A 115,343-nucleotide genomic window follows, 5' to 3' on the forward strand; every position below is an offset into this window, starting at 1 on the left:
CCAGCCACCCGGTGGGCAGCGGCAGCGCGTCGTTGTTGAGCGGTTTATAGGTCCCACTCAGAGAACCGTCAACTGCCCTTGTTCCCGCTCGGCCAAAATAATCAGCCGGCTGTGGATAACACTTCCATGACAAAGCTTGGAATCGTTGTGGTGTAAGGCTTTTTGGATTTGGCTGACTTTTCTCTCCGCAGGCGGAAGCCGGGCTGAAGCCGGGTCGCTGCGGATTTTTCCGCGCCTTTTTCTCTTCGGCGCCCGCGAAGCTTCATTGCACAGAACGCGGCACGCAACGCGATAAGTGATGGGAATGCTCGGTTTCGGCGCTCCCCTAATACGTGCGTGCGTGCGCGCGAGCCCGAGTGGACCTGGACGCGGTGATGCCGAGGGGATGATCCGGCGCAGAAATGACATCCTGTCGGCATCCCACCGATGCCCATCCGCGCAAGGGATGGGAGCGATGCCGTTGCAGCGGCACGCCTATTGGGCCTTGCCATCCTTTCGCCTTGTCCGCACCTTCACATCCGCGCCGATCGCTTCGCTTGGCGCGGAGCGGTCGGGCGTGGGCCGGGCATGGCGCCGGCGGATTGTTGGGGATTTCGCCCCGCGCGTTTCTCGCGGGCTTCAGCGAAGGGTGTAGGGTTTGCAGCACAGACGATCGGCCGGAGCCTGGCGCGACGCGACAAGCGCGGCCGGGCTCGGCGACGAGCCCCCGCTCGGCGTCGATGGCGGTGAGGAGGAGATCGACCGCCGCCGTATTTCGGTGCGCTGGCTGTTGGCTACCCTTCTGACCGGCCTATGCGGCAGTTTTCTGATGGGCGGCGCGGTCTATGCGGCGCTCGACGGCGACCATCGCTTCGCTTCCATGCCGGAAACCGTGCGCAATGTGCTGCGCGGCGCGCTTGCGGTGGGAGAGAAGCCGTCCAATTCCGCCCGCAAGGGCGATCGCATGTCGCTTCTTGCGGAAGCCTCGACCGCGCGTCAGACCTTCCGCCTCTCCACCACCACCAAGGTGGGGGACCGCGAGATCATCAAGGTGCGGCCCTATACGCGTGTCGCCGCCAATCTCGCCATGTCCACCACCAGCGTTTCGGTAAATATCCCGCGCTTCAACCCGGCGCAGATCGTCGCCCAATCGGCTGACGCAGAGCAGGCTGTGCCGCAGGCCGAACCGACCGGGGAAGTCACTGTCGTCACACGCGATCTCGCGGCGCTGCCCGCTGGCACGAAATTCGGCTCCACCGTCCCCATGGAGGATGTGCTGGTTAAAGTGCGGGAGGTGGCGGAGCTTGCCCGCAGCCAGCCCGCGCCGGCCGCCCTGCCCGCCGCGATCACCGGCATCGGGCTGAAGCCCGGCACGCCCCCCTCCCCCTATATGGCCTATGCAACGGAGGGCAATTACCCCTCCGCGCTGCCGGCGCCAAAGCTCGACTTGCCGGAAAACCTCTCGTTCCTCGGCAAGACGTCGAATGAAACGTCGGGCGGCAACGATTGGTCGGACCAGACCGTGGTGGTGAAGAAGAGCGACACCATCTACTCCATCCTGGTCGACAACGGCATTCCCCAGGATGAAGCCCGCGCCGCGGCCCAGGCGTTCCAGCGTGGCAAAGATGGGACAGTGAAGGACGGGTGGCGCGTCCGCCTTCTGCTCCAGAACACCAACCGCGTGAACCATGCCATGCGCGTGTCGCTGTTCAGCGACGCCGGCCATGAAGGCACGGTGGCGATGTCTGACACCACCAACAAGTTCGTCTCGGTCGCGGAAACCACGGAAACCGATGTCGGCGGCGTCTCCGAAGACACCGGGGATGACGATGACGGACCCGGCATCCGGCTTTATGAAAGCCTCTACGAGACTGCGCTGCGAAACGAAATGCCCCGCAGCACCGTCGCCGATTTGGTGCGGATCTATTCGTTCGACGTGGACTTCCAGCGTCGCGTGAAGCCGGGCGACAATTTCGAGGTGCTCTACACCGAAGACAACGGCGACCCGGAAGTGCTCTACGCAACCCTCACCACCAATGGCGAGACCCGGCGCTATTACCGTTTCCAGACCACCGACGACGGACTGGTCGATTATTACGACGAGGACGGCAAGAGCGCGAAGAAGTTCCTGGTGCGCAAGCCCATGGCGGGGGGCATCATGCGTTCGCCCTTCGGCTACCGCCGTCACCCCATTCTCGGCTATTCCAAGCTTCATACCGGGGTCGACTGGTCGGACTCTGTGGGAACGCCGATCTATGCCGCAGGCAACGGCACGGTGATCTATGCCGACTGGAAGTCGGGGTATGGGCGCCATTCCGAGATCCAGCACGCCAACGGCTATGTCACCACTTATTCGCACCAATCCGGCTTCGCAAAGGGGCTTCGGGTCGGCCAGCAGGTGCGGCAGGGCCAGGTGATCGGCTATCTCGGCTCGTCCGGCCTCTCCACCGGTCCCCATCTGCATTACGAAGTGAAGATCAACGGCTCCTTCGTCGATCCCATGCGCGTGAAACTGCCCCGCGGGCGCGCTTTGGATGGGCGCTTCCTCGCCGACTTTAGGAAAGAGCGCGAGCGGATCGAGGCGCTTCTCACCCACGCGCCCGTGGCACCGAAGGTGGCTTCGGCGGCGTCCGGGACCACCCGGTAGCTCCGCGAATGCGGACGCCATTTAAAAAAAAGGCCGCGGGGCACACGCCCGCGGCCTTTCTTTACTTGCCGACGCCCGCCCGCTGTAGGCGGGAGCCTGACCTCAGGCGGCCTGGCCCAGAACCACCTCGGGCGCGAAGGTGAGGCGCCCGCCCTCCACGCCGATGCGCACCAGGGCACCATCCATGACGTCACCGGCAAGGATTTTCTCCGCCAGCGGGTCCTGCACAAGCTTCTGGATGGTCCGCTTCAGCGGACGCGCTCCATAGGCCGGGTCATAGCCCTTGTCGGCGAGGAAGGTCCGCGCCTCGGGTGTCAGGTCGAGCACGATTTTGCGGTCTTCCAGAAGCTTGGCGATCCGCCCCATCTGGATATCCACGATTGCGCCCATCTGCTCCCGCTTCAGGCGGTGGAACATGACGATCTCGTCGATCCGGTTGATGAACTCCGGACGGAAATGACGCCGCACGGCCCCCATCACCAGTTCATAGGCCTCTTCGTCCGAGACAACCTTTTCCTGCTCGTAGCCGGGCAGGCCGAAACCCACCGGCTGGCGCGGATCGGCGAGGAATTCCGCACCGAGGTTCGAGGTCATCACCAGAAGGGTGTTGCGGAAGTCTACCGTCCGGCCCTGCCCGTCCGTCAGACGCCCATCGTCGAGCACCTGGAGAAGGACGTTGAACACGTCGGGATGGGCTTTCTCCACCTCGTCGAACAGCACCACCTGATATGGCCGGCGCCGCACGGCTTCGGTGAGCGTGCCGCCCTCCTCGTAGCCGACATAGCCGGGAGGGGCGCCGATCAGGCGGCTCACAGAGTGCTTCTCCATGAATTCCGACATGTCGATGCGCACCATGGCGGTGTCGTCGTCGAACAGATAGTTCGCGAGCGCCTTGGTCAGCTCTGTCTTGCCCACCCCGGTCGGGCCGAGGAACAGGAACGAGCCGATCGGCCGGTTCGGGTCCTGCAAGCCCGCGCGGGAGCGCCGCACAGCGGTCGAGACCGCAGCCACCGCCTCGCTCTGGCCGATCACCCGTTTGGCCAGCTCAAGCTCCATCTTGAGCAGCTTCTCGCGCTCGCCCTCGAGCATCTTGGTCACTGGCACACCGGTCCAGCGTGAGACCACGCCGGCGATGTGGTCGGGCGTCACCGCCTCTTCCATGGTGCCGCCTTTGCCGGCGGCCTCCACATCGGCGAGGCGCTTTTCCAGGTCGGGAATGACCGAATAGGTCAGTTCGCCCGCCTTCTGGTATTCGCCCTGCCGCTGGGCCGATGCGAGATCGGCCCGCGCCTGGTCGAGCTTGGCCTTCAGCGTGGTCGCCTCGCCGAGCTTCTCCTTCTCCGCCTTCCAATTGGAAGTGAGGACGGAGGCGCGCTCCTCAAGATCGGCCAGTTCCTTCTCAAGCCGCTTCAGCCGGTCCTTGGAGGCCGTATCGGTCTCCTTCTTCAGGGCCTCCTGCTCGATCTTGAGGCGAACGATGTCGCGGTCGAGACTGTCCAGCGCCTCGGGCTTGGAATCCACCTGCATGCGCAGGCGCGAAGATGCCTCGTCCATCAGGTCGATGGCCTTGTCCGGCAGGAACCGGTCGGTGATGTAGCGGTTCGACAGGGTCGCCGCCGCCACCAGGGCGCTGTCGGTGATGCGCACGCCGTGATGCAGCTCGTACTTCTCCTTCAGCCCGCGCAGGATGGACACCGTGTCCTCCACCGTCGGCTCGGAGACGAACACGGGCTGGAAGCGACGGGCCAAAGCCGCGTCCTTCTCCACATGCTTGCGGTATTCATCCAGCGTGGTGGCGCCGACGCAGTGAAGCTCGCCGCGCGCGAGCGCGGGCTTCAGCAGGTTGGACGCATCCATCGCGCCGTCGGTCTTGCCGGCACCCACCAGGGTGTGCATCTCGTCGATGAACAGAATGATGCCGCCTTCAGCCGACTGGACTTCGTTGAGCACGCTCTTCAGCCGCTCCTCGAACTCCCCGCGATATTTCGCCCCCGCGATCAGCGAGCCCATGTCGAGCGCGAGCAGGCTCTTGTTCTTCAGGCTTTCCGGAACGTCGCCATCGACGATGCGGCGGGCGAGGCCCTCCACGATCGCGGTCTTGCCGACGCCAGGCTCGCCGATGAGAACCGGATTGTTCTTAGTGCGGCGCGCCAGCACCTGGATGGTGCGGCGGATTTCCTCGTCGCGGCCGATCACCGGGTCGAGCTTGCCGTCCCGTGCCGCCTGGGTCAGGTCGCGGGCATATTTCTTGAGCGCGTCATAGGCGTTCTCGGCCGTCGCGGTGTCGGCGGTCCGGCCCTTGCGAAGGGCCTCGATAGCGGTGTTCAGCGCCTGGGGCGAAAGCCCGGCACGCGCCAGGATCTTCCCGGCCTCATTGTCCTTCTCGATGGACAGGGCAAGCAGAAGCCGTTCGACGGTGACATAGCCGTCACCGGCCTTCTTGGCCGCCTGCTCGGCGGCGTCGAATACCCGCGCGATCTGCTGGCTGAGATAGATCTGCCCGCTGCCGCCCTCGACCTTGGGCAGCTTTTTCAGGGCGGCCTCGACATCAGCGCGCACCATGACGGGATCGCCGCCGGCACGCTGGATCAGGCCGGAGCACAGGCCCTCGGGATCGTCCATCAGCACCTTCAGCAGGTGCTCGGGGACGAACTGCTGATTGCCTTCGCGCATCGCCAGGGACTGCGCGGACTGCACGAAACCGCGTGCACGTTCGGTATAGATTTCAAAATTCATGCGTCTCTCCTCCTTGCCATTCCCAACGCCTCGATCGAGCACGCGGGAATGTCCGGGTGCGGCGCCGATATCCCGGCCGCCGCGACGGGCGCGCAACTTGCGACCCGCTAAGGCTCATGTGGGTGTCGCCAAGCGAGAGCGGAAGGGGGGCCGAACATCCCGCTGATGATTTTTGCAGCAGATCCCGCGACCGCCACGATGGGCGTCACTTTGGATGGTTCGCGGGTTTATGGTTCGCGGGATATGGCGCGTCGGAGCCTTGACCCTCGCCCACCAGGAATGCGAGCCATAAGTGCCCGCACCCAGGATGTCATTATGCCAGGAGCCGCCATGCCCCCTGCCCTCCTCGTCGCCATCAACCGATATCCTGTGAAGGGCTTTTCCGCCGAACCCATGAGTTCGGTTGCGCTCGAAGCCGGCCACTTCTTCCCGGGCGACCGGCTTTATGCGGTTGAGAACGGACCGAGCGGGTTCGATCCGGCGGCACCCGCCTATATCCAGAAAACCCAGTTCCTCGTCCTGATGCGCAATGCCCGCATTGCCGCGCTCAAGACGCGGTTTGACCATGAGAGCCAGACCTTCACCCTTGCGCGCGACGGTGCCGTGGTCGCTGAAGGCGACATCTCCACGCCGGAAGGGCGCGCGGCGATTGAGGATTACCTCACCATCTACATGGAGAAGGAAGCGCGCGGACCTTTGAAGGTGCTGGAAGCCCCCGAGGGGCACCGATTTACCGATTCCCTGCGCGCCGGCTTCGTGTCCCTCCTCAACCTCGCCAGCGTGCGAGACCTTGAGGCGAAGATGGGGGACGCCGTGGATCCCATCCGCTTTCGCATGAACCTGCACCTGGACGGGCTGGACCCAGGCTCCGAACTGGAGCTGTCCGGGCGCATCCTGGAGATCGGCCCGGAGGTCCGCCTCAAGGTCCTGAAGCGAACCGAGCGGTGCGCGGCGACCAGCGTCAATCCCGTGACGGCGGAGCGTGATCTCAACGTGGTGAAGGGCCTTCACAAAGGCTACGGCCACACTGACTGCGGCATCTACGCGAAGGTGGTCACGGGCGGGCGCATCGCGCCTGGGGATATGGTGCGCGTGGTTTAATGGCTGCGTTCGATGCACCGCAACATGCGGATGCTCAGCCTCCAGCGGCGAGCTGAGGCCTGCCCAAGAAAATGTGTTGATACCTAAGGGCCGCCGTTCCACCCTCCGCTTCGAAAGTTGCGGAGAAGCTGGATGCCGACGGTTCGTTCGAGGGGGGCCTGGCTGGCAGATTTGTCGGTCCAGTGGAAGTTCGCTCTCGTCCTGACCTTGATGATCGCCATCATGCTGGTGCTTCTCGGCACCTCCAAAGTCACATTGAACGCCGCCGACACCGCCCAGACCGAAGCGGAGGAACTGGCAGCGCTCATCAATCAAACCAACTTCACGGTGCGCACCCTTAGCCGCCGGCAGATTTCCCTCATCCGAACGCTGTTCGCCCGGACCGACACGAACGTCCGCAATTACGAGGTCGCGGTTCGCGACGCGGAAGGCAGTTTCGACAAGCTACAGGAGATGACCCAGCAGGACCCCGTGCTGCGCGCCTCGGCAGACCGCGCGGCTGCCCTGAATGATCGATGGACCCAGATCATCGCGGCGCCTGTGGTCGCTTTGTCCGAGCAGGTCGCGGCGGGTCGCGCGTCCTCTGCCGAGCGTGACATCGGGCTTGAGGTCTTCCTCGTCGCGGAAACGGCTGAAGGCGGAAGCCGAAGCATCGCCGCTTTGCTGGATCAATTGAACTCTTCGGCGAATGCCCAGCTTGCCGCTGCCCGTGAGAACCTCGACCGCCACGAGGATCTGCTGAACACGGTGAACATGATCGCCCTGGCCGCGACCTTGCTCGCCGGCATCGGCTCGTTTTTTCTGACTGCGCGCTTCATCGCTCAGCCGCTGCGAAACCTTGCCGGCCTGATGGAGCGGCTCGCGGACCACGACCATTCCATCGACATTCCGCATCTGGACCGGCGCGACGAGGTCGGGGTGATCGGGCGCGCGCTGAACGTGTTCAAGGCGATGGAGATCGCCACCTTCGACAGCAACTGGGTCAAAAGCTCCATCGCCGTCCTGACGGTCAAGCTTCAGAAGTCGAACGACATCCCCACCTTCGTCGACGCGTTGCTGTCCGACCTTGCGCCGCAGGTCAACGCCGGCGTCGCGGTGTTTTACCTGTTCGACCCGGACGCCAAGACGCTCGATCTTACCGGAAGTTATGGCTTCGACAGGAACGACGGGCTCTCCACCCGTTTCCGCCTCGGGGAGGGTCTGCTCGGCCAATGCGGCGCGGAGCGCAAGCCGATCCGTATTTCCCCGGTTCCCAGCGATTATCTGCGCATTCAGTCCGCCACGGGGGGGGCTGCCCCGCATTCGGTTCTGCTGCTGCCGCTGCTCAGCACGGATCGCCTTCTCGGTGTGATGGAACTGGCGAGCTTCGAGCCGCTGGAGGGCCGCAAGCTGCGCCTGCTGGAGGATGCCGCCCCCACCATTGCGCTATCCCTCGACAATCTACTGCGCGCACTCAAGACCAGCCAGCTTCTCGACCAGAGCCGCCGCCAGTCTCACGAACTGCGCACAGCGGAGGAGGAATTGCGGGCCCAGCAGGAGGAGTTACGCACCACCAACGACCAGTTGCAGCAGCAGTCCCAGCGGCTCATCGCTTCCGAGGAAGAACTTCGGGTCCAAGCGCACGAACTCCAGGTCTCGAACGAGGAGCTTCAGCACAACAGCGATCGACTCAACGAACAGAAGGACCAGCTTGAGGTCCTGCAACAGGAAACCTTGGCGAAGGCAAACGACCTGGAACGGGCGAACCAGTACAAATCCCAGTTCCTCGCCAACATGTCCCACGAATTGCGCACGCCGCTCAACAGCCTGCTCATCCTGTCCCATGATCTCGCAGAGAACCATGACGGCAACCTGAACGAAGATCAGATCGAGTCCGCCACCATCATCCACGGCAGCGGCGCGAACCTGCTGCGCCTCATCAACGAAATTCTCGACCTCTCAAAGGTCGAGGCGGGCAAGATGGATGTGTCCGTTGAACCCGTGAGCATCCGTGCCTTCGCGCAGAGGATGGAGCGCAATTTCCGCCACGTCGCGCAGGAGAAGGATCTCCGCCTCACAGTGACGATCGCCGAGGACACGCCGGCGTCGATCGCCAGCGACGAAGGCAAGCTGGAGCAGATCACCAACAACCTGCTGGGCAACGCCTTCAAGTTCACGTCCGAGGGGGCCGTGGATGTGACCTTCTCTTCCGCCGGCCAGGGGTATCTCGCCATCGATGTGGCCGATAGCGGCATCGGCATTCCCGCCGACAAGCTGGAGAGCATCTTCGAGGCATTCGAGCAGGTGGATGCGAGCACCCGTCGCCAGTTCGGCGGCACCGGCCTCGGCCTCGCCATTTCCCGCAGCCTCGCGACCCTGCTGGGCGGGTCCGTGACGGTGCAAAGCGAAGTCGGGGTGGGAACCGTGTTCCGCTTCCTGGTCCCGGTCGGCGGCGTTGCCCAGGAGGAGGCGATCGGCGAGGCCGTGGTGCATTCCACGACCTCCCCCATCCTGGTGCCCCGGCCGCGCCCGGTGGCGGTGCCTGATGATCGCGACCGGCTGCTGGACGGGACGCCGCGCATCCTCATCATCGAGGATGATGCCACATTCGCCCGCACCCTCATGGGACTCGTGCGGCGCAAGGGCTACCAGGCCCTGGCGGCCGGCGATGGCGAAGGCGGCCTGCTTCTCGCCCACATGCACAAGCCCACCGGCATCCTCCTCGATATCGGGCTTCCGGGCATGGATGGCTGGGAGGTGATCGAGCGCCTCAAGGCCGATACCTCCACCCGCCATATCCCCGTGCATATCGTGTCAGCCCTGGACGAGTCCCGTCGTGGCCGGGAACTGGGCGCCGTCGGCTTCCTTACCAAGCCGGTGAGCGCGGATGATCTTTCCGGCGCGCTCTCGGTTCTAACGCATTTTTCCGCCGACCGGCCCCGGCTGGTGCTGGTGGTCGACGACGACGCGACCGCCCGTTTCGCCGCCCACAAGCTGATCGCCCGCGAGGGCATCGACGTGAAGGAGGCGGGCAGCGGCGAGGAAGCCATCAGCCTCATGTCGGACATCGCCTTCGATTGCGTGGTGCTCGACCTCGGCCTTCCCGGCATGTCGGGCTTCGATGTGCTGGAACATATGGCGAAGCGCGATATCCAAGCGCCGGTCGTGGTCTATTCCGGACGGGACCTGACCAGCGAGGAAAGCCTGCGCCTGCGCAGCTTCACCGACAGCATCGTCGTGAAGGGCGCGCTGTCCCCAGAACGGCTGCTCGACGAGGTGAGCCTGTTCCTCCACAGCGTCCAGCATGCCCCGCGCGCGGTCCCGGTCGAGCCGGGCGGCGAACTCAGCGGCCGCATCGCGCTGCTGGTGGACGACGACATGCGCAACATCTACGCCCTCGCCAAGGTGTTGCGCGGCAAGGGCATGGAAGTCGTCCTGGCGCAGGACGGCGCAAAAGCTCTCACCCAGCTGTCGGAACGGACAGACATCGAAATCGTTCTCATGGACATCATGATGCCCGTGATGGACGGCTACGAGGCCATGACCGAAATCCGCAAGCGGCCAAGCATGATCCGCCTCCCCATCATCGCGCTGACGGCGAAAGCCATGAAGGATGATCGCGAGAAATGCCTGGCCGCAGGAGCCAGCGACTATCTCTCAAAGCCCATCGACGTGCCACGCCTCCTCTCGATGATCCGCTCGTGGTTGCCGGTGAAATGATCTCTGACACCGACACCACCGCGCTGGAGGATCTCGAAGTCGATCTGTTCGTCGACGCCCTCTATCGACGCTACGGCTATGATTTCCGCGATTACGGCCGGGCATCGCTGACCCGCCGCATCCGCAATCTCGCGCGCCAGTTCAACGCCGCCACCATCTCCGACCTCACGGCGCAGGTGCTCCACCTGCCCGAGCGCATCGGCGACGTGATCTCGGGGCTCTCGGTGCCGGTTTCGGAATTCTTTCGCGACCCGGAAATGTTCCGGGTGCTGAGGGAGACGGTCCTGCCGACGCTCGCGTCCTATTCCCGGATCAACGTCTGGCAGGCTGGATGCGCGCGGGGAGAAGAAGTGTACTCTCTGGCGATCCTGCTCACGGAGGCCGGGCTCTACGGGCGCACCCATATCTTCGCCACCGACATTGCGGATTCTTCGCTCGCCAGCGCCCGCGAGGGCATCTTCCCTGCGTCCGACCTGCCGGACGCTTCGCGCCGCTACATCGCCAGCGGGGGGACCCGGAGCTTGGCGGATTATTACCACACCCGCTATGAACTCGCGAAGATGGACGAGCGGTTGGTGTCCAACGTCACATTCGCGAAGCACAATCTTGCGACAGATGGCGTGTTTTGCGAAGCCCATCTCATTTTATGCCGCAACGTGCTGATCTATTTCACCGACCGATTGCAGGATCGGGTCCTCACGCTGTTCAGCCAGTCGCTGGTGCGCGGCGGCTTTCTTTGCGTGGGATCGCGTGAAAACCTGCAATTTTCTGCCGCAAAGCAGCATTTTGATGTTGTGGACGCGGAAGCGCAGATATATCGGCTAAAGCGGAGCTTTTGAGAGATCGATGGCGGTTGTTGCGATCGGAGCGTCCGCGGGTGGGCCAGCCGCCCTGCAGATCCTTGTCGCCCAATTGCCCGCCGACCTTCCTATTGCAATCGTCGTCGTTAATCACCTGGGTCCCGAGGGGCCGGATTTGCTCGCACATATTCTCGCGCACGATGCAAAAGTACCCGTGATAACGGCATGTGAGCGCACCCCTGTGCTGCCGGGGGTTGTATATGTTGCCCCACGGGGGTACCATTTGATGATTGAGCGTGATCGGCGCTTTGCTCTTTCCGTGGACCAGAAAGTGCGCTTTTCGCGTCCCTCCATCGACGTCTTGTTCATGAGCGCCGCCGAGACCTATGGAGCGGAATTGGTCGGTGTCGTCCTGACGGGGGCGAGCGCGGACGGCGCCGAGGGATTGCGCGCCATCCGCCGGAACGGAGGCCGCGCTTTCGTGCAGGCCCCGGAAGAAGCCGAAACGCCGACCATGCCGGCCGCCGCCCTGGCCTTGGCGGGTGCTGATTTTTGCGGACCTCTTTTAGCCATTGCTCAACGCATCAACCAAATTGGCCGAGCATGAGCGTGCCTCACCAGGAAATCATGGACTTTTCTCCCTTGCCCAAGATCCTCGTGGTGGACGATGTCTCCGCGAATCTGGCTGCAATGCGGCGCTTGCTGGTTTCGGTGAAGGCCGACATCCATGTGGCGCATTCGGGTAATGAAGCCCTCGCGCTCTGCCTCGACCATGATTTTGCGCTCGTCCTGCTGGACGTGCAGATGCCGGACATGGATGGGTTTGAGGTCGCCGCCTACCTCAGCGAGAATCCTGCGACGTGCGGCATTCCGGTGATCTTCGTCACCGCCGCCTATCTCGACGACATCAATCGCCTGAAGGGCTACACCTTTGGCGCGGTCGACTACATCTCCAAGCCGATCAACGATGCGGTGCTGCTGTCCAAGGTCACGGTCTTCCTGGATCTGCACATCAGCAAGCTCCGGTTGAAGGCCACCATGGAGGAACTGGAGCGCCGGAACCGTCAGCTTGAGCAGGAAATCGAGGAGCGCCGCCGGATCGAGAAGCAGATCCGCCATATGGCGACTCACGATTCCCTGACCGGCCTCGGCAACCGCATCCTGTTTCTGGACCATCTCGTCCGCGCTGCCGCATTTTCGGAGCGGCATGGCGAGCCGTTCGCCCTGCTCTATATCGACATCGACGGCTTCAAGCAGGTCAACGACACCCACGGTCACGACGCGGGCGACAATCTGCTCTGCGCCATCGCGCAGCGTCTGCGCAACAGCCTGCGGCAGGAGGACATCACCGCGCGCCTCAGCGGCGATGAGTTCGCCGTCATCGTCGCGCCGGTTGCGGATCGCGCGGAGGCCCTCAGGCAGGCCGAGCGCATTTGTACGATGCTATGCGAGCCCTATGCGATCATCTCCGCCGGGAGTGGCCTGAAGGTGGTGGTGGGCGCGAGCATCGGTGTCGCCATGTATCCGACCCACTCGAAGGACTACAGCGAGTTGATGCGCATGGCCGATGCCGCCATGTACCGCGTGAAGCAGAACGGCAAGAACGGCGTTCTTGCCGCCGACTAGCCACGTCGCTTCGCTCGCTCTGTCTGACATCCCCTCGCTGGGCGCTTCGACGAGACCCGCGCGGACAGCTTGAAACCTCCGCCATGCTTCAGCCAAAGCTTGCCCGCTTATCGCGGACGATGACCCATCGCGCTCTCATGAAAGACTGAGCTGGATATGGAACACCCTCTGAAATCGTCCGCTCGCGCAGCCACAGCCGCCGCCATGGGCGCAGTTTTCCTGCTCGCGCCGACGCTGACGGCGAACGCCCACGATGAATGTATGTCACACCGTCCAGCGCACGCCTCTCCGACACGGACCGGATGAAGAAGGCGAGCTTCCCGTATTTCATCCGGTACAAAAACAAGGTCGATCCGTTCAACAGCAACGTCGATGAGACCTTCAAGCTCCACTATCCGGGCGATGCTTCCAACAAGCTGACGACGATCTACGATCTCGGCATCGTGGGTCAGACCCGCACCGGGGCGCTGGAGCGGGGCTCCGCGATCAGCGCATGGAAGAAAGAGATCGGCGTGAAGTGAGCGCCGCAGAGGCAGATTTCGAGCGAGGTTGGGCGTCGCCGCCCCCCGCCGAGCTTCAAACCGCGACCGGCGCGCCGGCGCGCAATGCCCAACGCCGTCCGTCGTGACGCAGATCGGTGAAGCTGAGCGGCTCCACGTCGATGAGCCAGAAGGCGCGCGCGGGCGCGCCGAGAACATGCAGGATCGCGGCGCGGACCACCGCCGCGTGGGTCACCACGATGGTATGGCCCCGGTCGCCGGCATGTGCCTCCATCCATGCGGCAACCCGCAGCAGCATGGCGGACACGGCTTCTCCTCCATGGGGCGCAGCATCGACGTCGGTGAGCCAGAGCAGCAAGCCGTCCGGGTTTTCCGCCTGAATGTCGGATAAAGCGCGGCCGGCCCAACGGCCGTGATCGAGATCGCGCAATGCGGCGTCCTCTTCCACCTCCAACTGGAGCGCCGCCGCTGTCTGCCGGGTGCGGCGTGCGAGGCTGGAGAAGACCCGGTCCGGTCGGCGCACGGCATGTCGCAAGGCCGCCGCTTGGGCCAAAGCCGCCGCTTCCAAGGGCTCATCCAACGGAAAAGAAGCGCGCCGTGTCGCCGCAGTCGCACCGTGGCAAATGAAGGTGAAACGGTGGCTCATGATCCAAGTGCGGCTGGACGGCCCCTCCACCAAGCAAAAAAGGCACGACGTTCATTGACACAGGTTGGCATGCCCGCCTAGCCTTGCCCGCTGCTCGTGTACTGGAAGCCGGTGTAAATCCGGCACGGTCGCGCCACTGTAATCGGTTTGGCATTCAAGCCGTAAGTCAGACCTGTCCGTGAGCCGCCATCTTCATCCGTTGGGACGCGTTATCCCGGGAGTGTATTTATGTCCGATATTGCCCTGAAACCCGTTGCTGCCCCGGCCGCCATTCCTGTCGGAGAGATCCTTCCCTGGGCCGTGTTCGCCGGGCTGATCCTGCTGCTCGTCGTTTATTTCGTCGGTGCGGAAGAGGGAGCCACCTCCCTGATCCCAGGCATGTATGTCCACGAATTCCTCCACGACGGCCGCCATCTCCTCGGCTTCCCCTGCCACTGAGGAGACGACCATGGTTGGAAAACTTCTGCTGCGCGGCATGATTGTCGGCTTCGTGGCCGGCCTCCTCGCGTTTGGCTTCGCGAAAGTGTTCGGCGAACCTGCGGTCGACCGCGCCATCGCCTTCGAGGAACAGATGAGCCAGGCCAAGGGCGAGGCCCCTGAGCCTGAAATCGTGAGCCGCGAAGTCCAGGGCGGCTTCGGCCTGTTCACCGGGATCGTCACATATAGCGCTGCGCTCGGCGGCCTGTTTTCGCTCGCCTTCGCCTTCACCTACGGCCGTGTCGGCAAGCTCGGCCCACGCGCCACGGCGGCGCTCCTGGCGCTCGGTGGTTTCGTCGCCCTCGTCCTCGTGCCCGGATTGAAGTATCCCGCCAACCCGCCTTCGGTGGGAGACCCGGAGACCATCCGCTACCGGACCGAACTGTTCTTCGCCATGCTGGTGATCTCGGTGGGTGCCCTGTCATTCACCGTGTTTCTGGCCCGTCGCCTCCTGGCGAAGCACGGGGTCTGGAATGCGAGCGTGATCGCCGGGGCTGCCTTTCTCGCCATCATCATCGTTGCAAACACCGCCTTGCCCGAAATCAACGAGGTGCCGGAACAATTTTCAGCGAACCTGCTGTGGCAGTTCCGGGTGGCGACCCTGGGGATTCAGACAATCCTCTGGGCCACCCTGGGCCTTCTTTTTGGCTATGTGGCGGAACGCAGCCTGACGCCGCAGCCATTCACCGGCCGATTTGTCGCCGCGACCGGGCGCTGAGGCACTCCAAACGGCATGAATACGCCGCGCGGTCACAGATGGAACGGCCCCGGCCTTTGCGCCGGGTTCGTTCTTTCTTTTTTACTGGCGCTGTCAGCGGCGCACGCACACACGGGCAGCGCCAGTGCGGGCCGATCAACCGACGGCCTGCCGATCCCCAATCTGACACATGGCCAGATGGCGGTGATTTCCGACAACGCCGCTGAAATCCTCGCGATCGCGAAGCAGCAGGGGCTGACCGACCCCACCTTTCGGCGCCTGCTGAACTTCTCCGCGCTCCAACGCACCTATTGCCTGTGGAGCGTCGTTCCGGGCAGCCTCGCCGATGAGGAAAGCCCGTTCAACGAATGCACACATGCCTATCTCGCGGCGCTGCGCGCGCTGCTGGTGCATATGCAGGATATGCCGGGTGCAGGCGCCTCCGTGCGTCCGCTGATCGATAAGATCGAGCGCGAAATGATCGCGCGGGATGCCTCCCTCATGATGTGCCGCTACAGCGGCGAGGCGTTCAACACTGCTGAAGTGGTCATGCCCCACTGGGCGGACATCCTCTCCCACACGCCGAGCCTGCTCGCTTTCGGCGGCGTTGCGGCGCTGTGCGCCGCCGCCGTCTCCGCCCTCGTGCCCGGCAGGCGATCCCCACCCGAAGCGGCCAATCCCGGCAATGAGGAGACGCGATCCTAGGATTGCAGCGCCGCAGACGGCGCGCTTGCGCTGGAAACCGCGCGCGATTCCGGGCAGATGTCTTCTGGATCGCGCTCGCTTGAGCCGAACGCGCGTCACGCGGCGGATGCCGCGTCCCTCCAATTCAGCCGACGGGTGTCGCCGGCCTTCAACAGGAACGCACACATGAGCATTGTCCGCCTCGACAAGGGCCAGCGCATGAGCGAAGCCGTGATCCACGGCAACACGATCTATCTCGCCGGCCAGGTGGCAAAGGGCGCGGACGTGGCGACGCAGACGCGCGGCGTCCTCGCATCCATCGATGCGCTGCTGGCCCGTGCCGGCAGCAGCAAGGCGAACATCCTTTCCGCCACGATCTGGCTCTCAGACATCGCGAATTTCGCTGAAATGAACAGCGTTTGGGACAGCTGGGTCGACAAGGACAACCCGCCGGCCCGCGCCACCAGCGAAGGCAAGCTCGCCACGCCGGACTACAAGGTCGAGATCATCGTCGTGGCCGCGAAGGCCTGACGCGCAGGTTTACCGCATCCGCCGGTCTGGAATCGCTGAGCGATTTCGGCCCGGCGGGGTGGTTGAGGCATGCGCTCGCAGCTGAGCGCATGACGGATCACGCCGCCGCTGCCAGAGCATCCCGCAGCGCCTGGACCTTCGCGTTCAGGCTGATGAGTTCGGACACCTGCATTCCCGAGCGGGCGAGCAATGCTTCGCCCAGGCATACGCACCGCTCCCGGATCGCCCGCCCCCGGTCCGTCAGGCGAACCTGCACCTGTCGCTCGTCTTTTGGATTGCGGGCGCGCGACACCAGCCCCGCGGCCTCCAGCCGTTTCACCAGGGGCGTCACCGTGCTTGATTCCAGCGCCAGCCGCTCCGCGATGGCGCCGACCGTCCGGTCGTCGCTTTCCCAGAGCGCGTGCAGCACCAGATATTGCGGATAGGTGATGCCAAGCTCATCGAGCATCGGCTTGTAGGTGCGGTTGATCGCCATGCTCGCGGAATAGAGCGAGAAGCACAGCTGATCGTCGAGCGGCAGGGGAACAGCCATGATGGCCTCCTCAGGTGAAGCGCCTTTATCGGTCGATATATATCGCGATAAACAAATTGCTGGACAAGCCCCAAACGGCCGGCTAAAAGCAATTTATATATCGCCATAATAAATATCGCGATTATCAATGGAGATTTTTCGATGCCGGTCAATGTCCTCTACAGCACCCGCGCTTCGGCTACCGGCGGTCGCGATGGCCAAGCCCGCTCGGAAGACGGCACGTTCGAAGTGAAGCTTTCGACGCCCAAGGAACTCGGCGGCGCCGGTGGCGACGGCGTCAACCCTGAGAAGCTGTTCGCCGCCGGCTATTCCGCCTGCTTCCTAGGCGCCATGAAAGTGGCCGGCCAGCAGTTGAAGCTGAAGGTTCCGGCCGACGCGACCGTCACCGCCACGGTGGGCATCGGCCCGCGCTCCGAAGGCGGGTTCGGCATCACAGCCGATCTCTCGATCAACCTACCTGGCGTCGAGCGGTCCGACGCGCAGAAGCTGGTCGACCTGGCCCACCAGATTTGCCCCTACTCCAACGCCACGCGCGGCAATCTCGATGTCGGTCTGACGATCGTCTGACCGACAAGCTCGCGTCCCGTGAACACCACTGCCGGCTTGCATCGGGCGCCGGCGGTGGTGCCTTTTGGGCGCCTGACGTACAGACCGGGCCAGCGGCTGGGCGATCCAGCGTATTCGCCGGCGCCTTGCCCCGCAGTCCCTTTGCCAGCAGTCGCCTTGCCCGTGATTGCTCGCCGGAGGGCTCGCCGAGCGCCGCTTGGGTGCCGGCGCCCCGTTGGTTCTGGTGCACGGCGGAGTGCCCCTGGATCTATCGGGTCACTGAATACACAGGCGTTCGCGCAGCTCGCGCTGTGCAATGATGGGGCGACAGGCGCCGAGCTTCTGCGGCGGACGTCATTCTCCGAGGCGCAGAGGATGAGGCGCCGGGCCGGCCTTGACGGTATTCTCGATCCGTCCGAGTTGATCCACCTTCACCTCGACCGAGTTGCCCGGCTGAAGCCAGGGATAGCGGTCTTTTCCGTGGGTCAGCGAAAGTTCCAGAATGCAGCCGGTGGCGCAGGTTCCCGACCCCAGGACATCGCCCGGAAGGAGCGTCGCGCCGCGCGAGGCGAAAGCCGCCATCTCCTCGAATGACCAGTAGATGTCGGCAAGGTTTCCGCGCGTGTATTCGACACCATCGACGCTGCACGTCATGGTCAGGTCGAACGCCGCGCCCTTCCGAAACGTCTCGATCTCATCCACAGTGACGAGGCACGGACCGAGCGTCGTGGCGAAGTCCTTCGCCTTGGCCGGGCCGAGGCCGACCTTCATCTCCGTGCGCTGAAGATCCCTGGCGCTCCAGTCGTTCATGATGGTGTAGCCGATAATGTGCCGGCCCGCGTCTTCGGGACGGATATTGCGCCCCTCCCGACCGATGATGGCAGCCACCTCCACCTCGAAATCCAGCCGCTGCGTGCCCGGTGCGCTTTCAATCTGCGCGCCATGGCCGATCAGAGCGGTGGGATTGGTGAAGTAGAAGACCGGGATCTCGTACCACTCTTGCGGCAGTTCCTGCCCCCGGCTGCGGCGCCCCATCTGGGCGTGCTGCTCGAAGGCGTAGAAATCGCGCACCGAGGGCGGTCGCGTGATCGGCGGCAGAAGCGATAGTCCCTCGAACGACAGGACATCGCTGGGATCGGCGAGAGCCCGCTCGCCGGCCCGATGTAGCCGCTCTCCATCATCTCCCAAAAGGTCGATCAATCGCACGCCTGCGGCCAAGGCGCGGACTTGACCATCCTTCAGCAGACCGACCCGCTCCCGCCCGCCGTCATCGGTGAAAGACACCCACCGCATGCGATTTTCCTCCGCATCGTCTCATGAATGGAGCAGACTTTTAGAGCCGTGTTTGATTTCATCAAAGGCACCGGCCGTTCCGCAGCCGACTGCGCCGCAACCCCGCGTACCGGCGGTGAACTGAGCAGATCCGAACCGGCCTTCGGGTGGCTCAGTCGAGGACGCGGACTGGGTTTCCGGCGCGCCAGGCGGCGATGCATTCCACCGTGCCGCCGTAGAAGATTTCGTAATTGCTTTTCGTCACGAAGCCGAGGTGCGGCGTGAGCACGACATTTTCCAGCAGCGCCAGTGGGTGGCCGGCGGGCAGCGGCTCCTCTTCGAACACGTCGAGGCCTGCCATGATGCGCTTTTCAAGCAGCGCCGCGATCATGGCCGGCTCGTCGATGATGCCGCCGCGCGACGTGTTGACCAGGATGGCGCCCGGTTTCATGCGCGCGAATTCCGCTGCACCGATAAGGCCCTTGTTGCGCGGGCCGAGCACGAGATGAATGGAGATCACGTCGGATGTCTCCATCAGCTGCTCTTTCGTCACCGCTGTTGCGCCCGCTTCCGCCGCGCGCTCGGGCGTGAGGTTGGTGCTCCAGGCGATTGTCTTCATGCCGAAGGCCTGTGCGATGCCAGCCATTCTCGCGCCCAGCTTTCCAAGGCCGAGGAGGCCCAGGGTCTTGCCGTGAAGCGTCGTGCCAAGCGTCGACTGCCATTGGCCGGCCACGACCCGCTGGTGCTCGGAGGGAATATGGCGGGCGCACGCGAGGATAAGACCCCAGGCCAATTCCGGGGTGGCATTGGAGGATTCGCCGCCTTCGGTGTGGCACACGGTGATCCCGAGGCCCCGTGCCGCTTCCCTGTCCAGCGTGCGCAAATGCGTGCCGGTGTAGACGATGAGGCGCAGCTTGGGCAAAGCGCGCATCAGGTCCCCGGTCATGGTCATCCGCTCGCGCATCAGGCACAGCACGTCGAACTCCGCCAAAGCCTGCTTCGCGTCGTCGTCGGGCAGAGGACGGTCGAAGACGGTGATGGAAACGTCGTCGCCGAGCGAATGCCAGTCCGCCATGCGGAGCGCGACATTCTGATAATCGTCCAGTATCGCGATCCGCAGCATTTAAGGCACCAATCGTTTCAGGCCAAAGCAGGAGCCCGCTCGATTTAGCCGACGCGCCGCGTGCAGGGAAGCCGAACAGGGCGCCGGATTGTCCGTCAGGATGCGGTTGCGCGTGCTCTTGTCGGGAAACCCGTCGATCAGCACGTCAGCGGTGCGGTTGCGTCATCGATGGCGATGGAGCCGTGGCGTCAGTCCTGTGAACCCGCGCCGCGAAGCGCATGCACTTCGGCTTCTAGTTCAGCGAGCCTCTGGCGGAGCGGCATGACGGCGTCCGCGACCTGCTGTTCCGTAAACCGTGGGGTGATGTGTTGGGGGCAATTCCAGTCGAACGCATCAAGCCTCAGGCGAAAGATCCGTTCGATCTTTGCCTTGTAGGAGGTCGTAGCGACCAAAGCAGCCAATGACGGGTCCGCATCGGGCGCCAAGGTCTCCACATGAGCGTAAATCTTCAGGCGCGCGCGGCGGGGATAGTCCATAAGGAACAGGCAAACCCGTCCATCCGCCGCCAGATTGCCGGTGCTGATATATTGGCGGTTGCCGCGATAATCCGCGAACGCCAGCGTGCGGTCGTCCACCAGCTTGAGAAAGCCCGGCGGACCGCCGCGGTGCTGGACATAAGGCCACCCGGTTTCCGAAACCGTCGCCATGTAGAAGCTGTCACGCTCCGCAATGAATGCCGCTTCGTTCGCTGTGAAGCGGTCGAACGCACGGTCGGCCGACAAATCCTCCCAGAGATGATCCGCGCCCATTTCGGCTTGCACCGTGCGGACACTGGGCGTCACCGCGATGTCGAGAAACCCATACGACATGGCGCACCTCTTCCTGGCGGCGAGTGGGAGCGCAACACCGACCCCGCACCTTCGCTCGCCGTGGCAGAAGGATGGACATTTTCAGTGGCTATAAAAATCGGGTAATTCTGAGAGCCTCTCTTCCGAAAATTGGTGGGATGCCGTGGATCGCCTCGAAGCCATGTCGATGCTGGTGACGGTGACGCAAACCGGTAGCCTTTCCGCCGCGGGGCGCGCTCTCAAGGTGCCGCTTGCCACACTGAGCCGAAAGATTTCGGATCTCGAGGCGCTGCTTGGCACGCAATTGCTGATCCGCACGACGCGCAAACTCACCCTTACCGATGCCGGCACCGTTTATGTCGCCGCCGCGCGCCGGATCCTCGAACAGGTGGAGGAGGCGGAGCGCGAAGCTGTCGGCGAATTCGACGCGCCCCGGGGTGAACTGGTTCTCACGGCACCCATTCAATTCGGCCGCCTGCATGTCCTGCCGGTGGTGGCGGATTTCCTCGGCCTTTTCCCTGACATCAGGGTCCGATTGACGCTGTCCGATCGCAGCCTCGACCTCATCGATGCGCATGTCGACATGGCAGTGCGCATCGGCCGGCTGCCGGACAGCTCGATGGTGGCGACGCAGGTTGGGCTTATGCGGACCATCGTGTGCGCCAGCCCCGCGCTTTTGGACCGCTTCGGCACACCCGAGGTCCCGGCCGACCTGCTAAAGTTGCCGTGCGTGGCGATCGATACGCCGGTGCCATCCCTCGGCTGGCTGTTCCGGGCACCGGTGTCCGGCACGGTGATCGACGTTCCCATCGTGCCGCGCCTTTCGGTGACCACCACAGAGGCGGCGGCGGACGCCGCCATCCGCCATGTCGGGGTCGCGCGGCTGCTGCACTATCAGGTGGCTGACGCTGTGACGGCCGGCGATCTTCGTATCATTCTTGATGCGTTCGAGTTGCCCCCCGTACCGGTGAGCCTGTTGCATGTCTCGCGTGCGCAGATGCCGCTGAAGATGCGCCGCTTTATCGACTTCGCCGCCCCTCGCTTGCGGCAGGCGTTCATGAAGTCGCTGGCCAATTTCGAGACAGCCGTTCCATGACGCGTTGATCTGCGTCAGGCATCGTTTGAGGCTGCACCGGTCGTGCGGGAGAGGGATAACCCTGCGCCCGCAGAAAGCAGTGAGGGTTCGTGTTCCCGGCCAAATTCAACCTTGGTCGCTCTCGTCCTCACCCGGCGCACCCTGCGCTCTTCTTTCTAAAAATATAAAATATTGCGATAATTGATTTTATCGTAGATAGTAGTATTTCAAATAAATATTGAAGATAGAATCTTTTGTACGATTTTTGACATCGTATTTTTGTTCTAAATTTTCACTCATCTGCGCTCGTCGTGAGTTTTATTTTCTTATCGCTGCCGTAGTCGCCGCCCACTTAAGCGAGGCCGTATGGCCCGGTGGAGCGCTGGGCGTGAGGAAACGCAGTTTTACACCCATTTCGATGCTGGGTTGGGCCTATCGACAGGAGCTTCCCATGACGCTGAGGACGCAAGAGACCACGGTTACGTTCGCACATCCGTTCCGCCTCAATGCATTGCAGGATCTTTTGCCGGCAGGCACTTATCGGCTGGTCACGGACGAAGAACAAATCCCCAACGTGTCGTTTCTCGCCTATCGACGCACGGCGACCATGATGCACACACCTGCCATTTCCGAGCATCACGGGGTGAGCGCCTGCCTGACCGTCAATCAGGCGGACCTGGACGCAGCCCTTCTGCGAGACCGGAAAAAGTCGAGTTGATCCGGGCAACACCAGCCACCATTCCCGAAGGGAATAAGCTCATGGCGCTCCAGTTTCCCAATTCCAGCCGGATCTTCAACGAGGCCCGAGGGTGCGTCACGTTCTGGGGACACGATTCCACGTTCGAGATCGCCTTCCATGTGGATCAGGACGTCCTCCAGCGTTTTGCCCCCCACGAGGCCAGTGATGAAGCCGCTTCGCTGCGTGCCTTCGATGGCAACCGCAGAAAAATCGAACATGCCGCGAACGGCGTCTATTCCAAGAAGCGGCGCAGCTTCAACCGGCTTTCAACCTCCGACTTCTGACGGCCCATTCCCTCTAGCGGACCAACGCGTTCGCGCAGCTTGGAAGGCCGCGGCGCTTCCCCCGGATCGGCACTCGGCTTGGGGACGGGAGAGGCTGTGAGGACGAAACAGGCGCTGGGGGCCGGACAGGCCGGGGCTTCTTGCACGCTCCACGGAACGGATTGCGGCCGTCCAATGTTCTTTCTGCTTCGGTCAAGATCGACCCGCACACGATCGATGTCCGCGCACTTGCCGTGAGGGCGGAAGAAAGGCTCTATTGTACGCGTTCTTCCTCCAGGCCATCGGCCTTGCCTCGCCCGGTTCCCCGTGGAACGACCGTACTCCCATCCGCGAGGATCTTTTCAGCGTCGAACGGCTTGAGGAGCATGCCCGCAGCCTCGCCGCAGCGCAGCCGGTGGAACCTGGACCATCGCGGGGGCATTCGCTCTCGGCGCGCCTGGCGGACAACGGTGCCGTACTTCTGGACGCTTACCGAAACATCCTGCGCGCCATCGATGAAGGCGGAGCGATCACCCCATCCGCAGAATGGCTAATCGACAATTATCATCTGGTTGAACGCCAGATGCGGGAGATCCGCTCCGACCTGCCGCCCAGTTATTATCGCCAGCTTCCCAAGCTCGCCACCGGCCCCTTGGCCGGCTACCCGCGCATTTTCGGAGTGGCGTGGGCGTTCGTCGCCCATACCGACAGCCGGTTCGATTCCGAGATGCTGGTGCGATATCTGCGCGCCTATCAAGAGGTTCAGCCGCTCACCATCGGCGAGCTGTGGGCGGTGTCGATCACCCTGCGCATCGTCCTGATCGAGAACCTGCGGCGGCTGTCCCAGTGGATCGTGGACGATCGCATCGCGCGCCGCGAGGCGGACACCCTGGCGGACCGCCTGCTGGGCGCGGGCGGACGGCCGGCCGAATCCGCACAGGTGGTGCTCGAAAAACTCGAACACGCACCCCTGCCTGAGGCGCTTGCCGTCCAGCTTGTCCATCGACTGCGGGATCAGGACCCGCGCGTCACGCCGGCGCTGCTCTGGCTGGATCGGCGATTGGCGGCGCAAGGCATGACGGCGGACCAGGTGGTGCGCGATGTGCACCGCAGCCAGGGCGGTGCCAACGTCTCCGTCCGCAACATCATCACCAGCCTGCGGCTGATCTCCGATGTCGACTGGCAGGACCTGTTCGAGCGCACCAGCCTGGTTGACAATGTGCTGGCGGCGGGTGGCGCCTTCGAGGCGATGGATTTCGCCACGCGCAATCTCTACCGCAGCGCCATCGAGGAATTGGCACGCGGCTCCGAGCATACCGAGATCGACGTGGCGCACCGCGCGGTGGAGGCGGCGGAGCGTGATCGGCTGACCGCCAGCACGAACAAGGATCTCAGGGGCGGCGACCCCGGCTACCACCTGATCGCGGGCGGGCGGCGCGCCTTTGAGGCGACTTTGGGCTTCCGGCTTCCCTTGAACCGCATGTCGGTCCGGCTGAACCGGGCATTCGGCATCGGCGGCTATGCCGGAGCCATCATCCTTGAAACCCTGGTGCTCCTGGCCTTGCCGCTGCTGGTGGCGGGGGCATTGGGGTTGGACTGGGCGAGCCTTCTGCTGCTGGGTGTCCTGGGCGCCGTCCCGGCGATCGATGCGGCAGTGGCTCTGGTCAATCGCGCCATGAGCCTTGGCTTCGGCGCCACCCTGCTTCCCGCGCTCGAATTGCGCGAAGGCGTGCCCTCCCACCTGCGAACGCTGGTGGCGGTGCCGACGCTGCTCACCAGTCTGCAATCGGTCGAGGAACACATCGAGCGGCTGGAGATCCATCATCTCGCCAGTCCGGAAGGCGATCTGCACTATGCGCTCCTGTCCGACTGGACAGATGCCGAGAGCGAGGATGCGGAAGGCGATGACGCCTTGGTGGCCGCAGCGGCCGAAGGCATCGCGCGGTTGAACGCGCGCTATGGGCCCGCGCCCGGCGGCGCGCGCTTCCTGCTGCTGCATCGCCGGCGGGTTTGGAACGACAGCGAAAGCCGTTGGATCGGCTGGGAACGCAAGCGGGGCAAGCTCCACGAATTGAACCGCTTCCTGCGCGGCGAGACCGACACCACCTTCATCGCGGTGCAGGGTGTCACCCCCACGGCCCCGGAGAACGTCCGCTACGTCGTCACGCTCGACGCGGACACCCGGCTGCCGCGCGACACGGTGCGCCGGCTGATCGGAAAGATGGCACACCCGCTCAACCGCCCGCGCTTCGACATGGCGTCGAGCCGGGTGGTGGAAGGCTATGCCGTGCTGCAGCCCCGCGTCACCCCGTCGCTTCCCATGGGCCAGGAAGGATCGCTGTTCCAGCGGACCTTTTCCAGCGTGAGCGGCATCGACGCCTACGGCTCGGCGGTTTCCGACGTCTACCAGGACCTCTCCGGCGACGGCTCCTATGCCGGAAAAGGCATTTACGACCTGGACGCCTTCGAGGCATCGCTGGCCGGCCGGGTCCCGGATTCGACCCTGCTCAGTCATGATCTGTTTGAAGGCATCTTCGCGCGTGCGGGCCTTGCCTCCGACGTCGAGGTGGTCGAGGAATTCCCGGCCCGCTACGACGTCAGCGCGATGCGCCGCCACCGCTGGGCGCGCGGCGACTGGCAATTGCTGCCGTGGATCCTCAGCCACGGCCCCCTGCCGACCAACGCTTCGCCCGCCTTCGCTGCGATACCCGTGTTCGGCCGGCTGAAGATGCTGGACAATCTACGCCGCTCGCTCTCCGGCCCGCTTGCCATTGCCGCGCTGCTTGTCGGCTGGACCATGCCGTGGGGCGCCGCACTGGTGTGGACTGCATTCATCCTGATTACCCTGGCCCTGCCGGGGTTTATCCCCGTCGTCGCCGCGATTCCGCCCCGTCACCCCGGCGTGACCCTGACCAGTCACCTGCGCGCGCTATGGAGCGACCTTCGGCTTGCCCTCGTCCAGTGCGGGCTCGTGGTGGTGTTCCTGGCGGACGAAGCCTGGCTGATGCTCGACGCCATCCTTCGCACGCTCTGGCGCCTGTGGGTGAGCCGCAGTCACCTCCTGCAATGGGTGCCCGCCGCTCAGGCAAACCAGGCACGACGCCTGGACCTCATGGGCTCCTACAGCCGCATGTGGGGCGCGCTGGTCATCGGCGCGCTGGCGCTGCTCGTCGCCCTCGCCTTCGGGCACGGCGCCTGGCCGCTGGCGGCGGGCTTCGCCGCGCTCTGGTTCGTGTCACCGGCGGTGGCGCGCTGGGTGAGCCTTGCGCCCAAGATCGCCGGAAAGATGCAGGTCGAGGAGAGCGATGCACACGCTTTGCGGCTGATCGCGCGTCGCACCTGGCGGTTCTTCGAGACATTCGTGACGCCGGCAGACAACATGCTGCCGCCGGACAATTTCCAGGAAGACCCCGCGCCAGCCCTGGCGCATCGGACCTCGCCGACCAATCTCGGCCTCTACCTTCTTTCGGTGGCGAGTGCGCGCGACTTCGGCTGGGTGGGAACGCGCGAAGCCATCGACCGTCTGGAACAGACACTCGGCACAATGGGCCGGCTCGCTCGTTTCCGCGGCCATTTCTACAATTGGTATGACACGGCCGACCTGAGGCCGCTGGACCCCAAATATGTTTCCGCTGTCGATAGCGGCAACCTCGCCGGACACCTCATCGCGCTCGCCAATGCGTTGCAGGAATGGCGGGCGATCCCTCAATCCACCGCTGCGCGCCTCGCCGGTATTGCCGATGCCATCGACCTCACGCGCGCCGAGGCCGCCCGCCTGCAGGACGGCCGGCGCACACAGACCGTGACGCCGCGCCAGTTGGATGACGCGCTGGCCGCGCTACTGATCGATGTGAAGCTCCCCGCCGCGCAGGACGAGGATCTGCGCCGGCGGCTCGCGACACTCGCGGCCCAATCGGACACGATGATCGACATCGCCCGCACGCTGGCCACCGAGCGCGGCGACGAGGCCGGCGCCGACATGCTGTTCTGGGCCAAGGCGAGCCTTGATGCCATCGACAGCCATCGCCGCGACCTCACCCTCGGCACCGATACCCAAGCCGCGCTGGCGGCACGGCTGGAGACCCTTGAGGACACCGCCCGCGCCATGGCGATGGCGATGGAATTCGGCTTCCTGCTGGACAAGGAACGCAACCTGCTGTCGATCGGATATCTTGTTCCAGAAGGAATCCTCGACACCAATTGCTACGACCTGCTCGCCTCCGAGGCGCGGCTCGCGAGTTTCTTCGCCATCGCCAAGGGCGATCTCCCGGCACGGCACTGGTTCCGCCTCGGCCGCTCGGTGACCCCGATCGCGCACGGCGCCGCCCTGATCTCCTGGTCAGGGTCCATGTTTGAATATCTGATGCCCTCGCTGGTCATGCGCGCGCCGGCCGACAGCCTGCTGGACCGGGCCAACCGCCTCGTCGTGCGGCGCCAGATCGAATACGGGGCGATCCGGGGCGTGCCCTGGGGCATCTCGGAATCCGCATACAACGCGCGCGACCTGGAATTCACCTACCAATATTCCAATTTCGGCGTGCCCGGCCTTGGACTGAAGCGCGGGCTGGGCGACAACCTTGTCATCGCGCCCTATGCCACCGCGCTTGCCAGCATGGCCGACACGAAGGCCGCGTGCGCCAATTTCACCCGCCTCGCGGAATGCGGTGCCCAGGGCCGATACGGCTTCTACGAGGCGCTCGACTATACCCCGAGCCGCCTTCCCACCGGCCGGGACGTCGCCGTCGTTCACGCCTTCATGGCGCACCATCAGGGCATGAGCATCGTCGCCATCGCGGACGCGCTGCTGGATGGCATCATGCGCGCGCGTTTCCATGCCGAACCCATGATCCAGGCAACCGAACTGCTGCTTCAGGAGCGCACCCCGCGCGACGTGGCGGTGGTCCGTCCCTGGATGACCGAGGCGAGGTCCTCCGTGCGGTCGCGCGATGTCGGGCTTTCCGGCGGGCGGCATTTCACCTCCGCGCAACAGGATACGCCGGCGACACATCTGCTTTCCAACGGCCGCTACGCCACCATGCTCACCGCCGCCGGCTCCGGCTATAGCCGGTGGGGCAATTTCGCCATCACCCGCTGGCGCGAGGATGCGACCTGCGATGATTTCGGATCCTATCTGTTCGTCAGGGACGTGAGCGGCGGCAACGCGTGGTCCGCCGGCTTCCAGCCCAGCGGGGTCGAACCCAATTCCTACAACGTCTCATTCTTCGAGGATCGTGCGGAGTTCGTGCGCCGCGACGGCAGCCTGGAGACCGCGCTCGACGTGCTGGTCTCGGCCGAGGAGGATGCCGAGGTGCGGCGCGTGTCCATCTCCAACAGCAGCAGCCGCGTGCGGGAACTGGACGTCACCTCCTACGCCGAACTGGTGCTGGCCGCGCAATCCTCCGACATCGCCCATCCGGTGTTCTCGAAGCTGTTCGTCCAGACCGAATATCTCGCCGAGATCGGCGCCATCCTTGCCACCCGGCGCCGCCGCACACCAAGCGAGCCGCAGATTTGGGCCGGGCACTTCTGCGTCGTCGAAGGCGAAACCGTAGGCGCGGCAGAAATCGAGACCGACCGCGCGCGCTTCCTCGGGCGCGGCCACGACATCCGCACGCCCATCGCCATAATCGACGGACGTCCGCTGTCCAACACTGTGGGCACGGTGCTCGATCCGATCTTCGCGTTGCGTCGGAGGGTGAGGATCGCGCCCGGCGGCATCGTGCGCATCACCTTCTGGACCGCCGTCGCCTCCACCCGCGAAGCCCTGCTCGACATCATCGACAAGCACCGCGACACCACCGCTTATGGCCGTGCGGCGACCCTGGCCTGGACCCAGGCCCAGGTGGAAAGATACCACCTGGGCATCACACAGGGCGAGGCCGCGCTTTATCAGCGGCTCGCGGGCCACGCGATCTATGCCGCGCCCGCCTTGCGCCCGGCGTCGGACACCATCGAGAGGGGCGCGGGACCGCAGTCGGGCCTTTGGGGGCAGAGCATTTCGGGCGACCTGCCCATCGTGCTCCTGAGAATCTCCGACATCGAAAATCTCGACATCGCGCGCGAATTGCTGAAGGCCCATGAATATTGGGGCCTGAAGCAGCTCGCTGTCGATCTCGTCATCCTCAACGACCGCCAGTCGTCCTATGTGCAGGACCTTCAGATCGCGCTCGAAACCCTGGCTCGGACCAGCCAGTCATGGTTTCAGGCCGGGCGAGGCGGCGCTTCGGGCCGCGTCTTCGTGCTGCGCTCGGATCTCATGTCGACGCAGACGCGCGCGCTCCTCTCCTCCTGCGCCCGCATCGTTGTGGTGGCACAACGCGGCACCCTCACCGAGCAGCTCGACCGGGTGGTCCAGGACGCACGCCCGGTGAAGCCCCAGCCGAAGCGCCCGGTCCTCGCCACCACGCCGCCCGCGCCCCCGTCGCTGGAATTCTTCAACGGCCTCGGCGGCTTCGCCATGGACGGACGGGAGTATGTGACCGTCCTCGGGCCGGGCCAGTCCACGCCGGCGCCCTGGATCAATGTCATCGCCAACCCAAGTTTCGGCTTCCAGGTGGCGACCGAGGGCAGCGGGTACACTTGGTCCCTCAACAGCCGTGAGAACCAGATCACGCCATGGTCCAACGACCCTGTAACCGACCGCGCCTCCGAAGCCTTCTACCTCAGGGATGAGGAGACCGGCGCGCTGTGGAGCCCGACCGCGCTTCCCATCCGGGATGAGGGCGGGACTTACACCGCCCGCCATGGCCGGGGGTACAGCAAATTCGCCCATACCGCCCACGGCATCGAGGCCGAACTGCTTCAGCTCGTTCCGGTCGAAGGCTCCATCAAGCTGTCCCGCCTGACATTGCGAAATCTGACCAGCCGCCCCCGGCGGCTCTCCCTCACCGCTTATGCGGAATGGGTGCTGGGCGCCTCGCGCTCCGCCACCACGCCTTTCGTGGTGACGTCCATTGATACTGAGACCGGCGCGATGTTCGCGCGCAATCCATGGAATGGTGATTACGGATCACGCGTCGCGTTCCTCGCCATGGACGGGCGCAAAACCGAATGGACCGGCGACCGCCGCGAATTCATCGGCCGCAACGGGACGCTGTCCGCCCCGGCCGCGCTTGCGGGCGGTACGGCGCTCTCCAATACGGTGGGCGCGGGCCTTGACCCTTGCGGGGTCTTGCGCAGCTTGGTGGACCTTCCGCCGAACGCCAGCGTCGAGATCACCGTCTTGCTGGGAGAGGCCGCCGATGCGCAGGAGGCCCGGCATCTGATCACGCGCTATCGCGCGTCCGATATCGACGCCGTGCTCGCCAAGGTGACCGACCTCTGGACCGACATCCTAGGCGCTGTGCAGGTGCAAACGCCCGACCGGTCCCTCGACATCATGCTGAACGGCTGGTTCCTCTATCAGACGCTGGCCTGCCGGGTCTGGGCCCGCTCGGCCTTCTACCAGGCGAGCGGCGCCTTCGGGTTCCGCGACCAACTCCAGGACGGCATGGCGTTGGTCGCCAGCCGCCCCGATCTGACGCGGGCGCATCTCCTTCGCGCCGCCGCGCGGCAGTTCGTCGAGGGGGACGTGCAGCATTGGTGGCTACCCCAGTCCGGCCGGGGCGTGCGCACCCGCATCTCGGACGACCGGGCCTGGCTCGCCTACACCGTGGCCCATTATATCAAGGCGACCGGAGACGCCGGTGTATTAGACGAGCGCGTGCCCTTCCTCGAAGGCCAGCGGCTGAATCCGGGCGAGCATGAGAGCTTCTTTCCGCCAACCATCGCCGATGAAACCGCCGCCCTGTTCGAGCATTGCGCCCGTGCCCTGGACCAGAGCCTCGCGCTTGGCGCCCATGGCCTGCCCCTGATCGGCACCGGGGACTGGAACGACGGCATGAACCGCGTCGGCGAGCGGGGAGAAGGGGAAAGTGTCTGGCTCGGCTGGCTCCTCTATGCTGCGCTTCTCGCCTTTGCTCCGCTCGCTCAGGCGCGTGGCGAGACCCTGCGGGCAACGCGGTGGGAAGTCCACGCGGCCGGGCTACGGGCGTCCCTCGAAAACGAAGGGTGGGACGGCGACTGGTATCGTCGCGGCTTCTTCGACGACGGCACGCCGCTGGGCTCTGCATCGAGCGAGGAGTGCCGGATCGATTCCATTGCCCAGTCCTGGGCGGTACTGTCGGGCGCGGCCGATCCCGCGCGCGCGGCGCGCGGCATGGCTGCGGTCGAACGTCACCTGATCCGGCCTGGCGAGGGGCTTGCCCTGCTGTTCACCCCGCCGTTCGACAAGACGCCGCTCGATCCCGGCTACATCAAGGGATATCCGCCGGGACTGCGCGAAAACGGCGGCCAATATACCCACGCCGCACTCTGGTCGGTGATGGCCTTCGCGGCATCCGGCGAGGGCGACAAGGCGGCGGCGCTGTTCTCGCTCCTCAACCCCATCAACCACGCCCGCACCCGCTCCGACGTGCTGCGCTACAAGGTCGAGCCTTACGTGCTTGCGGCCGACATCTATGCCGAGCCGCCTCATGTTGGGCGCGGCGGATGGACCTGGTACACCGGCTCGGCAGGCTGGATGCAGCGGGCCGGGATCGAAAGCATCCTCGGCCTGAAGATGGAGGGCAACGCACTCCATCTCGATCCCTGCATTCCCCGGAACTGGCCCGGCTTCGAGATGACCCTGCGTCATGGCGCAGCACGATATCGGATCATCGTGGACAACCCCGAGGGGATAAGCCAGGGCATCGTCTCCGCCGAAATCGACGGGGAAGACATGGCCGTGCCGGTCGTCATTCCCTTCAGCTTAGCGGCGGGAACGCACGTCATAAAAGTGACCCTCGGCCGCAAGACGTCGGCGTGGCGGACGAGTGGGTGATGCTGGCTCCATTCGACTAGCGCCGGACGATCAACCCTCAGGTTCCGCGTTTGCGCGCGCGACACCGGACCTCATCATTACAAAGATACCTTAGGGCGCAGCGTCCTGCTGCTTAGGTCCGCAGCATTTCGGGCACATATGTAATACGCGCGAACATTCAATAAATATTGGACCTCCCCTAAAGCAATAAAGCCGTCTTTGGATATTTGAAGATGGTCATTTGACTACAAACACATACGATATCCAGACATCTGGGTTTTCTGACATTGGCTTGACATCTCCGCTGAATGCGGCGCTACCTGAGGCGTCTTGACGGGGGTAGGGATGCATTCGGGCACCAAGAATTTTGCGATGGCCGGTTTTCTGGCTGCAGCTATCAGCGTTTCCCTTCAAGCGCAGGCACAGACACCCGCCCCGGCGGTCCTGGTGCAGACCGCCGAGATGAAGGTCATCGCCAAGACGCACGAATTCATCGGCCGCGTGGAGGCCATCGAAAAAGTAGATTTGCGCGCCCGCGTCGAGGGCTTCCTTGGAGCCCGCCTCTTCCAGGACGGTGACATGGTCACCAAAGGCCAGCTTCTGTTCCAGATCGAGCGCGAGCCGTTCGAGGCCGTCCTAGACCAGCGCAAGGCGCTGCTCGGCGCCGCCGAAGCCACCCGCGACAATGCGGACTTTCAATACCAGCGCGGCAAGGAACTCTCGCGCACCAACAATATCGCCCAAGCCCAGCTCGACCAGCGCGCAGCGGACCTCGCGCGCGCCAAGGCCGACGTACTGGGCGCGGAAGCGGCCGTGCGGGAGGCGCAGATCCAGCTTTCCTATACCGACATCAAGTCGCCCATGGCGGGCCGCATTGGCCGCGCCACCGTCTCACCCGGCAATCTGATCGGGCCGCAGACCGGCATCATCGCCACAGTGGTGCAGGAAACCCCGGTCAACGTGCTGTTCCAGATCACCCAGCGCGAACTTTTGGAGGCCCGCCAGAAAATGGGGGGCGCCGACAAGCTGGTCGTGAAGCTGCGGCTAGCGGATGGCAGCTTCTACGCCGAGCCGGGCAAGGTGAACTTCGTCGACGTCCAGGCGGACTCGCGCACCGACAGCCAGACGGTGCGGGCGGTGTTCGCAAATCCCGGTACGTTGCTGTCCCCGGGACAGACCGTTCGTGTGAATGTGGACGAGACCAAGACCGAGCAGACCGTGGTCATCCCGCAGGCGGCGATCACCATCGACCAGACCGGCCCCTACGTGTTCGTGGTCAATAAGGCCAATGTGGTGGAGCAGCGGCGTGTCAGCCTCGGCACCGGCAACGACGGCATGGTCTCGGTATTAAGCGGCGTGGCCGCCGGAGACAGCGTCATTGTTCAGGGCGCGCAGCGGGTACGGCCCGGAATGACCGTATCGCCGCAGACCGCTCCCACTGTGCGCGGCTGAGGCGACACGCAAGATGATATCCTCCACCTTCATCCGCCGCCCGCGCCTCGCCCTGGTCATTTCCGTCGTTATCACGGTCGCCGGCTATCTCGCGCTCGGTGCGCTCCCGGTGTCTCAGTTCCCAGACATCGTGCCGCCCGAGGTGCGCATCAACGCCGTCTATCCCGGCGCGTCCGCCCAGGCGGTGGAAGAAAGCGTGGCCCAAGTCATCGAGGCGCAGGTCAACGGCGTCGAGCGGATGATCTACATGAAATCCACCTCGGGCAGCGACGGCAGCTATGGCCTGTCGGTGACCTTCGAGGTGGGCTCCAATCCTGATCTCAATACGGTTAACGTCACCAACCGGGTGAACCAGGCGCTGTCTCAGCTGCCACCGGAGGTGCAGCGCAACGGCGTGACGGTAAAGAAGCAGTCGTCGGCGCTTTTGCAAGTGATCGCGATCTATTCGCCCAAGGGCACCCACGACGCCCTGTTCCTGTCGAACTACGCCACGCTTGATCTGCTGGACACCCTGCGCCGCGTGCCGGGCGTGGGCGATGCGGGATTGTTCGGCGGCCTCGACTATTCCATGCGCATCTGGCTGAACCTCGACCGGCTGGCCAGCCTCGACCTCACCGCCGAGGATATCGTCAAGGCCGTGCAGTCGCAGAACACCCAGGCGGCCGTGGGGCGCATCGGCTCCGGCAAGCAGACACGGGACGTGGAGTTCCAGCTCAATATCTCCACCCAGGGTCGGCTCACCACGATTCCCGAATTCGAGAACATCATCGTGCGCGCCAATGCCGATGGCGCCATGGTGCGGCTGAAGGATGTCGCGCGGGTGGAGCTGGGCTCCAAGAGCAGCGATTCCGAAGCCCGATACGACGGCAAGGCGGCGGTGGGCATTTCCATCTATCAGGCGCCGGGCGCGAATGCGCTTACGGTGGCCGAAGGGGTCAACAAAGTGCTGGCGGACGTCAAGCCGCGCCTGCCCGACGATGTGACCTTCAACGTCATGTACGACACCACGGTGTTCGTGGAGAAGACCATTGAATCCGTGGTGCACACGCTGATCGAGGCGTTCGTGCTGGTGGGCATCGTGGTGTTCGTGTTCCTGGGCAACCTGCGTGCCACGCTCATCCCGATCATCGCCGTGCCGGTGGCGCTCGTCGGCACGTTCGCCGCCATGCTGGTGTTCGGCTTTTCCGCCAATACCGTGTCGCTGCTGGCCCTGGTGCTTGCCATCGGGATCGTGGTGGACGACGCCATCGTCGTCGTCGAGGCCGTGGAGCATGTGCTGGAGCACGAGCCCGATCTGACGCCCGCTGAGGCGACCGAAAAGGCCATGGGTCAGGTGACCGGACCGATCATCGCCATCACCCTGGTGCTGCTCTCGGTGTTCGTGCCCACCGCCTTCATTCCCGGCATCACCGGCCAGCTCTACCAGCAGTTCGCGGTCACCGTCTCCGTTGCCATGATTATCTCGGCGATCAACGCCCTGTCGCTGTCTCCGGCGCTCTGCTCGCTGTTGCTGCGGCACAAGGCCAAGCCGACCGGCATCATCGCCTGGATGCAGCGCGGCATCGATAGGAGCCGTGACGGCTACGCCGCCGTGGTCGCCCCGATTGCCCGGCGCATGCTGGTGACGGGGCTTCTGGTGCTGGCCTTCGCCGGCGCCACCGGCTGGCTGACCGGGCTGGTGCCCAGCGGCTTCCTGCCCGAGGAGGACCAGGGCGCCTTCATGGGCGAGGTGCAGCTTCCCGACGCCGCCTCGCTCGGCCGCACCGCCGAGGTGGTGGAACAGGCCGAGAAGATCATTCTGGACCGCCCCTGGACCGAGCATGTGTTCTCGGTCACCGGCTTCAGCCTGCTGGACGGGCTGGCTCTGCCGAACAAGGCACTGCTGATCGTCGCCATGAAGCCGTTCGATGAACGCAAAGACAAGTCGATGTCCGTGTTCGCGGCGCTGGCCGACCTGCGCGGGCGCTTCTCGCAGATTGCCGCTGGCGACGTGTTCGTGTTCAACCTGCCGCCGATCGCGGGACTTGGCACGGGGTCTGGCTTTGAATTCCAGCTTCAGAGCCTCGCCGGCGCCAAGCCGGAGGATCTGGCGGCGGTGGCGCGCGGACTGGTGGCGGCGGCCAATGCCGATCCCAGGCTCGCCAATGTCTTCACCACCTTCGGCGCTGCGACGCCGCAGGTGTACCTCAACATCGAGCGCGATCGCGCCCAGGCGCTCGGCGTGCCGGTCGATTCCATCTTCACCGCGCTTCAGACCAGCATGGGCGGCAGCTATGTGAACGACTTCAACCGCTTCGGCCGGACATGGCAGGTCCAGGTGCAGGCGGATGCGTCCGATCGCAAGGCCGTCGAGGACATCAACCGGGTCCGGGTGCGCACCGACAAGGGCGATCTCGTGCCCATCGACGCGGTGGCCGACATCCAGCTCATCACCGCCCCGTCCGCCATCATCCGCTACAACAACCTGCGCTCGGTGCCGATCAATGGTGCGCCCGCTGCCGGCGTGTCGTCGGGCGAGGCCATCGTCGCCATGGAACAGGTCGCCAAGGCCACCCTGCCGCAAGGCTTCTCATACGAGTGGACCGGCACCGCTCTCCAGGAAAAGGCGGCGGCGGGGCAGACCGGCTTCATCCTCGCCCTGGCGGTGCTGTTCGCCTATCTGTTCCTGGTGGCGCTGTACGAGAGCTGGACCATTCCGGTGGCAGCGCTGGCTTCGGTGGTGGTCGGCCTGTTCGGCGCCATGCTGGCCCTCAAGATCGCCGGCCTGGATAACAATATCTACGCCCAGATCGGCATTGTCGTGCTGATCGCGCTGGCGGCGAAGAACGCCATCCTGATCGTCGAATTCGCCATGGAGCAGCGCCGCGAGGGGCTGAGCGTGGTTGACGCCGCCGTGACCGCCGCCAAGCTGCGCTTCCGCGCGGTGATGATGACCTCGTTCGCCTTCATCTGCGGCCTGATCCCGCTGGTGATCGCCAGCGGGGCTGGCGCGGCCACCCAAAGGGCCGTGGGCACCGCCGTGTTCGGCGGCATGCTGGCGGCGAGCTTCCTGGGGATCTTCGTCATCCCCGGCCTCTACGTGATCTTCCAGAAGATGCGCGAGCGGGTGCACGGCCTGTTCGGCTCATCGGTGGCACCGCCTACAGCCTGAGGGCTCGACCATCGCCCTGCGAGTGGACGCGCAATCCCAAGGAACGACATATCGAAGCGGGTCATAACCATGCCGCGCCCGCGCGGCAGGGAGTGTCAGACTGAGGCCTCGATCACCAGAATGGCGACGGCCGTCGGGCCTGAAGGAATGGCACAAACGCCCATATCTCGACATCCAAAGTGGAACTTGCGGCCTTGAAGGAGGTTTTGATGCCCATGCGGGGGCATTGTGAGGAAAGCTTCGATGAAAATTCGCTGCGGCTACCGGATCGAGGTCGTTTGTTCTCAGCCGACCCCCGCTATCCTTCTGTGCGATCCGCACCCCAGCCGCGATGCGGACATCGTCAGTGGGTCCCATAGCAGGGTGACGTCGCTTGTCGACGGCAGGGACGTGCCCAGTGCTGAATATACCGATGGCTTCGGCAACCGTTGCCGTCGGCTCGTCGTCCCGCAGGGCGGCGCAGCCTTCAGGAACGACCTGCTCGTTCAGGATTCCGGTGCCGCCGACCAACGTGATTGCAATGCCCAAGAAGTATTTCCCGGCGACCTGCCGTCGGAGGTGTTCGAGTATTTGCTATCCAGCCGATACTGCGAAGTGGATGAACTTTCCGCGACAGCTTGGGAGCTATTCGGCCATTGCGATCCAGGCTGGAACCGGGTCCAGCAGATTTGCAACTATGTGAATGCGCGCATTCGCTTCGACTATCAGTGCGCACGGGCCACGCGGACAGCAGCCCAAACCATGGTTGAGCAAGTCGGCGTTTGCCGCGATTTCACGCATCTGGCTGTTGCACTGTGCCGCTGCATGAATATTCCCGCGCGCTATTGCAACGGTTTCCTGGGCGATATCGGTGTCCCACGCGATCCCGCTCCGATGGACTACAATGCTTGGTTCGAGGTTTATCTGGGTGGCAAGTGGTACACGTTCGATGCGCGCCATAATGTTCCGCGCATCGGTCGTATCCTGGTGGCGAGAGGTCGGGATGCGGCTGACATTCCGATGATCCACACCTTCGGCCCTCACATTCTGCAGAAGTTCGAGGTGATCACCGAAGAGGTCACGATTGATGATCAGCTCTCACATGGGAGTTATCGACCAGAAATGCACTTCGATGCCCGCGAAGCGGCCGAATAAGCCCCATACGCCGCTCGCCTGATCGAACAGGGATCCCCGCTCAGAACTTGAGCGAGAATTGGGCGGTGAAGGCGTTTTGGGAGGCGTCGCCGGCGAGTTGGCCGGTGTAGTTGACCTGCAGGGTGGCAAGGTCGGAGAGGGCGTAGGCGAGGCCCGCGCCCAGCAGCAGGGTGTTTTGCGCGATCGGCACGCCGGAGATGGCGAACGGCGTCGCGCCGCTCTGGAACAGCATGGTCGCGGTCGGCGTGGTGTCGCCGAAGGCGTGCTGCCAGCCCAACGTCGCGCTCGGCGTCAGGGTCCGCCCGCCCAGCGACAGCGAGGTCGCGGCGCGCAGGCCCAGCGTGGTGTAGAGCGTGTTCTGGCTGTCGGTGCTGACGTTCAGCCCCGCCCCGTTGCTGGCAAGGCCGCTCTCGGCGAGGTTTCCGCCCGAGATGTTGAGGTAGGCGAGGCCCGCGAACGGCTCGAACGCATAGGCGCCGATGTTGAAGTCGTAGCCCACCTCGCCGAACACCTGCGTCGTGCCCAGCGTGTAGCCCGCGCTGGTCGACCCCGAGAAGCCGGGGAACACGATAGAGCGCGACACGCTGATGTCGTGCCAAGTGTAGGACGCCCCGCCGCGCAGCGCGAACGCCCCGAACTGGCCGCCGGCGTAGAACCCGATGTCGTAATTATCCATCGTGCCGGAGGAGTTGCGCGCGTCGACGTCGAACTGGGTCTGGCTGAACCCGGCCACCACGCCGGCCCGCACATTGTCCAGCACGCTGACGTCGAGACCGGCGAAGAACCCGCCCACCGTGCTGGAGATCGAGGCGGCATTGGTGTTGCCGAAGGCATTGCCCCAGCCGCCATAGCCCTGCATCCACAGCGTCGGCGTCAGGTCCTGGCTCAGCTTGGTGTTGGCCGGGCCCGCCGCCTGCGCCGCATAGCTCAGCGCGGAGGCGCCCTGCGGCGTCACCGACTGGCGCAGCCGGGCGCCGACCGCATCGCGCAGATACGTGGATTCCTGCTGGATCACCGTGTTGATCGAGGGGTAGATCTCGCCGGTGAGCTGGTTGAACGCCGCCGGCACCTCGTTCGCCGCAAGCCCGAAGATCGCCTCGAACACCGGGCTTGCCGCGCCCAGCGCCTGCGCCGCCACAGCCACGTTGGCCTGGTTCGGCGTCTGGGCGTATTCCACGAAGTCGATGCCGGTATAGGTCAGCGTCAGATAGACGTTGGTCGCGTCATAGGTCAGTTCCGGGGTCAGGAACGCGAAGTTGGAGGTCACGTCCTCGCTGAACTGCCCGCTCACCCCGCCCGCGGCGGTCAGGATGGTGATCTGGCTCAGCGCGGGATAGCGCCCGTATTCCGCCAGAACCTCGACATGGGCGCTGGAGGACAGGGTCGCGGTGCCGGTGGCGATGATCAGGTCGTGGGCCCCCGCCGTGGTCACATCCACCTGGTAGAGCGCGCCGGCATTGAACGCCACCGCCCCGTTGACCGTCAGGGTGCCCGGCGAGTAGCCCGGCGCCGCCGTGCCGCCGGTGTTGACCGTCAGGCCGCCGATGGTCGCCGTCCCGCCCAGGATGCCGCCGGCGTTGATGGCGAAATTGGAGGTGGTGGTGGAGGCTTGCTGAAGCTCAACCACGGTCTGGTCTACGGTTACGGCGCCGGTGAAGCCGCCCGGTGCGGTGAACAGGACCGTCCCGCCACCCTCGAACGTCACATTGCCAGCGCCTGAGATCGTGCCGGGGAATGTGTAGCTATCGGACCGGTTGAAGGCGAGGGTGGCGTTGTTCACCACGTTGCCCATGATCGTGCCGGACGCGCCGCCATTGCCCAGCTGGAGGGTGCCGGCATTGATCGTCGTTACGCCGCCGTAGATGTTTTCACCCAACAGGACGAGGACGCCGTCGCCGGTCTTGGTCAGCCCGCCCTGGCCGGAAATCACGCCAGAAAGGGTTAGCGTATCCGCTGCTCCGGTAATCTCGAACGTGCCACCGGAGGCCCCCAGCGTCACCTCCCTTGCGCTGGCGAAGCTGGCGGAGGCGGCGAGCGTACCGCCGTTGAGCGCCAAGCCGGCGGGCGTCGCTCCGAGCGCGGTGTCCGCGCCCACCTTCAGTCGGCCGGCCTGGATGCTGGTGCCGCCCGCATAGGTGTTGGCGCCGTTGAGTTCCAGCGTTCCGGGGCCTGCCGCTATGAGCATCCCGGCCCCACCGAGGACCCCGGAAAGCGTCAACGTTTCGTTGGCCGCGACCGCGATACCGGCCGAACCGGCCAGAGTGATCGCGCGGGAGGTGGAGAATGAGGCAATGGCACCAAAGGTAGCGTCGGAGATGGCCAAACCGCCGGCCGCTGCGCCAAGGGCGATGTCGGATGCCACCTGCAGCGTGCCCGCGAGGATCTGCGTGCCACCCGCATAGCTATTCAGTCCGCTGAGTGTGATCACGCCCGTGCCGGTCTGCGTCACCAAGCCAGAGCCAGCGATGGCACCGTGGAAGTCCAATTGGTCGGCACGGTTGAACACCAAGGCTCCGTTGTTCAGCACGTCGCCGTCCAGCGAACCGCTTGTGCCGCCGTTACCGAGCCGGAGTGTGCCTGACACAATGGTCGTCAGGCCGAGAGAAACATTATCCCCGGTGAGGGTGAGAGTGCGGGAGCCCGCATGGATGAGCGCACCGCCCCCTGAGACACTGCCATCAAAACTCACGTCGTCGGAATTGTTAAACACCAGCGTGCCGTTGTTGGTCACATTCCCGGTGATGGAGCCGCCCACGTCGCCATTGCCGACCTGGAGCGTGCCGGAGGCGATGATTGTCCCGCCCGTATAGGTGTTATCGCCTGTGAGGATGAGCGTGCCCGTCCCGATCTGCGCCAGGGTGCCGCTGCCGGAGATGGTGCCCGCGAAGACCAATTCGTCGCTTCGGTTGAACGCCAGGGTGCCGATCGTCAGCACGTCGCCGACAAGCGAGCCCGCAGTGCCCGCGTCGCCGATCTGAAGCGTGCCGGCGGCGATGATGGTCCCGCCCGTGTAGGTATTGGTCCCGACGAGGATGGTGGTGCCGGTTCCTGTCTGCAACACTGCGCCGTCGCCGGAAATGGCTCCCGAGAAGGTCGTGGCATCGCTGCGGTTGAAGGAGAGGACGCCATGGTTGGCGACGTCGCCGACGATGGAGCCGGAGGTCCCGCCATTGCCCAATTGCAGAGTGCCGGCCGCGATCACCGTGCCGCCGCCATAACTGTTCGTGCCGGTGAGAATGAGCGTCCCGAGGTCGCTTTTCTCCATGCCCGAGGTGCCGGTGAGCTGCGCGGCGATCATGGCCTTGTAGCCGGCCCCGTCCGCCGTCCCGTCGCCGACGCGGATCGTCGTGGGCGCGCCGATGGCGCCGAGAGCGATGCTGTCCCCCTCCACCTGATAGCCATCGACGAAGAACTGCATGCCGGTAACGGCGATGACCCCGGCATCGTCGCTGACCGTCACGGTTCCGGCCGTACCCTGGAACACCGTGAAGCCGCTGCTCCAGGCGCGTGAAATGGTGCCGCTGGCGTTGGTCCAGTTGGTCAGAGGCCCCGCTGACCATGTGCCGCTACCGCCCGCGACGGTCTGCTGCGGTGTCGTGAAAGCGCCGTTCCAGAAGCCGGTGGAGTAAGGCGGGCTCTCGACGAAGAGGTTGACCTGGTTTGCCACCGACGTCTGCAAGCCGCCCTCATAGCCGGCCGGGAAGGTGCCGAGCGCAATCCCGTTATCGGTGAGCGTGCCGCCATAGCTGAAGATCCGGTAGACACCCGCGCCGAAGCCACCGACGCCGGTGACGTTCATGGTGCCGCCCAGCGTCAGGTCGCCGGTGACGTTGAATACGGCGGTCTGGCTCGGCGCATCCAGCGTGACATTTAGGCTCGACCCGGCAGCAAGGTTGAGGCCGCCCATGCTGAGACCCGCCGGCTGGGCGCCGGTGAGCGTGCCCCCGGTCTGCACGTTGACGGTACCGGCGATGCTGCCGCTGCCGCCAAGTGTCGCGAGATTCGCGACCGTGACATCGCCCGAGAGACGGCCCGCGACATCAAGCCCGCCAGCGGAAACCGCGGTGGTGCCGGTAAAGGTGTTGGTCCCTGTGAGGGTCAGAGTGCCGGTACCGGTCTTCGTCAGGCCGCCGCTGCCGGTCATATTGCCGTCGAACACGGTGTCGGCGGCGCCTCCCGAGGTCAGGTTGGCATTCAGCGTCACCTGGCCGGTTCCGGCGAGGGAGCCGACCGTCTCGTTGCCCGCCACGACGAACATTGCGCCGAACGCGACCGTCACAGCGCTTGTGTTGCCGATGGCATCGCCACCGGTGGCAATCAGGGTGCCGGTGTTGATGTTGGTCGCGCCACCATAGGTGTTGGCGCCGCCGCCCCCCAGGATCAAGGTGCCCGCACCCGTCTTGTCGAGGCCTCCCGTCCCGGAGATGGCGCCGGTCAGTTCCAGCGTTCGCGAGCCGTCCACCTGGAAGGTACCGCCGCCCGCGCCCCCCGACGGGGTCAAGGAGATCGTGCCGCCATAGGCGATGTTGCCGCTGGCCTGGAGCGTTCCCGCGCCCTCCAAGGAAAGGCCGCCGGAGCCGAGCGCCGCCGCACTGGACGCCTGCACGGTACCGCCGGTGATCGCAGCGCCGCCACTGAAGCTGTTGGTGCCTTCGAGGGTCAGCGTGCCCGTGCCGGTCTTGGTCAGGCCGCCCGCGCCGTCCAGCGCGCCGGAGAAGGCGGTGCTGCTGTTATCGCCGCCGACCGTCAGCCGGAAGCCGTTGAGCGCCACATGTCCTGCGCCCGCGAGCGATCCCACGGTCTCGTCCGCATCGGTCAGAACCAGCGCCGCGCCTGCGGCAATCGACAACGCCGATGTATCCGAAAGGGAGGCGCCGCCGCCGATCGCCAGCGTTCCGCCGGTGATGCCGGTTGCGCCGGTGAAGGTGTTGGTCCCGGTCATGGTCATGGTGCCGGTACCGGTCTTGGTGAGACCGCCGGTGCCGCTCATGATGCCGGAATAGACGCTGCTGCTGTTGTCCCCGCCGACGAAGAGCTGGTGGCTGTTGAGCGTGACGCCACCCGCCCCTGCGAGCGCACCGACCGTCTCGTTGGAATCCAGAAGTTCCAGCGAAGCGCCCGCCGCGATCGTCAGACCTGCGGTGTCGGACAGCGAGGAACCACCGCCGATGGCGAGGCGCCCACCATCCACAATCGTCGCCCCGGAATAGGCATTGGTCCCCGTCAGGGTCATGGTGCCGGTGCCGGTCTTGGTCAGGCCGCCCGCGCCGTCCATGGCGCCGGCATAGGTGCTGTCAGCATGGGTGCCGCCGGTGGTCAGCGTGCCGTTCAGCGTCACCGCGCCGCTTCCTGCGAGCACACCGATGGTCTCGGCTGCGTCGAGGATAAGGGCGGCGCCAGCCGTCACCGTAACAATACTTGTATCGCCGATGGCGTTGCCGCCGATGGCGCGCAGCGTGCCGGCGTCCACATTGGTCGCCCCCCCGTAGCTATTAGGCGTGCCGCTGCCGATCACCAATTCACCGGTACCGGTCTTGCTAAGGCTGCCGGTGCCGGAGATCAGCCCGGTAAGAGTGAGGATCATCCCGCCGTCCACTTGGAACGTGCCGCCGCCGGTGCCGGAGGCGGTCAGCGAGATGGCGGCGCCAGAGCCAAAGGTGGCGCTGGCCCGAAGCGTGCCGCTGCCCTCAAGCGCGAGGGCGCCGGAGCCGAGCGCGGCGGCGTCGGACACTTGCACAGTCCCCGCCGTGATGTTCGTGGCGCCGCTATAGGTGTTGGTGCCGTCGAGTGTCAGGGTGCCGGTGCCGGTCTTGGTCAGTCCACCCGTACCGTCCAGCGTGCCGGAATAGATCGTGCTGCTGTTGTCGCCTCCGGCGATGAGCCGAAAGCCATTCAGGGTCACGTCGCCCGCGCCGGCGAGCGAGCCCACGGTCTCGTCCCCATCCGTCAGGATCAGCGCCGCGCCCGCCGCGATGGTCAGGCTCGCCGTATCGGAGAGGGAGGTGCCTCCGCCGATCGCCAGCGTTCCGCCGGTGATATCGGTTCCACCGGTGAAGCTGTTGGCGCCGGTCACGGTCATTGTGCCGGTACCGGTCTTGGTCAGGCCGCCAGTGCCGCTCATGATACCGGAATAGCTGGTGCTACTGTTGTCGCCGCCGGCTATCAGCCGGTAGCCATTCAGCAGCGCTTCGCCCGCGCCTGTCAGCGAGCCCACGGTCTCGTCCGCGCTCAGCAACTCAAGCGAGGCGCCCGAGGCGATGGTCAGGCCGCTGCTGTCGGAGAGCGAGGCGCCGCCGCCGATGGCGAGCCGCCCGCCATCCACCACCGTGGCACCGGTGTAGGTGTTGGCGCCGGTCATGGTCATGGTGCCGGTGCCGACCTTGGTCAGCCCGCCGCTCTGCACGAGCCGCCCGGAGAAGGTGGTATCCGCATTGTTGCCGCCGGTGGTCAGGATCTGGCCGGACGCGAGACGCACGGCGCCCGTTCCAGCCAGGGATCCGATCACTTCCGAATTGAGCACGCCGAAGGTGCCGGCGACGAGTACGGCGCTGGTGTCGCCGATGGCGGAGCCGCCGCTCGCGTTGATGATGCCACTCTCGATCGTGGTCGCGCCGGAATAGGTGTTCGTCCCGTTGAGCGTGATGGTCCCGGGTCCCTTCTGGACCACGTCTCCGGCCCCGGAGATGCTGCTGGAGACGGTTATCGCGCTCTGACGAGCGAACGCCAGCGTCGCCCCCGACTGGACCAGTATGTCGCCGAGGATTGTGCCCTCGGTGGCCAGAAGACCCGAGAGCTGAAGCGTACCGGCGGAAACCGTGGTTCCGCCGGTGTAGGTGTTGGTGCCGCTCAGGATGAGCGTGCCGAGGTCGGTCTTATTGAGTCCCGTCGTCCCGTCGAGAGACGCACTGATGGTGGCGACGTAGGACGCGCCTTGAGTGGTACCATCGCCCACACGGATCACGGTTTGTCCGGCGGCGGATGCGAGGGTGATCGGCGCCCCCTGGACGCTGTAGCCATCCACCGCGAATTGCATGCCGGTGGTGCTGATCGGCCCGCCGGTGCCGTCGACGGTGACAATGCCGGCTGCGCCCGAGAATACGGCGACATAGCCACCCCAGTCCGATGCCGCCCCGCCGGCGGTGGTCCAGTTGGTCGGCCCAACGCTCCATGTACCGTTGCCACCCACGGGCATGCCGCCGGTGAGGGTTTCGCCGTTCCAGAAACGAAGGCCGCCGCCGACGATCAGATTGACCTGGCTCGCCGTCACCTGGACGCTGAAGTCGAATGTGGACGGCGCAGTGCCGATTTCCAGGTCACCCGTCCCGATGCGGGTGGTGTAATCGATGATGCGGTAGACGCCGAGCGCCATTCCGCCCGTATCGGTGATGTTCAGCACACCATCCAAAGTGAGGGTGCCCGCCTGAAACACGGCGGTATTCAACACGCCGAGGTCCACATCGAGGTTCGAGCTGCCCGAGAGGGTCAGCGATGTCATCGAGAGGCCGTAACCTCCGCTGCTCGGAACCGCCAGGAGATGGCCGCCGTCGGCGATGATGACCGCCCCGGCTATGCTGGCCGTCCCCGTGCCACTGGTAATACCCTTGAGGGTGCCGCCGCTCTGTACGGTGACGGTGGCGCTGGTGAGCCCCACACCGGCACCGATTTCGAGCATGCCGCTCTCCACCGTCACCGCGCCTGCGCTGTTCACGCCGGAGAGCGTCAGAATATTTCCCCCACGCTTCACGAGATCACCCGTGCCGGTGACGGCATCGGTGAGCGCAAGGTCTGAGCCGGCCGCGCGGTTGAAGATCAAGGTGCCGCTATTGGCGACCGCGCCCTGGATCGAGCCGGTGGCGCCGCCGGCGCCCACCTGCAACGTGCCGGCGCTGATGGTTGTGCCCCCGCCGTAGGTATTGTCCCCCGACAGCACCAAGATGCCGGCGCCAATCTTGGTGAGGGCGCCCGCGCCGGAAATAACGCCGGAGAGAGTGGCGACACCGCCATTCGAGATGCTGCCGCCGCTGGCGCCGAGGACGATGGCTTCACCGATGGTGGTTGCAACACTGACAGCGAGTGCGCCGCCGTCGAGCGTCAGGATTCCGGCGGAGAGGACATTCGTCGCGGCGATGCTCAGGGTGCCCGCCGTGACCGTGATGCCGCCGCTCATGGCGGCCTTGTTGCCGGCATTGCTCAGGGTCAGCGTGCCGGCGCCGGTCTTGGTGAGGGTGGCCGCCCCTGAGAGGACACCGGAAAGCGTCACGTCTGCGGCGTTGTCGAGCGTCGCGTTGCCCGTCAGTCCCACGGCGTTGTCGATGGTGCCGGCGGCTGTGACTGCCAATGTGGTTCCGGCGCCGAGCGATAGCGCCCCGGCACCGATGTTGCCGTCGCCGGCGATGGACAGGGTGCCGGAGGAGAGGGTGGTGGTGCCGCTGTAGCTGTTGCTGCCGGAGAGAACGATGGTGTTTCCACCATCGTTCGTCCAGCCGCTCACGACCAGGTTCCTGGCACCGCCACTCTCGGTGATGTTGCCGGCGAAGGTGGTCACCGCACCCGACAGGGTGGCGGGGGCGACGGTGGCAATCGTCGCATCACCCGCCAGGGTGATGGTGTTGGCGATGGTGCGGGTGGTTCCGCCAACGGCCAGCGTGGTGTTTGCAGACAGCGTGACGGCGCCGGTCCCCAGCGTGCTTGAGGCGGCGGCGGTGAGGGTGCCGCCGGTTACGGCGATGTCTCCCGTCATCGAGCCTGCATTGCTGAGGCTCAACCCGCCCGAGCCGGCCTTCGTGAGCCCACCCGCTCCTGAAACAGCACCAAGGAGCGAGAGGTCGCCGACGGTGTCGATGGTGCCTCCGCCTGCCTCCAGAAGGATCGCCTGTGAAAGCGCAAAACTACCCGCGGCCGATGGCTTTTCCAACGTGCCGCCATCGAAGGTGATGGAGCCCGCACCGATGGAGCCGGCTCCGGAGAGAACGAGGCGCCCATCAAGGATTCGGGTCGACCACGCGGCCGCGCTGTTGCCGTTCGACAGCGTCAGCGTTCCCCCGCCGTCCTTCACCAAGACACCGGCACCCGAGATGCCGCCCGCGATGGTGAAGCTGCCTGGCTGGTTGAAGATCACTACGCCCTGGTTGACGATGTCGCCCAATGCTCCAACCGCCGCGAGGTCCACGCCATCGACGGAACCATCGCCGAACTGAAGCGTGCCGCCGCTCTCGATGAAAGTGCCGCCGGTGTAGGAGTTGGCGCCGGTCAGCGTCAGGGTGCCGGTGCCGCGCTGCTCCAGGCTGCCGGGACCCGAAATGACGCCCGCGAAGGTGGAGGTCGCAGAATTGTCGAAGGCCAGTGTGCCGGAGATCGCGCCGATATTGGTCGCCACGGGGCCGACGATGGAGCCGCCCTCGCCAATGATCAGGGTGCCCGCCAACACGGTGCCGCCGCTATAGGAATTGGCGCCGGTGAATTGCACCACGCGGCCGCCCTGAATGCGCACCGCGCCGCTGCCGGAGATCTCTCCGGTATAGTCGTAGACGCTAGGCGCGGTCGGCAGGTTGAACACCAACGTCGCGTTGTTTGTGACATTGCCCAAGAGGGAGCCGGCGGTGGTGCCGTCGCCGATCTGCACCGTGCCGCCGGTGATGGTCTTTGTCGCCGCCGAGAGGATGCCGAGGATGACGACCGTGCCGCTCTGGCTCTTGGTGAAGGTGCCAAGGCCTGTGACATCCCCGAGCGTCATGGTGGACACCAGGGTGTTGCGCAGATCGAGCGTCGCGCCGCTGGCGACGCTGACATCGCCGATGATCCCGCTCGGGAAGCTGCCGCTCCCGTTGCCGATTTGCAGCGTGCCCCCGGTTACGGTGGTGCCGCCGGAATAGGTGTTCAGGCCCAGCAGAATGACCATGCCGCTGCCGGTCTTCTCCAGGCTTCCCTCTCCGCTGATGACATGACCTGGCGGGGTCCCGCCATAGGTGAAACTGGCCGAGCCCAGGGCGAAGACGACGCGTCCCGCATTCACGCCAACACCGGTGTCGATATCGCCGGCGATGGAGCCGGTGGTGCCATCGCCGATCTGGAGCGTCCCCCCGCCCGTAATGCTGCTGCCGCCGGCAAAGGTGTTACCGGCACCGCTGAGAACGAGGGTGCCGGCGCCGGCGTGTTCGAGGGCGCCGGCGGTGCCGGTGATGTTTCCGGAGAAGGTGACGGTACCGGTCCGGTCGAAAACCAGCGTGCCTGTGCTCGATCCATCGCCCAGGACCACGGCGCCGCTGGCAATGAAGCCATCAAAGCCGCCGGAGCCGTCGGCGACAACGAGTTTGGCGCCATTGAGGATGCTGGTGGCCCCGGTATAGAGATTGGCATTGGTGAACGTCACCGTGCCGCCGCCGAGGATCTTCACGCCGCCCGCGCCGGAGATCACGTCAGCATAGACATAGCTGGTGTCGGGTCGGTTGAAGGCCAGGGACGCCCCTGTCATCACAGCAATGTTGCCCGTGACCGAGCCCTTCCCTGCGGTCGTCCCGTCGCCCACCTGAAGCGTGCCGCCCTGGACGCTCTTGGTGCCGCCGTTGCCGATGTCGCCAACCACGGTCAGCGTGCCCGCCCCCCAGTTTGGTCAGCGTACCGGTTCCGGAAATGTCCCCGGCGAGAGTGGAACTACCCACCAGGTTAAAAACCAGGGCGGAATTATCGACGACATCACCGGTGATGCCCGCCACAGTCGAGGCTCCGTCGCCGATCTGCAGGGTGCCGGCGGTAATGGTGGTGCCGCCGGTGTAGGTGCCGGCACCGGTGAGGGTGAGCGTGCCCGCTCCCAGCTTGGTCAGGCTGCCGTTGCCGCTGACGGCGCCGACAAGGGTGAAAGCGTCCGGCTGATTGAAGATCAACGACCCGTCGTTCAAGACGTTGCCCAGGGCGTTCACGCCATCAACAACGCCGTTGACCAAGCCGTTGCCGATCTGGAGTATCGAATACGGGTCGATGAGCGTGCCGCCAGACCAGGAATTCGCACCTGTCAGCGTCACAGTCACCTCGGCGCCGACATCCCCGCCCATCTGCCGGAACTGGCCGATGCCGGTGATGTCGTTGGCAAACACCTCATCCGCATCGTGGTTGATCGCCAACCGGCCGGCCACCAGTCCGGCGCCGGCATTGTAGGAGGTCGCGATCGGGCCGGTAATGGTACCCGCCGCGGACGTGCCGTCGCCGAGCTGGAGTGTCGCGTTGGAGATGTAGGTGCTGATGCCGGGATCTATATTGCCGAGAATCGTGGTGATGCTGCTGCCGATGCTCGCCCCACCCACCCCGAACCTTCCGCCGGTGATGCCCTTCGTAACATTCCCGGAATAGGTATAGGCATTGGTACGGTTAAAGGCGAAGTCACCTGCGTTGATCACGACATCGCCGGTGAGGGAGCCCGTTGTTCCGAACCCGATCAACAGCATACCGGCATTGACCTCGACGCCGCCGGCCAGGCTCAGGTCGCCCAGAATTGCGACGTATCTGCCCGTATTTTCTTTCACCAGCTTGCCGCTACCGGTGACGTTGCTCGAGAAATTGTAGCCGGTGCTGGCATCCCCGCCGATGTTGAACGTCAGCGTGCCGGAATTGGCGATACCTACGCCTGCCCCACCAAAGCTGCCGGTGACGCCCGTGCCGTCGCCCAGTTGGACCGTCGATCCCGACGCGATTGTTACAGCCTCCGCCGCGTCCGCGAGGGCATTGGTGCCCGTCAGCACCAGTGTGCCGCCGCCCTGCATCCGCAGCTTGCCGTTGGTGACGACACCGGAATAGCTCAGGGTTCCCGTTCGGTCGAAGACCAATGTGCCGCCGCTGCCGGTGGTGCCGTTGGTCACATCGCCATTGCCGATCGCACCCGTGGCGCCGCCCGCGCCCACGTAGAGCGTGCGGCCGGCATCAATCACGGTCCCGCCCGCGTAGGTATTGTCGCCGGTGAGCGTGAGCGCCCCCGCCCCCATCTGCCGCAGCGAGCCCGCCCCGGATACCAGGCCGTCAAATGTGACGGCTCCCGATCGATTGAACGCCAGCCGACCGGCCGTGGGCGTGCTCGCCCCATCGTCCGTCACGACGCTTCCAGTGATCGACCCGCTTGCCGCGCTGCCCACGATCAGGGTGATGCCAGATATGGAGGTGCCGCCGCTGTAAGTGTTCGTGCCGCTGAATGTCAGCGTCGTGTTGACACCAGCACCTTGGACCTTCACCGCGCCGGTGCCGGTGCCGGTGATGTTGCCGGCAAAGACGCTTCCGCTCGCCTGCTGGAACACCAGCACGCCGGGGCCGGTAACCGTGACGTTCCCGACAATGGAACCGGACGTTCCATCGCCCACCCGCAGCACGCCTGCGGTGATGGTGGTGCCGCCGGTGTAGCTGTTGGCTGCGGTAAGCTGCACTTCGCCGCTGCCCGCCTTGGTGACAGCGCCGGCGCCGGAAATGAGGCCGCCGAATGCCAGGACGGCACTGTCGTCGCGGTTGAACGCCAGCGTGCCCGCATTGGCCACCGTGCCGAGGATCGAGCCGTTGGCGCCGCCATCGCCGATCTGAAGCGTGCCGGCGGTGATCGTGGTGTTGCCGGTGTAGGTGTTCGTGCCGGTGAGGACGAGGGTGCCGGTGCCGGTCTTTTCCAGGCCGGTGGTCCCGCCGATGACGGCGGCTATGGTGGCGTTGACGCCCGTGCCCACCTCGATCTTGGTCTTGCCGGATGCGGCGGCAAGGGTCAGGGTATCCGCGGCCGTATCGCCGCTGATGACATAGCCGGCCGTGAGGAAACGCAGCCCCGCGACATTCACCGCGGCTCCGCCCTTGATCACCACCTCGTTGAGGGGAGAGCCGCCGCTTCCGGCGGTGAAGTTGGCGAAGCCGTCGTCCCAGGTCTCGGTGGTGGTGCCGGCGGAATTGGTCCAGTTGGTGCCCGATGCGGTCCAATCACCGGATCCACCGAAGGGACCGCCACCCGCGACACTGGCGCCGTTCCAGTATTGCTCCGGCGGCGGGGCCTCCACCGAAAGGATCAGCAGTTTGCTGGTGGTATTGACGGATATGGTGCCGGTATAGCCGGTCGGGAGACTGCCAAGGGTCAACGGGGTCGTTGTGCCGAACGCGCCGGTATAAGAAACAAGCGTATAGTCGCCAGCACCGAAAGACCCATCACTGGCAACGTTGACGGTGCCACCGTATACATACAGAGATCCGGCTGTAATGAGCGCGGTGGTGGAGGGGGCGCCCAACGTTACCGATACCGTTGAGCCCGCGCTGAAGAAGAAGCTGCCGGTGGTCAGGCTGGTGCCGCCCGCCCGCGACGCGATCTCCACTGCACCTCCGGCATTGACACAAATGCAGCCGGTTACGGTTGCGCCTGCGCCTATGATCAAGCGCCCGCCGGATGTGCTCTGGAACATAAAACCGCCAGTGCGGCTGGCGGCGTCCAATATAATGGTGCCGGTCGTGATATTGAATGATGCTGGATTGTCGGACTGCCCGATCAACGTCCAGGTGGATGTTCCTGTCTTCTGATTGTTGTTAAAGCCAATGAATTTACCCAGGACAGATGCAAAGGGGGTCGACAACAGGCTGACGTCGAAAGTGCTGTCCACCGATCCGCCAAGATCCAGCCGTGCGGCATTTGCTCCGCTGTCCCCGCCACGCACCCGGCCGGTGATGCTCCATCCGTCGCGAAGCTCCAGAATGCTCGCGCTGGATGGCGACGAGAATTCGATGGCATTGTCAGTCGCAATGCCCGTGCCGGACGAGACGTTTCCGCCCCCGAGGATGATCTGACCCGCGCCGACCACGTAGATGCCGGGATTGCCGATGGTGCTATCCGGGTTATGCCCGCCCTTGATCGTCCCGTAGTTTGTGAGCGTAACTGCCCCGAGCGGATTGCTATAAAGGTAGACGCCAGAACCGCCCGCATTGGTGGCGCCGGTGCCCACAGTGTTTCCGCCGGTGATAATTCCGGTTGAATTGTTCGTGATGCTTGCGCGCGTGACATTCACAATCTGAATGCCGCTCGCGCCTTGGCCGGGAGAGGCCCCGGTGAATGTATTATAGCCGCCGTCGCCGCCGCTGATCGTGCCGTTATTGACGATCGTGATGATGCCACCGGCGCCCGATATGCCGGTTCCGCCCGCATAATAGCTGGCACCGCTCGCGGTGAGTGTACCGCCGAACTCCGTGGTGACATGACCGCCATTGCCACCTGAGATGGTGCCGGAGTTCGTCAGTGTCCCACCACCTGCGGCAAAGACCACGCCGACGCCGCCGCCGCCGGCGGCACCGACAGTGATCGCATTGCTGCTCGTTGCGGCGCTGGCCGGGTTGCCGCCATCGCCGCCGTTGCCGCCCGTGACGGAGCCGCCGGCGAGGATCAGAAGCTGGTTGGTGCCCAACGCGAGGTAAGCCCCGGAACCGCCGTAACCGCCGAAGCCGCCGCCCACCGTCGCCGAGCCCAGGGCGCCGCCGAAGGTGTCGCCACCATCGCCACCGTCACCGCCCTGCACTGCGAATGCGCCGATCGTGTAGACCACGTTCGCGGCATTCAGAACGAGGCCCGTTCCGCCACTGCCGCCACTTCCGGCGCTGCCGGTATTTGAGGCGCTGGGTGTGCCGGAGGGTGTGGAGGCACTCGTCGAGGAGGATCCACCCCCGCCGCCGCTGCCGCCCCTCCCGCCAGAGGTCTGCGAACCCGTCGATAGATTGGTTCCGGTTCCGACACCGCCGGCCGTGCCAGCCCCGGTGGCCGCGCCACCGCCGGAAGGCGTCATGCCGCTGCCCCCGCTTCCGACTAAGCCGCTGGCTCCCTGAGTTCCGCCGTCACCACCGTCACCACCTGTGATGTCGCTCGTGGCACTTCTCGTGGACGTGGCATTGAAGCCCGCGCCGCCGCCGCCGCCGCCGCCGCCGGACTTGCCTCCACTCGCGCTTGAGCCGGCCGTTCCGTTCACAGAAACTTGGGCATGCGCCGGGGCCGACAGGATCAGGGCGGAGACAAGGGCCGAACTCAGGAGAAGCGTCCGCCGCAAGGGTGGAGAGAGACCGTCTGCGCTCATGCGCTTCGCCTTAGGCGCGCAAATTTCCTGGCCCGCGGCAATCTGATTCCGGCTCATCCCAACCCACCAAAGAAATCAAAAATTAGAAAAAAATCGTACACACCTATATGTGCAGCCAGACTATCCGACGCAGAGGGAACATGGCAACCTATCTAGGCTTCCATGTAATCCTCGCCAGAGGCCATGACTAAAAATCAGACTATCGTATATTTAAAATAATCTTTTGCAAAAATTGAATTTACATGATTTTATTAAAAATAAATACTGTAGTAAATCCATGTTTCCTATCGAATTTAAATATCAATAAAAAGTTATAAATTTTATATGTGTATTGTAAATTTATTTTTGACTAAAAAAATTTAAAATGTTTAAATAATTATGTAAACTACACAATGTAAAATAAAGATACTTCGTGAAACATATTATTACTATAAATTTTATTTGATATGATTGATTGTAATCATGATATAAATCATTGTATAATAATATAATTTTTTTAAATATATTTATGTATTTTTTATTTATATAAAATAATAAACATTTTATGTAATATTTTATATTTTTTGTTATTTTAATGATGAAAATTTATTATCATACTTTTAATTGATAATTTTTTACTATAATTAAAAGAATTATAAAATCATTTATTAATTTAATATCAAAAAGATCTTTCTATTCGTCAGTCCTGTGTTGATTCTGGCCGAGATAAACATATTTCTACTTACAGTATCGTCTATTGATGGCGCTAGCGGAAGCTATGCTGTACGCGACCGCCCCTTTGAGTGTTCAAAACGATAGCCTAGCCGCGCCCGACAATTGCAGCAGCAGGTCCGCCAGATCCTTTGTATTGTCGGGCGAGACGCGGATGGGGGTGCTGCCGTTCTTCGCGCCCAGTTGCTGTCGCCGCCGCAGAAGCAGGAATGGAATTCCCGCATGGAATTCCCGCGCGGTCTGGATATCCGAGACGGGGTAGGAATTTCCACCTCGGATGTTAACCATCCACGATCGCGGCATCGATGGACGCCTCGCGTGCCAGCCGCAAGGCGATGTGCAGGCGTAACGCCGGCCCCCGATCACCTGGGCGCCGAGATCAAGCCGCGTCTCCTCAATCACCAGAACGATGGTCATTTCGCCTTCAACGACGAGCACCATTGGGCGGCCTCAACGGATCTTCCAATCTTGGGTCGCGTCGTCGCTCATCACCAGGGCATACTCCGGTTCCAGATCCACCTGGAGCGCGGCGAGTACGCGGACCGTCTGGTTGTACCACCCGACCAGAAGGGTCAGTTCCACGAGTTGCCGCTTGTCCAGGAAGGCCGCCAGGCTCGCCCAGACTTCATCGCTGGCGGTGACATGCAGTGTCAGATCACGGGTGAAGCGGACAATTGCGCGCTCCTTCTCGTCGAAGACATTGGTGGTCTCGACATCCTGGATCGCGTCGATCTTTTCGCGGGTGAGGCCGGCTTTGAGCCCGGCTTTGTAGTGATGCGCGAATTCGTATTCGCTGTGCGTCACGCTGCCGACCGTGAGGATGGCAAGCTCCCGGTGGCTGCGTTCCAGCGTGGTGTCGTTGCGCAGGCTGTTACTATAGGCCATGCGCTTGATGAACACTGCCGGGGCGTTCAATAGCGCGCGGATGATGTTGGAGACGCCGGTCTCACGCTTGCGCTTGATGTCGTTGAACAGGTCATGGAATTCGGGAGGAAGGTCGGCCTCCGTCATGCAATAGGGGATACGAGCCATCTTCCTCTCCTCATGATCTTTTTGGCCGCAAGGCTGCCGGCTTATTTCGCCCGTTCGAGCAATTGGACGATGTTGTCGTCCGGGTCGGCGAAGGCCAGGGTCCGTCCGTGGGCGCCCATGTCGCGGCGCGACACCACCCGCGCGCCGAGGGCGGTCACCACCGCTTCAATTTGGTCGAGATTGTCCACCGTGAAGACCGCCACGGCGCGACCGATCCCGCTCGCGCTCTCTTCCACCGAGCTTAAGGCAAAGGCGCCGCGCGGCGTGTTGAACTGCGCCCAGCGGTCGGCATCCGTGAACGAGACCTGTAGGTTCAGCACCTTGGAATAGAATTGGGTGGCCCTGCCGACGTCAGGCACCGTGTAGTAGGTGGTATGCAATTGGGTCATGGGATCACGCGGCCGGCTGGATGTTGTGGAACTGGCCATTGCGATAGAGCAGCGCGTCCCGCTCCTCGCCGATGATCTCCACCACCTGGCCGATGAAGACAGTGTGAGTGGCGTAGACGTTCGCGTCCACAACCTGGCAATCGAAGGCGGCAACTGCATCGGGCAAAATGGGGGTGCCGGATTGGGCCGCGGTCCAGCCTGCATCGGCGAACCGCTCGCCGGGCGGGAGGGAGGGCTGGGAGAAGCGCATTGCGAGGTCGCGATGCTCCCAGGCCAGGAAATTCACCGCGAAGCGGCCCGACGCCGAGATCATCGGCCCGGTACGTGTGTCGCGGTTGACGCAGACCAGGATCTGCGGCGGCGCCGCGCTCACCGAGCAGACCGCCGTCGCCGTCATGCCGCCGAACTCGCCGTCGTGAAGCGTGGTGATGATCGCCACCGGTGCCGGGACATGGCGCAGCGCGGTCTTGTAGCGCTCCGGTGTGCAGGCAGAAGCGTAGGTCTTCTCGGGGGGAATGCGCGCTGCGGCCAACACGGCTCTACTCCAACGATTGCTGAGCAATCACCATGGAGCGTGAGAGGACGAACGCTCCAATACTCTTTTCCTGATCCGTCAGTGCCGCCGAGGCATCTTGTCAGGGCTGGTCCGCCCCGGCGACACCGACCGCCTCAAAGCGGGCGGTCCACAGGTCGCAGAAAGCGGCCGTTCTCGATGCGCATCTCGCCGTCCACATACAAGGTGGGCTGGAGGATCACGCCATCCATGTGGATGTTCGACATGATGGTGCCGCCTACGTCCACGTTGGTGCCGAGGCCAAAATGCATGGAGCCGAGGATATTCTTGTCCTCGCGCTGGACGCCGCGGATCAGGGCCTTGGAATTGATGCCCACGGAAGCCTCCGCCGGGCAGAAGGTGGAGTTCTCGTCGCCATATTGCTCGAGATAGTTGCGCAGGAAATGCGCGTCCGGCCCGCCCTCGATGCCGACAATGCGGCTGTCCTTGATCGTCAGCTCGATGGGGCTCTTGAGTTGGCCGAGCTGGTGCATGCAGAGGTCGATGACCAGCTTGCCGTTGCCGGTGCCCTCCACGGGGGGAATGTTGAATTCCCCGTTGGGGTATAGGAAGCGCAGCAGGCCGGATTTGCGGTTCTGCACCTTCGACACGTTCTGGATCTTGTAGGGGACGAAGTCGTCCGAGGGCATGTTGGGAATGAAGATGCGCCCCTCCACCGAATAGGTGAAGTCGCAGCCGTAGCTGGAGGTGACGCGGCACATCTTGGCCTCACGGCCGAAGATGTTGGTGGCGACGTAATATTGCCGGACCGCCATTTCCTTCTGGTTTTCCGTGACCGCTCCGGACTGGAACATCTCAAGTGTCATGCCGCCATCCATGCAGATGACGGGAACGCCGGCAGCCATGGCGGCCATGTTGGCGGGGCAGTGGAGCATGCCGGTGGACGCGATGAGGATGTTGACGTCCACCTTGCACATGGCCTCACACACCGCGTCGGGCGGGTTGTAATAGTCGGCGGGGCGGGCATCGAACAGCGAGAGGGTCGCGTCCACCTTCAGCTCAGAAAGCGTCGCCATCACCACCTGCCAGACCCGTGGGTCGTGGGCGAAGTCACTCACCACCAGCACCTTCATTCCGGGTGTGATGTTCGCGACCAGGGGTGCGCGGATATATTCCAGGGTTCCGGTGACCAGGGCGTTCATGGGCTTCCTCCAAGCTTTTTCGAGGCCGGCCCATTCCAGCCGGCTACGGGTCTAGATTCATGTCGATGCGTTTGAGTGGGATGCGCGCGGCAAGCCCCGCTCCGATGAGGGCAAACAGGGCTATGACCGCGAAGCAGGCGCCCATGGCACCGTCCAGCGCACCCAGAAGTGTGGCGCGGCTCTCCGGCGCGATATCCAGCGCCGCCTGCGGACCGGCCAGAAGAAAGTCGCGCAGCAGCCCCGCATGTCCGGGGTCTTTCGTGGCGATGACCATGAAGAAGGTCATGCTGACCAACGCCGTCCCGAACGCCGCGCCGAGCGATCGGGACAATTGCACCGAGCCGGCCGCGGTGCCGAGCCAGGCGGGACCGGCCGTTATGGCGACGGTGATCTGCGCCACACCCATCACGGTGCCCATGAAGAGGGAGGCGACACCCAGGACGCTCGCGAGCATCAACGGTCCGGGCGTCCACACCCACAGCCCCGCGAAGATGGCGGTGACCACGATCAAGCCGATTGTGGGCATGATCGCGGTTCGCCCGGTCCGGCTGATGAGGCGACCGGTCACGACAGCCCCGACCCCCACGCCCGCCGTCAACGGCAGCATGAAGAGGCCGATGTCCGCTGCGGAATAGCCGTGCGCCGCCCTGAGATAGAGCGGCAGAACGCTGATGAGGGACACCAGAACCGCCCCATGGCAGGCGACCAGCGCGTCGCATTTCCAGATGGCCGACATGCGCAGCAGAGGGAGCGGAAACAGCGGATGAAGCGACTTGCCTTCCCACCAGAACAGCGCCGCCAACGCGGCGATCCCGCATCCCGCGAGCAATACGAACGTGCCGGCATCCGCGAGGAGCGGACCGCGCAGGATCTGGAGCAGCGTCATACCGGCGACGATAAACAGGGTGAACAGCGCGAGGCCGAGAAAATCGAAAGAGGAATGCCCATGCTGCCTGGGACGCACCGGGAGGCGCATCACCAGCAGCATGGCGCAGATCGCCATGGGTAGATTGATGAGGAAGATCGAGCGCCAGCCGAACGCGGTCGCGAGCAGGCCGCCGGCTATCGGGCCGAATGTCGAGGCGCTGACGATGATGGCCGCGAGATAGCCTTGAAAGCGCGGACGGTCGCGCGGCGGCACCGCCTCGCCGATCAACGCCTGGGATAACGCGGCAAGGCCGCCGCCGCCGAAGCCTTGGAGAACCCGCGCCGCCGTGAGCCATTCCATGCTCGGCGCGAGCGCGCACAGCACCGAGGCACCCATCAGAACCCAAAGCGCCGCGAGCATCAGCCGGCGCCGGCCGAACCGATCCCCCAGATGCCCGTAAACCGGCGCCGCTATGGCGGCGGCCAGGAGATAGGCGATCACAATCCAGGACACACGGTCGAAACGACCCAGCGCCGCGCCGATGTTCGGCAGTGCGCTGGCGACGATGGTCTGATCCATCGCGCCGATGAACATGGGCAGGCCGACCGCGGGAAACACGTAGCGGAAAAAGGCTTCGGAGGCGGCATCCCCCGAGGCGGGAACATCTTTCGGCAAGGACGAATCCAGTTCTGGAAAAGACGGAGGACGCCAATCCCCCCTCATACTGGAACCACGCGGCCGCCGGTGTCACAAGTTCCTCCCGCGCGCAATGCACGAGAGCAATCGCCATCGAGCCGGTCATGGATGGTTTCCTGTCCGCGCAAGAAGGAGGGATCAGAGGCCGAACATGTCCTGCCATTCGCGGCCGATCTCGCGATATTCCGCCTCGTTGATGGCGAGTTCGTCGCTCGGAATGAGGGTGAGATCCTGGATGCTCGGCACGAAGCGTTCATCCGGGCTCTTGATGTCCCGCCGGCCCGACACCCGCCCGTCGAGGTCCGCCATCATCTGCTGGGCCTCGCGCGAGCGGATGAAATTGACCATCAGCTTCGCGGCATTGGGGCGCGGAGCGTTCTTGAAGGCGACCCAGGCCACCGGGGATGGCACGATGCCCTCCTTGGGGAACGACTGGTTCACGGGCGCGCCCTGACGGAAAGCGGTGAGCACCCGGCTGGCCGGGGAAATGGTGATGGGGAATTCGCCCGACACCACCTTGTCCACCGCATTGTTGGAGGCGGGGATGATCACCGGCTTCAGCTTGGCCAATCCCTCGAAGAATTTCATGCCGATGGCGGGGTGGTCGCGCATCGCCTTGTAGGTCACAGCCCAGGCGGGCGAGAGGCGCGCGCTGAGGGTGGTGATCTTGCCGCTATATTGCGGCTTCAGGAGATCGAACCAGGAGGTGAAGGTCGCATCCTTGATCAGCTTGGTGTTCCAGGCGATGGACGCGATGATGGTGGGATCGCTGACGAAATAGGGTACGCCGTAGAACACCGGCTGGCCCTTGAACGCCTCATAGCCGGCATATTCGGGGGCGTCGAACGCCATCACGGCTTCGCGCTTCACCAGGCTCGCGATCCAGGACGGGATGTTCATCGACATCACGTCGGTCATTACCTTGTTGGCCGCCAGTTCGTCCTCGATCTGCTTTTGGACCTGGCCGGACGGCTTGATGATGAACTCGACGTTGAAATTGTCCGGCAGGCCGTAGCGGGTTCGGAACAGCTTCGCCATTTCCTGGCGCACCTCGCCGCCCTGAAGGGTGTTGCCGAGGGCGATGACGCCGCCCTCCTTCTTGGCCGCCGCGATCAGGGGCTCAAGGCTGGCGTCCGCAGCCAGCGCCGGTGCGAACCGGCCGGCCATGGACACGAATGGAGCGGCCAGCCCCACCGCGCCCATTCCCTTGATCAGGCCGCGTCGGCTGACGCGGAAAGCCACGGCTGGCACGTCCCTGCGGGTGTCGTCCCCATTCATCTGTCATCCTCCCGGATTCATTTATCTTTTTTAAGCCGACGCCTGTTGGCGCAGTGTGCCGGCATCCCCTCTCGTTCGAGAGAGGCCGTATTGTCAGGCGGAAGCAGCCACCTTTTGAAAGGCTGCCGCCGGCAGTTCCGCATTCGTGTTGCCGAACGCCGGCATCACTTCGCGGGCGAAGCGGCGCAGGCTCTGCAAACCGCGTTCGCCGCCGCCGGAGCCCCCGCCGTTGATCAGCATATATTCGACCCCGGCCTTGCGCAGTGTATCGACCTTCTCGGCGATCTCATCCGGGCTCCCGTAGATCGCGCTGTCCTCGTTGTTGGCGCGGGTATCGTCATAGGACTTGAAGCGCCAGTTGTCGCTGTTGGCGCCGCTCGGTGCCTTGGCGATCTCCACCTGACGCAGGCGCGCATCAAGGCGGCGCTGGAGCGCCTGCTCCTTCTCCTCCGGGGTGTAGGCAACGAAGAAGGCCCGGGCGACACCCACCGACATGGGATCGAACACCCGTCCGCGCGCCTCGACCTCGCTCTTGAACAGGGCGATCCGGTGCTTTATTTCCGCGACCGAAGCGAACTGGTCGAGCAGCAGGTTGAAGCCCTTGTCGGCGACCATGCGGATCGAAGCGTCCCCACCGGCGCCCATCCAGATCGGCGGGTGGGGCCGCTGGGCGGTCGGCGGCTCCACAACGATGTTCTCGAAGTTCCAGTATTGGCCGTGGTGATCGAAGCGGGTTTCCGACTTCCAGGCCTTCAGGACAATATCGAGGCACTCCTGAAAGCGCCCTTCGGCTTCCGCCATGGGAATGCCGAAGCCGGAAAATTCATTGTGCCGGTAGCCCTTGCCGACCCCGAAGTCGAGCCGGCCGTTGGACAGCAGGTCGATGGTGGCGGCCTGCTCGGCGAGCAGGATGGGGTGATGCCACGGCAGCACCATCACGGCCGTCCCAAGGCGCAGCGTGGTGGTGCGGGCGGCAACCCAGGTCAGGAGGTTGAGGGTCGCGGAGACCTGACCGAAGCCGGTGAAGTGATGCTCCACCAGAAACGTGCTGTGCAAGCCGAGGGCTTCCGCTTCGATATTGTAATCGATGAAGTCCCTGAAGCCGACGCCGCTATCGATATCCGGCCCGCCGCGTTTCGCCTGGGCACTTCCGAACAGTCCGAACTTCATAGCCAGTCCTCTTCCAAGGGCCCCTGGCGTGTTTTGCCGTGCGATCGGTGGGCGACGAGACGATGCGCTCGGATTTGCCTGCCGCACCATGCTTATCGGCGGGGCAATGCTTGCGAGGGCGGTGTTAGATCTCGCCGGACAGGGGCTGTGTTGCGGCTACTATCGACAGCGTCAAATCCGGGTCAATGTACATAACGAGTATGCTCTCAGTGCCTGGATAGCATTAATTCATGCAGATCCAAGGCAACCACCCGACTTCGTCTAACTTCATCGGATAAACCATGCTGCGGCGCGGGAGATACTTTGCATATCTCTTGACGAGCGGAGGGTGAACTGCCTTACTGATGGCGTTGCGATGCGGCGCGCATTGATCCAGCGCAAATCCAACCAAAAAATAATCTCGTCAAAAACAATCTCGTCTCTGGGAAGGAATTGGCCAGCTCATGAAATCAAAGCGATCGCACGCGCCAACACATCTTCGGCGCTGAACACCGCGCGCTCCACGAGCGCCTGGAACATCTCGTTTTGTGGCCAACCCGATTTGCGGGACGGCCGGTTCGTCGCCTTGGGCGGCGCCCATGAGCAATGCGCCATGACTAGCGCGCCATGAGTAACGCAATGAATATGACCTTCGCCCCCTCTGACTCCGCCAAAGTCCAGCCGCTTGCGCCCGCCGGGGTGCCACTGCGCGTGCGCAATCTTGTGAAGCGGTTCGGCGCCTTCAATGCGGTGGACGACGTGAGCTTCGAGGTGCCGGCCGGCAAGATCCTCGCCCTGCTCGGCCCCAGCGGCTGCGGCAAGACCACGACGCTGCGCTGCATCGCCGGCCTTGAGCAGCCCAGCGGCGGCGAAATCCTGGTGGGCGAGCGAACCGTCATGTCGGCGGCGCGGCATGTCTCCTTGGCGCCCGACAAACGCGACATGGGCATGGTGTTCCAGTCCTACGCCATCTGGCCCCACATGACGGTGGCGCAGAATGTCGGCTACCCCCTCAAGGTGCGGAAGGTCAGCTCGGCGGAGACCACCCGGCGGGTCGATGAAATCCTTGAACTGGTGGGCCTCTCCGGCCTCGGCGGTCGCCCGGCCAGCGACCTCTCCGGCGGCCAACAGCAGCGCGTGGCATTGGCCCGCGCAGTGATCGGCCGGCCTCGCGTCTTGTTGTTCGACGAGCCGCTGTCCAACCTTGATGCCAAGCTGCGGACACGCATGCGGTTCGAGTTGGTGCGGTTGCAGCGGGAGGTTGGGATCACCTCGGTCTTCGTCACCCACGACCAGCACGAGGCCATGGCCATGGCCGATGAACTGGTGGTGATGAACAGGGGCCGCATCGAGCAGGTGGGCGATGCCCGCGGGCTTTATCTCAACCCCTCCAGCGTGTTCGTGGCGGACTTCATCGGCGGCGCCAATCTGCTGGAAGGCGAACTGGTCTCAAAGCCGGACGAAAACCGCATCGCGCGGCTGCGGCTCGCCTCGGGCGAGACCCTCTCCGGGGCGCTGGCGAGCGATGCGGCGATCGGCACCCGCCTTACGGCGGTGATCCGTCCCGAGGCGCTGCGCATCAGCGCGGGGCAGGGCGGCAATGCGGTGATCCGGGCGGTCCAATATCTCGGCAGCGTCATGGAAATCCGGGCGAGCGTGTTCGGCGCGGAGGTGCGCATCACCGCAGATCCCGCGCTCCAGCTTGCAGCGGGAGATCGCGTTCAGGTGGATTGCGCGGCGACCGACTGCATTCTCTTGCCCGCTTGATGCCCGCCGGCGAAACCTGAGGACGTTGAGATGGCAATTGTTGACGGCCACGGCGCGGATCTGGCGCGCGTATCCTCGCCCGAGCGCCGCCCGCTGTTCCGGCACGCGGCCGATCCCACGTTCTGGCTGATCTGGGGTCTGCTCGGCCTCCTGGCGGTGTTGATCGCGCTGCCGCTGCTTGCTCTGTTTCTCAGCAGCCTCACCACCAGCAGCGGCGGCTTCACGCTCAGCAATTATTGGGAAGTGGTGGTCACGCCCCGCCTGCTGCGGACGCTGCTGAACACGCTCACCATCGGTCTCGGAACAGCGGCGCTCGCCACCGTGATCGGTGTCGCGCTGGCCTGGGTGAATGCCCGCACCAACATGCCGGGCGCGCGCCTGTTCGACATCCTGAACCTGGTCCCGTTCTTTACGCCCTCCTTCGTGGGCGCCATTGCCTGGACGGAACTGGCCTCGCAGAACCGGGGATTGCTGAACCAGCTTGCCTACGATTGGTTCGGTGCCACCGAGCCGATCTTCAACATCTACAGCCCGTTGGGCATCATCTGGGTGCTGGCGCTCTATGAGGCGCCGCTGGTCTATCTCTTCGTGTCGGGCGCGTTCCGGCAGATGGACCCCTCCCTTGAGGAAGCGGCGCGCATGTCCGGGTCCGGCCTCATCTCCACGGCTCTGCGGATCACGCTGCCCATGGCCATGCCGGCCATGATCGGCGCGGCTTTGCTGATCTTCGTAACAGTGCTCGGCGCATTCGAGGTACCGCTGCTGCTCGGCATTCCGGCGCGCTACCCGGTGCTGACCACCGAACTGTTCGTGCTCACCAGCGAATATCCCACGCGCTATGATATCGCCGCCGCCATGTCGATGTTCCTGCTGGTGTTCACAGGCATCGCCCTGGTGGGGCAGCGCAAGCTTCTGGCGCGGCGGAAATACACCACCGTGACCGGCAAGGCCTACCGGCCCCACGCGCTGGACATCGGGCGGGGGAAGTACGCCGCTTTAGCCTTCAACCTGCTCTATGTCTTTGTCGCGATCGTGCTACCCTTTTCGACCTTGTTGCTGGATTCCTTCAGCAAGTTCTGGTCCGGCACCATCGACTTCTCCAACCTGACCCTCGACAATTACAAGTACGTCCTCTTCAGCTTCGAGGAGGGCCGGCGCGGGCTGGTGAACACGTTGATCCTCGCCTCCCTCGGCGCCACTTTGTGCGTGGTCCTTGGCCTCGCCTCCTCCTATCTGTCATTCCGCTCGCGGCACCTCGGGCGTGGCATGCTGGATTTGCTGTCCAACGCGCCGCTCGCGATCCCGGCGGCGCTGCTGGCGGTGGCGGTGGCGGTGCTCTGGATCCGCACCCCGCTCTACGGCACGCTGTGGATCATCCTTATCGCCTATGTCGCGAAATTCCTGCCTTATGCGCAACGCTCCATCACCACCACCCTGCTGTCGGTCTCGCCGGAGCTGGAGGAAAGCTCGCGCACAAGCGGCGCCTCGTGGTGGTCCACGATGCGCCATGTGGTACTACCGATCCTGAAGCCGGGCATCATCAGCGGCTGGCTGCTGGTGGCGATCATTCTGATCCGGGAATTCGGCATCGCTCTGTTTCTCTACCGCCCCGGCTCGGAAACCTTGCCGGTGGCGATCTACCTGCTGATGCAGGTCAGCCCTTCCATGACGGCGGCGGCGTGCGTGGTTCAAGTGCTGATTACCCTTGCGGCGCTGCTCGTGCTGCGCACCGCGACGCGCGGCCAGCGGCTGGGGCTGTGAGGCTTATGCACCTGCCACCCGGTGCTCTATAACAAGCTGGCTTCAGCCGGCGCCGGGCACAGGACACGATGGAACTCAGGCATCTCCGCTACTTCGTAGTGGCTGCGGAAGAAGAAAACTTCAACAAGGCCGCAGCGCGCCTCAACATGGCGCAACCGGCCCTGTCGCGGCAGATGCGCGACCTGGAGCTTGATCTCGGCGTATCGTTGTTCGAGCGCGGCGCCCATCGCATCCGTCTGTCGGCCATCGGCCGCCTCTTCCTCGAAGAAGCCCGAAAGGTGCTCGCCCAGGCGGAGACCGCGCGCACCCGCGTGCAGCGGGCCAATCGCGGCCATGTGGGCGTGATAAGGGTCGGCTTCAATCGCATGTCGGCGCGCCATCGAAAGCTACCCGTGTGCCTCAGCGCCTTCCGCTCCGGCTATCCCGAGGTGGAGTTGAAGCTCTCTCCATTGCTCGCCCAGAAGCAACTCGCGGCACTCCAGGCCGGTGAGATCGACGCGGGCTTCTTCTGCTTCCGCCCGCCGGACGATCCCCAGTTCGACCATCTGCCGTTTGCACAGGAGAAGGTGATTCTGGCCATGCACCGGGAGCATCCGCTGGCCGGACGCCGCGAAGTCACGCTGGAGGACCTGCAATCGGAGGCGTTCGTCTATTTCCCGCGCTCCTACAATCCGCTGCTCTACGACCATGTGATCGGCGCCTGCATGCGCGCGGGTCTCACGCCGAGGATCGTGCAGGAGACCATCACGGAGGAGGCCATGCTGAGCCTCGCCTCGGTGGGCATGGGCGTCAGCTTCGTCGGCAGCTCATTGGAAAGCCGGTACGAAGATCAGGTGGTGTTCAAGCACATCGCCGACTTCGCCTGCTCGGTGCAATTGGAACTGGTCTGGCTGCGCGGCAATGAAAGCGCGACGCTGAAGCGGTTCGTCGCGTGCGCGCGGGGCGCCCTTCAGCCGTCGGACGGTGCTTCGCCGGCATAACCAGCCTAGCGAGACGGCATTGGCGCGCGGGGGCCGGCGTGCCCACCATCCGGCCCGAAACCTGCGGGATAGCGGGATGGAAACGCGCAAAGGTACCTTATGACCCTCAAGTTCGCGCCGCCGCCGGATCGCAATCTGAAGTCCCCGAAGCTGAAGGTCCCGCCGGGCGCCTGCGATTGCCACTTCCACATCTTCGGGCCGCAGGCGGTCTATCCGATCCACCCTGACCGGACCTATGAGCTGGAGGATTCCACGCTCGATGATTTCATGGCCCTCCAGGCCTCTCTGGGCCTGTCGCGCGGCCTTCTGGTTCAGTCGTTTCCGCACCGCTTCACCTACGACTATCTCCTGAACGCGTTGCTACGCTATCCCGACCGCCTGCGCGGTGTGGCGACGCCGGCGCCCTCGATCACCGATGCGGAACTGGATATCCTCACCAAAGCTGGCGTGGTCGGCGCGCGGTTCGGCTACAAGGTGAATCCGAAGCTTGACCTGCGGATGATCGCCCGGACCCACGCATTCGGCTGGCTGCCGCACATGCTGTTCAAGGGCAGCGAGGAGGCCCGCGCGTGGCGCGACGATATCCTCTCGCTTCCCGGCGACTTTGTGCTGGAGCATATGGGTTGGCAGCCTGCGGCCGAGGGCATGGATACCGACGGCTACCGCATCCTGCTCGAACTGCTGGACACCGGGCGCTGCTGGATCAAGCTCTCCCACAAGCCCGCCGCCCAGAAGGCTCTGCCCTATTCGGACGTTATCCCCATGGTGCACGACCTGGTGCGCCGCGCCCCGGAGCGCCTGCTGTGGGGCACGGACTGGCCCCATCCCAACACCTACGATCCCGTGCCGAACGATGCCGACCTGATGGATCTTCTGCTCGACTGGATTCCCGACGAGAGCACGCGCAACCGCATCCTCGTGGACAATCCGGCCGCCCTGTTCGGCTTCCATGCACACGCGCCGGCCAAATTGGAGCGGGCCCAAGGGTTGGACAGAGCTGCGTGGGACACACCCGCCTAGGCCAGACCAGCTTGGCCTGAACGGGATTGGTGTCTTGCATGCTGCGGATCGCGATACTGACGATGATCAGACTGTCGCGCTCCGCATCGAGGATCGCTTCATGGCGCGTTCACCGCGTCCATGTGGCGAGGCCCTCGGTGTCGAGATAGTCAATCTTCAGTTCAACTGCCTTGCCGGCCTTCACCACGAAGCGCACGGAAGACAGCGAGCCATACACAGCATTCTCGCTGCGCGGAACGACCGAAAACGTGTCTGCGTCCCAGTGGGTCAGCGGCATCGACAGCGTGCCGGGGCCGAGCGCCAGCACCAGACCGTTCTGTCCCTGCGTGATCCGCGCCGGGCCGAAATAGGCATTGTCATACGTGCCCACATAATCGGCCGCCGGACGGGCCTTGGCCGGATTGGCCGGCGCCGTCTTGCCCGCCAGATCTCCGGACGGGTCATAGTAGGCCATCAGCCGCGGATGGAAGAGCGCATACCAGTCACGGGTCGGCGCGCCATACTGGACGAAATCCATGAACTGGCTGGCGATCGCCTCCGCCGCCCCCACGGGGCCGCCGTTGGTCAGCACCACGATGGCGATGTCGGCGGACGGCAGGAAGCGGACAGTCGTGCCCGCCCCCGTCGCGAAAGCGCCGGAATGAGACATGGCCGCCCGTCGGCGTCCACCGAAACGTTGAAGCCGAAACCGTAGAAGCCGGATCGCGCGCCGATGGTGGGGGCCGGCGAACTGAAGGCCTGCGCCCGCAAGGCCGGCAGCAGTGCGGCGGGCGCGATCAGCTCCTGCCCATTGTGGCGACCGTTGCCGAGCACCAGCTTCATCCATTCGGCCACGTCGGTCACGCTGGACGACACGCCGCCGGCCGGCGACTGCGGGTCGGGATCGCGCTGGTAGAGCGGCACGAAACGCCCGGCCTCCAGCGCGTGCAGCACCGCGCGGTTCTCGCGTCTGAGCAGATCCTGATAGCGCGAGCTGGTGGACGTCATGCCCAGCGGCCCATAGAGCGCCTTTTGGGATAGGTCCTCCCACGACTGGCCCGAGGCCCGCGCCACCGCCTCGGCGCCGGTGGTGAGACCGAAGTTGGAATAGGCATAGGAAATACGGAACGGCGCCAGCGGCAGCAGGCGCAACCGCTCCAGGATCGCGGCGCGGTCGAAGCCGATGTCTTCGAGCGCGTCACCGGCGGCGGGCGGCAGGCCGGAACGATGCGCAAAAAAGTCTCCCACCGTCGCATTGGCGCTGACATAGGCGTCCTTAAGCGCGAAGCCGGGCATGAGCTGCGCCACCTTGTCGTCCCATTTGACCACGCCTGCCGTCACCTGCGTGGCGACAACGGTAGCGGCGATCGGCTTGGACAGGGAGGCCAGCTGGAAAACGGTGTCCGTGTCGATCAAGGCCGGCTTGCCCAGTTCACGAACGCCGAAGCCGCGCGCGAACACCGTCTTGCCGCCGTGCACCACGGCAACGGCCACCCCGGGGACGCCGCTACGCTTCAGCACGCTTTCAATCGCCGCCGGCAGATCCGCCAGCGCACGCTCCGTCCCGCCCTGGGCGAGCGGGATGACATCTTCCGGCGGGAACGCGCCAAGCGTCAGCGGCACGGTCTGCGCCTGCAGCGGCATCACCGCGGAGCCCAGCAAAAAGGCGGCGGCGAGCTTCAGTGCGCCCCGGGCGGCAAACGAGGTGAGCAGGGCCATGACATCGGTCTCCAGGAATGTGTTCGCCTGCACACGCGGCGGCGCAGGCGGGCGCTCCTTGCCAAGACCCAGGCGATGTCGCGCCAAGGCGATCCGGGCGGTCAAGTCATCGCTATCAGGCGATTGTTTGCGCACGATTTGAAAGCCGCACAATTGGGCCTTTCCCCCGAAAGGCTGACGGAAAAATGTCGCCGCGACGGCGGGCTCAGGTCGCCGCGATCAAGCCGGTTGCCATCAGGACAAACGGTGGAACGACATCCGCACCGTGCAGCCCGGTCACACGGCCGACGAGCCCGCGCATGATGTTGGCGCGCGCCTGTCGCGAGGTGAGATGGCGCACCGACGTCATGTAGGTGTATTCGATCGCGTTCCGGGCCCCGTCGCGACCGGCCGCGATCAGCACATCGGTCACGGCCTTCGGCAGGTGTTGGCTGGCTGGCGTGACCAGCGCGGCGACCATCACACTGAGATCCGGCGGCGAATGCGGGCTATCGTAGGCGAACGCCGCCGCCACCTTCAGTGCCTCGCGGTCGCCGGCTGCCAGCAATGCGATGCACTTCAGGACACGCATGTGCAGCTCGAAAGCGGAGTCGGGATCCGCCATCTCGATGCCGCGATCGAAGAATGCAACGGCAGCTGTAAACTCGCCGCGCGCCTGCCTGAGTTGCCCAAGCAGCGGCAAGGCGGCGGCAAAGTCCGCGGTGCGGGAAAAGGCGCGCTCCGCAAGGTCCTCGGCCAGTTCCAGATGGCCGCGATCAACGAAATACAGAAGCTTGGCGGCGGCCAGCATCAACAGGGGATTGCTCTCGATCAGCGGCAGGCACTCCAGGGCCGTTGCCTCGATCTCGCTTTCCAAATCGTCGCGCTCGCCACGGCTGATGCCTGTGAAGGGATTGGCGAGGACGAGGCGCGCGAACAGATGCAGGCCCCACTGCAAGGCGATGTCGGCACTGTCCGGATTTTGCTCCCGCGCATCGCGCAGTTGCAGGCCCTTCTCCAGCCATTTCGGGTTGGAGGCCGACAACAGTGTCGTTGCCCTGCGAAAGCGGATTTCGAGCGGCTGGTCGGTGGGCGTACCCAGCCCTTCCGAGGCTTCAGCCAGACTTCTCTGCAAAGCCTCGATGATGCCTGTCGAAGCGCGTTCGATCTCCGGCGGGAGCAACGCCGCCCCGGCGCCTCCCAATTCAAGACGAGACGCCCGGATGATGCGCCGTGACGACATCTCACGAAGGGTGGCCGTGCAATCCAGCCGGGCTCCGCTGTCCTGAAGGCTGAGCTGGAGGACGTAGCGCGCGCCTGCGCCCTCTTCACTCCCCGCGACGATCACACTCTGGCCCGCGCCAACCTGGCCTGCAATCGCGTCGCGCATCTGTCCGGCGATGACGTCCGCGTGCTTTGCCAATTCCTGATCACGTCGTGGGACGACAGCGACAATGGACAGAAGCTTAAGCGCCGATGCGGGACCCGGCTTAGGGGTCGCCGACGGCAATTGGGTGGCGATCCAGACATAGCCTTCGCCATACTGCGTGGCGATATATTTGGGGGCTTTCGCATTGTCGCCCAGCTTTGACCGCAGCCGGTTGATGAGAAAATCGACGTTGCGATCCGAGGTATCGGAGTCCGCAGAGGCGACGACGTCAAGCAATTGGCTGCGCCGCATCAGGCGATGCGGGTTCCGGGACAAAGCCAGCAGGAGCGATCGCTCACTGCGGGTGAACCGGACCTGCTTGCCGTCGCGATGGGCAAACAAGCAGCTGCGATCCAATACGACATCACCGAACACCAAGCCGTCTGGTTGCAGCATTCCACGTTCCATCTGAACTCGTCCCCACCTGCCCGGTCGACGCGGCGCGACCGAACACGCGGAAGACGTGCGGGCGCCTGATACCGCTCGACGGTCGCGCCTAACACCGGGCCTGACCATAGGTAATTATGGCGACTTTCAAATAACAGGCAAACAATTGCCTGATACAGGGCCGCGATGCCCCGGAAATTGCCGGCAAAGAAACCGCGCCGGCGGTCTCCTTCCAGTCGTCTGTTCGGTCATTTCCAATGACAGCCAGCAGGCGCCGATGAGGTATCCGAAGAACCAAACAGCCTGGTCGCGCCAGACCACGGAATGTCCAAACCCGCTATGGGGCAGGCGGGTATATAATACCTGCACGCACTTGCGCTCCCATGTGTGATGCAGCAATTGGCCATTTTTTCAAATAATCCGCAAACAATCACCTGCTATCGATGATGTGAACGTAATGAAAACCGCTCGACTGAATAAGCATTCAGCAAACGGAAAAATTACGGCATCGCCTGTCTCTGGCTCTGCTCTGGAGAATATGGAGAGATCGATATGGCTCCAGTTGCGTCAATCTATTTCACGCCGGCAGTACATTGCCATTTCTGATTATGAATGCGGATTTCTGACCTTCAACTTGAGGCCGCCCCTGTTGGCGGGAATGAGGTCCCAAACTCAGGATGTGGCCGGGCCTCGCGGCCGCTGCTCACGCTCGCGAGCCGGCACTGATCGGTCGATCCGTCTGAGACGCCAGACCGTATCGGCGGCGCGCCGCTGGTCCTGATCCCCTGATTGCAGGCCAGCGCCCTGCCCTCTTCGACAGAGGAAGACTGCGCCTCGTATTTCACCGTTTCATGGGAATATTGCGATGTCCGTTTCGGTTGCCCCCGCCCGTCGCCCCCGCCTGCGCGTGCAGGACTGGCTCAGCCAGACGTGCCTCTCCTCCGGCCTTCCCCGCACGTTGCCCGCGCTGCTGCTGGCGCTGGGCCTCGGCGTCGCCGCGACGCCGGCAGGGGCGGCGAATTTCGATGTCTCCAACGAAGCCCAGCTTTCTGATGCCGTCACAAAGGCGGCCAACGGCGACACCATCACCTTCAAGGCAGATATCGAGCTGAGCGGGAAGGGCAAGGCCGGCACCATCACGACCAACGTCACCATCAACGGCGATGGCCACAAGCTGCTGGGTAAGGCGGGAGCGAACGCCAACGGCCTTTATGTCCAGTCCGGCACGGTGACGATCAAGAATCTCGACCTGTCCAACCTGGCCACCAAGGGCACGAGTGGCGGAAATGGCGGCGGCGGCGGCGGCGGGGGGGCGGGCACGGGCGCCGGACTTTTTGTCGGCGCGGCAGCGAACGTAACCCTCAGCAACGTGATCCTGAAGAACAACAGTACCGTCGGCGGCAACGGCGGCATTGGTGTCATTGATGGTAGAGACACCAGCTCCCAGGGCGGTGGAGGTGGCGGCAGCGGCCCCAATGCAGGCAACGGGCAGGCCTCCACAGGCGGCAGCGTTGGGCAGGGCGGCCCCATCGGGGGCGGCGACGGGAATGGCGGCAATGGCCAGTGGGGCGCTGGCGGCGGGGGCAGTGGAAGTCAGGCAAAAGGTGGCAATGGCGGGTTCGGCGGCGGCGGCGGCGGCTCCCTGGATGCAAAAATTGGCACCGGCGGATTTCTCGGGGGTAACGGCGGCGCGGGCAGGCCTCCTACGAGCGGCTATACGTGGTTTAACGGCGGTGGTGGCGGCGGCGCGGGAATGGGCGGTGCCATCTTCGTTCAGAATGGCGGCACGCTCTCCGTCACCGGCACGCTGACACTTTCGGACAACACTGTCGCGGGCGGAACGGGTGGCATCAGCAGGGCGGGAGCCGGCGGGATTAGCGGTACCGCTGGCGGGAACGGCGGTGCCGCCGGCGCCGGTCTGTTCCTCGCCGGAAACGGCACGCTCAATCTCTCCTCAGCTGCGGGCGAAACGCAGACCATTTCCGACGCGATCACCGACCAGACAGGTCTCGGCGGCACCGGCGCCAATGCAGGCAGTTGGGCGCTGGTGAAGGCCGGCGCGGGCACCCTCACCCTCACCGGCGCAAACAGCTACACCGGCGGCACCACGGTGAGCGGCGGCGTACTGCGCGGCAATGCGACGAGCCTCAAGGGGGGCATCGTCAACAATGCCAGCGTGGTGTTCGATCAGACAGCCAATGGGACCTATGCCGGCATCATGTCCGGCACGGGCGCGTTGACCGTCACCGGGGGCAAGCTGTCCCTCACCGGCGCCAACACCTATACGGGCATAACCTCGGTGACGGGCAACGGGACGCTCGACATCACCGCCGCCAACAATATCGCAGCGGCGAGCGTCCTCGCTCTCAGCAATGGCACGCTGCTGCTTGGCAGCGGGGTCGGCATCAACAACGCCATCACTATCACGGATCGGGGCCGCCTCGGCTCGAGTGGCGGCATTGCGACCGTGAGCGGCATCGTCAGCGGCGCAGGGGCGCTGGATATCACTGCCGGCACCGTCGCTCTGGCCGGCAACAACACCTTTACCGGCGGCCTGAACATCACCGGCGCAACGGCACTGTTCACCGCCGATGCCAATCTCGGCGCAGCGGGAGCGGTCAACCTGTCCAGCGGCGGCATGATCGGCGCAGCGGCGAACGCTGCGGGCAATTTCACAGCGAATCGCAGCCTGACCCTCACCGGAACCGGCGGCATCACAGGTGCGCAGCACGCCGTGAACTGGAGCGGCGCCATCGGTGGCACCGGGGCTCTCATCGTCAGCGGTGCAAACGTCGTCGAACTCAGCGGGACCAACACCTACTCCGGCGGAACACTGATCCAGGGCGGTAAACTGAAGATCGGCTCCGACGCACGGCTCGGAGCTCTCGGTGGCGGGCTGGAGTTTTCCAACAGCGGACGCCTCCTGGCGGCCCAGTCCTTCAATACCGCACGGGCCATCAATGTCGGGACGGGCGGAGGCGGGGTCGAACTGGGCGCGGGAACAACCCTCGGCCTGAGCGGCGCGATCACCGGCGGTGTGCTCAACCAGACGGGTCAGGGCACGCTCGTCGTCACCGGCGCGAACGCGCACCAGGGCTTCGCGAACTATGGCGGCACCCTTCAGGGCGAGGCCTCCACGCTCGGGCGTGGCATCTGGTTCGACAGCGACGCCTCCAACACCAATTCCCGTCAAGTAATCTTCGCTCAGGCCACGGACGGCACGTTCATCCGCAATATCGGGGGCACCGGCACAACTCCGGGGCTTGGCACCGTCATCAAGACCGGCGCCGGCAAGCTGACCCTGACGGGCGAAAGCAACTTCAAATCCCAGGTGGCAGGCACGGCGGAATTTCAGGTGCAGGCAGGAACCTTGCAGGGCAACAGCAAGAACCTCGTCGGCAACATACAGAATAATGCGGCGGTGATCTTCGATCAGTCTTTCGATGGCACCTATGCGGGTGCGATCACCGGCACCGGCTCAGTGACCGTCAGCGGCGCAGGCAAGCTCGCCCTGAGCGCAACCAGCACCCTTGCGGGCCCGGTCTCGGTCGCGGGCGGGGGGACCCTCGTCGTCAGCACCGCCAGCAATTTCGGCGCGTCTTCGACCATCGGTCTCAACGGCGGCACGCTGATGCTTGGAACCGGCGCGACCGCGTTCAACAAGGCGATCACCATCACCGGCACCGGCGGCATTGCGTCAACTGGCGGCACCACGCCGAACAATAGCATCGCGACGGTAAGCGGCGTCATCAGCGGCGCCGGCCAGCTGAACATCAACAGCAACACCGTCATTCTGGCGGCGAACAACACCTTCACCGGCGGCCTGCGCGTCATCGGTAGCAATGCACAGGCGCTCTTCACCACCGACGCCAATCTCGGAACCGCCGGACAGGCCATCACGCTGGAAAACGGCGGCATCGTCGGCACCACGGCCGACGCCGAACCCAATATCACGATGACCCGGAACCTCAACCTCGTCGGCTCAGGCGGGCTTTCCGCGGCGCTTCATCCGCTGGTCTATAACGGCACCATCAACGGCAGCGGCGCATTCATCAAGTCCGGCGGCGGTATCGTCAACCTGATCGGAACCAACAACGCCGCGGGTGGAACGGCAGTGCGCGCCGGCACGCTGCAGGTTACATCCGACGCCAAGCTGGGCGCGGCGGGTGCGCGGCTGGAGCTTTCCGAGAACGGGCACCTCTGGGCGACCCAGAGCTTCACCACCGCTCGTGCCATCACCCTTGGCGGTGTGCCGGGCGGCGGTTTCCAGCTCGACAGCGGCACCACGCTCACACTCACGGGCGCGATCAGCGGCACCATCCTCAGCCTGCTGGGCACCGGCACGCTCGTGCTCAACGGCACCAGCACCTATGCCGGCATCACCAACAGCGGCGGCACCATTCAGGGCAACACCAACACCCTGAAGGGCAACATCGTATTCGATTACAACGCGGCCAATACCAACGCCCGCTCGATCGTCTTCGAGCAGACAGCCGTTGGCGAGAGCACCTTTGCGGGCAACATCACGGGCCTCGGCACCGAAACGGGTTACGGCACCATCGTGAAGACCGGCGTAGGAACACTCATTCTAACCGGCGAGACCAAGTTCAGGGGACTGGCCGACACCGACTACGCCTTCGATGTGCGGCGCGGCGACCTTGAGGGCTCGAGCAAAAACCTGGTCGGCAAGATTAACATCGCCGATGGAGCACGGCTGACCTTCAGACAAGATGTCGACGGCACCTATGCGGGCGGCATGACCGGCGCCGGAACGTTCGCCAAAACCGGCACCGGAAAGCTGATCCTCACCGGCACCAGCACCGCCGGTGACACCGAAGTGAATAGAGGCATCCTCTCCGTAAACGGTGAGCTTAACAGCGAAGTCTTCGTCTACCGCGGTGGCACGCTCCAAGGAGCGGGCAAGATCAACGGCAAGCTCCACAACGAGGGCGGCAAGATAGAGACCGGCAACTCTATCGGCCATCTCACGGTGAACGGCGATTTCGAATTCAACGCAGGCGAGATGGTGGTGGAGGTGAATGCCGCCGGCGACAGCGACCGCATCATCGTCGTCGGCGCCGGTCATACGGCAACCATCACGGCCGGCACCCTGACCATCGTTCAGGAGCCCGGCGTCTACATACCCGGCACCGTCTATACGATCGTCTCCGCCGAGGGCGGCGGCACGGCGCATTTTGACACCATCACCGGTGGCACCACCGCCTTCCTGTCCCCCCAACTGTCGTCGGATGCGCAGAACCTCTACCTCACCATCGGTTTCGCACCCAGCGCCTTCCGAGCCGGCGGCGTCACGTCCAACCAGCAGGCAGTGGGCAGCGCCCTCGACCTGGTGGCCGCCACCGGCAGCGCGCCCACCCTCCTCGCCGCACTCGGTGCCGTGCCGGTCGGCTACGGCTCCGCCGCCCTACAGCAGCTCAGCGGCCAGCCCTATGCCGACTTCGCCACGGTGAACATGCGGGCCAGCCAATTGTTCATGAACACGGTGGGCCGCCAGATGGCGTCCGATCGCGGCGCGGGCTTCGGCGGCGGGCAGAGCGTCGCCCTCGATGCTTCGGGCCTCGACGGCCCGTCCCGCTTCACCGGCTGGGTCAGCGGCATCGGTACCAAGGGCAGTCTCGATGGCAACGCCAATGCCTCCGACCTCTCCTATTCGCTCGGCGGGACCGCCTTCGGCATCAACTACCGGATCGATCCGCGCGTCCAGATCGGCATCGCCGGCGCGTTCGTGGGCGGCTCGCAGTCAGTCGACGGCTTCGCGGGCGACGGCGACACGGAGGCGGGCAGCGTCGCCATCCTTGGCTCGTTCACGCAAGGCCCGGTCTACGTGGACGCCTTGCTTGGCTATGCCCATGCCAGCAATGATCTGGAGCGCACCATCGCGGTGCCCGGCCTGTTCGGCATCGCCACGGGCTCCCCATCCGCCAACCAGTTCCTCGGCCAGATCGAGACCGGCTACCGCTTCCCCTTCGACGGCAGCTCCAACAGCGCGATAACGCCGTTCGGCCGCCTGCAGGTGGTCAGCGCCAATCAAAGCGGCTTCACCGAGACCGGCGTCAGCGCCTACAATCTGACGGCGAGCGGACAGACGCTGACCTCGGTACGCACCACGCTGGGCGCCGACTTCGGCACCCGGTTCGATGTCGGGGGCATGCCGCTGGACCTCAGCCTGCGGCTCGGCTGGGTGCATGAGTTCGGCGACACCGCCCGCCCGTTCACTGCGGCCTTCGCCGCTGCGCCCTGGGCGTCGTTCACCGTGTTCGGTGCGCCGGAGCAGCGGGACAGCGCACTCGTCGGCTTCGGTGCCAAGGTGCAGATCATGCCCAATGCCGCGCTGTTCGCCAGCTATGACGCGGAACTGGGCGGCGGCGGCGACAACCATCAACTTTGGGGCGGCATCCGCTTCACCTGGTGAGCCGGATGCGGGGCGCCAATCACGGCCCCCCGCATCCCCATTCTTGCGTAAGCGGTAAATCCGCTACTGCGCCGTCTTGAACAAATCCTGGAAGATGAGCAGGCCCCATGTGCGGCCGCGTGCATGCACCAGCGCGCCACCCTCGTTGAGCTTTCCCAGCAGAGAGGGGGTCACTGTTGCCCGGCATCGAAAGCTGTTGCACTCTGACGCCAAAATCCGTTGGGGTTACTCATTTTGAGAGCCCGCGATACGGCAAAATGGGAGTACGTCCGGGGTGTCTGATAGCTTGCGAGGCTTGAGGTTATTCGTTGCCGCATATGAGGAACGCTCTTTTACGGGGGCAGCGAAGCGCGAGAACGCCACGCAGTCCGGCGTATCCCAGCACATAAGAAAGCTTGAAATTGAGCTGGGAGCGCAGCTATTCTTAAGAAATACAAGTAGTGTTGTTCCCACTCTGGCGTCTGATAATTATTATCGGCGTTGTGTAGAGGTCCTGCGTCTTCACGACGAAGCAAGCAAAGCCATCCGGAGCTTCAGCAGAGGGCTCGTTGGGCAAGTGCGGGTCGGATTGATGCCGACGCTGACGCGTCGAGCCCTTGGCCCGGCACTGTCTCGCTATATGGAGATTCATCCCAACAGCACCGTTCGTGTGACCGAGGCCGATAGCGGTGTCCTGACGGAGCAAGTTAAGGCCGGAGAGCTGGATTTCGCCATCGTGCCGGCGTCGGACGGCCCAAGCGGCCTTGAAGTCCGAACATTTCTGAGGACTCCCGAAGTCCTTGTGTCGGCCCACGACGCGCGGCTTGAGCCGCTAAAGCCGGTTAGACTTCGTGATCTTGGGCCCATTAAACTGATCGTGCCCACACGCGGAAACACGCGCCGCCATAAGCTCGAAACATACTTTGCATCGTCGGGCGTTCGGGTCGAAAGAATGCTGGAATTGGACGCAATTCTCGGAACCCTTGCCATGGTTTCCTATTCCGAATGGCTGACAATTCTTCCTGGCGTGATGCTGACCCCCAAAGACAATCAAGACCGATTCAGCGCCAATCCGCTTTTTGGTCCACCCTTCCACCTCGATCTGCTTTTTATCAAAACAGTCTGGAGCAGCATGAGCGATGAAGCCGAAGAATTTTATGATATTCTAAAGAAAGAAACGGATCATATTAACGAAATCTGGAATTTTGAATCCTAAATATGAATCTTGAGCCGCATTATTTCAAATATTATTTTGAATTTAATTGAATTACGAAGTCAATATAATCTGATACTTCGAATTTAAATCCATCTTACTGAAATTTCAGACATGGATTTTGGCGAGGTATCGCGCGACCATCTACCGGCGCCTGCTTATTATCGCCGCTTAGGCGGAGCCATACAATTTATTATTTGGCGATCCTCCCAGGTGAGGCATATGTTTTCGTAAATAATAGTTTGGCGGAGGGCGCAGTAAATCCTGCTTTCCTCTCGACTGAACCAGAATATATTACGCGACTCCGGCGTATAATCCGGAGTTACGTCAATAAATAATAATTCGGTGAGGACGCCCATGACATATGCCACCCGACTTGGCGTAGCTGCGCTGTGTTCGCTGCTCAGCATGCCTGCCGCGCTTGCTGCGGACTATCCTAGCCACACTGTGAGCATGATGCTTCCGTTCGCGCCCGGCGGATCAGCTGATGTCATGGCTCGGCTGCTATCGGACCAGTTTCAGAAAAAATTCGGAGTTGGCTTCATTGTCATAAATAAACCGGGCGCATTCGGGATTCCTGCAATGCAGGAAGTTGTCCGCCAAAAGCCCGACGGCACCACCCTTATGATCGGAAACGTAACCACGAACGCTCTGACGCCCATATTGTATCCATCGAAGATGTCCTTCAACTATGACAATTCTATAATTCCGGTGACCCGGCTCGCCGAGCTACCCGCGGTTCTTGTTGCGACCACGGTGAAGATTAAGCCCGCGAGCCTCCCGGAGTTGATTTCCCTGGCAAAGGCTCAGCCTGGAAGTCTGAATTATGCCAGCGCAGGCATCGGAAGCTTTCCTCATTTCGACGGCGAGCTGTTCAACCGTCGCGCGGGTATCGACGCGGTTCACGTCCCGTTGAAAGGCGGCGCGGCGGATATGGTCGCCAGCCTCCTATCCGGCGAAACACAATACGGCTTCATCAACGTCTCCAGCGTCTTGAGCCTTATTAAGGCGGGGCGGCTGCAAGCGCTCGCGGTCGTATCTCAGAAGAGGCTTCCGCAACTCCCTGACGTTCCGACCATGGCGGAAGCGGGTTTCCCCAACGTAGGGACCATCCAATGGCTGGGAATGTTCGTCCGCTCAGGCACGCCACCTGAAATTGTCGAAGCGCTCTTCAACGCAACGGCGGAAGCGCTTCGCACCCCGGCGATTGAGCAGAATTTGGAGCGTTCGGGCATTGAGGCTTCGCTTTCCACATCGCCCGCCGAGGCGGCTGAATGGCAGCGCAACGAACTGGTTCGCTGGAAGCAGATTGTCGAAGAGGCGAATGTAAAGCTTGAGTAAATCCATTTGATTTCGGCATGTCCTGACCGATTTTGATCCGAACGTAAAACTATAAACTTGAAGTGAAACAAGGTGAATAAAATGAGTGAGACCAGCCCCGTCCGCGATCAGAATACAGTCATGACGCCTGGCGCAACACGCGCCGGAAATGGCAAATATCTGTTCAATATGAAAACCGTGAATTCCATAATGGGCGGACCGGAATATTCGCCGGTGTACGGCAGCTGTGTGGAGGGCGATCGCCTCATTGTCGCGCTGATGAAAGCCCCGGCAGGGAAAATGGGGGATCGGCACTCTCATCCAAATGAGCAGTGGATCTTCGTGCTTGAAGGTGAGTTCGAACTTCGGCTCGACGGCCAGACCAATGTCGCGTCCGTTGGAGAGATTATCTACATCCCCGCCGATATGATCCACCAAGGTGGCGCCACGGCCAAGGGCGATGCCCTTTTCTTTACCTGCAAGGATGCCTCACACGCCCTGGCCGGAAAGAAAGTGGCCGACTGATCTCTGCAACTGGAGACGGTGAAGGCGGATGGCTCCAGCCATCGCCTATCTTAGACACCAATAAAAATGCGAACAGGCGACACCGTCGCGAAATACATAAGGGAGAGCTATGCGTTATCGCGAGAAAAGCGACGTCCGTGATGGAATGCGCATCGACTGGGATATGCCGGTCACAATGGACGATGGCGTGATCCTCCGCTGCGACATCTACCGGCCCATCACTGATGGCAAGTATCCGGTCATCATGACCTACGGCCCCTATGGCAAATGGCTTCACTTCGAGGACCTCTATGGCAGCCAGTGGCGCCTCATGTGCGAGGAGCATCCGGAGGTCCCCACCGGCTCCACCAACAAGTACCAAGCCTGGGAAGTGGTGGACCCTGAGAAATGGGTGCCGGACGGCTACGTCTGCATCCGCGTCGATTCACGCGGCGTCGGCCGCTCCCCCGGCGTCATCGACATCTGGTCGCTTCGCGAGGCGCAGGATCTCGCGGCCTGCGTGGAATGGGCCGGCGTGCAGCCCTGGTCGAGCGGAAAGGTGGGCCTGAACGGCATCTCCTATTACGCCGAAAACCAGTGGCAGGCGGCGGCGCTTCAACCGAAGCACCTCTCGGCGATTTGCACCTGGGAAGGCGCGGCGGACTTTTATCGCGACATGGCCCACCATGGCGGCATCTTCTGCAACGGCTTCACCCACGACTGGTCGACGTCCCAGATCTACCCGCTGCAAAACGGCAAAGGCGCCAACGGCTACAAGAGCAAGATGACCGGCGGCTGGGTCTCCGGCCCGGAGACCCTCACCGAGGAGGAGCTGGGCGCCAACCGCAACGACTTCTACGAGGACTGCCTCGCACATAAGCTCGACACCGACGCGTTCTGGCAGTCGCGCATGCCCGACTGGACCAAGGTGGAGGTTCCGATCCTGTCCTCCGCCAATTGGGGCGGTCAGGGCCTGCATCCCCGCGGCAATTTCGAGGGCTTCACCCGCGCCGCCTCCAAAGACAAGTGGCTGGAAGTGCACGGCCTTGAGCACTGGACCGAATTCTATACCGACTATGGCCTCGAACTTCAGAAGCGGTTCTTCGGCCACTTCCTGAAGGGCGAGAACACCGGCTGGGGCGAACAGCCCAAGGTTCTCCTCCAGGTGCGCCACCCCGGCGAGCGCTTCGTGGAGCGCCACGAGACCAGCTGGCCGCTGGCCTCCACCCAGTGGACCAAGTTCCATCTCGATGCCGCGAACCTCACGCTGTCCCAGGATGCGACGAAGGCCGAAGGCGACACCACCTATCCCGGCTTCGGCGATGGCGTCACCTTCCTGGCACCGCCGGTGAAGGAAGACATGGAGATCACTGGCCCCATCGCGGCGAAGCTCTTCGTCTCATCCGCGACGCAGGATGCGGACCTGTTCCTGGTGGTCCGCGTATTCACGCCGGACTTCAAGGAGGTGGTGTTCCACGGCGCATTGGACCCGCATACCCCCGTCGCTCAAGGCTGGCTGCGCGTCTCTCACCGCAAGCTCGACGAAAATCTGACTCTGCCCTACCGGCCCTATCACACCCACGACGAGAAGCAGCCGCTCACACCGGGCGAGATTTATGAGGTGGATGTTGAGGTGTGGCCCACCTGCATCGTCGTTCCGAAAGGCCACCGCGTCGCCCTGACAATCCGCGGCCGCGATTATATCTATCCGGGCGAGCCGGGCGTGACGGAAAACACCAGCAAAAGGCAATGGACGGGCGTTGCCCTGTTCCGCCATGACGATCCCCGCGATCGCCCAGCGGCGATCTTCGGCGGCGACGTCACGATCCATGCAGGCGGCAGCCACGGATCGTTTCTGCTTCTCCCGATCATTCCGAAACACGCGGAAAGCTGAACATCGGCACCCGGATACTCCCTCGTTCATACCGGGATACTTCGTCACCCCAATCCGGTCGCATCCAAATTGACATCGTGTCTGGATGCGACCGTTTCCTTCGCACGCGTATCGAGACGATCTCCACTGGATCGGTTCTGGCGTCGCGACACCACGCCTCCGATGCCGTCGGCGCGGTTGACGGTGTGTTGAACCGAACTCACCCCCAGGCGCCCCATGCCCTTGTTGCCTCCGTGTGTTGACGCGGCAGGGGAAGCGGTTCGCAAGAGCACCCAATTGCCGCCCGCAAGATCAATTCATAAAAATGGAGGGAGCCAATGTGGCGCTTATTCTCGACATGCGTGCTCAGCACGCTGCTCAGTTGCAGCCTTCTTGCACCGGTCTGGGCGGCAGATCGGGATTTTCCCAATCGCCCGGTCAGAATTCTGGTTCCATACGGACCCGGCGGGGCCACCGATATTGTGGTGCGCATCGTAGCTGAGCAGCTTCGCAAGCAGACCGGACAGGCGTTCGTGGTCGAAAATAAGCCGGGCGCCTATGGCTTGACGGCCTTGAGCGAGATGGTGCGCGCCCAGCCGGACGGCTACACGTTGATGGCCGGCAACGTCTCGACCAACGCGATAAGCCCCATCCTGTTTCCAAATAAAATGAACTATAATTATGAGACCAGCGTCGCGCCGGTCGCTCGATTGGCGAGCGTTCCACAAATACTTGTGATTACGAATACCATACCGGTTAAAACATTCGCTGAGTTCGTGGCCTACGCCAAAAAGACCGATGGAAACGTCATGTACGCGTCTCCCGGGCTCGGGAGCTTTCCGCAGTACGCGACAGAGGTGATAGCCCGACGCGCCGGCGTGACGTTCAGGCACATTCCATACAAGGACGGGCCCGCAGCCTTCGTCAAAGACATGATCTCCGGGGAGGTTCAGGCCTCGCTGCTCAACGCGGCCTCTGCGGCCCCCTATATCAAGTCTGGCCGCCTCACCGCCCTAGCCGTGGCTCCCAGTGACGCGCGGATGCCAGACTTCCCGGATGTCCCGATGCTCAAGGAGGTTGGCATCGAGAGTTCCGGCTGGGAGTTCTGGAATGCGCTGTTCGCGCCGGCGGCAACGCCGGTGGAGATCCAGCAGTTTCTGCTGGATCAGGTGAATACTGCGCTGCGCAGTCCCGAGGTTCTGCAAGCGTTCAAAAGCGCCAACATCACCGGGGACCCGATCGCGTCGCTCGACGACGCGAAATCATGGCTGCGCAAGCAGATGTCGATCTGGAAAGCCATCACCGATGAGATCAAAGTCGATCTCAATGAATAAAACAGAGGGCCGCCGCGCCCATTGGAAATAGCCGGAATTTCTTCAATTCAGACGCGCTTCAATATCCGCCTCCTCTCTGAGGAGCGTGTGCGCCCCATCCCGTCGGGGCATCCTCGTCGCGATCAGAGAGACTAATAATCCAGTTCAACAAGGGAAGACTTACAATGTCACTTGTACAGATCAGCGCCGAAGAAACGGAAAATAAGGTCTATGGAAAATTCTCGGATGTTCGAGGCCCGGTCATCCGAGGAAAACACATTGAGATGATCAAGATGCATTTCAAGAAGGGCGAGAAGGCCGTTCCGCATCAGCATGCTGAGGAGCAGCTCATATATGTCATCAAGGGGCGCGTGCGCGCCACGGTGGACGGGGAGACCTATGAAGTCGGTCCCGGCGAGGTTAGCTATCACCCGGCCAACTCGTTGCATGGCGTCGAGATTCTCGAGGATATCGAAGCGATAAGTCTCAAGAACATCGTTGCGCCATTCTACGACGCGACGAAGACGCTGTGACCATCCAACTTGGCTGATCTTCCCTGCGGTTGCTTTTGCAATTACCGCTTTTACGCATCATGAGACCGACCTGCCACCAACCGGCCGATCTCCGCGAGAACGGGTCTTCAGCGCCGAAAGCGGGCGTCTGGCAGGACATCGGTGTTGGCTGCTTGTCGCCATAGCCTTGGCGCAGGCGATGAGGCGGCGGCTTTAAGGCTCGTGCGGAGGAATGAGACGGGGTGCTCGTGTCGGGTCAGGCCACATGCCCGGAAGCCTTACCGCCTGTTTTCAACGCGCCTGTTTCGCCGTGGACACAATTCCTAGAGTTTCGTGCCGCGATTGTAGCTTTCTACAAGTTCATTGTAGTCGCGGGTCAGCCGGGCCGGGGAACCCTCAACCATCCAGCTGCCGCCAGCTGACCCAAGTATCATTTTCTCACCGGAGCTGTAGGGCACCTTGTCTCGAATGCGGCGCATCAGCTGCTTCGCCGTAACGAGATAGGCCTTGGCAGCCCGAATGAAGCTGGAGCCGGCGTAGCCCTCAACCTCCTTCACCACGGCCTCATAATCGCTCACCGCCTCTGTGATCTTCGCAAGATCGGGCGGACTGGCATTTTCAGCACGCACCACCCGCTTGGCTCGGATCATCACAGCCTCGATATAATAGCGCTCCTTCCGTCCCTCGGCCTTCTCAATCTCGGCGAGATTTTCGATCGCCTTCCTGTCCTGAATGTCCTCAATTCCAGACCGTAGCTTCGCGTCGGAGGATGCGAACGCATTCCAAGCCGCGACGAGACGGGGGTGCAGCGCCTTGCCCTTCGCCATCTTGTCGTCTTTGTAGTTTTCCTGCTCGTAATAGTCGTCCGCCTCCTTCAACAGGGGCTCAAGGGCGACGACCGCCTGAACATAAGCGGCGGCTGAAGCCTCAAGTTCAGATTCATGCGGTTCCAGATCATTCGCCTTTTCGACAGTCCGCTGACAGTCCGAGGGGTCGTAGATCGTGTAAGTGCCGTAGATGATCCGCTCTTTGCCGGTTGGCCCGGTTTTGGCCGCCCAACTGAAATAGCGGTCACGCGAATCATAGGAGCGCTGCGAAAGACGATTGATGCAGCCGACATATGCATTGAGCTTCTGCGTCAACGTCGGGGTTTGGGCGACAGCGCGAGCCTCGCTGATTGGCGCGCATAAAATCAGCGCGCCAAATCCCAAAGCTGCGGCCATTCTCCCGCTGCGCATGAGCATGTGACCGTCTCCTTGGTTCGCGCCCAACCACCACAACGCAGCGCGAAGCTTTAGGTTCACTCCGTTTCGGGCGCATTGCCGAACTCAAGGGCGGCGCATTGCCTTTCAGCCTTCGCGCATTTCTGAGGAGAATATACGCAGCGTCCCGACCTGCCCGTGCGGCCGCGCCTTTGTCGGCGCGCCGCAAGCTTTAAAAGTGGTTTTGGCTTCCTTCACCCGACGTTCGGCGCTGAGGCTTCGACGAGGTTTTGCCAGGAGAGTTGTGAGGCGAGGTGGAGGGTTATGGCGTCGAGCCAGCCTTTGGCGTGGAACTCGGTGACGACGGCGGCGGGAAGGGCGCGGACGGCTGGCTCGTCGATCAGGCGGAAGCCTTGGACCAGGGCCTGGGTGGCGTCGGCGTAGCGCATTTCGGCGGAGCGCTCGACCAGGAGGTTGTGGGCCTTGAGCGCAGTGGCGAAGGCAACCGTGCGCTCGTGCTCGATGGCATAGGCATCGCACAGCGCCATGGCGGCCTCACCCGTGGGGGTGGCCTTGCCGTCGGGGGTGAACAGCAGGTCGGCGTCGTCGCGCGCGGCATCGGTGCTGATGCGCGGGCTGGCGGCGTCGATGCCCAGCATGGTGGTGCCGCCGTCCTCAAGCGCCATGCCGATGAACGGATAGCGCCTGACATAGCTCGGGATGTAGCGGCCGGTGGCCCACTGGCCCTCAGTGGAGACGAACAGGTTGCGCCCGACGCTCACCCCGGTCACCGCCAGCGGCATGGCGCTGGCGTCGGAGGCGAACACGATCGGGTAGTGCCGGCCCGCCAAGGCGAACTCCGCCGCCACCAGGGGGATCGCGGTGGCGCCGGCGGCGACGGCGTAGTCCGCCGCGCGGCGCAGCCCGAAGCCGGCATGGTCGGCGAACCGCAGCAGCGTCGGGGCGCGGTAGAACAGCGGCAGGGTCGGGGTGGCGGGGGTGGCGGGTGCGGGGGTCTGGTCGGTCACGGGCAATGCTTTCGCAGGAGGAGGAGCCGCGGGCGGCCCGCATGACGAAGGGCCGCGGAGCCGCCTGAGCGGGGACCGCAGCGTAATGGAGGTTTAAGCGCGGGAGGTTCGGGTCCGGGGCTGTGGTCCTCGTCAGACCTCACCCCCGCGCTTGGCTCACGGCTTGAGGCTGGCGTCGAGGGCGGGGGTGAAGCCCTTGAACGAGACCGGCAGGGTGACGGACTTGCGCGCGCCATCCTCGAACGTGAAGCTGCCGGGCTCGCCGGCGCCCTTGAGCGCCTGGAGGGTGGCGGCGTCGAGCTCCAACTCGGCGAAGCAACCCTGGAGGCAGCGCTTGTATTCCAGCGCCAGGGGCTTGGCCTTCTCGCTGACCTGGAACTTGAGGCCGGCGGGCAGCCACACCCCGGCGGGCACCTGCACCACCAGGCGCAGCGGGCCGGCGGCTTCCACCTTGCCGACCGCGATGCTCGCCACCACGCCCTGACCCTGCACCTGCAGGTTCTGGACGATCTCGCAGGTGCGGGTCTTCTCCGCGCTCACGCAGCGCATCAGCCAGTCCTGGTAGGTCGCCGTGGTGGCGCCGGGCTGGGCGTCCGCTGCGGGGGCCGCCGCAGGCTTGGGCTGCGCCTGCGCCGGGCCGGCGAGCGTCAGCGCGGAGAGGGTCAGCGCCGACAGGGCGCTCGCGAGGAACAGTGCCGAACGCTTCATCATGTCTCGTGATCCGTCATCTGTGTGTGTGCCCATCGGGACGCCCATTGGGGGCCGCCGATATGGAACCCGCCGGGGCATAGCCGGCGCGGGGGTCTTTGACCAGAACCTTTGGGCGCATCTCGCCCTTGGAGACTGCTGCGCCAGGTGCAATGCGCCCCCTCTCGCCGACGGGGAGAGGGTTGGGGTGAGGGGGGCCACCCTCACCCGTTCTGAGATGCCGGAGCCCCCTCACCCGGCTGCTGCGCAGCCGACCTCTCCCCCTCGGGGCGAGGTGTAACCGCCGGTATCGTCCTTCATCGAGCGCCACGCTCCGCGAGGAGCGAGGTCGGTTTTTGCAGAACGCCCGGACGCGGGAGAGGGTTCAACCCGATGCCTTCCCCCCCCCTCAGAACTTGAGTGAGAACTGGGCGGTGAAGGCGTTTTGGGAGGCGTCGCCGGCGAGTTGGCCGGTGTAGTTGACCTGCAGGGTGGCAAGGTCGGAGAGGGCGTAGGCCAGGCCCGCGCCCAGCAGCAGGGTGTTTTGCGCGATCGGCACGCCGGAGATCGCGAACGGCGTCGCACCGCTCTGGAACAGCATGGTCGCGCTCGGCGTGGTGTCGCCGAACGCGTGCTGCCAACCCAGAGTGGCGCTCGGGGTGAGGGTCCGCCCGCCCAGCGACAGCGAGGTCGCGGCGCGCAGGCCGAGCGTGGTGTAGAGCGTGTTCTGGCTGTCGGTGCTGACGTTCAGCCCCGCCCCGTTGCTGGCAAGGCCGCTCTCGGCGAGGTTTCCGCCCGAGATGTTGAGGTAAGCCAGGCCCGCGAACGGCTCGAACGCATAGGCGCCGATGTTGAAGTCGTAGCCCACCTCGCCGAACACCTGCGTCGTGCCCAGCGTGTAGCCCGCGCTGGTCGACCCCGAGAAGCCGGGGAACACGATCGAGCGCGACACGCTGATGTCGTGCCAGGTGTAGGACGCCCCGCCGCGCAGCGCCCACGCGCCGAACTGACCGCCGGCGTAGAAACCGATGTCGTAATTATCCATCGTGCCGGAGGAGTTGCGGGCGTCCACGTCGAACTGGGTCTGGCTGAACCCGGCCACCACGCCGGCCCGCACATTGTCCAGCACGCTGACGTCGAGACCGGCGAAGAACCCGCCCACCGTGCTGGAGATCGAGGCCGCATTGGTGTTGCCGAAGGCATTGCCCCAGCCGCCATAGCCCTGCATCCACAGCGTCGGCGTCAGGTCCTGGCTCAGCCTGGTGTTGGCCGGGCCAGCCGCCTGCGCCGCATAGCTCAGCGCGGAAGCGCCCTGCGGCGTCACCGACTGGCGCAGCCGAGCGCCGACCGCGTCCCTCAGATAGGTGGATTCCTGCTGGATCACCGTGTTGATCGAGGGATAGATCTCGCCGGTGAGCTGGTTGAACGCCGCCGGCACCTCGTTCGCCGCCAGCCCGAAGATCGCCTCGAACACCGGGCTTCCCGCGCCCAGCGCCTGCGCCGCCACAGCCACATTGGCCTGGTTCGGCGTCTGCGCGTATTCCACGAAGTCGATGCCGGTATAGGTCAGCGTCAGATAGACGTTGGTCGCGTCATAGGTCAGTTCCGGGGTCAGGAACGCGAAGTTCGAGGTCACGTCCGAGCTGAACTGCCCGCTCACCCCGCCCGCGGCGGTCAGGATGGTGATCTGGCTCAGCGCGGGATAGCGCCCGTATTCCGCCAGCACCTCGACATGGGCGCTGGAGGACAGGGTCGCGGTGCCGGTGGCGATGATCAGGTCGTGGGCCCCCGCCGTGTTCACATCGACCGCATAGACCGAGCCGGCGTTGAAGGTCACCGCCCCGTTGACCGTCAGGGTGCCCGGCGAGTAGCCCGGCGCCGCCGTGCCGCCGGTGTTCACCGTCAGTCCGCCGATGGTCGCCGTCCCGCCCAGCACGCCGCCCGCGTTCACCGTGAACGGCGAGACCGTGGTTGAGCCCGCCTGGAGCTGCACAAAGCTGTTGTCGACCGCCACCGGGCCCTGGTAGGGCGCGGAGAACTCAACCGTGCCCCCGCCGGTGAAGGTCACCTGGCCGGCGCCGGTGATCGCACCGGTGAAGGCATAGGTGTCGGAGCGGTTGAACACCAGGTTGGCATTGTTCACCACGTCGCCGACGATCGCACCCGTCTCGCCGCCATTGCCGATCTGCAGCGTGCCCGCCGAGATCGTCGTGACGCCGCTATAGGTGTTGGCGCCGGTCAGGATCAGCAGACCATCCCCGGTCTTGGTCAGGCCGCCCGTGCCGCCCACCACGCCCGACAGGGTCAGCGCCTGGCTGGCATCGACCTCGAACGTGCCGACGCTCGCCGCCAGCGTCACGCTGTTGCCATAGGCGAAGCTGCCGCTGGCGCGCAGCACGCCGGTGCCGCCCACCGTCAGGGCGCCGGTGCCGAGCGCCGATGCGCTCGTCACCTGGAGCGTGCCCTGGTTGATGCTGGTGCCGCCGGAATAGGTGTTGGTCCCGGTCAGCGCCAGCGTGCCGGCGCCGGTCTTCAGCACCGAACCGGTGCCCGAGATCACGCCGGCAAAGCTGGTATCGTCGCTCCGGTTGAACACCAGGGCGGCGTTGTTGACGATGTCGCCCAGCACCGCGCCCGAGGTGCCGCCGTCGCCCAGCTGCAACGTGCCGCCGGAGATCGTGGTGCCGCCGGTATAGCTGTTGGCGCCGGTCAGGATCAGCGTGCCGAAGTCCGCCTTCTCAAGACCGGCCACGCCGGTCAGCACGCTCTGGATCGTGGCAACGGTCGAGGCGCCACTTTCCGTCCCGTCGCCGACCCGGATCACCGGCGCACCGCCGGTCAGCGCGATCGGACCCCCGGTCACCACATAGCCGGTTTCCACGAACTGCATGCCGATGGCCATGACAGGGCCATCGGTGGTGTCCACCGTCACCGTGCCGGCCGCGCCCTGGAACACCGCGAACCCGCCGTTCCACGCCCGCGGAATGGTCCCGCTGGCATTGATCCAGTTGGTCTGGCTGCCCGCGGTCCAGGTTCCCGTGCCGCCCAGCACGCTCTGGGTCGGCGTCGTGTTCGACCCGTTCCAGAACAGGATCGGGCTGTCGGGGCCTTCCACGAACAGGTTCACCTGCCCCTGGATGCTCGACTGGATGCCGCCCGACAGACCGCCCGAGAGCGCGCCGACCTCCATCCCGTTGTCGGTCAGCGTCCCGCCATAGGTCATGATGCGGTAGATGCCGATCCCGAACCCGGGCGTCGGCGTCACGTTCAGCGTGCCGTCCAGCGTCACATTGCCGGCCACCGTGAACACCGTGGTCGCCTCGCTCGGCGCCCCCAGCGTCACGTTCACGTTCGACCCGCCCTGCAGGTCCAGCGCGCCCATGCTCAGGCCGCTGCCCTGCACCCCGGCCAACGTGCCGCCCGAGAGCACATGCACCGTCTTGCTGATGCTGCCCGAGCCCGACAGCGTCGCCTGGTCGTAGACATAGACGTCGCTGTCCAGGCTCCCCGCCACCACCAGGCCGCCGCCCGTCACATTGGTGTCGCCGGTGTAGCCGTTGGCGCCCGACAGCGTCATCACCCCGGTGCCCGCCTTGGTCAGGCCGCCGGACCCCGAGATCACCCCGGAGAAAGTGGTGCTGCTGTTGTCGCCGCCCGCCGCCAGGGTCGCCCCGTCCAGCGTGATCGCGCCGGCGCCGCCGAGCGAACCCACGGTCTCGGTCGCCCCGCTCGGGCGGATGATCAGCTGCGCGCCAAGCGCCACGCTCACCGCGCTGGCATCGCCCAGGGCGTTGCCGCCCTCGGCGATCAGGATGCCGGCGGTGACGTTGGTCGCCCCGGACCCGGTGTTGATGCCGGAGATCACCAAAGTGCCGAGGCCGGTCTTGTTGAGATTGCCCAGCCCGGTGATCGGTCCGGTCAGGGTCAGCGTCTCGACCGCCGGGTTCTCCGCCGTGCCGTCCACCTCGAACCCGCCGGTCAGGCCGGTGGCCAGGCTGATCGCGCTGGCATAGGTGAAGGTGTTGCTGGCCCGCAGCACGCCCGAGCCGGTCAGGGCCAGCGGGCCGGTGCCCAGCGCCGAGGCGCCGTACACCTGGACCGTGCCCTCGGCCACCGTCGTGCCGCCGCTGTAGTTGCTGCCGTCGCCGGTCAGCGTCAGCGTGCCGGCCCCGGTCTTGGTCAGGCAGCCCGCACCGGTGATCGCGCCGGAGAAGCTCGAGCTTGTCCCGTCGCCGCCGGTGGTGAGGCAATAGCCGTTCAGCGCCACTTCGCCGCCGCCCGCCAGCGAGCCCACGCTCTCGTTGGCGTCGGTCAGCGACAGCAGCGCACCCGCCGCAACGCTGAGGCGCGCGGTGTCGGACAGCGACTGCCCGCCGCCGATCCGAAGCTCCCCGTCCGCCACATTGGTGGCGCCGGTGTAGGTGTTGAGGCCGGTCATCAGCAGGATGCCGGCGCCGGTCTTGGTCAGCTCGCCCGCACCCGAGACCACCCCGGTCAGCGTCAGCGTCTGGGTCTCGGCCACGCCCAGCGTGCCGCCGCCCGAGCCCTCGATGGGGGTCAGCGAGATCGCGCTGGCATAGGCGAAGCTCGTCGTGACGTTCAACGCGCCCGCGCCCTGCAGCGCCAGCGCCCCGGTGCCGAGCGCCAGCGCGTTGTCGATCTCGATCGCACCTTCCGAGATCGTGGTGCCGCCGGAATAGGTGCTGGTCCCGGTCAGCGTCAGCGTCTCGGCGCCGGTCTTGGTCACGCAGCCGCCGGCCCCACTCAGGGTGCCAGAGAACGCGCCCCCGCCCGCCACCGTCAGGCAGTAGCCGTTCAGGTTCACATTGCCCGCGCCGTCGAGCCCGCCCACGGTCTCATTGGCATTGGTCAGCGTCACCAGGGCGCCGCCGGCAATCGCCAGCCCCGCCGTGTCCGACAGCGAGGACCCGCCCGCCAGCGCCAGCTCGCCCCCCGACACGCTGGTCGCGCCGGTAAACGTGTTGAGGCCGGACAGCGTCATCACGCCGGTGCCGGTCTTCTCGAACGTTCCAGCCCCCGAGATCACCCCGGAATAGCTGGTGCTGGTGTTGTTGCCGCCGGCGATCACATTGCCGGTCAGCTCCAGCGCGCCCGCGCCGCTGAGCGAACCCACCGTCTCGGTGGCCCCGCTCGGCCGGATGATCAACTGCGCCCCGTCCGCAACGCTCACCGCGCTGCTATCGCCGATGGCGTTGCCGCCCTCGGCGATCATCACCCCTGACGTCACGTTGGTGGCGCCGGAATAGCTGTTGGTGCCGGAGATCAGCAGCGTGCCGAGGCCGGTCTTGTTGAGATCGCCGAGGCCCGTGATGCTGCCGGTCAGGGTCAGCGTCTCAACCGCCGGGTTCTCAACCGTGCCGTCCACCTCGAACCCGCCGGTCAGCCCGGCCGCCAGCGTCACGTCGTTGTCGTAGCTGTAGGTCCCGGTGGACCGCACCACGCCGGTCCCCGACAGCGCGATCACCCCGGTTCCCAGCGCACCCGCCGCCCCGAGCGCAACCGCGCCCTCGGACACGTTGGTGCCGCCGGAATACGTGCTGGCGCCCGCAAGGGTCAGCGTGCCGGGGCCGGTCTTGGTGATGCAGCCCGAGCCGCTGATCGAACCGGAGAAGGTGTTGCTGGTCGCCCCGGCAACCGTCAGGCAATAGCTGTTCAGCGTCACCGCGCCGGCGCCCGACAGGCCGCCGACCGTCTCGTCGCTGTCCATCAGCTCCAGGATCGCGCCGGCCATCACCAGCGTGCCCACCGTGTCCGACAGCGAGGAGCCGCCGCCGATCAGCAGCCGGCCTTCGCTCACCGTCGTGCCGCCGCTGAAGCTGTTGATGCCGGTCAGCGTCAGCGTGCCCTCGCCCGCCTTGATCAGCCCGCCCGTGCCCGAGATCACCCCGGCATAGCCGGTGTCGTCGGACCGGTCGAAGATCAGCACGCCATTGTTCACAACATCGCCCAGGATCGACCCCGTCGTGCCGCCATCGCCGATCTGCAGCGCACCCTGGGTGATCGTGGTGCCGCCGGTGTAGGTGTTCTCACCGGTCAGGACCAGAAGCCCGAGGTCGGTCTTCTCAAGCCCCGTGCTGCCCGCGATCACCGAGCCGATGCTCGCCACATAATTGGCGCCTTGCGCGGTGCCGTCGCCCACCCGGATCTGGGTCTGGCCCGAGGTCGACGCCAGCGTCAGCGTGCCCTCGTCCACCGTGTAGCCGTCCACCATGAACTGGACGCCGGTCGCCGACACCGTGCCGGCAATGGTGACATCGCCACCCGCGACCGAGAACACCGCGAACGTGCTGTCCCAGGACCGCGCCTGGTTCGCCGTCGAGGTGGTCCAGTTGGTCTGCTCGGAATTGTTGGTCCAGATGCCGCTGCCGCCGTGGATCGTCCCGTCCGCCGTGGTCGTCTCGCCGTTCCAGTACAGGATCCCGCCCTGCAGCACCTCGAGGTTCAACTGGTTCGACAGAAGCTGGATCTGATAGGCGTATTGCAGCGGGGTATCGCCCAGCACCACGCCGTTGTTCGACGCCAGCGTCGTGAAGTCTATGATCCGGTACACGCCGAGCGACATGGCGCCCGCGTTGCTGACGTTCAACACGCCGTCCAGCGCCAGCGTTCCCGCCTGGAACACCGCATTGCCGGTGTTCGCCCCCAGCACAACGTCGATGTTGGCGGTCGACGCCAGCGTCAGGCTGCTCATCGACAGCCCATACATGCCGGTCGCCGTCGCCGGCGCCGCCAGCAGATGGCCGCCGTTCTGGACGCTCACCGCGCCCGTGATCGCCGTCCCCGACGCCCCGCCGGTCTCGCCCCGCAGCGTCGCGCCCGACAGCACCGTGACATCGCCGGTCAGCGTCGCACCGCCGGCGATCGCCAGCGTCCCCGCCTCGACGCTCGTCCCCGCCAACGCACTGTTCGCCCCCACCAGCGCCAGCTCCCCGCTCCCACGCTGCACCAGCGCCCCCGACCCGGTCACCGCCCCCGGCGCCAAAATGTCGTCCGACCGGTTGAACACCAAAGTCCCGCTGTTCGCCACATCGCCAACAATCGAACCCGACGTCGCACCATCGCCAATAACAAGCGTGCCAGCCGAAACCGTCGTGCCGCCGGTGTAGGTGTTCGCGCCCGTCAGGGTCAGGGTGTCAGCGCCGAGCTTGGTCAGCGTGCCGGTCCCCGAAATAGCACTCCCAACGATCAACGCGTTAGAACGGTTGAAGATGAGCGCCGCGTCGTTGACCACCGCCCCGGTGCCCAGATTACCCGCAGTCCCGCCATCGCCCACCTGGAGCGCCCCGGAGGAGATGGTGGTGGTGCCGGTATAGGTGTTAGCGCCGGTGAGCGTGAATGTGCCCGTGCCGGTCTTGGTCAGGCTGAGGGTGCCGAACGGCGCCTGAAGCACACCCGAGAAGGTCGTCGACGCATTATTTCCGCCGGTGACGATCGTCGAGGTGGATAGACCGCTCACGGTGCCGGCGCCTGAAAGCGACCCGATGGTTTCCACCGACTGCCTGATGGTCAAATCGGCGCCGGCATCCACCGTCACCGCCACGCTGTCTGCCAGAGCCGAGCCGCCCCGGAGCAGAAGGACACCTTCCATGACATGAACAGGGCCTTCAAAAGTATTGGTGCCCCACAAAGTCTGGGAGGCCGTACCCACCTTGGTCAGGCCACCGGTTCCACTGATCGTCCCGGTATAGGACCGCGCAAGATTGCTGCCGCCGACAGTGAGGGTGTTGCCGTTAAGCTCCACCGTCCGCGCGCCGGTGCCGCCGCTGATGTCGCCGAGTGCGCCGATCGCCTCATTGGCGTTCGTCAGGACGAGTGTCGCGCCGGCCATCAAGCCGACGATCGCCGTATCGGCCACAGCGGTTCCGCCGGACAGCAACACCCGCCCGGCTTGGACGATGATGCCCCCGCTGTTGGTGTTGGTGCCGCTCAGCGTGAGGTCGCCGGTGCCAGCCTTCGTCAGAATGCCGACCCCGCCAATCGCCCCGGAGAACACAGTCGAGGTGGCGTCGCCAGCCGTCAGGCCGCCGGGAGCGTAGTCCAATGTGACACTGCCGGCGCCTGCGAGGGAGCCAACGGTCTCGATGGTGGTCACCACCAGGTTCGCGTTGAGCGCGACCGTCACCGCACTCAGATCGCCGATCGCCGAACCGCCCGAAACCGTAAGCGTGCCGGCCGACACCGTCGTCGTCCCGCCATAGATGTTGGTGCCCGACAGCGTCAGCGTGCCCGCGCCCAGCTTCTCAAACGTGCCCGAGCCGGAAATATTACCCGAATAGGTCACCGCGTCGGAGCGGTTGAACACCAGCGCGGCATTGTCGACGATGTTGCCCGCCACCGAGCCGCTCGTGCCGCCATCGCCGATCGACAGCGTGCCGCCCGATATGGTCGTCCCGCCGGTGTGGGTCGCCGCGCCCGTCAACGTCAGCGTCCCCGCGCCCTGCTTGGTCAGCGAGCCGGTGCCCGAGATGCCGCCCGCGAATGCGGTCGCATCCGAACGGTTGAACGTCAGGGCCCCGTTATTGACCACATCGCCCAGGATCGACCCCGTCGTCCCGCCATCGCCGACCGAGAGCGAGCCGCCGGAAATCGTCGTGCCGCCGGAATAGGTGTTCGCGCCCGTGAAGGTCCAGGTCCCGTAGAGGATCTCGACACTGCCCGCGCCGGTGGCGATGGCCCCCGAGATCAGGCTTGCCTCATCGGTTCCCAGCGTCAAAGACTGGCCCGCCCCCGTGATCCCCCCCGACAGCGTGATCGCGCCGGGCTGGCCCGGTCCCACGGAGCTGGCGGTGATAAGGGTGTTGCCGGCGAGCGTGATAGCGCCGGCATAGCTGTTGATGCCCGCACTCACCAGGGCGCCGCTCCCGCTGCCGGTGCCGGAGAGGGTCAGCGCCTCGTTGCCGATGTTGATCGGACCCAAAAGGGCATCCAGCATCAACGTACCGCCATCCGCGACCGTTGTGCCGGAACTGGTGTCGCCCAGCGCCGCGCTGTCGGCCACCCTGAGGACGGCACCGCTGGCGACGGTGGTCGCGCCCGCATAGGTGTTCGCGCCCGCCAGTACCCACACCCCGCCGTTGATATTGACGCCGCCGCTGCCGAGCCCGATCACGCCCGAGATGCCGCCGCCGGCACCCACCAGACTGAGGGTCTGGGTGGTGCCGTTGACCGGGCCGGAGAGCGTGATGCCGAACGCGCCGGCATCGATGGCCGCGTCCGCCGCCAGCGTGATGGTTCCGCTCACATCGATGGTCGAATTGCCGGCGTTGGTGAGGGCGCCGCCGGTGGGCGAACCGCCCGAGCCGGAGATGGTGAAGGATTCGGCGACGGTGTTGCCGCCGTTGAACTGCACCATCGCGCCGCTCGCCACGGTGGTCCCCCCCGCCGTCGAGCCCAGCGCGGTCTCGCTGGTGATCTCCAATATGCCGGACAAGACATTGGTGACGCCGTCATAGGTGTTGGCCGCGGAGAGCGTCACCTGACCCGACACGCTACCGGCGGCAACCTCGACGCCCCCCGCGCCCGTGGCGATCACGCCGGAGACGACGAGACTTCCCTCGCCGCCGAAGGTCACCGTCTTGCCCGCCCCGGTGATCCCGCCGGTGAGGGTGAAGGTCTCACTCACGCCCACGGTGATCAGGCTGTCGGCTGCCAGAACAATGGCGCCGGAGGCGGTGCTCGCGCCGCCGTTCAGTGCGCCCGCGTTAGAGACGCCCGTTCCCGAGAGGGTCAGCCCCTCGGCGGTGGTGACACCGTAGAGCCCAAGGGTGGCTCCCGCTTCCACCGTCGTTCCGGCCGCGGTCGAGCCCAGCGTGCCGCTGCCGGACAGGGAGAGATAGCCGCCGGACACCGTCGTGGCGCCGCTATAGGTATTGGCGGCCGTGAACTCCACCGTACCCACGCCGAGCTTCTGCACCGTCCCGGTGCCGGAGATAACGGAGGTGTTCACGAGCCCCATCGCGGGAAGGTTGTACACCAGCGCCGCGTTGTTAACGATGGGACCCGAGCCCAGGCTCCCCGCCAGCGTCACGCCGTCGCCCACCTGCAGCGTGCCCGCGCTGATGGTCGTGCCGCCGCTATAGGACACGGTTCCGTTCAGAACCAGGGTTCCGGCCCCGACCTTCTCAAGCCCAGTGGTCCCACCGAGGGTCGAGCGGATGGTCGCGGAGAGGCCGCTTTCAACGGAGATCTTGGTCTGCCCGCTTGCTGCCGCGAGTATCACGGAGCTGCCCGTCAGCACATAGCCGCCGGTCAGGAACTCCATTCCTGCCACCTGGGCGCTGCCGGCGATCGTCACGGTGCCGCTCTGCGTGCCGCCGAATATGGCAATACCATTCTGGGCCCAGGCGGCCGGCGTGGCGCCGGTCTCATCGGTCCAGTTGGTCGGGCCGGAGGCGACGGTCCAGGTGCCGGCCCCGCCCACCACGGCCGAGCCGGAGGTCGTGGTCGTCCCGTTCCACCACAGGCCCGCCGTCACGATCAGGTTGACCTCGCCGGAGCTCACAACGATGGAATAGATCGAGCGCGCGGGCGCGGTGCCGATGGTCAGGCCGGAACCGGTGAGGGTCCCGGTATAATCGATCAGGCGATAGGTGCCCGAGCCATAGCCCGTGGTCGTGCTAAGGTTCAGAACGCCGTCCAGCACGAGATCGCCCGTGACCGAGATCGCCGCCGACGACGCAACTGTGCCCAGCGTCATCGACAGCAGCGAGGTCGCGCCAAAGCTCAGCGCGCCGGTGGACAGCACATTGGTGCCGGAGTTCCCCGCAATCGTGCCCGCAAGCGTGCCGCCATTGGCGATGGTCACCGCGCCGGTGATGGTCCCCCCGGGGAAACCCACCTGCAGCGTCCCGCCGCTGGCGACGTTCACCGCACCGGCGAGGCTGCCGCCCGAAAGCTCCAGCGTTCCCGCGCTCACCGTGGTCAGGCCGGTAAATGTGTTCGCTCCCGTCAGCGTCAACACGCCCGCGCCCAGCTTGGTCAGTGTGCCAGCGCCGAGGATTGTGCCAGCGAAAATCTTGTCGTCCGAGCGGTTAAACGCAAGGTTGGCGCCCGCGAGAATTTCCGCATCGCCATCAATCCAGCCGTTGGTTGTGCCATCGCCAACCTGCAAGGTGCCTCGGGACACCCGGGTGCCGCCGGTATAGGTGTTTTCGCCGCTGAAGGTCGTGGTGCCGGTGCCACCTATATTGACCGAGCCGAGGCCGGATATGACACTGTCGTAGGTGTAGGCATTGGATCGGTAGAACGCCAGGAAGGTCCCGGCGGCGGTCATGTTCACATCGCCAATGTCGCCCGTGGTAATCCCCGAGACGCCACTGACGGTGACGTCGTTGCCGACATCGATCCCGTTGGCTGAAATGGTCGTGCCGCCGGTAAAGGTGTTGTCCGCGGTCAGGACCAAGCCCGCGGAGAAGCTGCCCGTCGCATTGGACTTCGTCAGGCTGCCGCTGCCGGAAATGACGCCGTCTATAAAGACTCTGGCCCCGGTCGGGTTGTCGATCACCAGCGCGCCGTTATTTGCGACGTCACCCGAGAGATGGAAGATTCCGCTGCCGGCGAACTTCACCGTGCCGGCGAGTATCTCGGTGGCCCCGGTATAGGTGTAGTTCCCGGTCAGCGTCACCGTGTTGAACGAATTGTTCTGGATTTTGCCGCCGCCGGAAATATTGCCGGCGAACGTTATGTCGTTGGAGCGGCGGAACTGAAGCGCGGCGCCAGCATCGACGACGACGTTGCCGGCGAGCGTGGCGGTGGTCCCATTCAGAGTCAGCGTGCCGTCGGCGACCGTTGTGCCGCCGGTATAGGTCTGCGCGCTCTCAAGCGAGAGGATTCCCGTACCAGACTTGGTCAGCGAGCCGGTGCCGGAGATCACACCGGAATAACTCGTGGCGCTCCCCGAGGGCGGAACATTGAACACCACTGCGGACGTATTGACGATGTCGCCGACGACCGACCCCATCGTGGTGCCGTCACCGAGCTGGAGCGTGCCCGCGCTGACCGTGGTGCCGCCGGTATAGGTGTTGTCGGCGGTCAGGATCAGGGTGCCGGCGCCGGTCTTGTTCAGACCTTGCGAGCCGGTGAGAGTTGAATTGATCGTGGCGGTCCAGGCTGCGGAGGCGGGGCTGCCGTCGCCGACCAGAATGCCCACCTTCGCCGTGGGGTCGCCCGCGAACGTGAGCGATATGGACTGCCCTGCGACCACATATTGGTCGACGAGGAATTCCATCCCGGCAACGACCGGGTTCGCTGACCCGCTGATCGTCACCGTGCCGGCCGTACCGGCGAAGATCGCCAAGCTGCCGTCGATCCAGGCGTCGGCCGTATTGCCGGCGGCGTTGGTCCAATTGGTCGGCGCAGCGTTTACGTCCCATGTGCCGTCTCCACCGACGACGGACGAGCCGCCCGCGGACGTGCCGTTCCACCATTGGCCGGCCGCCACGCCGAGGTTCACCTGGCCGCTGCCGGCGGAGATCGAATAGAGGTTATGCGGCGCGACCGCCCCCAACGTCACACTGGCGGCGGAGCCGGTCAAAGTGCCGGTATAGTCGATGAGGCGATAGCTGCCGGTGTTGAGCGAACCGGCTGCGGTCAGATCAAGCGTACCCCCCAGCGTGAGATTGCCGGCCGCCGTGATCGCCGCAACGCTCGTGGGCGCATACAGAGCAACGCTCCAGTTGCTCGTCGCCTCCAGCGTCAGCCCGCCGGTGCTGAGGGTCGAAACACCGGAACGAAGCGCAAGTGCGCCGCCGTTTCTTATGGTCACCGCGCCGGCCACGCTCCCGGTTGTCGCGCCGGTCAGGTCGCCTTGCAGCGCGCCGCCGGACGTGACGTCTACGCCGCCGCCCAGGCTACCGCCGTTGCTCACTTGCAGCTTGCCGGCCGACACGGTGGTCATGCCTGTAATCGTGTTCGTGCCAGACAGCGTGAGCCTGCCGGCACCTTTTTTCTCAAACGTGCCAGTGCCGGAGATGACGCCGACATAGGCGACACCATCGGAACGGGCATACACCAGCCCGCCAGAGGTGCTTCCGTTATCGGTTGCGACGTTGCCGTTAATTGAGCCGGAGGTTGAATTGTCGCCGAACTGCACAATGCCGCCGGCGATCGTCAGCCCCCCAAGGGTGGTTAACTGGGTCCGGATCAGCGTGCCGCTACCGGTCTTGGTGAGCGTGTTTCCGGAACCGCTCAATGTACCTGAGGACGTGACGGTGATGCCGCTTTGCACATCAATGGCGCCATTATTAGCGCCGATTGTAATGTTACGGGCCATGGCGATAGACGCTGTCGACCTGAACGTACCGCCATTGATGGTCAAGGTGCCCGAAGCGCCCAGCGCGCCATCAGTGCTGACCTGAAGGACACCGCCGGTAATCGTCCAGGGCGTCGCGCCGGCGTTTGTACCCGTCAGCGTTGCCGTATTGGTGCCGGTCTTTTCGAAAAAGGAAAAGCCGCGATATTGGACGGTCGAGTTTGATGCGCCGATCGACGAGACGTCGAACGTCTGAGCGGTGCTGGCGCCAATCGCCAGCGTGGACGTCCCCGCCGCCTGCACGTACCCTATGATGACCGAGGTGTCGGTGAGCTGAAGCCGGTTTGTCCCCGATAGAAAATTGATGGCCCGCCCGTTCACATCGGAATTATACGCGCTGATGGTACCGGAATTGATGATGGTGGCCGAGTTGCCGTGAACGCCCACGCTACCTGAGCCAGCCGTCGCTGCGCCACCGGCGGCCCCGCCGGCGCCACCGGTGATCGAGCCCGAGTTGATCAGCGTGGAAGAGTTGACAATAATACCAATGCCGCCGCCACCGCCGCCGCCGCCCAAGTTGCTGCCGCCCCCGCCACTTCCGCCGGCACCTCCGATCAGAGTGCCCGCGTTTGTGAGGACGCCCCCACCTATTATTTGCACGGCATTACCGCCGGAACCGCCACCGCCACCATAAGCGGCAACCCCGCCAGATCCGCCGCCGGCGCCACCAGCGCCACCGGTTATCGTGGCGGCGGCGCCGATCGAATAAATCGTGCTGGCCCCGCTCAAATTCAACCCAATGCCGCCGCCGCCGCCGCCGCCGCCGCCGCCTGAGATGCCACCATTTGGAACGCCTGCGGCACCGGCCCCTCCGACGCCTCCGGTATAATTTGTGGTGAAGCTGGAGTCGGCCGAGAAGCTTCCACCGGTGCCGCCGCCACCGCCGCCGCCGCCGCCGCGGCCGCCGCCGCTGGTTCCGTTGTTTCCGTTGCCGCCGTTTGCGCCACCCGAGGCGCCTGAGGCGCTCGGATTCCCTTCGCCGCCGCCGCCGCCGCTGCCGGAGCCGCCGCCGCCGCCGCCGGCCATACCGCCGCTACCCGCACCTCCACCACCACCGCCGCCAGAACCCGTTCCGGGCTGGCTGCCCGCACCTTTTCCACCACCAAAACCCAAGCCGCCGGCGCCGCCGGCCCCGGTGTTAAGCCCGCCTTGGCCGCCGTTTGTGCTGGTCGAGCCGGTCCCACCCGTGCCACCGGTCACGCCGCTCGCGGCGGCGCCGGCCTGCCCGACGACCTGGCTCCAGGCCGGCTGGGCGGTCGCGAATGCGGCCACCAGCGCGGACGTGAGCAACAGCCCTTGCCGCAGAGACCTAGCTGGAAGGCGCCCGTTCGGGGATATCATGTTTGTCTGAGAGGGGACGCTCAAACGGTTCGCAAAACCGGTCGCCACATTGCGCCCGAGGCCCGTCGCGATTTCGCGATTCTTATCCGCCTGACGAACCATTTGTTTTCCCCTCAGCCCGAGGCGCGCAGAATCCACCCTTTGACGCTGCACACACGTTTTTCATTCATTGCAATTTTGTTGAGCAATTGACCAGGAGAGAGTGCGGGCGCATTCATGGGATGAGACCAATCCGACAGGATGTGTTGCGCGCCAGATACACATACCGCGCGACCTTCCCAACCCTTGAGACGCCCCGGTCGGCGCCTGTCGACGCGGATCGAGCCATTGGGTCTTGGGTCTTTAAGCGCGGCAATGGGTAAAATACCAGATGGCGAAGCCATACTTCCCAGTCCGTTATCTGTCCCAATAGGCTGGCGTTCCGAAATGGTTGCGCATGAAGTCGATGAAGATCCGATAAAGCTGCGATCCGTGCTGGCTCCTTTGATAGACCGCATAGACATCGCGCGTGTCGCGCGCGATCTGGCCCGACCAGTCCGGAAGCAGATCCACGAGGGCCCCGCTTTTTAGCTGTTCGGTGATCGCCCAACTGCCGAGCAGCGCGATCCCCAGGCCCTGTTGGGCCGCGAGAAAGAGCGCTTCCGAATTGTTTGCGCTCATGCGCCCCTTCACAGGCACGGCGCGCACCTCGGAACCCCGCTTGAAATACCAAGTGTTGCGCGCCGCAAAGATGGTGTGCACGAGGCAGGCGTGATGGACCAGATCGTCCGGCGACGACGGCCAGCCGTTGCGTTCCAGATAGGCCGGGGTGGCACAGAGGACGCGGCGTGTGCTGGCCAATTTCGCCGCGACGAAGCTCGAATCCTTCAGATGCCCCATGCGAAACGCGATATCGACGCCAGAGGCCGCAGGGTCCACCTGACGATCGAACAGGCCGAAATTCACCCGGATATCGGGATACTGGAGCAGGAATTTCGGGATGGCCGGGGCGATGTGAAGCCGCCCGAATGCGACGGGCGCCGCGATCGTCAACGTTCCTCTCGGCGAAAGAGAGGTGCCACGCACGTCGTTCATGGCATCGGAAATGTCCTCCACGATTTTGACGGCCCGCGGCAGGAAAGCCTCGCCGGCGCTGGTCAGGGACAGGCCGCGCGTCGTTCGGGAAATCAGCTTGACGTTCAATTGCTGTTCGAGCGCCGCGATCTGCTTTGAGACAGCCGACGGCGTAAGGCCGTGATCGCGCCCCACCTCGGATAGGGATCGCGAGGAGGAGGCAGCAATGAACGTTTCCATCCATCGGACGAGATCCATCGGATGGCTCTCCTAGCTGTTCCAAAATGGATCAGGAGATTGGCCGATTTTTCCTGATCGTTCCAGCCGCGACCAATTCATAGTCCATCTCGCTTGGTATCGGGGCGGCGACGCGCGCCGGTGCCGTTCAGCACGCGCTTGGCGAGGGAGGCTGTAATCCGACCGGTCGGCTGCATGTAGAGACATCGAAGACTACGCGGATGCGTCAGCTCACGCTGCTGCAAAAATAATCGCGGGCTTGAATGGGGAGGAATACATGAAAAAAATTATCGGCACGCTTTTGGGCGTGCTCGTCGTCGCCGGATTGGGGCTGCTTTCATTTGCGGCCCAGGCGCAGGATCTTGGAAAGAAGCCCATACGGATCATCGTCGGCGTGGTGGCCGGGGGCGCGACCGATGTCACGGCGCGCATCGTGGCTCAGAAAATGAGCGGCGTGCTGGGCATTCCCGTCATCGTGGAAAACAAGCCAGGGGCATTTTTCGAGGCCGCCTATCGCGAACTCACCAACGCCGCGCCGGACGGACACACCCTCTTCATGATTTCCGCAAGCACGGTGATCACACAGCCGGGCAGGAAAGATTTCCCCTATGACATCCGAAAGATGTCCCCGATCTCGGAGGTTTCGGAAGGGCCGTTTATTCTGGTTGCGCGCCCGGCCATGAACTTCAAGACCGTCGGCGATCTTGTCGCTTACGCCAAGGCCAATCCGGGGAAACTTACCTTCGGCTCCGGCGGTGGAGCGGCAAGCTCCCTGTCGCTCGCCGCGGAGCTGCTCCGGCTGCGCTCCGGCATCACCATGGTGAATGTGCCCTACAAAGGGGCCGCAGCGGCGCTCATCGATCTCCTGGGCGGCCACACCGACGTGATGTTCGACGCGCTGCCGGTTGAGGTCGAGCAGGTCAAGAAAGGGTCGGTCGTGGCGCTCGCTGTCACCAGCAGAGAGCGGTCGATGGCGCTGCCTGATGTCCCGACCCTGATGGAATCCGGCTTCAAGGACTTCATCGCCTACAATTATTTCGGCCTCATCGGCCCTCCGGGCATGCCGGCGGCCATCGTCGATAAGCTGCACGATGCGGTGGTGAAAGTGGTCGCCATGCCTGAGGTGGTCGCTCAGTTCCAAGAACAAGGGATGAATCCCGTGGCGGGCTCCCCCGAGCAGTTCGCGAAACTGATGGCCACCGACCTTGATCTCTGGACACAGGTCATCAAGGAGGCCGGCATCGAGCCGCAATAATACGCATTTACAGGACATGAAAGGCCTCACGCAAAGTTGAGGCCGTGCAACAGGGAAGACTTATGTCGAACAACAATTGGACTGCTCACTTCGGGAGCAATTTTTCTTGGTCGAATGCGACGATGGTTACCAAAGGCATGGCGCCTTACGGGGTGGTCGCGCTGGGTGAGATCGAGCGGATCGGCCTGAAGCTTCTGGCCCGCGGCAATGACCCATTGGACAAAGATGCCTGGTGGCAGGAGTGGTGCGCCATGGCGGATCACGTCAAGAAGCTGGGCGACGAAGCCGCGGCCAAGGGGCGGACATTCACGTCCGGTGATTACTATCTGCGGGCCGGTTATTACTATTACACCGGCGAGCGGATGGTGCCCCCAGGCGAATTGAAATCGTCCATCTATGCCAATGCGCTGGACTGTTTCCGAAAGGGGTTTTCGATCCGCTATCCCCATTTCGAGCGCGTCGACGTGCCTTACGAGGACACGACCTTGCCGGCCTATTTCATCAAGGCTCAAGGCGTTACGGGGCCGGCCCCCACGGTGGTGGTGTTTGACGGCTTGGATAATTGCAAGGAGATGAGTTCTCTGTTCTGCGGTCTCGAATTCGCCCGGCGCGGCTTCAATACGCTCGCCATCGACGGCCCCGGCCAGGGCGAAGCGCTTCGCACGCAGAACATCCCCAGCCGGTGGGATTATGAGGTGCCGGGCAAGGCCGCGTTCGACTATGTCGCCAGCCGTGGCGATGTGGATACCAGCAAGGTGGTAATCATGGGCTACAGCTTCGGTGGCTATTGCGCGCCCCGCATAGCCGCGCTGGACCCGCGCTATGCCGGCGGCGTCGCCTTCGGAGCCATGTGGTGGGACATGCACGCTTGGCTCGTGCGCTCCCAGGAACAGATGAAGAAGGGTTCGATCGCCACCTCGCACTTCCAGGTGCCCTGGGTGTTCGGCGTGCCCGATCTGAATTTCGGCGGCGCGGTGAAGCTGATGGAGAAGTTCACCCTGGAAGGCATCGCCCAGGAGGTGAAGACGCCGTTCCTTGTGGCTCACGGCAAGAATGACGGCATCATTCCGCCGGAAGAAGCCGAAATTCTCTATGAAAAGCTTGGCACCACCAACAAGACGCTGAAGATCTTCGACGCCGAAGAAGGCGGCGCCGAGCATTGCCAGGTCGACGACCGCCAGGCCGGGGTCAATTGGATCGCCGACTGGATCAGCGAGAATGTTTTCTCCCCGAAGAAAGCATAGCTTACGCGACACAGAGGCCGGGCCGCCATCAAGCGGCCCGGCCTCTGCCCAAAACGAGACGCCGTTTTTCGTTTCAGCCGCCAACGCCTCGCTGTCGGGTGGCGGGCACGTCGGCGGATGGCGGTACGAGATGTCCGGCTCGCGCGAAACAGTATCCGGCGACTCTGTTTTGGGTGATGAGCGCTGCCTGCCACCCATGTCTAAGCGGCAGGCAGGCCATCCTTATACGTCTCGACTTAGGCGCCTGCGACGCCCTCGCCGACCAGCTTCTGCGGGTCGACCACGCGATCGAAGGTGGCCTCGTCCACCTTGCCGGATTTGAGCGCGGCTTCCTTCAGTGTCGATCCGTCGGCATTGGCCGCCTCGGCGATATGGGCCGCGTTGTCGTAGCCGATCACCGGAGAGAGCGCGGTCACGAGCATCAGGGACTGATCCACGGATGCATCGATCCGCTTGCGGTTCAATTCCGTACCCTCGACAGAATAGGTCCGCATCTTCTCGCACATGTCGCCCAGAATACGCGCCATATGCAGCACGTTGTTGATGATGATCGGGCGCATGGCATTGAGTTCGAAATTGCCCTGGCTGCCGGCGAAGGCGACCGCATTGTCCTCGCCGATCACCTGGATACAGACCATGACCATGGCCTCGCACTGGGTCGGGTTGACCTTGCCGGGCATGATCGAGGAACCGGGCTCGTTCTGCGGAAGCAGCAGTTCGCCCAGGCCGCAGCGCGGGCCCGAGGCCAGCCACCGCATGTCATTGGCGATCTTCATGAGTGACACCGCCAGTCCGCGCAGAGCCGCGGAGGTGGCGACAATCGCATCGAGCGAACCCTGCGCGGCGAACTTGTTCGGGGCGGTGATGAAGGGCTTGCCGGTCAGTTCGGCGATCGTCTGCGCAATGTCCTGGCCAAAGCCCTTCGGCGCGTTGATGCCGGTGCCCACCGCCGTGCCGCCCGCAGCGAGCTTATAAAGGCCGGTCTTGGACGCCACCACATTGGCGAGGGCATCGCGCACCTGGACGGCATAGCCCGACCATTCCTGCCCGACCGTCAGCGGCACCGCGTCCTGCAGGTGGGTGCGGCCGGTCTTGACCACATGCATCCACTCGCTCGCCTTCGCCTCGATGGCAGCGGCGAAGGCCTCGGCCTGCGGAATCAGCACATTGTCCAACTCGAACACGGTCGCGATATGCATCGCAGTCGGGAAGGTGTCGTTGGAGGACTGCCCCATGTTGACGTGATCGTTGGGATGGACCGGCGTCTGCGTGCCGAGTGTCCCACCCAGAAGCTGGATCGAACGGTTCGAGAGCACCTCGTTGACGTTCATGTTGGACTGGGTGCCTGAACCGGTCTGCCAGACATACAGCGGATAATTCTCGTCCAGCTTGCCAGCGATGGTCTCTTCCGCAGACTGGATGATGGCCTGGGCGCGCCACTCCGCGAGCCGTCCGGCCTTGGAGTTCACGATGGCCGCAGCTTTCTTCACATACCCGTAGGCGTGATAGACCTCCTTCGGCATTTTATCGTTGCCGATGGAAAAATGCAGAAGCGAGCGCTGCGTCTGCGCGCCCCAATAGCGATCGGCCGGCACCATGACAGTACCCATGGAGTCGAACTCTTGGCGCTCCCCCGTCGCATCCAGGCCGATCGGCACATTCTTTAGCACCGGAATGGGCGTGTTATCCGTCGCATGGCTTCCAGTGGGGGGCGTTACAGAAGTGCTCATTTCAATGCCTTTCGAGACTTAATATACCGGGCCAAGGCCAAGTTGCGGCTTCCCTAGGATTTCCGCACAACGCAGGTAATGTTGCGCATCTTCAATCCCGGGGGAAAGAGAGAAATTTCAATTTTACGGCTCCCTAACCTCTTGATGCTATGATTTAAATGTCATAGTCGCGGTTGAGGTGGGCCGGTTACATATTGCACCGATTAAGCTTGGGCGATTGTTCATGCTGCGCTGCAACTTTATGATTGTGGGACCCATTCTGTTTTGACGGGGGCGGCATTGTGAATGCGAATGAAGCTGGCGCGGTTGCGCTCATTGCCGATGTCGCCAGTGTTCTGCATTCCAATGGACAGGAAACCGAGGAGACGATCCGCGCTGTGGGGCGCCTGGGAGGCCGATTGGGATCGCCTCTGTGGGTATCGCCCAACTGGGGCCTCCTGTTTCTGGGCCGCGAAGACGGGTCGGACCAAACGCCCCCTTCCCGCATGATGGCCGTCACGCCGGATGCCGTTGCCATCAATAGGGTGGTCGCGACCAGCCTCGCGGTCGAGGCGGTGATCGATGGCCGAATCGGAATCGCGGAGGCTGCGCGGGACGTCGCCGCAGCGCAGACGCTGCCCCCCTATTCGGATACGGTGTTCGCAGCAGCCTGCGCCGCCGGTGCGGCGGCGCTCTCCATCACGTTCGGCGTTGAGCATATCCTGTCGGTTGTGTTGATATTTGTCAGCGCCGGCGCCGGCGGCTATCTGCGGCGTTTCATCGGCCGCAGGGGTGGCAACGGGTTCGCACAGGCCTTCGCGGCTGCCCTCCTCGCGGGGATCATCGGTGCGATCGCGGTGCGGGCCGACCTAAGCTCGGAGCTGCGCCTCATCGCCGTCTGCCCGTGCATGGTGCTCGTCCCCGGACCGTTTCTCCTCAATGGCGCGCTCGATCTGTTGGGCAACCGGATGCCCATTGGCATGTCGCGGCTTGCGTTTGCAGCGACCCTGCTGACCGCCATCAGCGCGGGCCTCCTGACCGGGCTGATCGTCTGCGGCGTCGACCTTCCGCCGGCCCCCGCCGGCCGGGACGTCGCCTTGTGGTCGATCGTCCTCGCCGCGGGGGCGGCGGCCGCGTGTTACAGCATCTTCTTCTCCATGCCGCTGCGACTGCTCGGATGGCCGATCATCACTGCCATCGCCGCCGATGCGGCGCGCTGGCTTGTCATGGGCCAGTTCGGCGTGGGGCCGATCGTCGGGGCAGGGGTGGCGGGACTGGTGGCGGGGCTGATCCTGACGCCCGTGGCCCGGCGCTACCACATCCCTTTCGCGGGCATCGGCTTTGCGTCCGTGGTCTCCCTCATGCCGGGCGTGTTCGTGTTCAGAATGTTCGCGGGCATCCTGGCCCTGCAGCATGCGACGCCCGCCGACATGCTTCCTCTTCTGGAGGGGACGGTGACGGACGGCCTGACGGCCATCCTGGTAATCGCCACCATGACCGTCGCGATCGTCGTGCCGAAGCACGCTTATGACGCCTACCAGAAATGGGACAACGCAAGGAGCGCAGGATGAGCGCTCCCGCCGCTTCCCCCACCGCCGCTGCAGGTCCCGATCAGGCCCTGTTCCCGGCCATGCTCGGCTTCCTCGCGGGGCTTGTGGATGTGACGAGCTGGCTGCTGCTTGGCGGACTTTTCACCGCGCATATCACGGGAAACCTGGTGGTGATCGCGGCCAATGTGTTCGACGGCCGGGCGCTGCATGCGGCACAGGTGGTGGCCGTGCCGGTCTTCATCTTCTTCGTGGCCTGCATCGGCATGGGCGTCCGCCGATCCGGCATCGATGTCCGCCGGATGGAATTTCTCCTGCTCGGGCTTCAGACCCTGCTGCTGGCGGCGGGGGCGATTATGGCGATCTGGATCATGCCGTCGCGCGCGCCACAGGGCTGGGGGGCGGGCCTCGTGGCCATGCTGGCGGTGGCCGCCATGGCGACCCAGAACACGCTGCTCCATCTCAGCCGGGCCCATGCGCCGACCACCGCCGTGATGACCGGCAATATCGTCGAATGCACGCTAGCCCTGGTCGCCATGGCGACGCGGACCGGCAAAGACGCGGACTATTCCATTGCCCGTGCCCAGTGGCGGGCCACCTGGCCCATTGCCGTGGGCTTTCTGTCCGGGTGCGTGATCGGCTCGCTGTCCGCAATGCTGCTGGCGGACGGAACCTGGTTCGTGGCGACGGCGGTTTCCGCCGCGATCTGGGCGTGGCAGGTTCGCAGATGAACGGGATTGGCCTCGGCATAGGCCGAAGCCGGAGAGGGGCAGCAACATGATCCGATGCGTGCGAATGTGGACGGGACCGGACGGCAATTCCCTGTTCGAAGAGGGTGAAGTGACCCTGACAGAAGGCGCGCGCGGGGACTTCGTCGGGCTCCCCGTGAGTGCCAAGTACATCTCCTTCCAGGAGACCCAGTCCGGTGGCTCCTATGAGTGGCATCAGGATCCGGTGCCACGCTACGTCCTCACCCTTGCCGGCACGCTCGAGTTCGAGACCAAGTCCGGCGCGACCTTCATCATCAAGCCGGGCGACGTGCTGCTGGCCCAGGACAACACCGGCTCGGGCCACAAATGGCGGCTCATCGGCGATGAGCCCTGGCGCCGTGCCTATGTGGTCTACGAAGAGGGACAGGACCTGCGCTTCACCCCGACCCCCAGCAAGGAAACGGCTGTATGACGACCCCCTCTTCCTCTCATACCGACGTGGTCCTGATCGGCGCCGGCATCATGAGCTCGACGCTCGGCACCGTGCTCAAGGAACTGAACCCGTCCTACAGCATGATGATGTTCGAGCGGCTGGACGACTGCGCGCAGGAAAGCTCGGAGGCTTGGAACAATGCCGGCACCGGGCACGCGGCCAATTGCGAACTGAACTACACGCCCCAGCGCCCCGACGGCACGGTGGATATTTCCAAGGCGCTGGAGGTCAACACCGAGTTCGACCTTTCACGCCAGCTCTGGGCCTATCTGGTGACCAAGGGCGCGATCCCCGACCCGAGGGCCTTCATCCATCCTTGCCCGCACATGAGCATGGTGTGGGGCACTGAGAACGTCGCCTTCCTCAAGGCGCGCTTCGAGGCGATGTCGGCTCACCACTGCTATCACGGCATGGAATATACCGAGGACGGCGCGGAGATCGATAAGTGGGCGCCCCTCACCATGGAGGGCCGCGACCCGAGCCAGCCGGTTGCCGCGACGCGCATCATCACCGGCACGGACGTGGATTATGGCTCACTGACCCATCTCCTCGTCGCCCATCTCAAGGCCCAGCCCGGCTTCGACCTGCATTATGGCACCCAGGTCGAAGGGCTCGACCGCCAGCCGGACGGCCGCTGGCTCGTCACCTTCAAGGATACCAAGGGCGGCGAACGCCAGTCGGTCTCCGCCGGCTTCGTCTTTATCGGCGCGGGCGGGGCGTCCATCGATCTGCTTCAGAAGTCGGACATTCCCGAGGGCAAGGGATATGGCGGCTTCCCGGTCAGCGGCATCTGGCTGCGCTGCGACGTGGACGCCGTCACGACGCGGCACCATGCCAAGGTCTATGGCAAGGCGTCCACCGGCTCGCCGCCCATGTCGGTGCCGCATCTGGACACGCGGGTGATCGGCGGGAAGACCTCCCTCCTGTTCGGCCCCTACGCCGGCTTCTCCACCAAGTTCCTGAAGCACGGTTCGCTGACAGACCTGTTCGGCTCGATCACCCTGGACAACATCGTGCCGCTTCTCGACGTGGCCAGGCACAACGTCGCGCTCACGGAGTATCTGATCGGCCAGGTGCTCCAGACCCACCACCACCAGTTCGAGATGCTCAAGGCGTTCTTCCCGAACGCCAAGCCAGCGGACTGGAAGGAGGCCGTGGCCGGGCAGCGGGTGCAGGTTATCAAGCCCTACAAGGACGGCGGCGGATATCTCGAATTCGGCACCGAAATCGTGCCCGCGGCAGACAAGTCTCTGGTCGCGCTGCTCGGCGCCTCCCCCGGCGCATCCACGGCGGCGTTCATCACCATGGAGGTGCTGCGCGCCTGCTTTGCCGACAAGCTCACCGACGATGCCTGGCTGCCGGCCCTCAAGCGCATCATCCCGACCTATGGCATCGACCTCACCAAGGATGGCGACGCCTGCCGCGCGACCCGCGCTGCGACCGCGCCCATTCTCAAGATCGATAACATCTGATCTGAACCGCCGGCCACCTCTGTAAAGAGGCGGCCCGCGGTGATGGATCAAGGCGCGGCCGCACCCAACGCCCTGAAATCGGATGACCGTGCATTTTCTGCTGGATGGGCCTGAAGACGCTCAGTTCACTCTCCTGCTGGCCCATGGCGCCGGTGCTCCCATGGATTCCCGCGCCATGGCTGCATCGACGACCGCGTTGGCGGAAGCAGGCTTCCGCGTTGCGCGTTTCGAATTCGATTACATGGCGGCCCGACGGCAAGGCGCCCGCAAGCCGCCACCGCGCGCGGAAACCCTCAATCCCGCGTTTGTCGCTGCCGTCGATGCTCTGAATGCCGCCACCCCGCTCATTATCGGCGGCAAATCGATGGGGGGCCGGGTCGCCAGCATGGTGGCCGACGACCTCTTCTCCTTAGGGAAAATATCCGGCCTCCTGTGCCTGGGTTATCCCTTTCATCCCCCAGCCAAGCCTGACCAGCTACGGACCGGGCATCTCCTCCATCTCAAGACCCCAGCCCTTATCGTGCAAGGCACGAGAGACGCGTTCGGGACGCGCGAGGAAGCCGTGTCGTTCAAGCTGTCCGCGGCGATTGAGTTTCTGTGGCTTGAGGACGGCGACCACGATCTGAAGCCGTGAAAAAGCATCTCCGGGTTTTCAGCCGCCGACCACCTGCACACCATGGCGCAAGCCGTTTCGACCTGGGCTGCGCGGATCACGCCGTGACGGCCACCGATGAAGATCGCGAGCTTCAACGTGAACGGTGTACCTCCAGACAGCTGAAGCCATCCGACGAGAATTCAGAACTGTCTAACAAGCGATCACGGACGGGCGGCAGGCGTTTTTGACGCGCTTACTTTTGCCGCAGGAAACAGTATTTTCCGCCGTCCGCCAGGAAATACTTTCCTTTATCGAGCAGGGCCAGCCGCGCAATCTTGACGCGTGCCCGTCGCAACGCGCCACCGTCGAGTTCTATATGCGTGTCATTGCCTGTATCGCAACGCTCCATAATCTCTGGCTGGTTGCGCTTTCCGCCTTGGTTTGCATCGGTGGCGGTGTCGTTGCATTCGCTCTGTTCCGACGGGCGGTGCAGCGGCGCGGGGTCCAAAGGTCGGGCTGGATCTTCCTCGGCGCGATCGCCGCTGGTTGCTCGGTCTGGTGTACGCACTTCATCGCCATGCTGGCCTATGAGGTGAACGCGCCGGTCCACTATGATCCGATTCTCACCATGATTTCGCTGCTGATCGTGATCGCAGGCAGCGCCGCAACCTTCCATCTCGCAGCCACGCCGGGTCGCCTCAAGGCGATTGCCGCCGGCGCATTGCTCGGCCTGTTCATTGCCGCGATGCACTACACGGGAATGATGGCCTACCACGTCGAGGGCCTCATCCGATGGGAGATGGGCTACGTCGCGGCGTCGGTCGCCCTGTCCATGGTGTTCGGCGCGCTTGCCATGCTTCTGGCAACCGACGGGCGCCTGCCCCTGGCTGTTGGGCTGTTCGTCGCTGCGGTGGTGTCCCTTCACTTCACGGGCATGACGGCCGTGTCGGTCCTGCCCATGGCGGCCGGAGGGTCGCTCGGCGACCCTGCTGAAGTGGCTTCCATGGCGGTCGCCGTTGCCGGCGTGGCGATGCTGATCGTCGGCACCGGGGTGGTCAGCCAGATGATCGATGCAGACGTCTCCGAGAAGAATCTCGACGTGCTCCGGCAAATGGCCCTGAACGACGCGCTGACCGGGCTGCCGAACCGCACCAGCTTCCTGAACCACCTGAACCAGCAGCTGGCACGCCCCCGGCAAGCCGGAGCAAAGGTCGCGGTGATTGGCGTCGACCTCGATAAGTTCAAGGAGATCAACGATATCAGGGGCCATGAAGCCGGCGACCAGGCGCTCAGGGCCATCGCTGACGGCCTCTGCGCCACACTGAAGGACGGTGAGTTCGTCGCGCGCATCGGCGGCGATGAATTCGCCGCGGTGAAGTGCTTCACGCAGCAAAAGGACCTGACCGACTTCCTCGCGCGGCTGGAGACTGTGTTCTTCACGCCTATCGTGAGCGATGGGTTCGAGGCGGTTCCCGGCGCCAGCATCGGCGTGTCCATTCACCCGCAGGATGGCGACACCGCGGCCCGCCTCATCAGCAATGCGGATCTCGCCATGTATCGCGTGAAGTCCGACCTTTCGCGGGCGGTGTGCTTCTATGAACCGGAGATGGACGAGACCGCCCGCGCCCGCCGCGACCTCGCGATGGACCTCAAGCGGGCCATTGAACGCAACCAGCTGTCCCTCCATTTTCAGGTGCAGACCGACGTCGCCAAACGCGAAGTGCTGGGCTATGAGGCCCTGCTGCGCTGGAACCATCCCGAGCGCGGCTATATCCCGCCGGTGGAATTCATCGCGCTGGCGGAGGAAACCGGCACCATCATTCCAATCGGCGAGTGGGTCCTGCGCGAGGCTTGCAGGGAAGCGGCTTCGTGGGGAAACGCCGACAAGATCGCGGTGAACCTGTCCGCCGTGCAGATCGCCCATAGCGACCTGCCGGAGATCGTTGAACGGGTGCTGTCCGAGACCGGGCTGAAGGCCGACCGGCTTGAGCTGGAAATCACCGAAACCGCCATCATCCAGGACAAGGTGCGCACCCTCAGTGCCCTGCGGCAGATCAAGGCCCTGGGTGCCACCATCGCCATCGACGACTTCGGCACCGGCTATTCCTCGCTGGAAACCCTGCGCTCCTTCCCATTCGACCGCATCAAGCTCGACCGCTCGTTCATCAGCGACGTCGAGCACAGCGCACCGGACCGGGCGATCATCCGCGCTGTTCTGGCACTCGGGAAAAGCCTCCACATCAGCGTGCTGGCAGAAGGGGTGGAGACCCGCGAGCAGTTGCAATTGCTCCAGTCGGAGGGCTGCAACGAGATCCAAGGCTATCTTCTCGGCCGCCCGAACCCGCCGCCTCCCCTCGGCTTCAAGATGGGCGTGATCGAACCGCTACCGACGTAACGCCACACGGCAACCTCCCCGAGGACAGCGATGCGTCCGCCTCAGGGAGGAGCGGGAACAGGCATGCGACGTCAGGCCTGGAATGCCCTTTAGACCTTCGCCGCCACGGTCTCCATTTCAACCAGCCATTCTGGCATGGCGAGGCGGGAGACCACGACCCAGGTCGAGGCGGGCACATGCCCAGGGCTGAGGTATTTCTTGCGATGCGGCGTCAGAAATTTTCGCCCTTCCGGATCGGTCGAATAGACATTCAAGCGGACGATGTCTTCCGGACCCATTCCAGCATCGGCGAGAATGGCCAACGTGTTCTGCCAGATCTGATCGTGCTGGGCTTCGAAGCCCTCCGCCAGCGTCCCGTCAGGGCGCATCCCCACCTGGCCGGCGATATAGAGCCAGCGTGCATTCGGCGGCACTTCAACGCTGTGGCTGTACATTGCCGCGGGCGGCGCGATACCGGCTGGATTGTTCGTTTTCAGCACGAGACGTCCTCCTCCATATTCTTTGCAGCGAAGCTTAAATTCAAACACACACGCTTCAGTTTCCGGATGTTAGAGCATTTTCAAGCGAAGTGGGTTCCGGTTCGCGTGAAGAAAATGCGTAAAAACAAAAACCTAGAGCATTTTCGGTGAACCGGGGTTCATCGAAAATGCTCTAGCGATCTGCGCTCCTGGTGCGAGGCGGCGTGTCCGGTTCAGGTGGACCTGAACCTTTCACAATGGTCGTCTTAAGTCCGGCAGCCCATGACGGCTCCAGGCACGATAGGGCTTCCATACGCGTCGGATGGACAACAGCTTAGGCGCCATGCCCGATTGCATCGAGGCCGGCCATCGCGGCGTCGGGGATCGTGAGATCGGCCGCGGCGAGGTTCTCGGCCAGATGCGCCGGCGACGAGGTGCCCGGGATCAGCAGGATGTTGGGCGAGCGGCGCAGCAGCCAGGCGAGAGCGACCTGGAGGGGCGTCGCGCCGAGGTCGGCCGCGACCTGGTTCAAGACCTCCGACTGGAGGGGCGAAAAGCCGCCGATGGGGAAGAAGGGCACATAGGCGACCCCGTCCGCCGCCAGTTGGTCGATAAACGCATCGTCCATCCTATGGGCGAGATTGTACTGGTTCTGCACGCAAACGATCGGGGTGATCGCGCGGCCTTGCGCATACTGGGCGGGTGTCACGTTGCTGAGCCCGATGTGCCGGACCAGGCCCTGTCTCTGGAGTTCGGCGAGGGCCGTCAGGGGCGCCTCGATCGAGCCTTCGGCCGGGCCATGGACGTCGAACATGACACGCAGATTGACCACGTCGAGAACTTGAAGATCCAGATTCCTGAGGTTGTCGTGGACGGCCCGTGTCAGGTCTTCCGCGGAGAAGGCGGGCCGCCATTCCGCGTTCGGCCCCCGGACAGCGCCAATCTTGGTCACGATGAGGAGATCCGAGGCGTAGGGGTGAAGGGCCTCCCGGATCAGCTGGTTTGTGATGTGCGGGCCGTAGAAGTCGCTGGTGTCGATGTGGTTGACGCCGGCGTCCGACGCGGCGCGCAGCACGGCCAAAGCGGCGGCGCGGTCCCTGGGCGGGCCGAACACCCCAGGCCCCGCAAGCTGCATGGCGCCGTACCCCATGCGGTTCACGGTCCGGCCGGCGAAGGCGTAAGTCGATGTCGTCATGGCGGTCTCCCTTGGAAGGACGCAGATCTAGACCTTGCCGCGCTGCATGATAATCGCCCACAATCCGAACGGCCTGTACGGATTGGCGGACAATGGCGCATCATTTGGCGGATGTGAACGCCTTCCTGGCGGTGGTTGGCAACACCGGTCTCGTCCTCGATTGTGATGAACATCACCCCCTTTGCGGAGCCAGGCGGCTGGCGCACAAGTACAAGGCCTGCAACCTCCACCCATCGACGGTCTCGTGCTGCCGTAGCCTCAGCGCTGGTTATAATGCGGCGGCTTTTGAGGCTCGAGCAGAGGAATGTGACGGGGTGATCGCGTAGGGTCAACGCCAGCACATCGACCTTCATGAACTTCAAGATGTCGATGTCGTCCTTACCCCCCTCTTCCCCGGTCGTTCCTCCGCCTTGGTGGTTTCTTGCATGGTCCACCACATCAGTTAACGCCGGCCGAGAAAGTGCGGGGTCCACCTGATCGGTTCTGCTCTGGTGGGCGTCGTTAGGGTATGCGCTAGGTGTCTTGTTCATGCTTGGCCACCTTCCTGTTGGAAACGGTAGTGCGAACCATGCGAGCTGGCTCTTGCCGTCCGGGCCGATACCGGGCTCAGAGGGCGAACGAGTGGCTGGAATTATTCTGTATCGCGCGATACATAATGTGTGCATAAATGCCCGGCTGCGGGGGGATGCAAACATGGGTGGGATGAAACGTGGCTAGGCCGAGAGAATTCGACACGAGCCAGGCCCTGCAAGCCGCCGTCATGTGTTTCTGGGAGCAGGGGTATGAGGCGACGTCTATGCGAGACCTGACGGACCGCATGGGCATTAGTGGGCCTAGCCTTTATGCCGCGTTTGGTCACAAGCGCAGCCTATTTACACAAGCGCTGGAGCTTTATTTTCGGACCTTCACTTGTGATCGTATCGCTCGGCTCGAGGCAGCGCTTCCGGCTCGCGCCCGCGCCGGCGCGTTCCTCGCCGAGGTCATTGAAAATTCCACGCGGGATATACAACAGCGCGGATGCCTTCTTGTTAACACAGCGGTCGAGGTCGCACCGCACGACGCCAAAATAAGCGAAATTGTCCGCGCTCACCTCGATCAGGTCCGTGCGTTCTTCGAGCGCAGCCTCGTTGCTGCCCGTTCTTCTGGAGCCATTCCGCCGGATGTTGATTGCGTACAGGCTGCCGATCATTTGATGGCTGTCCTGCTTGGAATTCGCGTTCTGGCGCGCACCAAGCTGCTTCAAGAGCAGCTCACCGGCATCGCCACAGCAGCGCTGGCTCCCTTAACGC

The 115,343-nt window shown here is 64.2% G+C and carries 65 protein-coding genes, 3 pseudogenes and 1 riboswitch (1 of these 69 cut by a window edge); of the genes and pseudogenes, 39 read left to right on the plus strand and 29 right to left on the minus strand.

Annotated elements, in window-relative coordinates; all coding sequences use genetic code 11:
- Positions 1 to 637 precede the first annotated feature (637 nt).
- On the plus strand, positions 638 to 2,626 hold the full coding sequence (locus ADADO0_RS07855; RefSeq protein ID WP_511304563.1) for a peptidoglycan DD-metalloendopeptidase family protein: 1,989 nt from the start codon (positions 638 to 640) through the stop codon (positions 2,624 to 2,626).
- A gap of 102 nt (positions 2,627 to 2,728) precedes the next feature.
- Here ADADO0_RS07855 and clpB read toward each other — a convergent pair whose 3' ends face one another.
- Positions 2,729 to 5,362, minus strand: coding sequence for an ATP-dependent chaperone ClpB (gene clpB, locus ADADO0_RS07860; RefSeq protein ID WP_511304564.1), 2,634 nt, complete (start codon positions 5,360 to 5,362; stop codon positions 2,729 to 2,731).
- A gap of 330 nt (positions 5,363 to 5,692) precedes the next feature.
- Here clpB and ADADO0_RS07865 point away from each other — a divergent pair, with 330 nt between their 5' ends.
- The 6 genes from ADADO0_RS07865 to ADADO0_RS07890 all read left to right on the plus strand — a co-directional run bounded on the left by ADADO0_RS07865 (position 5,693) and on the right by ADADO0_RS07890 (position 13,109).
- Entirely contained in the window at positions 5,693 to 6,463 is a 771-nt protein-coding gene (locus ADADO0_RS07865) for an MOSC domain-containing protein (protein WP_511304565.1), read from the plus strand.
- 132 nt (positions 6,464 to 6,595) lie between these two features.
- Positions 6,596 to 10,162: a response regulator gene (locus ADADO0_RS07870; RefSeq protein WP_511304567.1), complete on the plus strand. Its 3,567-nt coding sequence runs from the start codon at positions 6,596 to 6,598 to the stop codon at positions 10,160 to 10,162.
- Entirely contained in the window at positions 10,159 to 11,001 is an 843-nt protein-coding gene (locus ADADO0_RS07875) for a CheR family methyltransferase (RefSeq protein ID WP_511304568.1), read from the plus strand. The genes ADADO0_RS07870 and ADADO0_RS07875 overlap by 4 nt, the downstream gene beginning before the upstream one ends.
- A 7-nt stretch (positions 11,002 to 11,008) precedes the next feature.
- Positions 11,009 to 11,569: a chemotaxis protein CheB gene (locus ADADO0_RS07880; RefSeq protein WP_511304569.1), complete on the plus strand. Its 561-nt coding sequence runs from the start codon at positions 11,009 to 11,011 to the stop codon at positions 11,567 to 11,569.
- Positions 11,570 to 11,589: 20 nt separating this feature from the next.
- Complete coding sequence (locus tag ADADO0_RS07885) at positions 11,590 to 12,588, plus strand: diguanylate cyclase (RefSeq protein ID WP_511304570.1); 999 nt, start codon at positions 11,590 to 11,592, stop codon at positions 12,586 to 12,588.
- Positions 12,589 to 12,845: 257 nt separating this feature from the next.
- Positions 12,846 to 13,109, plus strand: coding sequence for a hypothetical protein (locus tag ADADO0_RS07890; RefSeq protein ID WP_511304571.1), 264 nt, complete (start codon positions 12,846 to 12,848; stop codon positions 13,107 to 13,109).
- Between the two features lie 55 nt (positions 13,110 to 13,164).
- Here the strand turns inward: ADADO0_RS07890 and ADADO0_RS07895 are convergent, their stop codons facing one another.
- Positions 13,165 to 13,734, minus strand: coding sequence for a histidine phosphatase family protein (locus ADADO0_RS07895; protein WP_511304572.1), 570 nt, complete (start codon positions 13,732 to 13,734; stop codon positions 13,165 to 13,167).
- Positions 13,735 to 13,810: 76 nt separating this feature from the next.
- Positions 13,811 to 13,960: riboswitch (adenosylcobalamin (AdoCbl) riboswitch) on the plus strand.
- Positions 13,961 to 13,962: 2 nt separating this feature from the next.
- Between ADADO0_RS07895 and ADADO0_RS07900 the strand changes: the two genes are divergently transcribed.
- The 4 genes from ADADO0_RS07900 (at position 13,963) to ADADO0_RS07915 (ending at position 16,123) form a co-directional block, all read left to right on the plus strand.
- The gene (locus tag ADADO0_RS07900; RefSeq protein ID WP_511304573.1) at positions 13,963 to 14,172 is read left to right on the plus strand and encodes a CbtB domain-containing protein; all 210 of its coding nucleotides are present in this window, start codon (positions 13,963 to 13,965) and stop codon (positions 14,170 to 14,172) included.
- A 10-nt stretch (positions 14,173 to 14,182) separates the two neighbouring features.
- Positions 14,183 to 14,929 carry a CbtA family protein gene (locus ADADO0_RS07905; RefSeq protein ID WP_511304574.1) on the plus strand — a complete coding sequence of 249 codons (747 nt, stop codon included), beginning with the start codon at positions 14,183 to 14,185 and terminating at the stop codon, positions 14,927 to 14,929.
- A gap of 177 nt (positions 14,930 to 15,106) precedes the next feature.
- On the plus strand, positions 15,107 to 15,613 hold the full coding sequence (locus ADADO0_RS07910; RefSeq protein WP_511304575.1) for a hypothetical protein: 507 nt from the start codon (positions 15,107 to 15,109) through the stop codon (positions 15,611 to 15,613).
- Between the two features lie 165 nt (positions 15,614 to 15,778).
- Positions 15,779 to 16,123 (plus strand): RidA family protein, encoded by a 345-nt coding sequence (locus ADADO0_RS07915; protein ID WP_511304576.1) that lies wholly within the window; start codon positions 15,779 to 15,781, stop codon positions 16,121 to 16,123.
- 97 nt (positions 16,124 to 16,220) lie between these two features.
- On the opposite strand, the gene ADADO0_RS07920 is transcribed toward ADADO0_RS07915, so the two are convergent.
- Positions 16,221 to 16,655, minus strand: coding sequence for a MarR family winged helix-turn-helix transcriptional regulator (locus ADADO0_RS07920; RefSeq protein WP_511304577.1), 435 nt, complete (start codon positions 16,653 to 16,655; stop codon positions 16,221 to 16,223).
- A gap of 141 nt (positions 16,656 to 16,796) precedes the next feature.
- Between ADADO0_RS07920 and ADADO0_RS07925 the strand changes: the two genes are divergently transcribed.
- Positions 16,797 to 17,222, plus strand: coding sequence for an organic hydroperoxide resistance protein (locus tag ADADO0_RS07925; RefSeq protein ID WP_511304578.1), 426 nt, complete (start codon positions 16,797 to 16,799; stop codon positions 17,220 to 17,222).
- A gap of 333 nt (positions 17,223 to 17,555) precedes the next feature.
- Here the strand turns inward: ADADO0_RS07925 and ADADO0_RS07930 are convergent, their stop codons facing one another.
- From ADADO0_RS07930 to ADADO0_RS07940, 3 genes are all read right to left on the minus strand, one after another.
- The gene (locus ADADO0_RS07930; protein WP_511304579.1) at positions 17,556 to 18,494 is read right to left on the minus strand and encodes a fumarylacetoacetate hydrolase family protein; all 939 of its coding nucleotides are present in this window, start codon (positions 18,492 to 18,494) and stop codon (positions 17,556 to 17,558) included.
- Between the two features lie 151 nt (positions 18,495 to 18,645).
- Positions 18,646 to 19,596 (minus strand): D-2-hydroxyacid dehydrogenase family protein, encoded by a 951-nt coding sequence (locus ADADO0_RS07935; protein WP_511304580.1) that lies wholly within the window; start codon positions 19,594 to 19,596, stop codon positions 18,646 to 18,648.
- A 188-nt stretch (positions 19,597 to 19,784) separates the two neighbouring features.
- On the minus strand, positions 19,785 to 20,405 hold the full coding sequence (locus ADADO0_RS07940) for a pyridoxamine 5'-phosphate oxidase family protein (RefSeq protein WP_511304582.1): 621 nt from the start codon (positions 20,403 to 20,405) through the stop codon (positions 19,785 to 19,787).
- Positions 20,406 to 20,547: 142 nt separating this feature from the next.
- On the opposite strand from ADADO0_RS07940, the gene ADADO0_RS07945 reads away from it, so the two are divergent.
- The 7 genes from ADADO0_RS07945 to ADADO0_RS07975 all read left to right on the plus strand — a co-directional run bounded on the left by ADADO0_RS07945 (position 20,548) and on the right by ADADO0_RS07975 (position 37,037).
- Positions 20,548 to 21,480, plus strand: a complete 933-nt coding sequence (locus ADADO0_RS07945; RefSeq protein WP_511304583.1) for a LysR family transcriptional regulator — start codon at positions 20,548 to 20,550, stop codon at positions 21,478 to 21,480.
- A 430-nt stretch (positions 21,481 to 21,910) separates the two neighbouring features.
- On the plus strand, positions 21,911 to 22,177 hold the full coding sequence (locus ADADO0_RS07950; RefSeq protein WP_511304584.1) for a hypothetical protein: 267 nt from the start codon (positions 21,911 to 21,913) through the stop codon (positions 22,175 to 22,177).
- Between the two features lie 41 nt (positions 22,178 to 22,218).
- Complete coding sequence (locus ADADO0_RS07955; protein WP_511304585.1) at positions 22,219 to 22,482, plus strand: DUF1488 family protein; 264 nt, start codon at positions 22,219 to 22,221, stop codon at positions 22,480 to 22,482.
- A 256-nt stretch (positions 22,483 to 22,738) separates the two neighbouring features.
- A complete protein-coding gene (locus tag ADADO0_RS07960) occupies positions 22,739 to 31,321 on the plus strand; it encodes a GH36-type glycosyl hydrolase domain-containing protein (RefSeq protein ID WP_511304586.1) in 8,583 nt (2,860 codons plus the stop codon).
- A 351-nt stretch (positions 31,322 to 31,672) separates the two neighbouring features.
- Positions 31,673 to 32,752 carry an efflux RND transporter periplasmic adaptor subunit gene (locus tag ADADO0_RS07965; RefSeq protein ID WP_511304587.1) on the plus strand — a complete coding sequence of 360 codons (1,080 nt, stop codon included), beginning with the start codon at positions 31,673 to 31,675 and terminating at the stop codon, positions 32,750 to 32,752.
- Between the two features lie 13 nt (positions 32,753 to 32,765).
- The gene (locus tag ADADO0_RS07970; RefSeq protein ID WP_511304588.1) at positions 32,766 to 35,903 is read left to right on the plus strand and encodes an efflux RND transporter permease subunit; all 3,138 of its coding nucleotides are present in this window, start codon (positions 32,766 to 32,768) and stop codon (positions 35,901 to 35,903) included.
- A gap of 243 nt (positions 35,904 to 36,146) precedes the next feature.
- On the plus strand, positions 36,147 to 37,037 hold the full coding sequence (locus ADADO0_RS07975) for a transglutaminase-like domain-containing protein (RefSeq protein ID WP_511304589.1): 891 nt from the start codon (positions 36,147 to 36,149) through the stop codon (positions 37,035 to 37,037).
- Positions 37,038 to 37,077: 40 nt separating this feature from the next.
- On the opposite strand, the gene ADADO0_RS07980 is transcribed toward ADADO0_RS07975, so the two are convergent.
- The 10 genes from ADADO0_RS07980 to ADADO0_RS08025 form a co-directional block, all read right to left on the minus strand.
- Positions 37,078 to 47,562 carry an autotransporter-associated beta strand repeat-containing protein gene (locus ADADO0_RS07980; protein WP_511304795.1) on the minus strand — a complete coding sequence of 3,495 codons (10,485 nt, stop codon included), beginning with the start codon at positions 47,560 to 47,562 and terminating at the stop codon, positions 37,078 to 37,080.
- The gene (locus tag ADADO0_RS07985) at positions 47,453 to 52,096 is read right to left on the minus strand and encodes a beta strand repeat-containing protein (RefSeq protein WP_511304590.1); all 4,644 of its coding nucleotides are present in this window, start codon (positions 52,094 to 52,096) and stop codon (positions 47,453 to 47,455) included. Before ADADO0_RS07985 ends, ADADO0_RS07980 begins: the two co-directional genes overlap by 110 nt.
- 786 nt (positions 52,097 to 52,882) lie before the next feature.
- A complete protein-coding gene (locus ADADO0_RS07990; protein WP_511304591.1) occupies positions 52,883 to 53,248 on the minus strand; it encodes a hypothetical protein in 366 nt (121 codons plus the stop codon).
- A gap of 9 nt (positions 53,249 to 53,257) precedes the next feature.
- Entirely contained in the window at positions 53,258 to 53,839 is a 582-nt protein-coding gene (locus tag ADADO0_RS07995) for a carboxymuconolactone decarboxylase family protein (protein WP_511304592.1), read from the minus strand.
- A gap of 41 nt (positions 53,840 to 53,880) precedes the next feature.
- A complete protein-coding gene (locus ADADO0_RS08000) occupies positions 53,881 to 54,228 on the minus strand; it encodes a VOC family protein (RefSeq protein WP_511304593.1) in 348 nt (115 codons plus the stop codon).
- 4 nt (positions 54,229 to 54,232) lie between these two features.
- Positions 54,233 to 54,763, minus strand: coding sequence for a flavin reductase family protein (locus tag ADADO0_RS08005; protein ID WP_511304594.1), 531 nt, complete (start codon positions 54,761 to 54,763; stop codon positions 54,233 to 54,235).
- 134 nt (positions 54,764 to 54,897) lie between these two features.
- Positions 54,898 to 55,944: a 2,5-dihydroxypyridine 5,6-dioxygenase NicX family protein gene (locus tag ADADO0_RS08010; RefSeq protein WP_511304595.1), complete on the minus strand. Its 1,047-nt coding sequence runs from the start codon at positions 55,942 to 55,944 to the stop codon at positions 54,898 to 54,900.
- Between the two features lie 43 nt (positions 55,945 to 55,987).
- Entirely contained in the window at positions 55,988 to 57,487 is a 1,500-nt protein-coding gene (locus ADADO0_RS08015; RefSeq protein WP_511304596.1) for an MFS transporter, read from the minus strand.
- A 159-nt stretch (positions 57,488 to 57,646) separates the two neighbouring features.
- Entirely contained in the window at positions 57,647 to 58,786 is a 1,140-nt protein-coding gene (locus tag ADADO0_RS08020; RefSeq protein ID WP_511304597.1) for an ABC transporter substrate-binding protein, read from the minus strand.
- A gap of 93 nt (positions 58,787 to 58,879) precedes the next feature.
- The gene (locus tag ADADO0_RS08025; protein WP_511304598.1) at positions 58,880 to 59,956 is read right to left on the minus strand and encodes an LLM class flavin-dependent oxidoreductase; all 1,077 of its coding nucleotides are present in this window, start codon (positions 59,954 to 59,956) and stop codon (positions 58,880 to 58,882) included.
- 618 nt (positions 59,957 to 60,574) lie between these two features.
- Here ADADO0_RS08025 and ADADO0_RS08030 point away from each other — a divergent pair.
- The 4 genes from ADADO0_RS08030 (at position 60,575) to ADADO0_RS08045 (ending at position 65,463) form a co-directional block, all read left to right on the plus strand.
- The gene (locus tag ADADO0_RS08030) at positions 60,575 to 61,702 is read left to right on the plus strand and encodes an ABC transporter ATP-binding protein (RefSeq protein ID WP_511304599.1); all 1,128 of its coding nucleotides are present in this window, start codon (positions 60,575 to 60,577) and stop codon (positions 61,700 to 61,702) included.
- A 30-nt stretch (positions 61,703 to 61,732) separates the two neighbouring features.
- Complete coding sequence (locus tag ADADO0_RS08035) at positions 61,733 to 63,463, plus strand: ABC transporter permease (protein ID WP_511304600.1); 1,731 nt, start codon at positions 61,733 to 61,735, stop codon at positions 63,461 to 63,463.
- A gap of 68 nt (positions 63,464 to 63,531) precedes the next feature.
- Positions 63,532 to 64,443, plus strand: coding sequence for a LysR family transcriptional regulator (locus ADADO0_RS08040; protein WP_511304601.1), 912 nt, complete (start codon positions 63,532 to 63,534; stop codon positions 64,441 to 64,443).
- Between the two features lie 99 nt (positions 64,444 to 64,542).
- Positions 64,543 to 65,463, plus strand: coding sequence for an amidohydrolase family protein (locus tag ADADO0_RS08045; protein WP_511304602.1), 921 nt, complete (start codon positions 64,543 to 64,545; stop codon positions 65,461 to 65,463).
- A 109-nt stretch (positions 65,464 to 65,572) separates the two neighbouring features.
- On the opposite strand, the gene ADADO0_RS08050 is transcribed toward ADADO0_RS08045, so the two are convergent.
- The 3 genes from ADADO0_RS08050 to ADADO0_RS08060 form a co-directional block, all read right to left on the minus strand.
- Positions 65,573 to 66,112, minus strand: a complete 540-nt coding sequence (locus tag ADADO0_RS08050) for a DUF3471 domain-containing protein (RefSeq protein WP_511304603.1) — start codon at positions 66,110 to 66,112, stop codon at positions 65,573 to 65,575.
- Entirely contained in the window at positions 66,028 to 67,266 is a 1,239-nt protein-coding gene (locus tag ADADO0_RS08055; protein ID WP_511304604.1) for a serine hydrolase domain-containing protein, read from the minus strand. Before ADADO0_RS08055 ends, ADADO0_RS08050 begins: the two co-directional genes overlap by 85 nt.
- 100 nt (positions 67,267 to 67,366) lie before the next feature.
- The gene (locus tag ADADO0_RS08060; RefSeq protein WP_511304605.1) at positions 67,367 to 68,965 is read right to left on the minus strand and encodes a winged helix-turn-helix domain-containing protein; all 1,599 of its coding nucleotides are present in this window, start codon (positions 68,963 to 68,965) and stop codon (positions 67,367 to 67,369) included.
- Positions 68,966 to 69,821: 856 nt separating this feature from the next.
- Between ADADO0_RS08060 and ADADO0_RS08065 the strand changes: the two genes are divergently transcribed.
- A complete protein-coding gene (locus ADADO0_RS08065) occupies positions 69,822 to 75,389 on the plus strand; it encodes an autotransporter domain-containing protein (protein WP_511304606.1) in 5,568 nt (1,855 codons plus the stop codon).
- 63 nt (positions 75,390 to 75,452) lie between these two features.
- Here ADADO0_RS08065 and ADADO0_RS08070 read toward each other — a convergent pair.
- Positions 75,453 to 75,557: pseudogene (locus ADADO0_RS08070) on the minus strand (NADP oxidoreductase coenzyme); the annotation flags it as partial.
- A 106-nt stretch (positions 75,558 to 75,663) separates the two neighbouring features.
- Here ADADO0_RS08070 and ADADO0_RS08075 point away from each other — a divergent pair.
- The 6 genes from ADADO0_RS08075 (at position 75,664) to ADADO0_RS08100 (ending at position 82,124) form a co-directional block, all read left to right on the plus strand.
- The gene (locus ADADO0_RS08075) at positions 75,664 to 76,584 is read left to right on the plus strand and encodes a LysR family transcriptional regulator (RefSeq protein WP_511304607.1); all 921 of its coding nucleotides are present in this window, start codon (positions 75,664 to 75,666) and stop codon (positions 76,582 to 76,584) included.
- 354 nt (positions 76,585 to 76,938) lie between these two features.
- Positions 76,939 to 77,922, plus strand: coding sequence for a Bug family tripartite tricarboxylate transporter substrate binding protein (locus tag ADADO0_RS08080; RefSeq protein ID WP_511304608.1), 984 nt, complete (start codon positions 76,939 to 76,941; stop codon positions 77,920 to 77,922).
- An 81-nt stretch (positions 77,923 to 78,003) separates the two neighbouring features.
- A complete protein-coding gene (locus ADADO0_RS08085; RefSeq protein WP_511304609.1) occupies positions 78,004 to 78,426 on the plus strand; it encodes a cupin domain-containing protein in 423 nt (140 codons plus the stop codon).
- Between the two features lie 109 nt (positions 78,427 to 78,535).
- Complete coding sequence (locus ADADO0_RS08090) at positions 78,536 to 80,299, plus strand: CocE/NonD family hydrolase (RefSeq protein ID WP_511304610.1); 1,764 nt, start codon at positions 78,536 to 78,538, stop codon at positions 80,297 to 80,299.
- Positions 80,300 to 80,616: 317 nt separating this feature from the next.
- A complete protein-coding gene (locus ADADO0_RS08095) occupies positions 80,617 to 81,612 on the plus strand; it encodes a Bug family tripartite tricarboxylate transporter substrate binding protein (RefSeq protein ID WP_511304611.1) in 996 nt (331 codons plus the stop codon).
- 164 nt (positions 81,613 to 81,776) lie between these two features.
- Complete coding sequence (locus tag ADADO0_RS08100; RefSeq protein WP_511304612.1) at positions 81,777 to 82,124, plus strand: cupin domain-containing protein; 348 nt, start codon at positions 81,777 to 81,779, stop codon at positions 82,122 to 82,124.
- A gap of 302 nt (positions 82,125 to 82,426) precedes the next feature.
- On the opposite strand, the gene ADADO0_RS08105 is transcribed toward ADADO0_RS08100, so the two are convergent.
- From ADADO0_RS08105 to ADADO0_RS08125, 5 genes are all read right to left on the minus strand, one after another.
- On the minus strand, positions 82,427 to 83,347 hold the full coding sequence (locus tag ADADO0_RS08105) for a YiiG family protein (protein ID WP_511304613.1): 921 nt from the start codon (positions 83,345 to 83,347) through the stop codon (positions 82,427 to 82,429).
- A 212-nt stretch (positions 83,348 to 83,559) separates the two neighbouring features.
- Positions 83,560 to 84,333 carry a SapC family protein gene (locus ADADO0_RS08110; RefSeq protein WP_511304614.1) on the minus strand — a complete coding sequence of 258 codons (774 nt, stop codon included), beginning with the start codon at positions 84,331 to 84,333 and terminating at the stop codon, positions 83,560 to 83,562.
- Positions 84,334 to 84,489: 156 nt separating this feature from the next.
- On the minus strand, positions 84,490 to 85,044 hold the full coding sequence (locus ADADO0_RS08115) for an invasion associated locus B family protein (RefSeq protein WP_511304615.1): 555 nt from the start codon (positions 85,042 to 85,044) through the stop codon (positions 84,490 to 84,492).
- Positions 85,045 to 85,429: 385 nt separating this feature from the next.
- On the minus strand, positions 85,430 to 99,640 hold the full coding sequence (locus ADADO0_RS08120; protein ID WP_511304616.1) for an autotransporter-associated beta strand repeat-containing protein: 14,211 nt from the start codon (positions 99,638 to 99,640) through the stop codon (positions 85,430 to 85,432).
- Between the two features lie 447 nt (positions 99,641 to 100,087).
- Positions 100,088 to 101,002, minus strand: coding sequence for a LysR family transcriptional regulator (locus tag ADADO0_RS08125; protein WP_511304617.1), 915 nt, complete (start codon positions 101,000 to 101,002; stop codon positions 100,088 to 100,090).
- Positions 101,003 to 101,258: 256 nt separating this feature from the next.
- Between ADADO0_RS08125 and ADADO0_RS08130 the strand changes: the two genes are divergently transcribed.
- Together ADADO0_RS08130 and ADADO0_RS08135 are read left to right on the plus strand one after the other, a co-directional pair.
- The gene (locus ADADO0_RS08130) at positions 101,259 to 102,236 is read left to right on the plus strand and encodes a Bug family tripartite tricarboxylate transporter substrate binding protein (protein ID WP_511304618.1); all 978 of its coding nucleotides are present in this window, start codon (positions 101,259 to 101,261) and stop codon (positions 102,234 to 102,236) included.
- Between the two features lie 122 nt (positions 102,237 to 102,358).
- The gene (locus tag ADADO0_RS08135; protein WP_511304619.1) at positions 102,359 to 103,480 is read left to right on the plus strand and encodes an alpha/beta hydrolase family protein; all 1,122 of its coding nucleotides are present in this window, start codon (positions 102,359 to 102,361) and stop codon (positions 103,478 to 103,480) included.
- Positions 103,481 to 103,716: 236 nt separating this feature from the next.
- Here the strand turns inward: ADADO0_RS08135 and fumC are convergent, their stop codons facing one another.
- Positions 103,717 to 105,210, minus strand: a complete 1,494-nt coding sequence (gene fumC / locus ADADO0_RS08140) for a class II fumarate hydratase (protein WP_511304620.1) — start codon at positions 105,208 to 105,210, stop codon at positions 103,717 to 103,719.
- Positions 105,211 to 105,491: 281 nt separating this feature from the next.
- On the opposite strand from fumC, the gene ADADO0_RS08145 reads away from it, so the two are divergent.
- The 6 genes and pseudogenes from ADADO0_RS08145 (at position 105,492) to ADADO0_RS08170 (ending at position 112,401) form a co-directional block, all read left to right on the plus strand.
- Entirely contained in the window at positions 105,492 to 106,760 is a 1,269-nt protein-coding gene (locus ADADO0_RS08145) for a threonine/serine exporter family protein (RefSeq protein WP_511304621.1), read from the plus strand.
- Positions 106,757 to 107,467, plus strand: coding sequence for a DUF1275 family protein (locus ADADO0_RS08150; RefSeq protein WP_511304622.1), 711 nt, complete (start codon positions 106,757 to 106,759; stop codon positions 107,465 to 107,467). Before ADADO0_RS08145 ends, ADADO0_RS08150 begins: the two co-directional genes overlap by 4 nt.
- Before the next feature lie 64 nt (positions 107,468 to 107,531).
- Positions 107,532 to 107,918 carry a cupin domain-containing protein gene (locus ADADO0_RS08155; RefSeq protein ID WP_511304623.1) on the plus strand — a complete coding sequence of 129 codons (387 nt, stop codon included), beginning with the start codon at positions 107,532 to 107,534 and terminating at the stop codon, positions 107,916 to 107,918.
- Positions 107,915 to 109,411, plus strand: a complete 1,497-nt coding sequence (gene mqo / locus ADADO0_RS08160) for a malate dehydrogenase (quinone) (protein ID WP_511304624.1) — start codon at positions 107,915 to 107,917, stop codon at positions 109,409 to 109,411. Before ADADO0_RS08155 ends, mqo begins: the two co-directional genes overlap by 4 nt.
- An 82-nt stretch (positions 109,412 to 109,493) precedes the next feature.
- Positions 109,494 to 110,132 (plus strand): annotated as a pseudogene (locus tag ADADO0_RS08165) (alpha/beta hydrolase family protein).
- A gap of 250 nt (positions 110,133 to 110,382) precedes the next feature.
- Positions 110,383 to 112,401, plus strand: coding sequence for a putative bifunctional diguanylate cyclase/phosphodiesterase (locus tag ADADO0_RS08170; RefSeq protein ID WP_511304625.1), 2,019 nt, complete (start codon positions 110,383 to 110,385; stop codon positions 112,399 to 112,401).
- 89 nt (positions 112,402 to 112,490) lie between these two features.
- Here ADADO0_RS08170 and ADADO0_RS08175 read toward each other — a convergent pair whose 3' ends face one another.
- From ADADO0_RS08175 to ADADO0_RS08185, 3 genes and pseudogenes are all read right to left on the minus strand, one after another.
- Positions 112,491 to 112,880 carry a RidA family protein gene (locus ADADO0_RS08175; RefSeq protein ID WP_511304626.1) on the minus strand — a complete coding sequence of 130 codons (390 nt, stop codon included), beginning with the start codon at positions 112,878 to 112,880 and terminating at the stop codon, positions 112,491 to 112,493.
- A gap of 313 nt (positions 112,881 to 113,193) precedes the next feature.
- Positions 113,194 to 114,054, minus strand: coding sequence for an aldo/keto reductase family oxidoreductase (locus ADADO0_RS08180; protein WP_511304627.1), 861 nt, complete (start codon positions 114,052 to 114,054; stop codon positions 113,194 to 113,196).
- Between the two features lie 134 nt (positions 114,055 to 114,188).
- A pseudogene (locus ADADO0_RS08185) lies at positions 114,189 to 114,392 on the minus strand (OB-fold nucleic acid binding domain-containing protein); the annotation flags it as partial.
- Between the two features lie 371 nt (positions 114,393 to 114,763).
- On the opposite strand from ADADO0_RS08185, the gene ADADO0_RS08190 reads away from it, so the two are divergent.
- Positions 114,764 to 115,343 carry the 5' portion of a TetR/AcrR family transcriptional regulator gene (locus tag ADADO0_RS08190; protein ID WP_511304628.1) on the plus strand. 71 nt of this gene lie beyond the right edge of the window, so the window shows 580 of its 651 coding nt (coding positions 1-580); it begins with the start codon at positions 114,764 to 114,766; its stop codon lies beyond the right edge, outside the window.

It is taken from the genome of Aquabacter sp. (genome assembly GCF_965279295.1).
In the GTDB taxonomy this organism is placed as follows: Bacteria; Pseudomonadota; Alphaproteobacteria; order Rhizobiales; family Xanthobacteraceae; genus Aquabacter.

Coding starts and splice junctions, on each gene's coding strand:
- ADADO0_RS07955 (WP_511304585.1), top strand. CDS start 22,219: ATGGCGCTCCAGTTTCCCAATTCCAGCCGGATCTTCAACGAGGCCCGA.
- ADADO0_RS08135 (WP_511304619.1), top strand. CDS start 102,359: ATGGTTACCAAAGGCATGGCGCCTTACGGGGTGGTCGCGCTGGGTGAG.
- ADADO0_RS08040 (WP_511304601.1), top strand. CDS start 63,532: ATGGAACTCAGGCATCTCCGCTACTTCGTAGTGGCTGCGGAAGAAGAA.
- ADADO0_RS08095 (WP_511304611.1), top strand. CDS start 80,617: ATGTGGCGCTTATTCTCGACATGCGTGCTCAGCACGCTGCTCAGTTGC.
- ADADO0_RS07865 (WP_511304565.1), top strand. CDS start 5,693: ATGCCCCCTGCCCTCCTCGTCGCCATCAACCGATATCCTGTGAAGGGC.
- ADADO0_RS07990 (WP_511304591.1), bottom strand. CDS start 53,248: ATGGTGCTCGTCGTTGAAGGCGAAATGACCATCGTTCTGGTGATTGAG.
- ADADO0_RS07940 (WP_511304582.1), bottom strand. CDS start 20,405: ATGTCGTATGGGTTTCTCGACATCGCGGTGACGCCCAGTGTCCGCACG.
- ADADO0_RS08030 (WP_511304599.1), top strand. CDS start 60,575: ATGAATATGACCTTCGCCCCCTCTGACTCCGCCAAAGTCCAGCCGCTT.
- ADADO0_RS08155 (WP_511304623.1), top strand. CDS start 107,532: ATGTGGACGGGACCGGACGGCAATTCCCTGTTCGAAGAGGGTGAAGTG.
- ADADO0_RS07890 (WP_511304571.1), top strand. CDS start 12,846: ATGTATGTCACACCGTCCAGCGCACGCCTCTCCGACACGGACCGGATG.
- ADADO0_RS07930 (WP_511304579.1), bottom strand. CDS start 18,494: ATGCGGTGGGTGTCTTTCACCGATGACGGCGGGCGGGAGCGGGTCGGT.
- ADADO0_RS08090 (WP_511304610.1), top strand. CDS start 78,536: ATGCGTTATCGCGAGAAAAGCGACGTCCGTGATGGAATGCGCATCGAC.
- ADADO0_RS08125 (WP_511304617.1), bottom strand. CDS start 101,002: ATGGATCTCGTCCGATGGATGGAAACGTTCATTGCTGCCTCCTCCTCG.
- ADADO0_RS08035 (WP_511304600.1), top strand. CDS start 61,733: ATGGCAATTGTTGACGGCCACGGCGCGGATCTGGCGCGCGTATCCTCG.
- ADADO0_RS08100 (WP_511304612.1), top strand. CDS start 81,777: ATGTCACTTGTACAGATCAGCGCCGAAGAAACGGAAAATAAGGTCTAT.
- ADADO0_RS08050 (WP_511304603.1), bottom strand. CDS start 66,112: ATGTCTCATTCCGGCGCTTTCGCGACGGGGGCGGGCACGACTGTCCGC.
- ADADO0_RS07905 (WP_511304574.1), top strand. CDS start 14,183: ATGGTTGGAAAACTTCTGCTGCGCGGCATGATTGTCGGCTTCGTGGCC.
- ADADO0_RS08085 (WP_511304609.1), top strand. CDS start 78,004: ATGAGTGAGACCAGCCCCGTCCGCGATCAGAATACAGTCATGACGCCT.
- ADADO0_RS08060 (WP_511304605.1), bottom strand. CDS start 68,965: ATGCTGCAACCAGACGGCTTGGTGTTCGGTGATGTCGTATTGGATCGC.
- ADADO0_RS07895 (WP_511304572.1), bottom strand. CDS start 13,734: ATGAGCCACCGTTTCACCTTCATTTGCCACGGTGCGACTGCGGCGACA.
- ADADO0_RS07975 (WP_511304589.1), top strand. CDS start 36,147: ATGAAAATTCGCTGCGGCTACCGGATCGAGGTCGTTTGTTCTCAGCCG.
- ADADO0_RS07910 (WP_511304575.1), top strand. CDS start 15,107: ATGGCGGTGATTTCCGACAACGCCGCTGAAATCCTCGCGATCGCGAAG.
- ADADO0_RS07985 (WP_511304590.1), bottom strand. CDS start 52,096: ATGAGCGCAGACGGTCTCTCTCCACCCTTGCGGCGGACGCTTCTCCTG.
- ADADO0_RS08130 (WP_511304618.1), top strand. CDS start 101,259: ATGAAAAAAATTATCGGCACGCTTTTGGGCGTGCTCGTCGTCGCCGGA.
- ADADO0_RS07900 (WP_511304573.1), top strand. CDS start 13,963: ATGTCCGATATTGCCCTGAAACCCGTTGCTGCCCCGGCCGCCATTCCT.
- ADADO0_RS07950 (WP_511304584.1), top strand. CDS start 21,911: ATGACGCTGAGGACGCAAGAGACCACGGTTACGTTCGCACATCCGTTC.
- ADADO0_RS08020 (WP_511304597.1), bottom strand. CDS start 58,786: ATGAATGGGGACGACACCCGCAGGGACGTGCCAGCCGTGGCTTTCCGC.
- ADADO0_RS07875 (WP_511304568.1), top strand. CDS start 10,159: ATGATCTCTGACACCGACACCACCGCGCTGGAGGATCTCGAAGTCGAT.
- ADADO0_RS07915 (WP_511304576.1), top strand. CDS start 15,779: ATGAGCATTGTCCGCCTCGACAAGGGCCAGCGCATGAGCGAAGCCGTG.
- ADADO0_RS07870 (WP_511304567.1), top strand. CDS start 6,596: ATGCCGACGGTTCGTTCGAGGGGGGCCTGGCTGGCAGATTTGTCGGTC.
- ADADO0_RS08080 (WP_511304608.1), top strand. CDS start 76,939: ATGACATATGCCACCCGACTTGGCGTAGCTGCGCTGTGTTCGCTGCTC.
- fumC (WP_511304620.1), bottom strand. CDS start 105,210: ATGAGCACTTCTGTAACGCCCCCCACTGGAAGCCATGCGACGGATAAC.
- ADADO0_RS07935 (WP_511304580.1), bottom strand. CDS start 19,596: ATGCTGCGGATCGCGATACTGGACGATTATCAGAATGTCGCGCTCCGC.
- ADADO0_RS07995 (WP_511304592.1), bottom strand. CDS start 53,839: ATGGCTCGTATCCCCTATTGCATGACGGAGGCCGACCTTCCTCCCGAA.
- ADADO0_RS08115 (WP_511304615.1), bottom strand. CDS start 85,044: ATGATGAAGCGTTCGGCACTGTTCCTCGCGAGCGCCCTGTCGGCGCTG.
- ADADO0_RS08045 (WP_511304602.1), top strand. CDS start 64,543: ATGACCCTCAAGTTCGCGCCGCCGCCGGATCGCAATCTGAAGTCCCCG.
- ADADO0_RS08000 (WP_511304593.1), bottom strand. CDS start 54,228: ATGACCCAATTGCATACCACCTACTACACGGTGCCTGACGTCGGCAGG.
- ADADO0_RS08150 (WP_511304622.1), top strand. CDS start 106,757: ATGAGCGCTCCCGCCGCTTCCCCCACCGCCGCTGCAGGTCCCGATCAG.
- clpB (WP_511304564.1), bottom strand. CDS start 5,362: ATGAATTTTGAAATCTATACCGAACGTGCACGCGGTTTCGTGCAGTCC.
- ADADO0_RS08010 (WP_511304595.1), bottom strand. CDS start 55,944: ATGAACGCCCTGGTCACCGGAACCCTGGAATATATCCGCGCACCCCTG.
- ADADO0_RS07970 (WP_511304588.1), top strand. CDS start 32,766: ATGATATCCTCCACCTTCATCCGCCGCCCGCGCCTCGCCCTGGTCATT.
- ADADO0_RS08170 (WP_511304625.1), top strand. CDS start 110,383: ATGCGTGTCATTGCCTGTATCGCAACGCTCCATAATCTCTGGCTGGTT.
- mqo (WP_511304624.1), top strand. CDS start 107,915: ATGACGACCCCCTCTTCCTCTCATACCGACGTGGTCCTGATCGGCGCC.
- ADADO0_RS07925 (WP_511304578.1), top strand. CDS start 16,797: ATGCCGGTCAATGTCCTCTACAGCACCCGCGCTTCGGCTACCGGCGGT.
- ADADO0_RS07880 (WP_511304569.1), top strand. CDS start 11,009: ATGGCGGTTGTTGCGATCGGAGCGTCCGCGGGTGGGCCAGCCGCCCTG.
- ADADO0_RS08180 (WP_511304627.1), bottom strand. CDS start 114,054: ATGACGACATCGACTTACGCCTTCGCCGGCCGGACCGTGAACCGCATG.
- ADADO0_RS08025 (WP_511304598.1), bottom strand. CDS start 59,956: ATGAAGTTCGGACTGTTCGGAAGTGCCCAGGCGAAACGCGGCGGGCCG.
- ADADO0_RS07965 (WP_511304587.1), top strand. CDS start 31,673: ATGGCCGGTTTTCTGGCTGCAGCTATCAGCGTTTCCCTTCAAGCGCAG.
- ADADO0_RS07885 (WP_511304570.1), top strand. CDS start 11,590: ATGGACTTTTCTCCCTTGCCCAAGATCCTCGTGGTGGACGATGTCTCC.
- ADADO0_RS08065 (WP_511304606.1), top strand. CDS start 69,822: ATGTCCGTTTCGGTTGCCCCCGCCCGTCGCCCCCGCCTGCGCGTGCAG.
- ADADO0_RS08105 (WP_511304613.1), bottom strand. CDS start 83,347: ATGCTCATGCGCAGCGGGAGAATGGCCGCAGCTTTGGGATTTGGCGCG.
- ADADO0_RS07920 (WP_511304577.1), bottom strand. CDS start 16,655: ATGGCTGTTCCCCTGCCGCTCGACGATCAGCTGTGCTTCTCGCTCTAT.